This is a genomic window from Phenylobacterium sp., from assembly GCF_036563285.1.
Taxonomy (GTDB): Bacteria; Pseudomonadota; Alphaproteobacteria; order Caulobacterales; family Caulobacteraceae; genus Phenylobacterium.
In genome coordinates this window covers 1,424,809-1,517,770 of sequence record NZ_DATCMR010000011.1, presented here as the reverse complement: position 1 = coordinate 1,517,770, position 92,962 = coordinate 1,424,809, and the positions used below count along the sequence as shown (strand labels likewise).

General features: G+C 69.9%; 94 protein-coding genes, 1 other RNA gene and 2 pseudogenes (1 of these 97 cut by a window edge). 57 read left to right on the top strand and 40 right to left on the bottom strand.

From position 1 onward, the window contains the following. Nucleotides 1–316: pseudogene (locus VIL76_RS18355) on the top strand (hypothetical protein); the annotation flags it as partial. Between the two features lie 1,215 nt (nt 317–1,531). Here the strand turns inward: VIL76_RS18355 and VIL76_RS18350 are convergent. From VIL76_RS18350 to VIL76_RS18335, 4 genes are all read right to left on the bottom strand, one after another. Then, the gene (locus tag VIL76_RS18350) at nt 1,532–1,792 is read right to left on the bottom strand and encodes a hypothetical protein (RefSeq protein ID WP_332046488.1); all 261 of its coding nucleotides are present in this window, start codon (nt 1,790–1,792) and stop codon (nt 1,532–1,534) included. Nucleotides 1,793–1,897: 105 nt separating this feature from the next. Continuing rightward, nucleotides 1,898–2,665: a TIGR02186 family protein gene (locus VIL76_RS18345; protein ID WP_332046487.1), complete on the bottom strand. Its 768-nt coding sequence runs from the start codon at nt 2,663–2,665 to the stop codon at nt 1,898–1,900. Next, nucleotides 2,662–3,585: a sulfite exporter TauE/SafE family protein gene (locus tag VIL76_RS18340; RefSeq protein ID WP_332046486.1), complete on the bottom strand. Its 924-nt coding sequence runs from the start codon at nt 3,583–3,585 to the stop codon at nt 2,662–2,664. The genes VIL76_RS18345 and VIL76_RS18340 overlap by 4 nt, the downstream gene beginning before the upstream one ends. Nucleotides 3,586–3,615: 30 nt before the next feature. Beyond that, nucleotides 3,616–6,336: a peptidoglycan-binding protein gene (locus VIL76_RS18335; protein ID WP_332046485.1), complete on the bottom strand. Its 2,721-nt coding sequence runs from the start codon at nt 6,334–6,336 to the stop codon at nt 3,616–3,618. A 102-nt stretch (nt 6,337–6,438) separates the two neighbouring features. On the opposite strand from VIL76_RS18335, the gene VIL76_RS18330 reads away from it, so the two are divergent. The 7 genes from VIL76_RS18330 (at nt 6,439) to VIL76_RS18300 (ending at nt 14,481) form a co-directional block, all read left to right on the top strand. Then, nucleotides 6,439–6,708 carry a hypothetical protein gene (locus VIL76_RS18330; protein ID WP_332046484.1) on the top strand — a complete coding sequence of 90 codons (270 nt, stop codon included), beginning with the start codon at nt 6,439–6,441 and terminating at the stop codon, nt 6,706–6,708. Between the two features lie 84 nt (nt 6,709–6,792). Then, nucleotides 6,793–8,013, top strand: a complete 1,221-nt coding sequence (locus tag VIL76_RS18325; RefSeq protein ID WP_332046483.1) for an acyl-CoA dehydrogenase family protein — start codon at nt 6,793–6,795, stop codon at nt 8,011–8,013. A gap of 12 nt (nt 8,014–8,025) precedes the next feature. Continuing rightward, nucleotides 8,026–9,255 carry an acyl-CoA dehydrogenase family protein gene (locus VIL76_RS18320; protein WP_332046482.1) on the top strand — a complete coding sequence of 410 codons (1,230 nt, stop codon included), beginning with the start codon at nt 8,026–8,028 and terminating at the stop codon, nt 9,253–9,255. 56 nt (nt 9,256–9,311) lie between these two features. Beyond that, nucleotides 9,312–10,505 carry an acyl-CoA dehydrogenase family protein gene (locus VIL76_RS18315; protein WP_332046481.1) on the top strand — a complete coding sequence of 398 codons (1,194 nt, stop codon included), beginning with the start codon at nt 9,312–9,314 and terminating at the stop codon, nt 10,503–10,505. Nucleotides 10,506–10,643: 138 nt separating this feature from the next. After that, a complete protein-coding gene (locus tag VIL76_RS18310; RefSeq protein WP_332046480.1) occupies nt 10,644–11,870 on the top strand; it encodes an acyl-CoA dehydrogenase family protein in 1,227 nt (408 codons plus the stop codon). 163 nt (nt 11,871–12,033) lie between these two features. Then, nucleotides 12,034–13,248 carry an acyl-CoA dehydrogenase family protein gene (locus VIL76_RS18305; protein WP_332046479.1) on the top strand — a complete coding sequence of 405 codons (1,215 nt, stop codon included), beginning with the start codon at nt 12,034–12,036 and terminating at the stop codon, nt 13,246–13,248. A 144-nt stretch (nt 13,249–13,392) separates the two neighbouring features. Beyond that, nucleotides 13,393–14,481: an acyl-CoA dehydrogenase family protein gene (locus tag VIL76_RS18300; protein ID WP_332046478.1), complete on the top strand. Its 1,089-nt coding sequence runs from the start codon at nt 13,393–13,395 to the stop codon at nt 14,479–14,481. Nucleotides 14,482–14,579: 98 nt separating this feature from the next. On the opposite strand, the gene VIL76_RS18295 is transcribed toward VIL76_RS18300, so the two are convergent. Beyond that, entirely contained in the window at nt 14,580–16,676 is a 2,097-nt protein-coding gene (locus VIL76_RS18295; protein WP_332046477.1) for a pentapeptide repeat-containing protein, read from the bottom strand. A 102-nt stretch (nt 16,677–16,778) separates the two neighbouring features. After that, entirely contained in the window at nt 16,779–17,522 is a 744-nt protein-coding gene (locus tag VIL76_RS18290) for a hypothetical protein (protein WP_332046476.1), read from the bottom strand. 658 nt (nt 17,523–18,180) lie between these two features. Here VIL76_RS18290 and VIL76_RS18285 point away from each other — a divergent pair. The 9 genes from VIL76_RS18285 to VIL76_RS18245 all read left to right on the top strand — a co-directional run bounded on the left by VIL76_RS18285 (nt 18,181) and on the right by VIL76_RS18245 (nt 22,333). Further along, nucleotides 18,181–19,215: a sensor histidine kinase gene (locus VIL76_RS18285; RefSeq protein ID WP_332046475.1), complete on the top strand. Its 1,035-nt coding sequence runs from the start codon at nt 18,181–18,183 to the stop codon at nt 19,213–19,215. A gap of 346 nt (nt 19,216–19,561) precedes the next feature. Next, entirely contained in the window at nt 19,562–19,678 is a 117-nt protein-coding gene (locus VIL76_RS18280) for a hypothetical protein (protein WP_332046474.1), read from the top strand. 248 nt (nt 19,679–19,926) lie between these two features. Further along, on the top strand, nt 19,927–20,136 hold the full coding sequence (locus VIL76_RS18275) for a cold-shock protein (RefSeq protein WP_332046473.1): 210 nt from the start codon (nt 19,927–19,929) through the stop codon (nt 20,134–20,136). A gap of 50 nt (nt 20,137–20,186) precedes the next feature. After that, a complete protein-coding gene (locus VIL76_RS18270; protein ID WP_332046472.1) occupies nt 20,187–20,399 on the top strand; it encodes a hypothetical protein in 213 nt (70 codons plus the stop codon). Between the two features lie 41 nt (nt 20,400–20,440). Further along, nucleotides 20,441–20,572 (top strand): hypothetical protein, encoded by a 132-nt coding sequence (locus VIL76_RS18265; protein ID WP_332046471.1) that lies wholly within the window; start codon nt 20,441–20,443, stop codon nt 20,570–20,572. A gap of 67 nt (nt 20,573–20,639) precedes the next feature. Continuing rightward, complete coding sequence (locus VIL76_RS18260) at nt 20,640–20,831, top strand: hypothetical protein (protein ID WP_332046470.1); 192 nt, start codon at nt 20,640–20,642, stop codon at nt 20,829–20,831. Between the two features lie 121 nt (nt 20,832–20,952). Beyond that, nucleotides 20,953–21,372 carry a hypothetical protein gene (locus VIL76_RS18255; protein WP_332046469.1) on the top strand — a complete coding sequence of 140 codons (420 nt, stop codon included), beginning with the start codon at nt 20,953–20,955 and terminating at the stop codon, nt 21,370–21,372. A 3-nt stretch (nt 21,373–21,375) separates the two neighbouring features. Next, nucleotides 21,376–21,924, top strand: coding sequence for a hypothetical protein (locus VIL76_RS18250; RefSeq protein ID WP_332046468.1), 549 nt, complete (start codon nt 21,376–21,378; stop codon nt 21,922–21,924). 46 nt (nt 21,925–21,970) lie between these two features. Next, nucleotides 21,971–22,333, top strand: a complete 363-nt coding sequence (locus VIL76_RS18245) for a hypothetical protein (protein ID WP_332046467.1) — start codon at nt 21,971–21,973, stop codon at nt 22,331–22,333. A 5-nt stretch (nt 22,334–22,338) separates the two neighbouring features. On the opposite strand, the gene VIL76_RS18240 is transcribed toward VIL76_RS18245, so the two are convergent. The 3 genes from VIL76_RS18240 to VIL76_RS18230 all read right to left on the bottom strand — a co-directional run bounded on the left by VIL76_RS18240 (nt 22,339) and on the right by VIL76_RS18230 (nt 23,614). Continuing rightward, entirely contained in the window at nt 22,339–22,935 is a 597-nt protein-coding gene (locus tag VIL76_RS18240) for a hypothetical protein (RefSeq protein WP_332046466.1), read from the bottom strand. A gap of 257 nt (nt 22,936–23,192) precedes the next feature. Further along, nucleotides 23,193–23,381 (bottom strand): hypothetical protein, encoded by a 189-nt coding sequence (locus VIL76_RS18235; protein WP_332046465.1) that lies wholly within the window; start codon nt 23,379–23,381, stop codon nt 23,193–23,195. A 68-nt stretch (nt 23,382–23,449) separates the two neighbouring features. Next, the gene (locus VIL76_RS18230; RefSeq protein ID WP_332046464.1) at nt 23,450–23,614 is read right to left on the bottom strand and encodes a hypothetical protein; all 165 of its coding nucleotides are present in this window, start codon (nt 23,612–23,614) and stop codon (nt 23,450–23,452) included. Between the two features lie 168 nt (nt 23,615–23,782). Between VIL76_RS18230 and VIL76_RS18225 the strand changes: the two genes are divergently transcribed. The 4 genes from VIL76_RS18225 (at nt 23,783) to VIL76_RS18210 (ending at nt 26,320) form a co-directional block, all read left to right on the top strand. After that, complete coding sequence (locus VIL76_RS18225; RefSeq protein WP_332046463.1) at nt 23,783–24,082, top strand: hypothetical protein; 300 nt, start codon at nt 23,783–23,785, stop codon at nt 24,080–24,082. A gap of 82 nt (nt 24,083–24,164) precedes the next feature. Further along, nucleotides 24,165–25,271, top strand: coding sequence for a hypothetical protein (locus tag VIL76_RS18220; protein WP_332046462.1), 1,107 nt, complete (start codon nt 24,165–24,167; stop codon nt 25,269–25,271). Between the two features lie 426 nt (nt 25,272–25,697). Further along, nucleotides 25,698–26,027 carry a hypothetical protein gene (locus VIL76_RS18215; protein WP_332046461.1) on the top strand — a complete coding sequence of 110 codons (330 nt, stop codon included), beginning with the start codon at nt 25,698–25,700 and terminating at the stop codon, nt 26,025–26,027. Between the two features lie 62 nt (nt 26,028–26,089). Further along, nucleotides 26,090–26,320, top strand: coding sequence for a hypothetical protein (locus tag VIL76_RS18210; protein ID WP_332046460.1), 231 nt, complete (start codon nt 26,090–26,092; stop codon nt 26,318–26,320). Here the strand turns inward: VIL76_RS18210 and serB are convergent. After that, a complete protein-coding gene (gene serB, locus VIL76_RS18205; protein ID WP_414695447.1) occupies nt 26,317–27,201 on the bottom strand; it encodes a phosphoserine phosphatase SerB in 885 nt (294 codons plus the stop codon). The genes VIL76_RS18210 and serB overlap by 4 nt on opposite strands. A gap of 1 nt (nt 27,202) precedes the next feature. Between serB and miaA the strand changes: the two genes are divergently transcribed. After that, entirely contained in the window at nt 27,203–28,135 is a 933-nt protein-coding gene (gene miaA / locus VIL76_RS18200) for a tRNA (adenosine(37)-N6)-dimethylallyltransferase MiaA (RefSeq protein ID WP_332046459.1), read from the top strand. 172 nt (nt 28,136–28,307) lie between these two features. Continuing rightward, nucleotides 28,308–30,113 (top strand): acetolactate synthase 3 large subunit, encoded by a 1,806-nt coding sequence (locus VIL76_RS18195; protein ID WP_332046458.1) that lies wholly within the window; start codon nt 28,308–28,310, stop codon nt 30,111–30,113. Here VIL76_RS18195 and VIL76_RS18190 read toward each other — a convergent pair. Both VIL76_RS18190 and VIL76_RS18185 read right to left on the bottom strand, forming a co-directional pair. Then, nucleotides 30,110–30,430: a DUF6665 family protein gene (locus VIL76_RS18190; protein WP_332046457.1), complete on the bottom strand. Its 321-nt coding sequence runs from the start codon at nt 30,428–30,430 to the stop codon at nt 30,110–30,112. The genes VIL76_RS18195 and VIL76_RS18190 overlap by 4 nt on opposite strands. Before the next feature lie 67 nt (nt 30,431–30,497). Next, complete coding sequence (locus VIL76_RS18185) at nt 30,498–30,794, bottom strand: DUF6665 family protein (RefSeq protein ID WP_332046456.1); 297 nt, start codon at nt 30,792–30,794, stop codon at nt 30,498–30,500. Between the two features lie 103 nt (nt 30,795–30,897). Between VIL76_RS18185 and VIL76_RS18180 the strand changes: the two genes are divergently transcribed. The 3 genes from VIL76_RS18180 to VIL76_RS18170 are packed head-to-tail and all read left to right on the top strand — an operon-like array spanning nt 30,898 to nt 33,365. Then, nucleotides 30,898–31,875, top strand: a complete 978-nt coding sequence (locus VIL76_RS18180; protein WP_332046455.1) for a glycosyltransferase — start codon at nt 30,898–30,900, stop codon at nt 31,873–31,875. After that, nucleotides 31,872–32,678, top strand: a complete 807-nt coding sequence (locus VIL76_RS18175; RefSeq protein ID WP_332046454.1) for a hypothetical protein — start codon at nt 31,872–31,874, stop codon at nt 32,676–32,678. Before VIL76_RS18180 ends, VIL76_RS18175 begins: the two co-directional genes overlap by 4 nt. Next, complete coding sequence (locus VIL76_RS18170; RefSeq protein WP_332046453.1) at nt 32,679–33,365, top strand: FkbM family methyltransferase; 687 nt, start codon at nt 32,679–32,681, stop codon at nt 33,363–33,365. Here the strand turns inward: VIL76_RS18170 and VIL76_RS18165 are convergent. Both VIL76_RS18165 and VIL76_RS18160 read right to left on the bottom strand, forming a co-directional pair. Beyond that, nucleotides 33,362–33,967, bottom strand: a complete 606-nt coding sequence (locus VIL76_RS18165) for a hypothetical protein (protein ID WP_332046452.1) — start codon at nt 33,965–33,967, stop codon at nt 33,362–33,364. The genes VIL76_RS18170 and VIL76_RS18165 overlap by 4 nt on opposite strands. 87 nt (nt 33,968–34,054) lie before the next feature. Further along, nucleotides 34,055–35,074, bottom strand: coding sequence for a hypothetical protein (locus VIL76_RS18160; RefSeq protein WP_332046451.1), 1,020 nt, complete (start codon nt 35,072–35,074; stop codon nt 34,055–34,057). Between the two features lie 334 nt (nt 35,075–35,408). Here VIL76_RS18160 and ilvN point away from each other — a divergent pair, with 334 nt between their 5' ends. Then, nucleotides 35,409–35,957 carry an acetolactate synthase small subunit gene (gene ilvN, locus VIL76_RS18155; protein ID WP_332046450.1) on the top strand — a complete coding sequence of 183 codons (549 nt, stop codon included), beginning with the start codon at nt 35,409–35,411 and terminating at the stop codon, nt 35,955–35,957. A gap of 64 nt (nt 35,958–36,021) precedes the next feature. Next, complete coding sequence (locus tag VIL76_RS18150; protein WP_332046449.1) at nt 36,022–36,954, top strand: hypothetical protein; 933 nt, start codon at nt 36,022–36,024, stop codon at nt 36,952–36,954. Here the strand turns inward: VIL76_RS18150 and VIL76_RS18145 are convergent. Continuing rightward, nucleotides 36,923–37,492, bottom strand: coding sequence for a septation protein IspZ (locus VIL76_RS18145; protein WP_332046448.1), 570 nt, complete (start codon nt 37,490–37,492; stop codon nt 36,923–36,925). The two genes, VIL76_RS18150 and VIL76_RS18145, sit on opposite strands and share 32 nt — an antisense overlap. 142 nt (nt 37,493–37,634) lie before the next feature. Here VIL76_RS18145 and ssrA point away from each other — a divergent pair. The 5 genes from ssrA (at nt 37,635) to VIL76_RS18120 (ending at nt 42,134) form a co-directional block, all read left to right on the top strand. Continuing rightward, nucleotides 37,635–37,994: a transfer-messenger RNA gene (gene ssrA / locus VIL76_RS18140) on the top strand. A gap of 114 nt (nt 37,995–38,108) precedes the next feature. Then, nucleotides 38,109–38,606 (top strand): SspB family protein, encoded by a 498-nt coding sequence (locus tag VIL76_RS18135; RefSeq protein ID WP_332046447.1) that lies wholly within the window; start codon nt 38,109–38,111, stop codon nt 38,604–38,606. Between the two features lie 8 nt (nt 38,607–38,614). Continuing rightward, nucleotides 38,615–39,082 carry a PaaI family thioesterase gene (locus tag VIL76_RS18130; RefSeq protein ID WP_332046446.1) on the top strand — a complete coding sequence of 156 codons (468 nt, stop codon included), beginning with the start codon at nt 38,615–38,617 and terminating at the stop codon, nt 39,080–39,082. Beyond that, a complete protein-coding gene (locus tag VIL76_RS18125; RefSeq protein ID WP_332046445.1) occupies nt 39,083–39,850 on the top strand; it encodes a C13 family peptidase in 768 nt (255 codons plus the stop codon). Nucleotides 39,851–39,938: 88 nt separating this feature from the next. Next, nucleotides 39,939–42,134 carry a serine hydrolase domain-containing protein gene (locus VIL76_RS18120; protein ID WP_332046444.1) on the top strand — a complete coding sequence of 732 codons (2,196 nt, stop codon included), beginning with the start codon at nt 39,939–39,941 and terminating at the stop codon, nt 42,132–42,134. A gap of 4 nt (nt 42,135–42,138) precedes the next feature. On the opposite strand, the gene VIL76_RS18115 is transcribed toward VIL76_RS18120, so the two are convergent. Then, on the bottom strand, nt 42,139–42,909 hold the full coding sequence (locus VIL76_RS18115) for a class I SAM-dependent methyltransferase (protein WP_332046443.1): 771 nt from the start codon (nt 42,907–42,909) through the stop codon (nt 42,139–42,141). Nucleotides 42,910–43,056: 147 nt separating this feature from the next. On the opposite strand from VIL76_RS18115, the gene fliF reads away from it, so the two are divergent. The 6 genes from fliF to flhA are packed head-to-tail and all read left to right on the top strand — an operon-like array spanning nt 43,057 to nt 50,215. Next, nucleotides 43,057–44,703 carry a flagellar basal-body MS-ring/collar protein FliF gene (gene fliF / locus VIL76_RS18110; protein WP_332046442.1) on the top strand — a complete coding sequence of 549 codons (1,647 nt, stop codon included), beginning with the start codon at nt 43,057–43,059 and terminating at the stop codon, nt 44,701–44,703. Then, nucleotides 44,703–45,728 carry a flagellar motor switch protein FliG gene (gene fliG / locus VIL76_RS18105; protein ID WP_332046441.1) on the top strand — a complete coding sequence of 342 codons (1,026 nt, stop codon included), beginning with the start codon at nt 44,703–44,705 and terminating at the stop codon, nt 45,726–45,728. The genes fliF and fliG overlap by 1 nt, the downstream gene beginning before the upstream one ends. Continuing rightward, nucleotides 45,728–46,372 carry a flagellar assembly protein FliH gene (locus VIL76_RS18100; protein ID WP_332046440.1) on the top strand — a complete coding sequence of 215 codons (645 nt, stop codon included), beginning with the start codon at nt 45,728–45,730 and terminating at the stop codon, nt 46,370–46,372. The genes fliG and VIL76_RS18100 overlap by 1 nt, the downstream gene beginning before the upstream one ends. A 3-nt stretch (nt 46,373–46,375) precedes the next feature. Next, nucleotides 46,376–46,714 (top strand): flagellar motor switch protein FliN, encoded by a 339-nt coding sequence (gene fliN / locus VIL76_RS18095; protein WP_332046439.1) that lies wholly within the window; start codon nt 46,376–46,378, stop codon nt 46,712–46,714. 34 nt (nt 46,715–46,748) lie between these two features. After that, nucleotides 46,749–48,116: a sigma-54 dependent transcriptional regulator gene (locus VIL76_RS18090; protein ID WP_332046438.1), complete on the top strand. Its 1,368-nt coding sequence runs from the start codon at nt 46,749–46,751 to the stop codon at nt 48,114–48,116. A 5-nt stretch (nt 48,117–48,121) separates the two neighbouring features. Further along, nucleotides 48,122–50,215, top strand: coding sequence for a flagellar biosynthesis protein FlhA (gene flhA / locus VIL76_RS18085; RefSeq protein ID WP_332046437.1), 2,094 nt, complete (start codon nt 48,122–48,124; stop codon nt 50,213–50,215). A gap of 126 nt (nt 50,216–50,341) precedes the next feature. Here flhA and VIL76_RS18080 read toward each other — a convergent pair whose 3' ends face one another. The 4 genes from VIL76_RS18080 to VIL76_RS18065 all read right to left on the bottom strand — a co-directional run bounded on the left by VIL76_RS18080 (nt 50,342) and on the right by VIL76_RS18065 (nt 52,760). Further along, nucleotides 50,342–50,866, bottom strand: a complete 525-nt coding sequence (locus VIL76_RS18080; protein ID WP_332046436.1) for a hypothetical protein — start codon at nt 50,864–50,866, stop codon at nt 50,342–50,344. A 26-nt stretch (nt 50,867–50,892) separates the two neighbouring features. After that, nucleotides 50,893–51,738: an acyl-CoA thioester hydrolase/BAAT C-terminal domain-containing protein gene (locus tag VIL76_RS18075; protein WP_332046435.1), complete on the bottom strand. Its 846-nt coding sequence runs from the start codon at nt 51,736–51,738 to the stop codon at nt 50,893–50,895. Nucleotides 51,739–51,896: 158 nt separating this feature from the next. After that, a complete protein-coding gene (locus tag VIL76_RS18070) occupies nt 51,897–52,202 on the bottom strand; it encodes a transcriptional regulator (protein WP_332046434.1) in 306 nt (101 codons plus the stop codon). Between the two features lie 3 nt (nt 52,203–52,205). Next, a complete protein-coding gene (locus tag VIL76_RS18065; protein ID WP_332046433.1) occupies nt 52,206–52,760 on the bottom strand; it encodes a hypothetical protein in 555 nt (184 codons plus the stop codon). A gap of 223 nt (nt 52,761–52,983) precedes the next feature. Between VIL76_RS18065 and VIL76_RS18060 the strand changes: the two genes are divergently transcribed. Continuing rightward, a complete protein-coding gene (locus VIL76_RS18060) occupies nt 52,984–53,355 on the top strand; it encodes a DUF4282 domain-containing protein (RefSeq protein WP_332046432.1) in 372 nt (123 codons plus the stop codon). 151 nt (nt 53,356–53,506) lie between these two features. Here VIL76_RS18060 and VIL76_RS18055 read toward each other — a convergent pair whose 3' ends face one another. The 3 genes from VIL76_RS18055 to VIL76_RS18045 all read right to left on the bottom strand — a co-directional run bounded on the left by VIL76_RS18055 (nt 53,507) and on the right by VIL76_RS18045 (nt 56,508). Further along, nucleotides 53,507–53,923, bottom strand: coding sequence for a flagellar export protein FliJ (locus tag VIL76_RS18055; protein WP_332046431.1), 417 nt, complete (start codon nt 53,921–53,923; stop codon nt 53,507–53,509). Continuing rightward, on the bottom strand, nt 53,920–55,254 hold the full coding sequence (gene fliI / locus VIL76_RS18050) for a flagellar protein export ATPase FliI (protein ID WP_332046430.1): 1,335 nt from the start codon (nt 55,252–55,254) through the stop codon (nt 53,920–53,922). Before fliI ends, VIL76_RS18055 begins: the two co-directional genes overlap by 4 nt. Before the next feature lie 117 nt (nt 55,255–55,371). Continuing rightward, nucleotides 55,372–56,508, bottom strand: a complete 1,137-nt coding sequence (locus tag VIL76_RS18045; RefSeq protein ID WP_332046429.1) for an SDR family oxidoreductase — start codon at nt 56,506–56,508, stop codon at nt 55,372–55,374. A 290-nt stretch (nt 56,509–56,798) separates the two neighbouring features. Between VIL76_RS18045 and ctrA the strand changes: the two genes are divergently transcribed. The 5 genes from ctrA (at nt 56,799) to VIL76_RS18020 (ending at nt 62,704) form a co-directional block, all read left to right on the top strand. Next, nucleotides 56,799–57,494: a response regulator transcription factor CtrA gene (gene ctrA, locus VIL76_RS18040; RefSeq protein ID WP_332046428.1), complete on the top strand. Its 696-nt coding sequence runs from the start codon at nt 56,799–56,801 to the stop codon at nt 57,492–57,494. Between the two features lie 111 nt (nt 57,495–57,605). After that, nucleotides 57,606–59,990, top strand: a complete 2,385-nt coding sequence (locus tag VIL76_RS18035) for a M20/M25/M40 family metallo-hydrolase (protein WP_332046427.1) — start codon at nt 57,606–57,608, stop codon at nt 59,988–59,990. Between the two features lie 24 nt (nt 59,991–60,014). Continuing rightward, nucleotides 60,015–60,365, top strand: coding sequence for an arsenate reductase (glutaredoxin) (arsC, locus tag VIL76_RS18030; RefSeq protein ID WP_332046426.1), 351 nt, complete (start codon nt 60,015–60,017; stop codon nt 60,363–60,365). Between the two features lie 129 nt (nt 60,366–60,494). After that, entirely contained in the window at nt 60,495–61,838 is a 1,344-nt protein-coding gene (locus VIL76_RS18025) for a M23 family metallopeptidase (RefSeq protein WP_332046425.1), read from the top strand. A gap of 71 nt (nt 61,839–61,909) precedes the next feature. Continuing rightward, on the top strand, nt 61,910–62,704 hold the full coding sequence (locus tag VIL76_RS18020; protein WP_332046424.1) for a hypothetical protein: 795 nt from the start codon (nt 61,910–61,912) through the stop codon (nt 62,702–62,704). Between the two features lie 36 nt (nt 62,705–62,740). Here the strand turns inward: VIL76_RS18020 and VIL76_RS18015 are convergent, their stop codons facing one another. Both VIL76_RS18015 and VIL76_RS18010 read right to left on the bottom strand, forming a co-directional pair. Beyond that, complete coding sequence (locus VIL76_RS18015; RefSeq protein WP_332046423.1) at nt 62,741–66,130, bottom strand: TonB-dependent receptor domain-containing protein; 3,390 nt, start codon at nt 66,128–66,130, stop codon at nt 62,741–62,743. 162 nt (nt 66,131–66,292) lie between these two features. Beyond that, nucleotides 66,293–67,378: a Zn-dependent alcohol dehydrogenase gene (locus VIL76_RS18010; protein WP_332046422.1), complete on the bottom strand. Its 1,086-nt coding sequence runs from the start codon at nt 67,376–67,378 to the stop codon at nt 66,293–66,295. 104 nt (nt 67,379–67,482) lie between these two features. Here VIL76_RS18010 and chrA point away from each other — a divergent pair, with 104 nt between their 5' ends. Continuing rightward, on the top strand, nt 67,483–68,712 hold the full coding sequence (gene chrA / locus VIL76_RS18005; RefSeq protein ID WP_332046421.1) for a chromate efflux transporter: 1,230 nt from the start codon (nt 67,483–67,485) through the stop codon (nt 68,710–68,712). Here the strand turns inward: chrA and VIL76_RS18000 are convergent. From VIL76_RS18000 to VIL76_RS17960, 9 genes and pseudogenes are all read right to left on the bottom strand, one after another. Next, nucleotides 68,699–69,646, bottom strand: coding sequence for an alpha/beta hydrolase (locus VIL76_RS18000; RefSeq protein WP_332046420.1), 948 nt, complete (start codon nt 69,644–69,646; stop codon nt 68,699–68,701). The two genes, chrA and VIL76_RS18000, sit on opposite strands and share 14 nt — an antisense overlap. Before the next feature lie 52 nt (nt 69,647–69,698). Beyond that, a complete protein-coding gene (locus VIL76_RS17995; RefSeq protein ID WP_332046419.1) occupies nt 69,699–69,917 on the bottom strand; it encodes a DUF4166 domain-containing protein in 219 nt (72 codons plus the stop codon). Nucleotides 69,918–71,100: 1,183 nt separating this feature from the next. Continuing rightward, a pseudogene (locus VIL76_RS17990) lies at nt 71,101–71,412 on the bottom strand (saccharopine dehydrogenase NADP-binding domain-containing protein); the annotation flags it as partial. Next, the gene (locus VIL76_RS17985) at nt 71,409–71,843 is read right to left on the bottom strand and encodes a thiol-disulfide oxidoreductase DCC family protein (protein ID WP_332046418.1); all 435 of its coding nucleotides are present in this window, start codon (nt 71,841–71,843) and stop codon (nt 71,409–71,411) included. The gene VIL76_RS17985 and the pseudogene VIL76_RS17990, both read right to left, overlap by 4 nt. After that, on the bottom strand, nt 71,843–72,367 hold the full coding sequence (locus VIL76_RS17980; protein WP_332046417.1) for a class I SAM-dependent methyltransferase: 525 nt from the start codon (nt 72,365–72,367) through the stop codon (nt 71,843–71,845). The genes VIL76_RS17985 and VIL76_RS17980 overlap by 1 nt, the downstream gene beginning before the upstream one ends. 24 nt (nt 72,368–72,391) lie before the next feature. Next, complete coding sequence (locus VIL76_RS17975) at nt 72,392–73,195, bottom strand: FkbM family methyltransferase (RefSeq protein ID WP_332046416.1); 804 nt, start codon at nt 73,193–73,195, stop codon at nt 72,392–72,394. A 28-nt stretch (nt 73,196–73,223) separates the two neighbouring features. Beyond that, nucleotides 73,224–73,967, bottom strand: coding sequence for a bifunctional 2-polyprenyl-6-hydroxyphenol methylase/3-demethylubiquinol 3-O-methyltransferase UbiG (gene ubiG / locus VIL76_RS17970; protein WP_332046415.1), 744 nt, complete (start codon nt 73,965–73,967; stop codon nt 73,224–73,226). A gap of 4 nt (nt 73,968–73,971) precedes the next feature. Continuing rightward, a complete protein-coding gene (locus tag VIL76_RS17965; RefSeq protein ID WP_332046414.1) occupies nt 73,972–74,355 on the bottom strand; it encodes a type II toxin-antitoxin system VapC family toxin in 384 nt (127 codons plus the stop codon). Then, nucleotides 74,348–74,857 (bottom strand): AbrB/MazE/SpoVT family DNA-binding domain-containing protein, encoded by a 510-nt coding sequence (locus VIL76_RS17960; RefSeq protein WP_332046413.1) that lies wholly within the window; start codon nt 74,855–74,857, stop codon nt 74,348–74,350. The genes VIL76_RS17965 and VIL76_RS17960 overlap by 8 nt, the downstream gene beginning before the upstream one ends. Nucleotides 74,858–74,975: 118 nt before the next feature. Here VIL76_RS17960 and VIL76_RS17955 point away from each other — a divergent pair, with 118 nt between their 5' ends. Together VIL76_RS17955 and VIL76_RS17950 are read left to right on the top strand one after the other, a co-directional pair. After that, nucleotides 74,976–76,226, top strand: a complete 1,251-nt coding sequence (locus tag VIL76_RS17955) for an aspartate kinase (RefSeq protein WP_332046412.1) — start codon at nt 74,976–74,978, stop codon at nt 76,224–76,226. Between the two features lie 179 nt (nt 76,227–76,405). Next, a complete protein-coding gene (locus VIL76_RS17950; protein WP_332046411.1) occupies nt 76,406–76,816 on the top strand; it encodes a DoxX family protein in 411 nt (136 codons plus the stop codon). On the opposite strand, the gene VIL76_RS17945 is transcribed toward VIL76_RS17950, so the two are convergent. Continuing rightward, nucleotides 76,813–78,213 carry an MFS transporter gene (locus VIL76_RS17945; RefSeq protein ID WP_332046410.1) on the bottom strand — a complete coding sequence of 467 codons (1,401 nt, stop codon included), beginning with the start codon at nt 78,211–78,213 and terminating at the stop codon, nt 76,813–76,815. The genes VIL76_RS17950 and VIL76_RS17945 overlap by 4 nt on opposite strands. Before the next feature lie 80 nt (nt 78,214–78,293). Further along, the gene (locus tag VIL76_RS17940) at nt 78,294–80,027 is read right to left on the bottom strand and encodes an alpha/beta hydrolase (protein WP_332046409.1); all 1,734 of its coding nucleotides are present in this window, start codon (nt 80,025–80,027) and stop codon (nt 78,294–78,296) included. Nucleotides 80,028–80,287: 260 nt separating this feature from the next. Here VIL76_RS17940 and ptsP point away from each other — a divergent pair, with 260 nt between their 5' ends. From ptsP to VIL76_RS17915, 5 genes are all read left to right on the top strand, one after another. Further along, on the top strand, nt 80,288–82,552 hold the full coding sequence (gene ptsP, locus VIL76_RS17935; protein ID WP_332046408.1) for a phosphoenolpyruvate--protein phosphotransferase: 2,265 nt from the start codon (nt 80,288–80,290) through the stop codon (nt 82,550–82,552). Between the two features lie 153 nt (nt 82,553–82,705). Beyond that, nucleotides 82,706–83,803, top strand: coding sequence for a helix-turn-helix domain-containing protein (locus VIL76_RS17930; protein WP_332046407.1), 1,098 nt, complete (start codon nt 82,706–82,708; stop codon nt 83,801–83,803). 51 nt (nt 83,804–83,854) lie between these two features. Then, the gene (ispG, locus tag VIL76_RS17925) at nt 83,855–84,991 is read left to right on the top strand and encodes a flavodoxin-dependent (E)-4-hydroxy-3-methylbut-2-enyl-diphosphate synthase (protein WP_332046406.1); all 1,137 of its coding nucleotides are present in this window, start codon (nt 83,855–83,857) and stop codon (nt 84,989–84,991) included. Beyond that, the gene (locus tag VIL76_RS17920; RefSeq protein WP_332046405.1) at nt 84,992–85,378 is read left to right on the top strand and encodes a VOC family protein; all 387 of its coding nucleotides are present in this window, start codon (nt 84,992–84,994) and stop codon (nt 85,376–85,378) included. An 88-nt stretch (nt 85,379–85,466) separates the two neighbouring features. Then, nucleotides 85,467–85,763, top strand: coding sequence for a hypothetical protein (locus VIL76_RS17915; protein ID WP_332046404.1), 297 nt, complete (start codon nt 85,467–85,469; stop codon nt 85,761–85,763). 75 nt (nt 85,764–85,838) lie between these two features. Here the strand turns inward: VIL76_RS17915 and VIL76_RS17910 are convergent, their stop codons facing one another. Then, complete coding sequence (locus tag VIL76_RS17910; protein WP_332046403.1) at nt 85,839–86,135, bottom strand: hypothetical protein; 297 nt, start codon at nt 86,133–86,135, stop codon at nt 85,839–85,841. A gap of 124 nt (nt 86,136–86,259) precedes the next feature. Between VIL76_RS17910 and prfA the strand changes: the two genes are divergently transcribed. After that, the gene (gene prfA, locus VIL76_RS17905; protein ID WP_332046402.1) at nt 86,260–87,333 is read left to right on the top strand and encodes a peptide chain release factor 1; all 1,074 of its coding nucleotides are present in this window, start codon (nt 86,260–86,262) and stop codon (nt 87,331–87,333) included. Here the strand turns inward: prfA and VIL76_RS17900 are convergent. Together VIL76_RS17900 and VIL76_RS17895 are read right to left on the bottom strand one after the other, a co-directional pair. Beyond that, complete coding sequence (locus VIL76_RS17900) at nt 87,330–88,298, bottom strand: GlxA family transcriptional regulator (RefSeq protein ID WP_332046401.1); 969 nt, start codon at nt 88,296–88,298, stop codon at nt 87,330–87,332. The genes prfA and VIL76_RS17900 overlap by 4 nt on opposite strands. 59 nt (nt 88,299–88,357) lie before the next feature. Then, nucleotides 88,358–89,566 (bottom strand): YihY/virulence factor BrkB family protein, encoded by a 1,209-nt coding sequence (locus VIL76_RS17895; RefSeq protein WP_332046400.1) that lies wholly within the window; start codon nt 89,564–89,566, stop codon nt 88,358–88,360. A 101-nt stretch (nt 89,567–89,667) separates the two neighbouring features. Between VIL76_RS17895 and VIL76_RS17890 the strand changes: the two genes are divergently transcribed. The 3 genes from VIL76_RS17890 to VIL76_RS17880 all read left to right on the top strand — a co-directional run bounded on the left by VIL76_RS17890 (nt 89,668) and on the right by VIL76_RS17880 (nt 92,572). Beyond that, a complete protein-coding gene (locus tag VIL76_RS17890) occupies nt 89,668–90,468 on the top strand; it encodes an MOSC domain-containing protein (protein ID WP_332046399.1) in 801 nt (266 codons plus the stop codon). Next, on the top strand, nt 90,459–91,307 hold the full coding sequence (gene prmC / locus VIL76_RS17885; RefSeq protein ID WP_332046398.1) for a peptide chain release factor N(5)-glutamine methyltransferase: 849 nt from the start codon (nt 90,459–90,461) through the stop codon (nt 91,305–91,307). Before VIL76_RS17890 ends, prmC begins: the two co-directional genes overlap by 10 nt. A gap of 293 nt (nt 91,308–91,600) precedes the next feature. After that, nucleotides 91,601–92,572 carry a DUF4167 domain-containing protein gene (locus tag VIL76_RS17880; RefSeq protein WP_414695441.1) on the top strand — a complete coding sequence of 324 codons (972 nt, stop codon included), beginning with the start codon at nt 91,601–91,603 and terminating at the stop codon, nt 92,570–92,572. 39 nt (nt 92,573–92,611) lie between these two features. On the opposite strand, the gene VIL76_RS17875 is transcribed toward VIL76_RS17880, so the two are convergent. Then, on the bottom strand, nt 92,612–92,962 hold the final stretch of the coding sequence (locus VIL76_RS17875) for a TonB-dependent receptor domain-containing protein (protein ID WP_332046396.1). The gene runs 1,644 nt beyond the window's last position; the window shows 351 of its 1,995 coding nt (coding positions 1,645–1,995); its start codon lies beyond the right edge, outside the window — the gene reads right to left on this strand; it ends in the stop codon at nt 92,612–92,614.

Sequence of the window (92,962 nt, the reverse complement as noted above, 5' to 3'; positions counted from 1 at the left end):
GCGCGAGAAGGGCGCTCCGAAGCTGCTCGAGCCGATCATGTCGGTGGAAGTCGTGACCCCGGAGGAGTACCTGGGCTCGGTCATCGGCGACCTGAACGGCCGCCGCGGGCAGATCCAGGGGCAGGACGTGCGCGGCAACGCCATCGTCATCACCGCCTTCGTGCCGCTGTCGGACCTATTCGGCTATCCTGCTAACGTTCGCGACATGTCAGAGGGCCGTGCGGCCTACGCGATGCGATTCAGCCACTACGACGCCGTTCCGGTGTCCGACCCGGACCCGCCGACGTTCTCGCCCGCGGTTGGCATGCGGGCTTAGGTCAGCTTCCCACCCTTCGCTGACGTCCGAACCGTCGGCTACGTAGCGGCCATTCCACGGCAGCTTAAGACGGGTAGCGGACACCCACGCGCCGGGCTCATGTGAGACGAGGGTGAGGAGAGGTCGCCGGTGAACGTCTATTCGATGGCTGTGTTCGAGAACTCGGCAAACGATGCCGTCGTGGTGGCGGTCGAGCCTTGGGCCACCGTGTACACATTGAACCCAGGGCAAAGGCTTATCGTGGAGTCAGTGCACGAGGACGATACCGAAGTGCCCATAGTCCCCTTCGTTGAATTCACACGGCATGCGGACGGTAGCGTAACCATTAGCTGTGCTCGGGCCAGGCCACTCCCCGCACCGATCCACTTTCAGCTCGGCCTACCCAAGGGAGTCCGCATTACTGCGCCAGATCGCGTCGATACGGTCTCATATGCAGATCATTCGGACACCTAGGTTCCGCTATCGAACCCTGAGCGCGACATTCGGCGCCTGATCACGGATGAGCACCCTCGATGGCCCAGCGCTCGCGCAGGCGAGACAGCAGTCGCTGCGCAGAGATGCGAGAGCGCTCCTTGTCCGCGCCGGGGAAGAAGCTGATGCGCAACGAGCGCTGCGGCTCTTCAACATTATCGACAGACGTTTCGAGCCTCCCGCGCCTTCGGAGCACCATCATCGTGAGCTGACGCTCAGACCCTGGGTGCTGCTGTCGCCACAAGTACGTCTGGTTCTTACTTGCATCGTGAAGGGTCAGGCCCTCTGAGCGAGCGTGTTGGCTGACCATGAGTTTGAAGCCGGCTACGTCGTCCGTATCGCGCACCGTCACATGCACGGTCTGATATGGCTGCCTAGGTTCACCACAGGACGAGATAACCAGGGCGCAGGCCACGCATGTGGCGATGTGTCGAAGGGTCCGTCGGGCGCCCATTTCCCGAGCTTAGCCGGTCATGGCCCGCTTTCCACCCCTGGCGGACCTTGGCGAGGTCGGGTTCAAGGACGGGTGTCACCCACACCCGCGCATTGATCTCATGGCAGCCAGTCTGCCTGCCGGCCTCGGCAACTCAAGGATCGCGCGGCACGCGCGACCGCGCCGCGGCGGCCCTCCGGGCCGTCCTTGACTTGCCGAGACCGGCAGGCTCGCATCCACCGCGAGATCAATGGCCAGGAAGCATCTGAAAATGCTCCGCTGACGTCCGCTCGCGACTGGTTGCGCCATGGTCACGGCGATCGGTTCTGTCCAAGCGCAGTCGCTATTTGGCGGAGCAGATCTTCCGGCCCGCTCAGGCTTAGGCCCGTGTAGGTCTCGGCTTCCAAGACGATCTTGGCGGCGCCAAAGCTCCACTCTTCCGCATCGAGTTCCTGCGAGCCGGCCACGCCCCACTTGGTAGCAACGCGCTTCCCGCCGGCCTCTTTGAGAGCGCGCCGCGTGCACTCTCGCAAGGAGCGATCAAACTCGTCCCCTAGAACGACCTTCGCCATAGGGAGGAGCCTACCAGAGTGCTGCACGCTCGCCACCAATAGCTGCCGTTCCAGCGTCCGCGTCGGGCCCATGCGCCTCCCTCGCTGGTGAGCGCCCCCGAACCACTACCGCCGCCGGAACGCAAACGACGCGCCCCACCCCACCGCGAGCGCCAGGCCCATCGACAGCACGCCATAGGTCCACGGCCGCTCGTGGGCGAGGACGTAGAGCGTCCGCTCCACCCCCACCTTCTCCACCGTCAGCACCCGCGTCTTGGTGGAGACCGCTCTCCCGTCCTGGAAGAGTATGATGTCGGCGCGGTAGCGGCCGATCGGCGCCTGCGCCGGCAGCGCGATCTCGGCGCGGAACAGGCCGTCGTCGACGAACCGCACCCCGCGCTGGTCCTCGGAGTAGAGCCCCGCCGCCGTCTTCAGCCGCACCACCGCCCGCCGCCACAGCAGGTAGTCGGCGCCCAGCCGGCTCACCACCACGTCGCGCACGCCGTAGCGGGTCTCGACCTGCTGCTCGGCCGGGGCGCGGATCGGCAGGTGGTCCACTCCGGCGCCGAGCTGGCGCAGCACCCGGAAGCGCGCGATCTCCTCCAGCGGGCGGGTGGAGGCCGCGATGTAGAAGCCCGGCGCGCCCTGGAACACCACCGGCCGCGAGTTCAGCCACAGGCCGAACACCCGCACCTTGCGCGCGATGCGCACCGGCTGCTCGGGCCCGCGCACGATGACGACCACGTCGCTGGGGCGGGCCTGCGGATCGAACACCGCACCGTAGAGCACGATCCGCGCGCCGCGGAAGTCCGTCCGCACCCGGACGTTGGCCTCGGTGAGCGCGGCCGAGACCACGGCCGGCGGGTTCGGCGGGGGCAGGACGGCCGGCGTCATCCGCCCATCCCCGACATCAGCACGAAAGGCTCGTCGGGCCGTACGAACAGCCCGAGCCCCATCCGCAGGCCGACCAGCAGCACGATCAGCGCCAGGATGGCCCGCAGCTCCTCGGCGCGGAACCGCGACGAGGCGCGTGCGCCGTACTGGGCGCCCAGCACGCCGCCCACCAGCAGCAGCACCGCCAGCACGATGTCGACGGTCTGGTTGCGGCCGGCCTGCAGCACGCCGGCCACCACCGTGGTGATGATGATCTGGAAGAGGCTGGTGCCGACCACGATCTGCGCCGGCATGCGCAGGACGTAGACCATGGCGGGCACCAGGATGAAGCCGCCGCCCACCCCCATGATCGCCGACAGAAGCCCCACGAACCCGCCCAGCACCAGCGGCGGGATCACGCTGATGTACAGGCGCGAGCGCGGGAAGCGCAGCTTCAGGGGCAGGCCGTAGAGCCACGGGGGCCGGCGGTCGCGCCTGGGCCGCGCGGGCTCGCCGCGTCGCCGCCGCAGGATCGTCCCCAGGGACTCCATCAGCATCAGCCCGCCGATGATGCCTAAGAAGATCAGGTAGGAGATCGACACCACCAGGTCGGCCTGGCCCACCAGCCGCAGCCAGCGGAACACCTCCACGCCGGTCACCGCGCCCACCACGCCGCCCGCGGCCAGCACCCCGCCCATGCGCCAGTCCACGGCCCGCTTTCGGCTGTAGGCGATCACGCTGGACATCGACGAGGCCGCCACGTGGTTCGACATCGACCCGACCGCCACCGCCGGCGGGATGCCGAGCAGCACCAGCATCGGGGTCATCAGGAAGCCGCCGCCGATGCCGAACAGGCCGGAGATGAAGCCCACGAGCGCGCCCAACGCCACCAGCAGGGGCGCGTTCACCGACACCTCGGCGATGGGCAGGTAGATATCCAAACCTCTAGCGCCTCTTGCAGGCGCGGCGGGTCACCGCGTGAAGACGGAGAGCCTGGCGGCGGTCACCGGGTCAAGGGCGCCGGTGGCGGCGAGGCCCTGGTCGCGCTGGTAGGCCTGCACCGCGAGCTTGAAGTCCCGCGAGGGCGCGCCGGTCGGCTGGCCCTTGTAGTAGCCGAGCCGGCCCAGGATCTTCTGGGCGGTGGCCACCGTCACCTCCGGCGCGCCGGCCGGGCGGAAGGTCTTCGCCGCGCGCTCAGCCGAGGCCAACTGGGTCGGCGACAGCTTAGCTTCCAGCGACACGGCGCTCTCGCGGGCCGGGGCGTCGCCCGACTCCGCGGCGATGGAGAACCACTTGTAGGCCTCGGCCAGGTCGCGCTCCACGCCGCTGCCGGCCTGGTAGAGCATGCCGAGGTTGTACTGGGCGTCGGTCAGGCCGCGCTCGGCGGCCTTGCGGAACCACTTGGCGGCGGCGGGCAGGTCCTGCGGGCCGCCCTGGCCGTAGAAGTAGTCGAGGCCCAGGTTGTACATGGCCATCCGCTCGCCGCCCTCGGCGGCCCGGATCGTCCACTTGCGCGCTTCGGCGGGGTTCTTCGACACGCCGGCCTGGCCGTTCTCGTAGAGCGTCGCCAAGTAGAACTGCGCGGGCGTGTAGCCGCCGTCGGCGATGGTCTTCAGCTTCGCCAGCGCGCCGGGCTTGCGGGCCTGGACGTCGCGCACCGTCTCGGAGAACTGCTCGGCGAGGTTCTCGGTGGCCGTGGAGGGCGCAGCCGCCACCTCGGGCGCCGGCGCCTCTGCGACGGGCTCCGGCGCCGTGGGGCCGAGCGGCTGCGGGGTGATGGCGATCGCGGCGCGCGGCGGGCCGCCGAACGGCGAGGTCTCCACCGCCTGCGAGCTGGCGCCGGTCTCGTTGATCAGCACCATGCCGGCCGCGCCCACCGACAGGGCCGCGGCGCCGCCGACGATCATGAAGGCGGTCTGCAGGGTGGAGTTGATCTTCGGGCGCGCGGTCTTCTGGGCGCCGAACAGGCCGGTCGAGGGCTTGGCGGCGGCGCGCCAGTTGTGCTTGGCCTTGACCTGCAGCTTCGGGCGCGAGCCTTCCGCGGCGCGGGCGTTGGCGCGGGCGGCTTCGATCACCTCGCGGGTGGAGAGCGGCCGCTCCTCGGTGGAGAGCGCCTCCTGCGGCGGCTTCGGCTGCTCCAGCCCGAAGATGTCGTCCTCGTCCGGCTCCGGGATCGGGGCGAAGCCCACGTCCTCGTCGTCGTGATCGTCGAAGTCGGCCCCGGCGAAGGCCGGCGTGGTCGCGGCCGGCGGGGCCTCGTCCTCGGTCTCGGCGCGGGAGAACAGCTCCGGCCCGAAGGCGGCGGTGGACTTCAGCGGCGGGTCGACGTCGGCGGCGGGACGGGCGGCGCCTGCGCCCTGCTCCAGGCGCTCACGCGCCTCCTCGAGCAGGCGGTGGGTGCGCTCCTCGCTCTGGCGCAGGCGCTCGGCCATGTCGACGGCGGCGCGCTCGTGGCGCTGCTCCAGCCGTTCGGTGACCTTGGAGACCTGCTCGCCCACGTCGTCGATGGCCTGGGCCGTGCGCCGCTCCGACTGCAGCATCCGGTCGGTCAGGCGTTCGGTGATCTTGCCGATCTCCGAGCCGAGCTTCTCCAGCGCCTCGGCCTGCACCACTTCGGCGCGGCCCAGCCGGTCCTCGACGGCGCCGGCGATGCGCACCATCTCGCCGCCCACCTTGGCGATCGCCTCGGCGCTGCGGTTCTCGGAGGCCTGCACGCGCTTGTTAAAGGCCTCGGCCACGGCCAGCAGCTCGCGGCCCATCCGGTCGATGGCCTCGGCGCTGCGCTGCTCGGCGGCCTGCACCTGGGCGGCCAGCTCGGCGAAGCGCTCGTCCACGCGGCCCGATGGGGTGGCCTTCAGCTTCTCGGCGATCTCGTTGCGGGCGGCTTCGACGCGCTCGGCGAGCGAGGCGGCGAGCGCCTCGAGCCGCTGCTCCGCCGCCGCCGTGCCGTCGCGCTCCACACCGTGCAGCCGGCGGTCCAGGTCGCCCAGCGAGCCGCGCAGGCCCTCGAGCGCCAGCGCCGTGCGGGCCTCGGCGTCGGCGAGCCGGGCGCCGAGCCGGGAAACCACCTGCTCGATCAGGGCTGAAGGGTCGCCGGCGGCGATCCCCTCGCCCTGCGCCAGGCGGGCTTCCATGGCGGCCAGCGCCTGGCGGGTCTCGTAGGCGTCGCCGGCCACGCGGCTGACGGTCTGCTCGATGACCCGCAGGGCCTCGGCGGACCGGGGGCCGGCGGACTCGGTCTCCAGCCGGCGCATGCGCTCGGCGAGCTTGGACTGGTCGTCGCTGACCCGGGCGGCCACGGCCATGTGCTCGCGCTCGCCGGCCTCGATCCGGGCGACCGCCGCCCGGACCGAATGCTCGACGCCGGAGATGGCCAGGCCGGTGCGGGTCTCGGACGCCTCGATGCGGTCTGTGAGGCGGTCCAGGGCGTAGGCGATCCGCGCCATGTCGTCGGTGCGCGACGGGGCCGGCTGCGAGCTCACCAGGCGCGGGCGCGGCGCCTCGGCGGAGGCGCGCTGCGGACGGTCCGTGAAGTGATCTTCAGAGGTCACGTCCTCCGGTACATCATCTTCCAGGATCACGCGATTCAGCCACTCGCCCAGGGTCATGCCCGAGCGGCGCGCCAGGTCCTTGGCGACCTCGCGGGCCTTGGGGTCTATCCCCTTCACGCTCCAGGGCGCTCCGGCGCTCATCGAATCGCTCTCCAGGTACTGAAGAGAGGGTAGGCATCGATTCCTGGGGGTGTAAACGCGACCTTAACGCTACATCTGGTGTGCGGAGGCGGTCTTCTGTGGATGATCGGCTGCAACCGGAGGGACGCGCTGGCGCACGCCGGTTCGCCCTGCGATACCCGGTCGCAGATGCCGCTGCCGCTCACCCTGACCCTCATCGCCGTGCTGGCGGCCCTGGTGGCGTTCGCCGGCTGGCGCGGGGCGCGTCCGCCCGACCTGGTCAAGGGCCCGCGGCTGGTCCCCTGGCGCGCGATCATGGTCACCGGCGCAGCCGTGCTCCTGCTGCTGGTGGTCCACCTGGTGAACCTGCTGGGCGTCAGCACCGGCCGCTAGTCAAACAACTGTTCGGTTCCGCTTGCCCGCCCGCGCCCCGACGCTAAGGTGTGGAGCCCTCTCTACTCCATCAGGAGCCTCTCGATGGCCGACTTCGGCGGCGCCGACCTGGACGCCTTCCGCTCGGAGGTCCGCAGCTGGCTTGAAGCCAACTACCCGCCCGAGCTCCGGGACCCCAACGCCAGCACAGACCCCGAAGCCGTGTGGGGCGGCCGCCGGTTCGAGGGCTCCGACGACCCGCAGATCGTCTGGATGCGCCGCATGGCCGAGAAGGGCTGGACCGCCCCGGCCTGGCCCAAGGAATACGGCGGCGGCGGCCTCGACCCCAAACAGGCCCGCGTGGTGGAGCAGGAGCTCGCCGCCGGCCGCTACCGCCCACCCCTCCTCTCCTTCGGCATCTGGATGCTGGGCCCCGTCCTGCTCGAGTACGCCACCGAGGCGCAGAAGCGCGAGCACCTGCCCAAGATCATCAACGGCGAGATCCGCTGGTGCCAGGGCTACTCCGAGCCCGGCGCCGGCTCCGACCTCGCTGGCCTGCAGACCCGCTGCGTCGACAAGGGCGACCACTGGCAAATAGACGGCCAGAAGGTGTGGACAAGCTACGCGGACAAGGCGGACTGGTGCTTCTGCCTGGTCCGCACCGACACCTCGAAGAAGCACGAGGGCATCTCGTTCGTGCTGATCGACATGGCGACCGCCGGCGTCGAGACGCGGCCGATCCGGCTCATCTCCGGCGAGAGCCCCTTCTGCGAGACTTTCTTCACCGAGGTGAAGATCCCCAAGGACAACCTGGTCGGTCGGCTGAACGGCGGCTGGGAGATCGCCAAGCGCCTGCTCCAGTACGAGCGGCAGAATATCTCGGCGGGCTTCGGCGAGGGCGGCACGGCGGGCGGCGCGTCGGGGGACCTGGCCAACATCGCCACGCAGTACGTGGGGCAGGAGGACGGCCGCCTCGCCGACCTCGACCTGCGCGCCCGCATCACCACGAACAAGATGAACTTCCAGGCGCTGCGCCTGACCATTGCGCGCAGCGCGGCGGAGAGCCGGGCGGGCAACGGCCCGAGCGCGGCCACGTCCATCATCAAGTACGCCGCGGCCGAGTTCGCCAAGGAGCGCTCCGAGCTCATGGTCGAGGCGCTGGGGCACCAGGGGCTGGGCTGGGACGGTGAGGGGTACGCCCCGCAGGAGATCGCCGCCGTCCGCGGGTGGCTCCGGACCAAGGCCAACTCCATCGAGGGCGGCACGAGCGAGATCAACCTCAACGTGGTGGCCAAGCGGGTGCTGGGCCTGCCGGATCCCAAGTAGGAGCTAGTCGTCATGGCGGATTTCGGAGGAACCGAGCTGGAGGCCTTCCGGGCCGAGGTCCGCGACTGGCTCGAGGAGAACTTCCCGACGTCCCTAGCGCACGACGCCAATGCGCAGCTGGCGAAGCTGCAGGCCAAGCCGGAGAGCGACGAGGCGCGGGCCTGGCGCCTCGCGCTGGGCGCCAAGGGCTGGGGGGTGCCTACCTGGGCTAAGGAGCACGGCGGCGGCGGCCTTTCGCGCGAACAGGCGAAGGTGCTCGCCGAGGAGATGGCGAAGGTCGGCGGGCACAATCCGATCGGCGGCATGGGCGTGCGGTTCTTCGGCCCGACGCTCTTGGAATACGGCTCCGAGGCGCTGAAGCGCCAGCACCTCCCGGGCATTGTCATGGGCGAGGTGTGGTGGTGCCAGGGCTATTCCGAGCCCGGCTCCGGCTCTGACCTGGCGAGCCTGCAGACCCGGGCGGAAGAGAAGGGCGACCACTTCCTGGTTAACGGCCAGAAGGTGTGGACGAGCGGCGCCCAGCACGCGGACATGTGCTACTGCCTGGTGCGGACGGACACCTCGAAAAAGCACGAGGGGATCAGCTTCCTGCTGATCGACATGAAGGCGCCGGGGGTAGAGGTCAGGCCGATCCCGCTGATCAACGGGACGAGCCCGTTCTGCGAGACCTTCTTCACGGACGTGAAGGTGCCGAAGGACCAGCTGTTCGGGCCGCTGAACGGCGGCTGGACGGTGGCCAAGCGGCTGATGCAGTTCGAGCGGGACTCCATCGCGGGCTCGCTAGGCGCCGGCAACATCGGCCAGACGCTGGCGATGCCCACGATCCCGGAGGCGGCGAAGGCGAGCCTCGGGGTCGAGGACGACGGCCGGCTGGCTGACGCGGACCTGCGCCGGCGGATCACCGATCACCTGATGGAGAACCGCGCCTTCCAGCTCACCATGAAGCGGGCGGCCGAGGATGCACGGGCCTCGAACGGGCCGTCGAACGCCGCGGCGATCATGAAGTACGCCGGCGCCAAGGTGGCCCAGGAGCGCAACGAGCTGCTGGTCGAGGCGCTTGGCTATCAGGGGTTGGGCTGGGGCGGCGAGGGCTTCTCCCCGGTCGAGGTGCAGGCGATGCGCAGCATGCTGCGCTCGAAGGCCAACTCGATCGAGGGGGGCACCAGCGAGATCAACCTGAACATCGTGGCCAAGCGGGTGCTGGGGCTGCCCGACCCGCTGAGCAACAAGAGTCTCCAGTAGCGTTCAAGAGAGTGCTATACTTAGGCTAAGCAATTGAATTAACAGGGAGACTTCCGATGGCCGATTTCGGCGGATCAGAGTTGGACGCCTTCCGGGCCGAGGCCCGCGACTGGCTGGAGGCCAACTTCCCGAAGTCGCTCGCCAATTCGGACATCGCCATGATCCCGGGCGGCGAGAAGCCCACGGGCGACGCGCTGACCTGGAAGCAGCGGATGGCGGACAAGGGCTGGGGCGCGCCCACCTGGCCGACGCAGTACGGCGGCGGCGGGCTGTCCGGACCGCAGGCCCGCGTGCTGCAGCAGGAGATGGACCGCATCGGCGCCTACAATCCGGTGGCCGGCATGGGCACCTCGATGTTCGGCCCAACGCTGCTGGAATACGGCACCGAGGACCAGAAGCAGCGGCACATCCCGCCGATCGTGCGCGGCGAGCTGCGCTGGTGCCAGGGCTACTCCGAGCCGGGCGCCGGCTCCGACCTCGCCTCGCTGCAGACCAAGTGCGAGGACAAGGGCGACCATTGGTCCGTGAACGGACAGAAGATCTGGACGAGCGGCGCCCAGTACGCCGACTGGTGCTTCTGCTTGGTGCGGACCGATACGTCGAAGAAGCACGAGGGGATCAGCTTCGTGCTGATCAACATGCGCCAGCCCGGCGTGGAGGTGCGGCCGATCAAGCTGATCGCCGGCTCGTCGCCCTTCTGCGAGACCTTCTTCACGGACGCCCGCGTCGAGAAGAACGACATGGTGGGGCCGCTGAACGGCGGCTGGACCATCGGCAAGCGGCTGCTGCAGCACGAGCGCTCCGGCCAGGGCGGCGGCCGGATGATGGCCGGGCCGAACGTGGTCGAGCTCGCCAAGCGCTATGTGGGCCTGGACGAGAAGGGCCGCATCGCCGACCCCGACCTGCGGATGCGGATCGCCAGGAACGCCATGGACGCCAAGGCGCATGCGCTGACGCTGAAGCGGGTGGTCGATGAGGCCAAGGGCAACCTGAACCCCTCGGCGACCACCTCGATCATGAAGAACTCCGGCACCTGGATCGGCCAGGAGAAGGCCGAGCTGACCATCGAGATCATGGGTCATCAGGGCCTCGGCTGGGACGGCGACGCGTTCAGCAAGGAGGAGCGCAACGCGGTGCGCACCTGGCTGTCGGGCAAGGCCACGACGATCTTCGGCGGGTCGCAGGAGATCCAGTCAAACATCGTGTCGAAGCGCATCCTGGGGCTGCCGGACACGACGCAGAACGGATGATCATGACCCGCTCGTCCCCGCGCATGCGGGGATCCAAGCGGGCTTTCCGAGTGAGCTCGAGGACCGGTGCGAAAGACATCGGACTCAGCTTGGGTCCCCGCCTTCGCGGGGATGAGCGGAGTTTGGTGGGAGGAAGACATGGCCGACTTCGGAGGCGCCGACCTGGAGACCTTCCGGGCAGAGGCGCGCGAGTGGCTGGAGGCGAACCTGCCGGCTTCGCTACGCGAGGACCCGGACGCGGTCTCCGAGCTGGCGGCCGGCGCGCGCAAGCCCGAGGGCGACCTGGCGCTGTGGAAGCAGCGGATGGGGGAGAAGGGGTGGGGCACGCCCACCTGGCCCACGGCCTACGGCGGTGGGGGACTCTCCAAACAGGAGGCGAAGGTCCTCGCCGAGGAGATGAACCGGATCGGGGCGCGTAATCCGATCGGCGGCATGGGCGTGATCATGTTCGGCCCGACCCTGCTGGAATACGGCAACGAGGCGCAGAAGCAGCGCCACATCCCGCCGATCGTGAAGGGCGAGCTGCGCTGGTGCCAGGGATTCTCGGAGCCCGGCGCGGGCTCGGACCTGGCCTCGCTGCAGACCAAGGCGGTCGACGCCGGCGACCACTATATCGTCACCGGTCAGAAGATCTGGACGAGCGGGGCGCAGTACGCCGACTGGTGCTTCTGCCTGGTGCGCACCGACAACAGCAAGAAGCACGAGGGCATCAGCTTCCTGATGATCGACATGCGCTCTCCCGGCGTGGAGACGCGGCCGATCCTGCTGATCAACGGCACGACGCCCTTCTGCGAGACCTTCTTCACCGAGGTGCGCGTCCCGAAGGAGAACCTGGTCGGGCCGCTGAACGGCGGTTGGACCGTGGCCAAGCGGCTGCTGCAGCACGAGCGGCAGGGGATCTCGGGCGCCGGCGCGCTGACGCCCGGCGCGCAGGCGGGCTCGATCGCGACGCCGCTGACCGAACTCGCCAAGACCTACGTCGGCTTCGACGATGACGGCCGGCTCGCCGACCAGGACCTGCGGCGCCGGCTCACCGAGCACCTGATGGAGGAGCAGGCTTTCCAGCTCACCGGCCGCCGCGCGGCGGAGGAGAGCCGGTCGAACCAGGGGCCGTCGGCCACCTCGTCGGTGCTGAAGAACGTGGGCTCGATGGTCCGCAAGGAGAAGGCGGAGCTGGCCGTGGAGATCCTGGGGACGCAAGGGCTCGGCTGGGCCGGACCGGCGTTCAGCGGGACCGAGATCGAGACGATGCGCATCATGCTGCGCTCGAAGTCCGGGACCATCGCCGGCGGGTCGGCCGAGATCCAGAACAACATCATCGCCAAGCGCATCCTGGGGCTCCCGGAGGTGACCCAGAGGGGGTAACACTATCTCCGCCCGTCCCCGCCCCCGGGCTCGGCCGAAGGCCGACCCGAGGATAAACTCCGGCGGGGATCCAAGCGGCGCTCGTGATGCGCGGGACCAGGCATATTCAGCTTGGGTCCCCGCGTTCGCGGGGATGAGCGGTTTTTTATTTTGAGGATTTTCAATGGCTGATTTCGGTGGCGGGGACGTCGAGGCCTTCCGGACGGAAGTGCGCGACTGGATCGCCGAGAACTTCCCGGCGGCCCTGAAGGGCAAGCCGAACCCGATGATGCGCGAGGAGCGCGACAAGCCGCCGTCGGCCGAGCACGAGGCCTGGCGCAAGGCCATGGGCGAGAAGGGCTGGGGCGTGCCCACCTGGCCGAAGCAGTACGGCGGCGGCGGGCTGTCGGGCGCCGAGGCGCGGGTGATCCAGCAGGAGCTGGGCCGGGCGGGCGCCTACAACCCGATCGGCGGCATGGGCGTGATGATGTTCGGCCCGACGCTGCTGGAATACGGCACCGAAGACCAGAAGCAGCGCCACATCCCGCCGATCGTGAAGGGCGAGATCGTCTGGTGCCAGGGCTTCTCCGAACCGGGCGCCGGCTCCGACCTGGCGGCGCTCTCCACCAAGGCCGAGGACAAGGGCGACCACTTCGTCATCAACGGCCAGAAGATCTGGACCAGCGGCGCCCAGTACGCCGACTGGTGCTTCTGCCTGGTGCGCACCGACTTCACCAAGAAGCACGAGGGCATCTCCTTCGTGCTGCTGCCGATGGACCAGCCGGGGGTGGAGGTGCGGCCGATCAAGCTGATCGCCGGGTCGTCGCCGTTCTGCGAGACCTTCTTCACCGACGCCATCGCCAAGAAGGAGGACCTGGTCGGTCCGCTGAACGGCGGCTGGAGCATCGCCAAGCGGCTGCTGCAGCACGAGCGTTCGGGGCTGTCGGGCGCCGGCGGCGGTGCGGGGATGTTCGGGTCGCGCAAGACGCTCGACCAGCTCGCCAAGGACTACGTGGGCGTGGACGACAAGGGCCGCATCGCCGACGCCGACCTGCGCATGCGGATCGCCAACAACGCCATCAACATGCGCGCCTTCCAGCAGACGGCGTTCAGGGCCATGGCCGAGAGCAAGGGCAATTCCGGCCCCTCCTCCGCGACCTCGATCATGAAGAACGCCGGCACCTGGCTGATGCAGGAGCAGCACGAGCTCACCCTCGAGATCATGGGCCACCAGGGCCTGGGCTGGGAGGGCGAGGCGTTCTCCAGGGAGGAGATCGAGGCCGTGCGGACGTGGCTGTTCGGCAAGGCCTTCACGATCTACGGCGGCAGCCAGGAGGTGCAGTCGAACATCGTCTCCAAGCGCATCCTGGGCCTGCCGGACATGACGCAGAACAAGTGACACCCGCCACGCCGCTCATCCCCGCGCATGCGGGGACCCAAGCTGCATTTCAGCCTGTGGGCGGCGTGGTATCCGTATTTTCAACTTGAGCTTGGACCCCCGCCTGCGCGGGGACGAGCGGAATAAGAAGACGAGGAAAGACAGATGGCCGTTCTGAGCGAAGAACAATCGATGCTCCGCGACGCGGCGCGCTCGTGGGTGCAGGAGAAGTCCCCGGTCACCGCGTTCCGCAAGATGCGCGATAGCGGCGTGGACGTGGGCTACGACGCCGACGCCTGGAACGAGATGGCGGAGATGGGGTGGGCCGGGGTGATCATCCCGGAAGAGTACGGCGGCTCGAACTTCGGCTACCTGTCCATGGGCCTGATCCTGGAGGAGACCGGCCGCACCCTGACCGCCTCGCCGCTGCTGGCCTCGGGCCTGGCTGCGGCCAGCGCGCTGGTGCTGGGCGGCTCGGACGAGCAGAAGTCGGAGTGGCTGCCGAAGATCGCCGACGGCTCGGTCGTGGCGACGCTGGCCATCGACGAGGGCCCGCACCACCGGCCGGAGAAGGTCGAGGCGCGCTTCGAGGGCGGCAAGATCACCGGCCGCAAGACCTTCGTGCTGGAAGGCATGGCGGCGAACCTGCTGGTGGTCTCGGCCAAGGGGCCGGACGGCATCGGGCTCTATCTGGTGCGCGCCGACGACGGCGGCGTGAAGCGCCAGCGCCTGCAGCTCGCCGACAGCCGCGGCGCGGCCAACATCGAGCTGAACGGCGCCGCCGCCGAGCCGCTCTCGGGCGGCTTCGAACTGGTGGAGAAGGTGCTGGACCGCGCCCGCGCCGGCGTCGCCGCCGAAATGCTGGGCGCGGCCACCCAGGCCTTCGAGACCACGCTCGATTACCTGAAGACGCGCGTGCAGTTCGGCCAGGTGATCGGCTCGTTCCAGGCGCTGCAGCATCGGGCGGCCAAGATGTTCACCGACCTGGAGCTGTCGCGCTCGGCGGTCGAGGCGGCGCTCACCGCCATCGACAACGACGCGCCGGACGTGGCGGAGCTGGCCAGCCTGGCGAAGGCCAAGATGGGCGACACCTTCCACCTGGTGTCCAACGAGATGGTCCAAATGCACGGCGGCATCGGCATGACCGACGCCCACGACGCCGGCTTCTACCTGAAGCGCGCGCGGGCGGCGGAAGCGGCGTTCGGCAACCAGGCCTACCACCGGGACCGCTACGCGCGGCTGCAGGGCTACTGAGATCAGGCTCCGAGGCCGGCGCGCCCTACGCGCCGGCTTTGGGGAATGGGGTGGGCTAAGGACCCCTCCGTGGCGCGAGCTGCGGAGGGGTTTTTCGATCAGGAGAGAGCGAACGCGCGACGCACGGCCAGACCAGATAGAAACAGCAGTGCCAACGCGACGACAGACTGGACCGATCCAACCACTCTGACGAGCAGAGACTTGAGCAGATCCGCCACCGGAGAGCAGCCGGTGAAGAGGTTCTCGATCCACCCACCTGCCAAAGTCTCGGAGCCACGTGGGACCGCCGGCAGATTAACGTCCCGGCTCCAAACGGTGAACGGCTTCACAATCTGCCGGGCGGAGAATTGGAGCGCCTCAAGGGCCCCCTCCACGCTCCAGACGGCTGCAACTGTCCAATAAACGGCCGCGAAACCGATCCACCCCACTAACCCCAATACGATGAGGGGACGAGAAACGCTTTGTCCGTACTCGCTGCTCACGTCGTACAGCCAAGAGAGGGCATTCTCCGTTGGAGGTGCGTCCCGGTCCCATCGTCTAGAGCGCCGAGCTCTCAGTTCAAGCGTATGGAAGAAGCGCTCATACTTGGCGTTGTTGATTTCTTCGGCCCGCTGCCTGAGAGCATTGTAGGCTCGCTCATATGAGGCCAAGCGAGCATTCTCCGACAACTGAGCCGCCGGGTTGGGTGGCTCTCTTAGGCACCGCCTGAAGTTGGTCAGCTTGTAGAATTCAGTATCGAAGTCGGCCTTTAGGGCTCGTCCTGCGCTAAGCACCCAAGTCCATCGAGAGCCAGTGGCATAAGGGCTCGGAGCGATCTCAAATTTTACATTTCGAAATGAGACGTTCTCATGGAACTCGCAGCCGTAAAATTCCGCTAATCCAAGGAACTCGGCTGAGTCAAAAGTAGCCGCCTCAAGAAATCTTCTCCGATCAAAATCGAAACAGATCTCGTCAGCCGCCGGAGCAAATTTCGCGCCGAGGAAGTTGGCACGGCCGACGTCCGCTGCGAACTCGGACGTGCCGGCTCTCGCGATGAGACCAGCTCCGAAGCGGGCGTTGTGCAGATGCACGATGCCTCGAAGCTGGGCCCCAGAGAGTTGGACCCGCCCTTCAAACTGCGCTTCTTCAGCACTGAGAACCGTGCCTATCCTAGCATCGGATAGATCGCAGTATCCCCTGCACTTTGAGCGAGTGAAAACCAGGGTTTCACACTGAAGCCCTGGCAAACCGACCGACCCCGAAAACGCCGCCTCGTCGAGTCTCAGGAATTCGATGTTCGCTCCCCGACCCTCTAGGTCAGTCAATATTCCAGATCGAAGGTCAAGTTCAGCGATCTTTGAGGCACCCAGCTTCACGCGCCCGTTCACCCTGGAACGAGTAAAGTCCGCCCGCTTCAGAACCACTCCTTCCAACGAGAGCGCACCAGCCTGAACATCTTGCGCCGAAAGATAATAGTTTGCGGCTCCCCCGCTTATCTGAACTTGATCTAGTATTTTGCTGTGATCGATCCGTCCGAAGGCAGAGTCATTTAGACCGCTGATCGTCAGAGCCTTGCACCGCAATCTCTCTGCCCGAACGTCACCGCTCGTATGAACTGCTCCCTCGCTGCGCAGTCGCTCCATCAGAACCAGAGCATTGGCTTGGATCGCGACCCGATCCCGCACGAAGGCGTCCGTAAGAGTCACCGTCGCCCGAGCGTTGCTGATCTCAACCTCGTGCGCGGTTACGCGAGCCATCGAGATGCCGCTGCTGACCTGCGAGGTGACCGCTACCGCACCCGCAACATAAGCATCGTCCAAGCTGAGAGACTCGAGATTGCGTCCCGTGATGGCCAAGCGCCCCAGCACGAGGGCTTGGTTTAGAGACAGGCTGTTGCCGAGTAGCCTTCGCTCGTCGAAATTGAAGAGCCAGACCCCGCGCAGATCAGGCCCGAATTCATGAAGGATATTGCCGATGGGCGACTGGTGGTTGAGAGGCGTGAACTCCGAGTTCGGCCGCCCTTCGGGGTCGTGCGGGGGGGACCTTCCGTACGTCCACCGGCGGCCGCTAAACTCGGCGAACGAGTAGGCGCGTGGGAAGTTGATCCCACTCTTCCGGCAGCCCTCCACCGAATAATCGGCGTCCCACCAAGCTTTGAACCAGGCGCGGTATTTTGAGTCCGCCTCGAAAAGTTCGGTAAATTGCCTCTGGTTCACTTCAGTTCACGCCTGAGCTTCAACATCTCCCCGACGTGACCGCGGCGCCATGAACTCCCCGCTGTAGCAGGCCGGCTAGTGCGGTTAACGCGCCGGGCAACATCAGGAAGGCGCGAGCGCGAAGCGGAACTCGTGCTCCTCGCCCGCAAAGCCGACAACGACCCGCAACTGCTGCGGCTCTCCCTTGGCAAACTTCGGCTTGTTGACGATGACGTTGCCGCCTACCGCACGGCCAGGCTCGACGGTGGTTGTCCTCAGGACGCTGTCGCCGAGGCCGCTCAGCGTGTCGTCCAACGTCCTGCTGATCATAGACAGGCTGCGGTTGGTTTGGGCCTGATTGATCGAGTTGGCGAGCGCCGCATTGGCGGGGTTGTACACCGTCGACGTCGACGCGTAGTTCGTGAAGCCTGTCCTCGACCCGTACGCCGTCCCATAGGTGTTCACGGTCGTGGGCTGCGATGCCGCATACGCATTTGCCGCTCCAGACAAGGCTACCGCGAACGTCTGCCACGCAGCCGCAGTCTTGGCCTCCTTCACCAGCTGTTCGTAGGTAAACACCCGTACCGGCGTACCGTTGGCTGTGAAGACCTGAACGTTCTCCGTACCCAGATTGAAGTTGGATGATCCGTCGTTGAACGCCACGACGCCAAGGCTCATTCGTCCTTCGAAGGCCGTTGAGGTCGGAGCAACGCGCACTGCGCCCTGGTCCTTCTTCGACATCACCAATGCCGCCCCTCGGTCGTACGTGACCTCCTGGTTCGAGCTAGCGATAGGCGCCAGGGCGTAGGTCGTGGCGCAACCAGTCAGCGCCAGCGCGGCCGCCGCCGCGAGCGTGTGCTTCAACATTCTTGATTTCCCCCCACTACAGTCAAGCTTAGGAAAGCGCCTGATACAGACGAAAATCAAGGCCCTGCGCCGCAAGCGCCCCATCCGCCACCTCGCCCTCCGCCCGCCGCAGCGCCCACGGTGCAGGGGCTGTATGGGAGGCGGCCGGTCCTGCGCTTAAGTCCATGGCGGGCAGTTTGCCTGCCGGGCCAGGGGCGGAGGATTGGTCCGCAGGCGACCCATAGCGGACCTAAGATGGGTCTGCTTCCGTTTCGAGGGCGGTCACCTGCCGCTCGGCCGAGTGCAACTGCAGCCCCGCTGATGCAGAACGACCTCGGCGCGTCGGCTTACCGCCGGAGCTTCGATTGCCGACAGGTCGAGCACGAACAGGATCAGCCCTGACCCGTCCGTGACCAGCCTGACCGTTCAGCATCTCCACACGCGCGTCGTTGTGACGGGCCAGCTCCTGGCCCCCGTAGTCCAGCCCCGGGTAAGTCTAGTCGACAGCCGTCGGTGTCCCGCGTCGGGTTTCCGACGCAATGCCAGGTCTTCGCCCCCCCCCACGCCGGGCACGTTACTTCTCAAGGCAGGCGCCTTCCTTGCGCCCCCCATGGGCCGTGCTACACCATTGCGGGAAAGAGGTTGCGGCACGGCCTCTGCCGGATGATGGAATGCAGAGTTGGCTCTTGTTGAGCAAACCGGCGAACAGGACGCTGCGCTCAGCCTGACCTTAGCCGTCGTGGCGGCTGCCAACTCACCGCTCATGCTTCTGGACGGCGAGTTGAAGGTCATCGCCTTCAGCACTGCCTTCTGCCGCACATTCGAGCTTGATGGGTCAGCGGCCACCGGGCAGCAGGTCTTTGATCTGGGGGGCGGGGCATGGAACCTCCCCGAGTTGCGCGCCCTGCTGGAGAGCACGCTCTCAGGAGACGGCTCCGAGGACACCGAAATGAGCCTGCCGCGCCGGGGGCGGGAGCCCCTCAGGCTCCTGGCGCACGCCGAGCGGCTCGAATACCTCGACCTTGACGAGGTCCGGCTGCTGCTGGCGGTGACAGACCTGAGCCAGGCTCACGCCGCCGAACAGGAAAAGGAGGAACTGCGCCAGCGGAACGCGCTGCTGGTGGAGGAGGCCCGGCACCGCGTCGCCAATAGCCTGCAGATCGTCGCCAGTGTCCTCATGCAGCAGGCGCGGAGGGCGCAATCTGAGGAGGTTCGCGGCCATCTCAAAAACGCCCACCACCGGGTCATGTCGGTGGCGGCGCTGGAGCGACGACTTGCCGGTTCAGAGGAGGAGTGGGTCGAACTCGGCCCCTACCTCGAGAAGCTGTGCGACAGCATTGCGGCCTCGATGATCCACGACCCCGAGCGGGTGTCGCTGCATGTGGTGGCGGACGAGGGCCGCGTGGCAGCGAAAGTGTCGGTCAGGCTCGGGCTCATCACCACGGAGCTGGTGCTGAACGCCGTCAAATACGCCTTCCCTGGTGACCGCGCGGGAGTGATCACCGTGCGCTACTCGGTCACGGAAAGCGGCTGGGTGCTTACGGTTAGCGACGACGGGGTCGGGTTCCCTGCCGATACCGCTGAAGTGGTCGAGGGGCTGGGAACGAGCATCGTTCAGGCCTTGGCCACCGAACTGCGGGCAGTCGTCTTGCTAGACGGGACAGCCCCTGGGGCGGCGGTTTCCATCGTGCGCTCTGGAGCAGCCGGCGTGTGAACGCGATCGGGCTCTGTAACCTGGGGCGTCAGCTTTCCCCCCTCAGCGGTCGCTCGCGAAGTCCTCAGCGCCTTAGGACCATGGCGGCCAGTTTGTCTGCCGGCCAGGGCGTCTCGCAATCAACCATGGGCTTAAGGGCGGGGGGGCATCCTGAAGGATGCTCATGCGCCACAGGCTTGATCGGGGCGCGCGACCTTGCGCCGGGATGACGAGCGGCTTGGGGCTGTCGCCGCGGGAACTGCGGGGCGCTGCGAAAATTCAGCAGATAATGGTGCGTCCACGGCGGATGCGGGTGATAGACCCGCGTCCGCAGTTCGCACCGTCACACAAGCCGAGCGCGGTGCACATGGCCAAGGGTCAGAAGAAGTCCAACAAGGAAGTCCGCAAGCCCAAGCAGGAGAAGCCGAAGCCGCAACCGGCCGGGCGTTCGTTCCTGGACCCGTCCGGCGCGAAGGGCCGCTAAGCCACGGCGCGCCGGGAGGCGATCCCGGCGCGCATCGGACGAAGTCTCGTCTGGAGGTCGGATAAGTTTTCGCTCGCGTTGGCGAGCGATGTGTGGGATTATGTCCCTATCGAATTGCGATTTGGCTTCGGTTGCTCTCCGCTCTTGATCTCAGGATCGAGCTCCGGGCCTACCTAAAACCTCTCCGACAATTGATCTGACGCCTCCGCGGGGGCGTTCGAAAACTCATACCTAGAAGAGAAATTCCTATGACAACCGGCACCGTCAAGTGGTTCAACCCCACCAAGGGCTTCGGCTTTATCCAACCTGACAGCGGCGGCCCGGACGTTTTCGTCCACGCCAGCGCGGTCGAACGTTCGAGCCTCGGCTCCATCCATGAAGGCCAGAAGCTCGGATACGAGCTCGAGCGCGACAGCCGCAGCGGAAAGTTCTCCGCCGCCCAGCTGCAAGCGGCCTAAGGCCTCAGGCCCGGGGAGGCGCCGCCTCCTCGGGCGTCCTGCCCTGACACATGACCCGACCGACCATCGAACGTGCTTTCGAGCTCGCCCGCTCCGGCGAAGCTGCAGACCTTCCGGACCTGAGGCGTCGGCTGAAGGCCGAGGATTGCCGGGCCGTCGATGCGCTGCTCGCGCCGCGGGCCATCAGCAGTCATCTCATCGCCATCTGCGCCGCCGCCTACAGACGGCCCGTCGACGCACGGGCCGAGTGCGAACCGGCCTGATCAGCTCGGCCCCCCCTCTTACTTTCCTGTCTGGAACAACAATGTCCTTCACCACCGTCATCCGCCCGTCGCGGCGCGCCGCCGAGACCGCGGCCAAGGCCCACGCGGCCCGCACACCGATAGCAAGGGCTTCGCGCCCGATCCTGCACCTGAAGTCGACACCGGCGAGCTGAACGCTCGCCCATGGGCGCCGCGCCTGGCGCCCCCCCCCCCTCGATCCGCAACAGCATGAGTTCAGTGATGCAGACCTTTCGAGCCTCCATCCGCGACGCCGCCGGTACGATCACCTGGGCCGCCTGGATCGAGGCCTCCAGCCTGGCTGAAGCCAACGGCATGGCCGCGCGCATGCTCCCCGAGCGGCCGCGGACCGTAGAGCTCTGGTGCGCGGCCAGCCGCGACCTGCCCAGCGGCAGCGTGCTCGAAGCGGTTTAGGTCGCGTTGCGCCGGCGGCGACGACGCCGCCGTCCTTGACACGCCTGGACCGGCAGGCTCGCAATCGACGCTGGCTTTGAGGGCGGGCGGCATCCTGAAGGGCGCCTGCGCGAGGGTTGCTATGTCGGAGGAGGACGCGGGCGGAGGCGAGAACCTGACCGGCGTCTGGCACGGGATGTACACCTATCCCTACGGTGGCGAGCCGACCGCGTTCGTGGCCAGCGTGCTGGACACGGCGGGCGCGCTGAGCGGCACGACGCACGAAGCGTCGACCTTGCCCTGGCTTCTCGGCGTGACGGTGTTCGCCACGATTGGCGGGGCCCGCGAGGGTGAGAACGTTAGCTTCCTGAAGACCTACGATGACGCCGCCCAGGGCTCCGGCTACGACAGGCCGGTGCGCTACGAAGGACGGCTGAACGCGGACCGCACCGAGATCGAGGGCCGCTGGCGTATTGCGGGAGAACCGGAGGGCAAGTTCCTCATGATCCGCGAGCGCCAGCGGGCGAAGGCGGCCGCCCGGACGGCTTACGAGAAGGTCTGAGGCGTGTCCGAAACCCCAGCGGCTGGTCCCGACGGCGGTCGCAGCCGCAAGCCGGCGCGGCGGCTGCTGGCGCTCGCGCGCGGGCTGCTGCTGGCGGGCGTCGCGGCAGCGGCGGCGTTGCTGGCGATCTCCTGGCTGCGGACGGAGCTTCGCGGCGACGGCGGCGACGTGGTGGCGGGGAATCCCGGGCCGGGCTGGAACGTGGAGCCGGCGGGCGACGGGGTCGCGCTCGTCAGGCGCGAGGCGAGCGGCGCGGAGGCGTTCCGCCTGGTCTGCCTCACCAGCGGGGAGCTGTATGCGGAGCTTCCGGGGCTCACGCGGATCGGCAGCGAGGACCGGCTCACGCTCGGCGCGGGCGATCAGCTCGCGGTCCTGGTGGTGTCGATGGACGGACCTGCGCAGGGCCTCAGGGCCACCGGGGCGCGGGAGGCGGGGTTCCTCGAGTCGCTCGGGAGGGGCGCGCCGCTGGCGGTCTCCTACTCGGCGCGGCAGCTGGCGCCGGGGGCGCCGCCTGCGGAGTTGCGGGCGGCTTTCGTGGCGGCGTGTCGCTAGCCCGTTTCGGCGCGGCGCTTTTCGGCTCGTCCTGCGTTAGGTGGCCATGACCCGAACCTTCCTGCTCCTGGCGGCCACCCTGATGGCCGCGCCGCTCTCCGCCCAGGCCGCCACCGACGCGTCTTCGAAGGTGAAGGCCGCCTTCGGCAACACCGTGCTGACGATCGACCCGGACGGGCGATCGCGGAAGATCTGGCTGCAGCCGGACGGCACCTGGACGGGCCTGAGCCGGCGGGGGCTGGACCTGGCCGGCAAGTGGACGGTGAAGGGCGACAAGGTCTGCCTCAGCCAGTCGAAGCCCCGCCTGCCCGGCAGCATGTGCGAGAATTTCCCGAGCGAGTTCGGCGTGCCGATGAAGGCGGCGAAGGGTGTCCAGCTGAAGCTGGTGAAGGGCCGCGTCACCAAGTAGGCGGTCTAGCGCCGCCGGCCGAAGAGGCGGGCCATCAGGGCGGCCACGCTGCCCGTGGCCCCCGGGTCCGCGGCGACGGTGAACTCCGCCTGTCCCCATTCGAATTCGTCTTGATCGTAGCGCCAGCCGCACGCGTCGGCGGCGACCTCGACAGGGACGTCGAACAGGAAGTCGACCTCGGAGGCCTCGCCACCCGCCTCGTCCAGCTCGCGCAGGGCCGCGTCGCGCGCGGCGGCGAAGGTCTCGGGGAGCCGCCCTTCGGCGTCCAGGTGGGCGAGGCCGCAGCCGGCGTCGTGCTGGATCCGCCAGACGCAGGCGCCGTCGCGGAACAGGCGCGCCGAGCTGTACATGACGTGCTCCTCCACCTGGCCGGCCAGCAGCGTCGCGCCGGCCGAGAGCTGCGCCAGGCGCGCGTCGGAGGCGAAGTCGAAGTCGTTGCTGAACACCAGCGCCCAGCCCGTGGGCAGGTCGGCGGCCGAGAACGGCGCCTCGTTGGCCTCGTCCGGATGGCCGGTGTCGGTCAGCGAGAGGCGGCCGAGCGCGTCGGCCTTGGTGAGGCCTTCGAAGGCCAGCCAGGAGATCGAGAATCCCATCGCGGGCATACTGGCCCAGGCGGGGCCGTGGCGGCAAATGGCGCGGGGCCCGATCAGTAAGCCCCGAGGCCGGCGATCGCCGCGACGGCGGCGGCGAAGGGGATGACGGCGGCCATGACGACGTTGGCGAAGGTGGTGAGCGTGGTCATCGGAGAGGTCCTTGTCTGGGCTGGCCCGGCGGGCCGTTGCGATGACCCGGTTGTGCCGCAGACGAGGGCGGGCGGCTGTGACGGGCGTCACGAAGCTGCGCCGTACGAAAAAGGGGCTCAGGCCCGGACGGCCTCGCCGACGGCGCGGTCGCCGTCGAACACCTCCACCCGGTGGCAGGTGGAGTGCTGGGCGAGGATCCGCTGGGAAGCGGCCACGGCCTGCTCGTCGCTCTCGTGCACGCCGGCCTCGATGGACAGGGCGGCGGCCCGGTCGGGGCTCCAGCAGTAGAAGGTGTAGAGGGGCAAGCCGCGCGCTCCCGTTCCGAGGGACGCGCCGAGTAAACGCCGTTACATGACTGATAGCTGAAGGAGCTTCACCGTGGGGGGCGCCTGTCGCCGGCGGGCGGGGCCTGCTCGGCCTTGCGGCGCAGCTCGGCGGCCTTCTGCAGCAGGCGCTCCTTGTCCGGACGGTAGCTGACCACAGCCGCCAGGCGTTCGGCCTCCTCGGCCTCGGCGATCAGTTCCTGCTGCGACTTCATGGCCCGCCAACCCGCACAAGCCCTGGGGCGTTCCGGGCGCTTGTAGTCAAGTCGCTGATTTAATGGATGTCGTCGCGGGACGCCCGTGAACCCACGGTAACTTGCCCTGCGCGTGAACCTGTGGCGCAGTGCGGCGACATTCGAAGTACGTCGCCTTAGGAGTTCCGCATGTTGCTCGCCCTCCTGGCCGCCGTCGCCCTGGCCGCGGCCGAGCCGGCGCAGGCCCCCGCCGCCACCGGTGTGACCGAGGTTTCCCCCGTGACCGTGCCGGCCCCCAAGCCTGCCGAGGACGCTAAGGCGGAGAAGCCGAAGCAGATCTGCTTCAACGAGCGGCCCACCGGCTCGCGGCGCATCACGCGGGTCTGCTACGACCGCGACGTCTACGACGAGACCCGCGAGCGCCTGTCGCGCCAGCACGTGCGCGAGAGCCCGAGCTTCCCGGGCGGGCGCGTGGGCGTGAGCCGCTGAGGCGCCTCGCCAGCCGGCGCGGTTCTGCTAGGCTCCTGATCCGAGAGCGGCCGGCGCGAGCGGCCCCCGGGAGGAGCGTCACATGAAGACCATCACCGCCGCCGCCATCGCCGTCCTGGCGTTCGCCGCCGCCGGCTCGGCCCTGGCCGCCGACAAGGGCTGGAGCCCGCCGCGCACCGCCGACGGCAAGCCTGACCTGGGCGGGGTGTGGTCGAACGCGGCGCTCACCAACCTGCAGCGGCCGCCGGGCGTCGCCAAGCTGGTGGTCTCGAAGGCCGAAGCCGAGGCGCTGGTGAAGGCCAACCCCTTCATGCAGCTGATCGAGGCCGAGAGCGGCGAGAGCAACCCGGACGACGCCCTGCTCGACGACGGCAACGCCGACCGCGGCTACAACGCCTTCTGGATCGACCCGGGCAAGATGCTGGGCAAGGTGAAGGGCGAGTACCGCACCTCCTGGATCGTCGAGCCGGCCAGCGGCCAGATGCCGCTCACCGACGAGGGCAGGAAGCGGGTGGCGGCGGTGCGGGCGGAGCGGCAGAAGGTGCTGTTCCACGGGCCCGAGGCCCTGCCCATCCCCGAGCGGTGCCTGATCGGCTTCTCCGGCTCCGGCGGGCCCGGGATGCTGAACCCGATGTACAACAACAACTACCACATCGTTCAGACGCCCGGCGCGGTGGTGATCGACGTGGAGATGGTGCACGACGCCCGGATCGTGCCGATCGCCGCCAGCAAGGCCGCCGCCCAGGCGATGCACGGCCCGGTGCCGAAGTGGCTGGGCGACAGCGTCGGCTGGTGGGAGGGCGACACCCTGGTCGTCGAGACCGTGAACGTGAACCCGCAGCAGGCCCGCTCCGGCCCGATCTACCTGACGGAAAAGGGCAAGGTGACCGAGCGTTTCACCCGGGTGGGCAAGGACGAGATCTTCTACGAGTTCACCGTCGAGGACCCGGTCTACTACAGCCAGCCCTGGCGGGCGGAGCTCGCGCTCAACGGCCGCAAGGAGCTGGTCTACGAGTACGCCTGCCACGAAGGCAACTACGCCATGCCCGGCATCCTGGCCGGTGCGCGGAAGGACGAGGCCGAGGGCCGGGCGCCGAGCCTGGGACCGGGCATCTTCGGCACGCCGATCCCCAAGAAGACGGGGCAGCAGACGCAGCAGCCGTCCGGGGCGGCCGGCGGCGGCGCGTAGGCCCCTTCCAAAAATATTTTCGCGAAAAGCGAGCTTGGCCGGAACGCCGTTCGCCAAGCGGAGTTTATTGCCGCGACCGCACGAAGCCCCCCCACTTGCGGTCGGAACGGCCGGCTCCGCCACACCCCTGGCACCCCCCTAAACGCCTGCGGAGCCGGCCAACTTCCCTCTCACCTCCAACGGTGACCGGGGTCACAACAGGCCCGGTCCGCCACGGGTATTGGACGGCCCTCGACGCCGCCAAGCTCCACCTGCGAGGGACGAACCCGATGCTCTACCGCGCGATCTTCATCACCCTCGCCAACCTGGTGGTGATCGCCCTCGTGCCGGTGGCCGCCAGCCTCGCCGTCGCCGCCCAGGCCATCGGCGGCTAAGCGCACGGCGCCTGCGGGGAACTAGACTGCGGCCTTCGCGCGTTAGCGGCGGGTGAGCGAGACCTGCGACATCCGCCGCTATCGCGACGAGGGCCACGTGGTCTTCGACTACGAGACGCCGCGCCCGACCGGCCGCACCCTCCAGCTCGAGGTGGAAGACCAGGGCCTGGTGATCCAGGCGGTGCGCACGCCGCTGAACCACTGGGCGCTGCGGGTGAACCCCGCGGGCGGCGACGACGTGGTGTTCCCGCCAGCACAGGACGGCGGCGAGCCGGGCCGGCTGAAGGTGCAGCTGAAGTGGAAGCGCGGCGGCTGGATGGCGCTGTGGGTCAACGACGCCTTTGTCGGCTTCCGCCCCTTCCGCCCGCCCGCCGTGAACTGATCCCGCAGATGCAACCCGCGGTCGCTGGCGCGCGGCGCAGATGTTCTGCATTTGTTCGCCCCATGACGCGCATTCGCTACACAGGCATCTCCGACCCCGTTAAGGCCTTCGAGGAGCTGACCCCGCTGGTGGAACAGCTCCGCAAGCTGCAGATGCGCTGCAAGCCGTTCGGCGCCGACTACCACGCCATCGGCGTGGCCATCGAAGGCCTGCAGACCGCCGCCTACCACTTCACCCGGCGCCCGCACTTCTGGGCCGCGGAGGACCGCGGCCAGGGGGCGATGCGCAGCTAGCCGGTCACGAACTCGTCGGCGGCATAGCCCTGGAAGAACAGCACGGTGGTGAGGTCGGCGTGGTCGACCTTGGCGTGGGCTTCGGCCGCGACGATCGGCTTGGCGCGGTAGGCGACGCCCAGGCCCGAGGCCTTGATCATCGCCAGATCGTTGGCGCCGTCACCGATCGCCAGTGTCTCGGAGAGGTCCAGGCCGGCGGCGGCGGCTTCTTCCCTCAGGGCGGCGAGCTTGGCCTCGCGGCCGAGGATAGGCTCGCCCACCCGCCCGGTGAGCGTCCCCTCCCCTTCGATCAGGGTGTTGGCGCGGTTGGCGTGGAAGCCGGCGGCCTCGGCGACCCGCGAGGTGAAGAAGGTGAAGCCGCCGGAGACCAGCACGCAGCGGGCTCCGTTCGCCGCCATGGTGCGCACCAGGGTGCGGGCGCCGGGGTTGAGGCGGACGCGCTCGTCGTAGGTGCGCTGCAGGGCGTCGACGGATAGGCCCCTGAGCATCCCGACCCGCTCGCGAAGGGCGCCTTCGAACTCCAGCTCGCCGCGCATGGCGCGCTCGGTGATGGCGGCGATCTCGGTCTTCTTGCCGGCGTAGTCGGCGAGCTCGTCGAGGCACTCGACGTTGATGATGGTGGAGTCCATGTCCGCGACCAGCAGGCGCTTCTTCCGCCCCTCTGCGGGCTGGACGCACCAGTCGATGGGAGCGTCCTTCAGGTCCTCGGCGAGGCCGGCGCGGACCGCCTCGAGGCTTTCCACGTCGAAGATGTAGTCGTAGGCGGAGACCACGCCCTTCGAGAGGGCGCGCTCCTCCACCATCCTGGCGGTCTCCAGGGTGGTCAGGCGGGCGCGCCATCGCCGGGCGCCGGCGGGATAGACGAGGGTGAGGGCGATCAGCATGTCCGGCCGCATCTGGCTGATCGCCGGGCCCACGGCAAGCGGCAAGTCCGCGCTGGCGCTGAGGCTGGCGGATGCGGTCGGCGGCGAGATCGTCAACGCCGACTCCATGCAGCTCTATGCCGACCTGCGGGTGCTGACGGCGCGGCCTTCCGCCGAGGAGGAGGCCCGCGCGCCGCATCACCTGTTCGGCGTGGCCGACGCCGCCGACGGCTGGAGCGTCGGGCGCTGGCTGCGGACCGCCGCGGAGGTCCTAGGCGAGATCACGGGCCGGGGGCGCACGGCGGTCGTGGTCGGCGGGACCGGGCTCTATTTCCGGGCGCTGACCAAGGGCCTTGCGGAAATCCCGCAGATCGCCGCGCCGGTGCGGCGGCAGGCGGCGGACGACTTCGAACACATGGGCGAGAGCGCCTTCCGCGGGCGGCTGGGGCTGCACGACCCGGCCGCCGCGGCCCGCATCGCACCGGGGGACCGGCAGCGGCTGGTGCGGGCCTGGGAAGTGTTCGCGGCGACGGGCATGGCGCTGAGCGACTGGCAGCAGACCGGCGACCCCGTCCTGCCGGAGGGGAGCTGGCGCGGCGCGGCGCTGGAGCCTGCGCGGGACGTGCTCTACGCCCGCTGCGACGCGCGTCTGGACGCCATGGTCCAGGCGGGCGCGGTCGAGGAGGTGCGCGCTCTGGTCGGGCGAAACCTGGACCCCGACCTGCCGGCGATGAAGGCGGTCGGCGTGCGGGAGCTGGCGGCCTTCGTTCGGGGCGAGACGACGCTGGATGAGGCCCTGGAGGCAGCCAAGCGCGAGACGCGGCGCTACGCCAAGCGGCAGATGACCTGGCAGCGGGGACAGATGGGCGAGTGGCCGCGGATCGGGGGCGAAGATCAGGAGGAACAGTGGAGGCAGTTTATTGCCCTAGAGCCACGCTTGACGCTCTCCTAGGAGCATGCGAAAGCCCTGAACCTCGGTTTTCGGAGAACGCACGTGCGCGCGATCCTCGTACTCGTAAGGCGGCCGTAGACGGTCTGACCCCGCGTCAGAACGAACGGTCGCTCGCAACCAGGCCCCTCCGAGGGCCTTTTTTCTTGTCCATTCCACACCCAGGTCCCGTCCCATGACCGCCCACCAGACCATCGAAGCCGACCCGAAAGACCAAGAGGGGGACACCCTCTCCGGCGCGGAGATCGTCGTGCGCGCGCTGCTCGACCAGGGCGTCGAGGTGCTGTTCGGCTATCCGGGCGGGGCGGTGCTGCCGATCTATGACGCGCTGTTTGCCGAGCCGCGGCTACGGCACGTGCTGGTGCGCCACGAGCAGGGGGCCACCCACGCCGCGGAAGGCTATGCCCGCTCCACCGGCAAGCCCGGCGTGGTGCTGGTGACGTCCGGGCCGGGCGCGACCAATGCGGTGACCGGCATCGTGGACGCCCTGATGGATAGCATCCCGATGATCGTCATCACCGGCCAGGTGGCGACCCACCTGATCGGCACCGACGCCTTCCAGGAGTGCGACACGATCGGGATCACCCGTCCCTGCACCAAGCACAACTACCTGGTGAAGGACGTCGCCGACCTGCCGCGGATCATCCACGAGGCGTTCCACATCGCCACGTCCGGCCGGCCGGGTCCGGTGGTCATCGACATCCCGAAGGACGTGCAGTTCGCCAAGGGCGCCTATCAGGGGCCGGGCGAGGTGAAGCACAGCCACAACTACAATCCGCGCGTGAAGGGCGATCCCGGGAAGATCGCCGAGGCCGCGGCGATGCTCGCCAAGGCGCGGCGGCCGATCCTCTACACCGGCGGCGGCGTGATCAACGCCGGCCCCCGCGCGGCCGCCCTGCTGCGCGAACTGGCCGAGCTGACCGGCGCGCCGGTGACCTCGACCCTGATGGGCCTGGGCGCCTTCCCGGCGTCGAACCGGCAGTGGCTGGGCATGGTGGGCATGCACGGCAGCTTCGAGGCCAACAACGCCATGCACGACTGCGACGTGATGGTGGCGGTGGGCGCGCGGTTCGACGACCGCGTCACCGGCCGGCTGGACGCGTTCGCGCCCACCTCACGGAAGATCCACATCGACATCGACGCCAGCTCGATCGGCAAGAACGTGCGTGCGGACGTGGGCATCGTCGGCGATGCAGCAAGCGTGCTCGAGGACCTGATCGCGGTCTGGAAGAAGCGCAACCTGAAGACCGACGCCCAGGCCATGGCCGACTGGTGGCGGGAGATCGAGGCCTGGCGGGCGCGCGACAGCTTCCGCTATCGGCCCGACACCAAGCTGATCAAGCCGCAGCATGCCATCCAGCGGCTGTACGAGCTGACCAAGGACCGCGACGTCTACATCACCACCGAGGTGGGCCAGCACCAGATGTGGGCGGCGCAGTTCTATCACTTCGACGAGCCGAACCGCTGGATGACCTCGGGCGGGCTGGGGACGATGGGCTACGGCCTGCCGGCGGCGGTGGGCGTGCAGATCGCGCACCCGAACAGCCTGGTGATCGACATCGCCGGGGACGCCAGCGTGCTGATGACCATGCAGGAGATGTCGACGGCGGTTCAGCACGACCTGCCGATCAAGATCTTCATCCTCAACAACGAGTGGATGGGCATGGTGCGCCAGTGGCAGCAGCTGCTGCACGGGGAGCGCTACTCACACTCCTACTCGTCCAGCCTGCCCGACTTCGTGAAGCTGGCGGAAGCCTACGGCGGGGTGGGCATCCGCGCCGAGCACCCGGACGAGCTGGACGACGCGATCCGGCACATGATCAGCGTCGACAAGCCGGTGCTCTTCGACTGCCGGGTCACCAAGGAAGAGAACTGCTTCCCGATGATCCCGTCGGGCAAGGCGCACAACGAGATGATCATGGCCGAGGAGGCCCGTGACCTGGGCTCGATCATCGACGACGCGGGGAAGCGGCTGGTCTAGTGCCGCGCCCCGATCCGGGCCATGACCTGGGGCGGCACGTGCAGGCGCTCAAGCAGGGCCTGATGGTCTGCGCAGTCGCAGGCCTCGTGCTGGACGACGAGGCGCCAGACCGCGTCGGCGGCCCAGTCGAGCAGTGCGGCGCGGCCGGCCGCCGGACCGTCCCAGGCCTGCAGCGCATCGAGCGCCGCCTCCACCTGGTGCTCGCAGCGGGAGACGGCGGCGTCCAGCTCTTCAAGGAGTTCGAACTTGAGGACCGCCTCGCCTGAATCCACGTGCTGCGGCTCGGCGAGCGTCCTGGGGGCGTGAAGCGGAGACATGCAGGCTCCCTTCCTTCCGTGACCCCTGACCATAGCACCCCTGAACCGGAGGCGCGCGCGCTCCCGACTATTTGACACCGAGGCGGTTCAGGACCTCGCGGGGGATGGCGTACTGGGCGACGATGGCCGTGCGGTCGCGCAGGCCCATGACCTCGCGCTGGACGAAGAAGCACCAGACGGCGTCCGCTGCGACCTTCAGCGCCTCGGGGCGGCCCTCGCCCGGGCAGGCGGCGAGCGCGGCCAGCGCCTTCTCCACCCGCTCGCCCTGGCGGCCAAGCGCGGCGGCCTGCTCCTGCAGCAGCTCGTAGCGCAGCACGGCCTCGCCGGTCTCGACGCCGAGGCGCTTGGTCAGGCTCTGGGGCATGCGCAGGGAAGACATCGCGCCCATGTTGGCGGCCGGGCGGCCGGACGCAAGCGGGGCCGCGGGCGGGTTGCCATGAGCGGGGGGTCCCGCCTACGGAAGGCGCATGCCGCGGATCCTCTATCTGCTGTTCTCCTTCGGCGCCGGCGTGCAGGGCGGCCACAAGATGATCCTGCGGCACGCCGAGACCGCGCGGGACCTGGGCTTCGACGCCTATGTCTACCTGGGCCGGGGCAGCACCATGCCCCCGTGGTTCGAGAACCGCGCGCCGGTGGAGGCCGCCACCCGGGTGCTGGACGACGACATCCTGGTGGCCCCCGATGACGGACCCGAGACCCTGTCCATCGCCGCGCAGCGCGGGCTGCGCACGATCGTGCTGAGCCAGAACCCGTACTACTTCGGCGCGACGGGGCTGACGCGGATGCACGAGTTCCCGGCCGAGCGCCTGCCGGCGTTCATGGCTGTGGCGCCGAGGCTCGCCGCCACGCTGCGCCGGCTCTATCCCCAGGTCAGCGTCGACGTGGTCCCGGCCTTCTGCGACGAGCGGATCTTCCGGCCGGGCGAGAAGCAGGCGGCGATCGCCTATTCGCCGAAGAAGCGCACCATCGAGGCCGCCGCGACCCGCGGCTTCTTCCAGCAGCTGCATCCGCAGCATGCGGGACTGGCGTGGCGCGAGATCCGTGAGATGACCGAACGCCAGACCGCCGACGTGCTCGCGGGCTCGTCGCTGTACCTGAGCCTGAACCGCATGGAGTCGCTGGGGATCACCACGCTGGAGGCCATGGCGAGCGGCTGCGTCTGCGCCGGCTTCACCGGCATCGGCGGGGACGAATACGCGACCCCCGACAACGGCTTCTGGGTGCGCGACGACGACTGCGAGGCGGCGGCGGACGCGCTGGCGGAAGCGGCGGACGTGGTGGCGGCCGGCGGGCCGCGGCTGAAGCGGATGCAGGAGGCCGGGTTCGAGACCGCGCGGGCGTGGTCGTACGTGCGCTTCCGGCAGGCGCTGGAGGCGGCGCTGACGAAGCTGACGCCGGAGCTGCGGCTGAAGGACGGGCCGCTCGATGCGGGGGCGGCGGCATGAGCCTCACCGCCGACGTCGCGCGCCGGGTGCGCGGCTGGGTGGAGGCCTGGCCCGCGCAGCCCGACGGCAACATGCTCTACCGCATCCTGCGGTTCATGGCGCAGTGGCGCTCGCTGATGCTCTCCAACACCTACCAGAACATGGAGGGCCTGAAGGTCTGGGGCGGGCCGTTCGCGGGCATGGAGTACCTGACGTCGGCCACTGAGGGCGCGCTGATGCCGCGCCTGCTCGGGACCTATGAGTCCGAGCTTCATCCGCACCTGCTGGCGCTGCTCGACGAGGGCGTGGACGTCATCGTCGATGTGGGCTGCGCGGAGGGCTACTACGCCGTGGGCCTGGCGCGGCTGGCCCCGACGGTGTCCGTGCATGCGCGCGACATCGAGGAAAAGGCGCAGGCCGCCTGCCGGGCGCTGGCGGAGAAGAACGGCGTGGCCGACCGGGTGGTGGTCGGCGGCGAGTTCCGGCCCGAGGATTTCGAGAGCTTCGCGGGCAAGCGGGTGCTGGTGCTGGTGGACGCCGAGGGCGCCGAGCTGGACGTGCTGAGGCCGGAGCTCGCGCCGTCACTGGCCAGCATGTCGATCGTGGTGGAGACGCACGACGTCTATCGGCCGGGCGCGCTGGCGACACTGGTCGAACGCTTCTCGCCGACGCACGAGATCATCCGGGTGGACCAGCAGCCGAAGGTGTTCGAGGCGCCCGCCTGGATGGCCAATCTCGTCCACCTCGACCAGCTGCTCTGCGTCTGGGAATGGCGGCTGCAGCAGACGCCGTGGCTGGTGATGCGTCCGAAGGCAGAGACCTAGATGGCCAGCTACATTCCCGGCGTGCTCGTTGAATTCGGGTTCCGCAACAAGGCGGTGCGGTTCTTCGTGCGCAACCTGGCCGACGTCATCCAGAACGCGCACGCCAACGGCGCCTTCTACGAGCAGGACCACCTGGAGGTGATGGAAAAGCACCTCAAGCCCGGCGGGGTGTTCCTCGACGTGGGCGCCAACATCGGCAACCACTCGGTGTTCGTCGCCAAGTACTGCAAGCCGCGCGAGGTGATCCTCGTGGAGCCGAACCCCGAGGCGATCGTGCTCCTGCGGCTTAACCTGCTGCTGAACCGGCTGGAGCTGGACACCAAGCACGTGGGGGTGGGCCTGTCAGACCGCGAACAGACGGCGGAGCCCTCGGTGCCGGCGAACAACCTCGGCGGCACGAAGATGGTGCTCAAGCAGGACGGGCGGCTGAAGCTGGTCACCGGCGACAGCCTGTTCGCCGAGCGCCACATCGACTTCATCAAGATCGACGTGGAGGGCCAGGAGATGGCCGTGCTGGCGGGGCTGGAGAAGACCATCGCCAACTCGCGGCCCTCGATGTTCATCGAAGTGGACGAGGAGAACCGGGCGGCGTTCATCGCCTGGGTGGCCGACCACGACTACGAGGTGGCCCACGCCTTCCCGCGCTACCTGAACCAGAACTTCGTGGTCGTCCCAAAGGCGGGCTAGGCCGCCACCGGAGCGAGCTGCAGCCAGGCGGCCTGGACGCAGAGCTTGAAGTCCTCGCTCCACGGGGGGCCAAGCTCGGCGCCCATGAGCCGCAAGCGCGCGGCGAGCTGGTCGTGCGAGATCCGCAGGTGGTCGGCGGCGAGCGCGCCCAGCTCGCGCTCCACCACGCGGTGGACGGTGAGCTTCAGGGTCCCGCAGGCCTGCGCGATCACCTCGCGGGCGAAGGTCCCCTCGGCGGCGTGGATGCGCGAATGGGTGGAGAGGACGTCGTCGAGGCGCTCCGGCAGCTTGGCGGTGGACGCGGCGGTGACGGCGACGCGCACCGCGACGTCGCGCTTCTGCAGGTCCATCAGGAGCTGGCCGATCTCGCGGACGGCGGCCGCCTGCTGGGCGACCCGGGCCGCCTCGATCAGGGCCGGGGCTTCGCGCCAGTCGCTGTCGGCCGCGCGGTGATAGACGAAGCTCTCCTCCGGCTGCGCGAAGGTGATCCGCCGCCGCTCGATGACGCGCGGGGCCTCGGCCGGACCGGCCACCGCCGCGACGGCGGTCCAGTAGGTGTGGGGCCGAAAGCCCAGGACGGCGAAGGTCGGCATGGCGGGCATGATCCGCCTCCCCTGCTGCCAGCCGAGTGTCAGCATGGGACCGGCAAAGCGCAAGGGACGCCGGCGCGGGCTGCGCCGGCGCCCCCCTCAGTCGCCGAACGCCTCGCCGATGGACTCCTCGGCGGTCCGCAGGCGGTAGGCATTGCCGGTGAGCGCGTCGAGCGCCCGGTCGAGCTCCCACGAGGAGCGCCCGACGTGAACCCCCATCAGCGCCAACTCGGCGGCGATCGCCTCGCGCAGCGGCTCGGGCACGGGCGCGTTGTCGGCCATCCGCGCCTGCTCGAGACGCCACCCGAAGATGGCGTCGCGGGTGACCTCGACGATCGCCCCTGGCGCCTCCGTCCACTCGTAGTGGGCCGACCAGCCGGAGGCAGCGTGCGGGATCTGGTCCCTGAGGCAGTTGCGGTAGCGCTGCGCCGCCGCCCGCATCGCCGCCTTCGTGGCGAGCGGCGCGAGGCGAGGCGTCCCCGAGTGCGGCGGCGCGGCGGGCTCCGGATAGAGGTCGTCACGGACGATCTCAACGAGCCGCGCCGCCGAACCGGCGCGCACCCAGCGCTGCGCCGCAGCGTCCGCCGCAGCCGCGCCCGAACGCATGCGCAGCGCCTCATAGGCGTCGCGCAGCACCCGGGCCGCGTCGCTGGAGACGGCGATCTCCAGCGGCACGCCCTGGGACATGGCCGCCGGCAGCTCCGCCATCCGGCGCACCGCCTCGGCCTCGATGACCTCGGCGTGGCGCAGCATCTTGGCCGCCCTGGGCTCGGCCAGCAGGTCGAGCAGCTTGGCGTAGGCGTCGGCCGGCCAAGCGACGTCGCCCATCCGGGTCAGCGCGCGCGGCAAGCCGTGGGGCGTGGCGCCCAGCGCTGCGGGGATGGCGTGCTTCAGGCGTACGCCCAGCAGGGCGTCGGCCAGCGCGGCCACGTCGCGGCCGAACGCCAGCGCCATGCACAGCAGGTGCCGGCGCGGCGCCGGCGCGGTGACGAAGGCGGTGTGCGGCGCGGGCCAGAGCGCTGCGATGCGCCCGGCGAACTCGCCGGCCACCAGCTTCAGCAGCGACGTGGGCTCCGCCTTGGCCGGGACAAGGGGCGCGCCTGCGGTCTTGATCAACATGTCTGGCTCCCTTTGTTGGAGGCGGCGCGCGGCGCCTCCATCGGGAGCGTTCGCGCGGTCTAGAGGCGGGGTGAGGGGCGCACGCCCGGCCAATCTCGGGTGCGCGCGCAAGCGGGGCCGCAGAAGCGGTCCTGGCTTGAATTGGCGGCGCACATCGACATTCGACGACCTTTGGTTGGCGAAGGCGCGCCGTGTCTCATGAGGCGGGGCTGAGGCTCAAGCGGCAGTTGCGCGGGCGGCGAAGCTTTGCGCCGGCTGTGGCGCGCGGGCCACGCTGCGGGTTGCGGGCCGGCCCGCGCTGTGACAGGTCGAAAGGACCTTCGGGGGACTGCCGATGACCGACACCCAGCCCGCTTCCGTCTATGACCTGGCGCACGACGAGGCGCCGGAGAGCCTGGCGACCTTCGCCATCCTGGTGGACAACGAGCCGGGGGTGCTGCACCGGCTAGTCGGGCTGTTCGCCGCGCGGGGCTACAACATCGAGAGCCTGACGGTCGCCGAGACGGACCGCAACGCCCACACCAGCCGCGTCACGATCGTCACCCGCGGCACGCCGCAGGTGCTGTCGCAGATCGAGGCGCAGCTGGAGAAGATGGTCTCCACGCGCCACGTGCAGGATGTGACCAAGGACCCCAACGGCCTGGAGCGCGAGCTCGCCCTGGTGAAGGTGAAGGGGACCGGCCACGAGCGGGTCGAGGCGCTGCGCGTCTCCGACATCTTCCGGGCGAAGGTGATCGACACCACGCACGAGAGCTTCGTCTTCGAGGTGACCGGCGCCTCGGCCAAGATCGACCGCTTCATCGAGCTGATGCGCCCGCTGGGCCTGGTGGAGGTCTCGCGCACCGGCGTGCTCTCCATCCAGCGCGGCGTGGAGGTCCTCTAGGCGGAACAGGCGCGCGCCTGCGGCTATTGTAGCCATGGGGACGCGACGCCGTCGGAGCCTGAGGTTGCCCCCTGCCCGCCTGATCCTCTCCGTCCTGATGCTCGCCTGCCTGGCGGCGCCCGCACAGGCGCAGGTCTTCGGCCGCCGCGCGCCTAGCGGTCCGGTCGCGCCGCCGCCGGAAGGCACGCCCCCCTACGAGGCGGAGATCTGGCCGTTCCCGCCGCCGGACCCGAAGAGCTGGTGGGACGACAAGTGGCCCACGCCGCCCGAGGCGGCCGACCCGTTGGGCGGGCGCAGGCTCTACCGCGGCGAGCGGCTGCCGGTGATCGACAATGGGATCGACGCCTCGACCTACCGCCTGTGGGGGCTGATGCCCCTGCAGTGGCAGATGGTGCGCGAGGGCGAGATGATCCTGGAGGTCTGGGTGCGCCCCGCCCGCAGCGTCCGGCAGACGGTGGTGCGGGTGACGGTGCGCCGCGACGGCGAGGCGTTCGTCAACGCCCGCGCCGGGCTCGCCTGCTGCGAGGCCGGGATCGGCCGCCGCCTCGGCTTCGACCGCCAGTTGCCGGCCGGCTCGGCGCAGCGGTTCCTGGCGCTGCGGACCCACGCCATGTGGAGCTCGCCGCGCGAGGTGCGGGTGGACGAGGGCGGCGGGGCCAGCGAGGCGGTCTGCGTCGACGGCACCTCCTATGACCTGACGCTGCTGGTCCCCGGGCGCTCGCGCTCGCTGCGGCGGGCGTGCGACAGCGCCGAGATCGGCGAGGTCGCCGACGCCATCGAACCGCTGCTTCAGGCCGCCATCGGACACGATCCGCGGTTCGACGTGATCTTCCCTGGCGGGGTGAGCTACGCCTCGGCCAGAGGAGCCTACCAGGACCTGATCGCTGGCGGCGGCCGGCTAAAGGCGGACCCCAATGCGCGGCCGCAGCCGCCGGGCTTCGAGCCGGCGCCGGAGCCCGCCGAGGCTACGCCGCCTGCGCCCGCATCGCCGCGATGACCTTCGGCTTCACCACCGCACGCACGCTCGCGTAGGTGATGGCGAACAGGACGAGCTTCGAGCCGAGCGGGAATGTCGCCTTGTAGAGCGGCCAGTGCTCCGGGAGCCAGACGGCGACCGCGAGGTTAAGGGCGGCGGTGAGCGCGAAGAGGCCCGACCAGACGTAGCCGAAGGCGATCATCGCGCCATCTCCATGCCCGGCCGCGATCGGCGGCATGTAGCGCAGCATCCAGCCGCGCTTGAGGGTGACCACGGCGAGGATCACGTAGAACACCGACGGCTTGGCCATGAGGAAGCGGATGTCGTGCAGGTAGAGGCCGGCGACGCCGAACGCGAGCACGAGGCCCAGGCTCGCCCACTGCAGGGGCGCGATTGGCTTCTTCAGCACCGTCCAGAGCGCCATGTGCGCGAACCCCAGCGCCATGGCGGCGAGGGTCGCGACGGTGGCGCCGGCGCCGGCGACCACAAGGGCGGCGAAGAAGAGGCTAGAGGCGAGGTCGTTGACCAGCGGGCGGGCCGCGTAAGCGAGGTATTTCATGGGCTTGCCTGAGGAGTGAGGTTGAGCCCCAAGGCTATCGGGCCGGCGGGAAGGCCGTGAGACCGGAGCGCGAAAACCGCGCGGCGGCTCGCGCAAAACAGCTGTCCGTTGGCGCTTCGCCGGCGGCGGGTGCGACGCCGGCGGTCTTTAAATCCTAACCCTCGGCCCCTATATTCGTCCCGTCGGGTTCGCCCGACTATGGAGATAAACGCGCACGTAATAAGCGGACTGGACCCGGGTGCGATTCCCGGCGGCTCCACCAATCTTCTTCCGGGTTATCGCCGGGAAGCGAGGGGCCGATCAGCATCGACAGACGTGTAAAGGTGTTGCTTTCTCTCGGCCTGACCCACCGCTCCGGGTCTTTAAACTAAATGCGAACGATAACTTCGCTGAGGAAGTTCGCCTGGCCGCGTAAGCGGTCCGGTAACATCCGAACCAAGTCCTAGGGGTTCAGATCCCTAGGCGGGGCTCGGAGGGCGCCTGCCAACAGAAGCCCTCCACCGAATTCGAAGGGGCGGTCCGCAAGGGCCGCCCTTTTCCGTTGTTGCGGTGCGGAGTCGCCTTGCGCGCGCCTGCGCAGCCGCTACCTTTCGCCCACGCGTATTTCGGAGCTTCCATGGCGCAGGACCCGCCGGCCCAGGACTTGATGCACTACGAAGCCATGGCGCAGGACGCGCTGCGCGGGGTGGTCAAGGCTGCGCTGAAGCGCGCGGCGGCGCCGGACGGCCTGCCCGGGGCGCATCACTTCTACATCACCTTCAAGACCGAGGCGCCGGGCGTCTCGGCGCCGCCGGACCTGCTGTCGAAATACCCGGACGAGATGACCATCGTCCTGCAGCACCAGTACTGGGACCTCGCGCCGGGCGAGACCTTCTTCTCGGTGACCCTGCAGTTCGGCGGGCAGCCGAAGCGGCTGTCCATCCCCTACGCGGCCGTGACGCGCTTCTACGACCCGTCGGTGCAGTTCCTGCTGCAGTTCGAGCCACCGCAGCCCGCCGAACCGCCCAAGGGCCTGCCGGCGCCGCCTACCGAGCCCGCCGCGGAGGCTGCGCCGGCCAAGCCCGCCGAGGGCGAGGCGAAGATCGTCTCCCTCGACCAGTTCCGGAAGAAGTGACGTCCTCGATGAGTGAATCCGCCGCGCCGGAGCCCCTGACCGACGACGACATCCTGCAGCGGTTCCTCAGGACCAAGAACCAGCCCACCGGCTCGCAGACCCTGGGCTTCCGGATGGTCTCGGTCAGCCAGGCCGAGAAAACCGTCGAGGTCGAGTTCGAGGCCAAGCCCGAGTTCCTGCTCAACCCGATGAAGCAGATCCAGGGCGGCTACCTCTGCGCGATGCTCGACGAGTGCATGAGCGTGGCCTGCATGGTCGCCTCGGGCATGACCCACGTGGCGCCGACGGCGGAGATGAAGACCACCTTCTTCCGGCCGGGTATGCCCGGGAAGATCCGCGGGGTCGGCCGGGTGGTGCGCTGGGGCAGCCGGATCGCCTTCACCGAGGGCGAGCTCTTCGATCCGGAGGGCCGTACGCTCGCCAAGGCGACGGGCACGGCGATCCCCACGCCGTTCTCCAGCTACAAGGGCAAGTAGATGGTCAGGCGGCTCGCGGCGCTGGTCCTGGGGCTCTGGCTGGCCGCAGCACTGCCCGCCGCCGCCGGTCCGTTCGAGGACTGGGCCGCGGTGGTGGTGGCCGGCGACTTCCGGGCCCACAACGGCAAGCCCAGCGAGACCTTCGACAATGCGCGGCGCGACGTGTCTGCGGCGCTCACCCGCGTGGGTTTCAAGGCCGATAACCTGCGGCAGTTCTCGGTGAGGCCGGAGCGCTACAAGGACACCAACCCGGCCAAGTCGGAGGCGCAGGGCGTCTACACGACGCTGAAGGACCTCACCACCAAGACCGCCGGCGGGTGCCTGGCCTACTTCACCTCGCACGGCACGCCGCAGGGCATGGTGATGGACGAGCGGATGCTGGCGCCAGGCGTGCTGGCGCAGATCCTCGACCGCACCTGCGGCGAGCGGCCGACGGTGGTGGTGATCTCGGCCTGCTTCTCGGGCGTGTTCGTCCCCGCCCTGGCCGCCAGCAACCGGATGGTGCTGACGGCGGCGAGGCCCGACCGCTCCTCGTTCGGCTGCGGCGAGAGCGACAAGTATCCGTATTTCGACGAGTGCTTCCTGCAGTCGATCGAGGGCGCGGCCGACTTCCCGGCGCTGGCGGCGACGGTGCAGACCTGCGTGCGCGACCGCGAGCGGAAGGAAGGGATGAAGCCCGCGTCCGAGCCCCAGGTGTGGGTCGGTGCGGCCCTGAAGCCCCTGCTGCCGCTGTACGCCTTCGCACCGTCGGCGGTGCGACGAAACTGACTCTGCCGGGCGGCTTTGGGCGACTCAGCTAAGGCCCTACTAAGGGGTCCTTAAGTCCTTCAAATCCATCGCGAGGCGGATCCCCTTCATGCGGTCCATCGTCCACGCCGCGGCCGCCGCCCTGGCGCTGCTGCTCGCCCCGGCTGCGGCCTACGCGCAGGATCCGCCCGAGGCTGCGCCCGCAGCGCCGGCCCCCGCCGTCGACCTGCCCGACCGGCCGATCCCCTACACCGTGGTGCGGCCTAAGAAGTCCACGCCGCGTCCGAAGTCGGCTGCGCCGAAGCGCGCAAGCTCGACCACGACCGCCGCCGCGACGCCCGGCGCGACCGGCCCGGTGGTCGCGGGCGCCGTCGCGAGCGTGGGCGGCTTGCCCACGACGGTCGCCGGCGCGCGGCTTACGTCGGGCCAGCCGCTGCCGCCCGCGGAGCTGGAGGCCTTCGTCGACGGCATGGTGCGCGACGCCATGGCCCGCGAGCACGTCGCCGGCGTCACGGTCAGCGTGGTTCAGAACGGCCAGGTGCTGCTGAAGAAGGGCTACGGCTTCGCGGGCCTGAAGCCGCAGCGCCCGGTGGACCCCGACCGCACCCTGTTCCGCATCGGCTCGATCTCGAAGACCTTCACCTGGATCGCCCTGATGAAGGAGGTCGAGGCCGGCCGCATCCGGCTCGACGCACCGGTCAACCTGTACCTGCCCGAGAAGGTGCGCGTGCGCGACCAGGGCTATTCCGAGGACGTGCTGGTCCGCCACCTGATGGATCATTCCCCGGGGTTCGAGGACCGCGCGCTCGGCCACCTGTTCGAGGGCAACTACAACCGGGTCCGACCGATGGACCTCTACCTGCGCCAGGAACGGCCGAAGCGCGTGCGTACTCCGGGCCGCGTGTCGAGCTACTCCAACTATGGCGTCGCCCTGGCGGGCCAGGCGGTCTCCTACGTCACCGGCCGCCCCTTCGAGCGGCACATCGAGGAGCAGATCCTCGTGCCTCTGGGCCTGGGCCACACCACCTTCCGGGAGCCGCATGCGTCGCGGCGCGGCCTGCCCGGCCCAGCGCCGGCGTCGATCGCCGGCGACTTCTCCGACGCCTACCGCTGGAACGGCACGCGCTACGAGAAGCGCGGGTTCGAGTACATCGGCCACATCGCGCCCGCGGGCTCGGCGTCCTCGAGCGCTGGCGACATGGCGCGCTACATGATCATGCTGCTGAACAACGGGCAGCTGAACGGCGTCACCGTCTTCGGGCCCCGCGCGGCGCAGGCGTTCCGCACGCCGCTGCGGCCAACGCCCAACGGCATCAACGGCTGGGCGCACGGGTTCATGGTCTATGACCTGCCCGGCGGCTACCGTGGCTACGGCCATGGCGGCGCGACCATCTTCTTCCACTCCAACATGGTGGTGGTGCCGCAGCTGAACCTGGGGATCTTCGTCTCGACCAACACCGAAAGCGGCTCAGCGCTCGCCTCGCGTTTCCCCGACCGGCTGATCCGCCAGTTCTACGCCGCGCCCCTGCTCTACCCGCGCGAAGGCTCGGCCGAGCTGGCGCGCATGAGCGGCGCCTTCGACGGCGAGTTCCTCACCACGCGGCGCGCCTATTCGGGGCTGGAGGGCCTGGTCACCTCGCTGACCGGCGGCACGAGCGTCAGCGTCTCGCCGGCGGGCCTGCTGGTGACCGACAGCTTCGGCTCGACGCGGGCCTGGGTACCGGAAGGCGACCCCTCCGAGGGCCGGTTCATCGCCGTGGACGGTGACCAGCGGATGGCGTTCGCCATGCGCGACGGCCGCGCGGTCTCCATGGAGCCGTCGAACGGGGCCAGCCTCAACGTGCGCACCTCGTTCCTGCGCCAGCCGGGCCTGCTGGGCCTGCTAGCGGCGCTGACGGCGGCGGCGGCGATCGCCACCCTGGTGGGCATCTTCCTGCGCAACCGGCGGGAGTTCCGCGAGAACCAGGTGCAGGCCCGCGCGGCGCTCCTGCAGAACATCCAGGCCGGGCTGTGGCTCGCCGCCCTGGCGCTGTTCGGCTTCTGGCTCACCAAGACCGGCGACATCTCGCAGATCATGTACCGGTGGCCCGGCGCGATCCTGATCACCGCCTCGGCCTGCGCCTTCGTGGCCGCCTTCCTGACCATCGCCACCCTGGTGGCCCTGCCCGCGATCTGGCGCGGCGGGCGGCGCGTGGACAGCTGGACACCGCTGCGCAAGACCTTCTTCACGGTGACGGTGCTGGTCTATTCCGCCTTCACGGTGGTGGCCTTCACCTGGGGCGCGCTCACGCCCTGGAGCGGGTGAGCCGTCACGGGCCCCGCGAGGGCCGCAGCACGAGCATGAGGTAGCCGAAGGCGTCGGCGTGGCGGCGGTAGCAGTCGATCTCGAACTGCGCCGCGTCCACGACGCCACTGGCGACCTCGTCCGAACCGTAGCGGGGCCTCAGCTCCGCTATACGCGCCTCGAGCGGGCCGTAGTAGTTCGTCCACCAGGCCTCCTCCGAGAGCACGAAGTCCCCGACGACCTCGTATCCCTCCGCCCGGGCGATGATGCGTACGCCCTCCACGTCCGTCATCGCCGGGTATTCCGCCCAGTTGGCGGCGGCATCGGGTGGACGCTTCGGCTTGAGCCAGACGGGCTCGCTGAGGACCAGGTACCCGCCCGGCTTGAGCAACGGCTTCCAGGCCACGAGCGCGCGCGGCAGGCCGACGATGTAGGCGGCGCCCTCGCACCAGAAGAGGTCGAAACTCTCCGGCTTGAACGACAGACGGCGCATGTCGCCGCGCATCGTCCGGATGCGGCCGGACAGCCCCGCGCCCGCGGCGCGCCGGTCCAGGTCCCGCAGGAAAGGCGGGTGCATGTCTAGCGCCGTGATACGGGCCCGGGGCAGGAACTCGGCCAAATCCATCGTCTGGCCGCCCGGACCGCAGGCGATGTCGAGCACCGCCGGCTCACCGGGCAGGTCCGCGATCAGCCCGAGGGCCCGGCCCACGGTGGCGCGGTCGCCAGGGCCCTCGCGCGGCAGTTCGCTGTGAAGATCGAAGAAGACGGCGCGCTGCACGGGGTCGCTGAAGTCCATGCGCCTCTGCCGACCGCTCCCGACCTGAGTTGTCCACAGGTCCTTAAACTCCCCGTTTACCATGGACTGGGTAAATCCTGCCTAGCGGCGGGGCGAATCTGACATCGCGCACACGCCGTCTCGAGAGTTGGGGAAGGGACGCCCGCGTTGAACCAGCTTATGGCGGCGCTTCAGCGGTTCGGCATCGGGAGGCTGGCCGCCATCCTGGGCATCGCGGCCGGCGTCGCCGCGGTGCTCATCGCGCTGACCATGAACCTCGGCGAGCCGAAGGCGCTGCTCTATTCCAACCTGGACCTGAAGGAAGCCGGCTCGATCACCGCCGCCCTCGACCAGGCCGGCGTGAAGTACGAGGTGAAGGGCGATGGCTCGACCATCATGGTGCCGCGCGACGAGGTCGCCTCCACGCGGCTGATGCTGTCGTCCAAGGGCCTGCCGACCCAGGGCTCGGTAGGCTACGAGATCTTCGACCAGTCGAACGCGCTGGGGCAGACCGACTTCGTCCAGCAGCTGAACCGCCAGCGCGCCCTGGAGGGCGAGCTCGCCCGCACCATCCGCAGTCTCGACGGCATCACCTCGGCCCGCGTGCACCTGGTGCTGCCGAAGCGCCAGCTGTTCGAGGACGAGGGCGAGCAGCCCTCCGCGGCCGTGACGATCGGGGTCGGCGGCCGCGAGCCCTCGGCCGACCAGGTCCGCGCGATGCAGAACCTGGTGGCGGGCTCGGTCCCGAACCTGAAGCCCGACCGCGTCACGGTCGTCGACCAGCACGCCAAGACGCTCTCGGGCGGCGACACCGGCATGGCCGCCGAGGCCGACGGGCGCAAGTCCGAGGTCGAACAGCGCATCGCCAAGCAGGTGAAGACCATGGTCGAGGGCGTGGTCGGCGCCGGCAAGGCGCGGGTGAACGTCACCGCCGACCTCGAGCTCGCCCGGGTCACCGTGCAGCAGGAGACCTACGACCCCGACGGGCAGGTGATCCGCTCGGAATCCACCACGGACGAGAACGCCACCGAGAACGCCGCGAACGCGTCCGGCGAGGTCTCGGCGGCGGCCAACATCCCGGGCGGCGGCGCGACCGACGAGAGCCGCGACTCCTCGCGCAGCGGCCGCCAGGAATCGACCACCAACTATGAGATCTCCAAGACCGTCCGCACGGAGCAGATCGAGCCCGGCCAAGTGAAGCGCCTGTCGGTGGCCGTCGCCGTCGACGGGGTCGTGGCGCCCGGCGCGGGCGGCAAGCCCGGGGCGTACACGCCCCGCTCCGCCCAGGAGATGCAGCAGATCGAGCAGCTGGTCCGCACCGCCGTCGGCTTCAACCAGGAGCGCGGCGACCAGGTTTCGGTGGTGAACGTGCGCTTCCCCTCCTCGGCCGACCCGAACGGCGTGGAGGCCGCCAACCCGCTGATGGGCTTCGACAAGAACGACATCATGCGCGCGGTGGAGATCGGCGTCATGGCGATCGTCGGCCTATTGATGATGCTGTTCATCGTGCGGCCGCTGCTGAAGGGCGCCATGGGCGGCGGCGGCGGCGGACAGCCGATGATGATCGGCGGCCCGCAGGTCACCCAGGTGATCACCGCGGCCGACGGCCAGCAGATGCAGATCGCCGTCGACCCGAACAGCGGCCAGAACCTGGCCCTGCCTAGCCCGGCCGGCGAGCTGGACCACAAGATCGACATCGCCCGGATCGAGGGCCAGGTGAAGGCCTCCTCGATCAAGCGCGTGTCCGAGTTCGTCGAGAAGCATCCGGAGGAGTCGGTCTCCATCCTCCGCAGCTGGCTGCATGAGACCTCCTGATGGCCAAGAAGCCCAAGAGCGTCCCCAGCGCCGACGTCCTCTCCGGTCCGGAGAAGGCCGCCGTGGTCCTGCTCGCGCTCGGCGAGGAGCACGCCAACGTCTGGGCCTCGCTGGACGAGGACGAGATCAAGGAAGTCTCCCAGGCGATGGCGGGGCTGGGCACCGTCTCGGCACAGGTGGTCGAGGACCTGCTGGTGGAGTTCGTCTCCGGGCTCTCGGGCGCGGGCTCGGTCATGGGCTCGTTCGAGCAGACCCAGAAGCTGCTCGCCTCGATCATGCCGGGCGACAAGGTCGACGCCCTGATGGAGGAGATCCGCGGGCCGGCCGGGCGGACCATGTGGGACAAGCTCGGCAACGTAAACGAGGCCGTGCTCGCCAACTACCTGAAGAACGAATACCCGCAGACGGTCGCGGTGGTGCTCTCGAAGATCAAGTCCGAGCATGCCGCGCGCGTGCTGGCCGCCCTGCCCGAGGACTTCGCGCTGGAATGCGTGACCCGCATGCTGCGCATGGAGCCCGTGCAGCGGGAGATCCTCGACAAGATCGAGCAGACCCTGCGGACCGAGTTCATGTCGAACCTGGCGCGCACCTCCAAGCGCGACAGCCACGAGATGATGGCCGACATCTTCAACGCCTTCGACCGGCAGACCGAGGCGCGGTTCATCACCGCGCTGGAGGAGCGCAACCGCGAGGCGGCCGAGCGCATCCGGGCGCTGATGTTCGTGTTCGAGGACCTGTCGAAGCTCGATCCGGGCGGCGTCCAGACCCTGCTGCGCGGGGTGGACAAGGACCAGCTGGCGCTCGCCATGAAGGGCGCTTCCGACGGCCTGCGCGAGATGTTCTTCTCCAACATGTCCGAACGCGCCTCCAAGATCATGCGCGAGGACATGGAGAGCATGGGCCCGGTACGCCTGCGTGACGTGGACCAGGCGCAGATGGCGATGGTGCAGGTCGCCAAGGACCTGGCCGCCAAGGGCGAGATCATGCTGGCCGGCAACGGCGGCGACGACGAGCTCGTCTACTGATGTCGGACCTGCGGAAATTCGCCTTCGACACCGAGTTCGACGCCCGCGGCGGCGTGGCCTTCCAGCCGCCGCGCCCGAAGCGGGCGTTCACGCCCGAAGAGGTCGAGCAGATCAAGGCGCAAGCCTACGCCGAGGGCGAGCGGGCGGGGCTGTCCAGCGTCCAGGCCGAGCAGTCGCGCGCGCTGGCGCAGGTCGCCGCGGTGTGCGGCCAGGCCCTGCCGAAGCTGGCCGAGGTGGCGCACGAGCACCGCGAGACCTCGGCGCGCCTGGCGCTGGCCTGCGGCCGGGCGATCGCCGCGGCCGCCCTCGACCGCTTCCCCGAGGCGCCGGTGAAGGCGGCCATCGAGGCGCTGGCCCGGGAGATCGAGTCCGCGCCGCGGCTGGTGGTCAACGCCGCCCCTGACAGGGCCGCCAGCCTGCAGGGCGTGCTGGAGCAGACCGCCCAGTCGATCGGCTTCGGCGGCGCGATCCAGGTGAAGGCCGACGCCTCTCGCAGCGCGCTGGCCTTCACCCTCGACTTCGGCGACGGCTCGGCGGCCTTCGACCCCGAGGCGGCCGCGCAACGTGTGGCGGAAGCCCTGGAGGCGGCGCTGGCCGCCGAAGGCTTGCACGCCGAACCCCTCATTCCCGGAAGCGAAGGCTAGGCCATGTCGGAATCCGACAACGAGATGAAGCTCGACGAATTCGCCCCCGGCGAAGGGCCGCTGCCCGAGGTGACCGACGAGGAGAAGACCGCGGGCGACCTCGCCCCGGTGTTCGACGTGCCGGTGAGCATCTCCGCGGTGCTGGGCCGCGCCAGCCTCTCGGTCGCCCAGCTGCTGCAGCTCGCCCAGGGCTCGGTGCTGGAGCTGGACCGCAAGGTCGGCGAGGCGATCGACATCTATGTGAACAACCGCCTGGTGGCGCGCGGCGAGGTCGTGATCGTCGACGAGCGGCTGGGCGTGACCATGACGGAAATCATCAAGGACGGCGACGCGGCGGCCTGAGGCCGGCGCGGGAAGGACGTAAGGAGACAAAACGATGCGGCTTCTGGTCGTCGGACGACTGAACGGGCAGCTCTCCACCGCCGTGAAGATGGCGATGAGCGCGGGCGCCAAGGTGAGCCACGTGGAGACCATCGAGGCCGCCACGCACGCGCTGCGCGCGGGCCAGGGCGCGGACCTGCTGATGGTCGAGTACCAGCTCGACATCGCCGGCCTGATCGCGGCCAACGAGGCCGAGCGGATCCGGGTGCCGGTGGTGGCCTGCGGCGTCGGCGCCGACGCCATGGGCGCGGCCGCGGCGATCAAGGCCGGCGCCAAGGAGTTCATCCCGCTGCCGCCCGACGCGGAGCTGATCGCAGCCGTCCTGGCCGCCGTCGCCGACGACAACCGCCCGATGGTGGTGCACGACCAGGCGATGAAGGCGGTGATCGCGCTGGCCGACCAGATCGCCGGCTCCGACGCCTCGATCCTGATCACCGGCGAGAGCGGCTCCGGCAAGGAAGTCATCGCCCGCTACGTGCACCAGAAGTCCCGCCGCGCCTCGAAGCCGTTCATCAGCGTCAACTGCGCGGCGATCCCGGAGAACCTGCTAGAGAGCGAGCTGTTCGGCCACGAGAAGGGCGCCTTCACCGGCGCCGTGGCGCGGCGGATCGGCAAGTTCGAGGAGGCCAACGGCGGCACCCTGCTGCTGGACGAAATCTCCGAGATGGACGCGCGCCTGCAGGCCAAGCTGCTGCGCGCCATCCAGGAGCGGGAGATCGACCGGGTGGGCGGCACCAAGCCGGTGCGGGTCGACATCCGCATCCTCGCCACGTCGAACCGCGACCTCGCCCAGGCGGTGAAGGACGGGACGTTCCGCGAGGACCTGCTCTACCGCCTCAACGTCGTGAACCTGCGCCTGCCGCCGCTGCGCGAGCGGCCGGGCGACGTGCTCGCGCTCGCCGAGTTCTTCGTGAAGAAGTACGCCGCGGCCAACGGCGTACCCGTGCGGCCGCTGTCGGCCGACGCCCGCCGGCGGCTCGGCATCCACCGCTGGCCCGGCAACGTGCGCGAGCTGGAGAACGCGATGCACCGCGCGGTGCTGCTCTCCGTCGGCCCCGAGATCGAGGAAGCCGCCATCCGCCTGCCCGACGGCCAGCCGCTGTCGACCGTGGATCCGGCCGCACGCACGGCGCATGCCGCTTCCTTCGCGGCGGAGAGCGCCAGCCGCGGCTTCGTCGGCCAGACGGTGGCCTCGATGGAGCAGCAGCTGATCCTCGATACTCTCGAGCACTGCTTGGGCAACCGCACGCACGCGGCCAACATCCTGGGCATCTCGATCCGGACGCTGCGCAACAAGCTGAAGGAGTATGCGGAAGCCGGCGTCTCGGTGCCGGCGCCGCAGATGGGCGCGAGCGCGGCCTGACCTGAATGGCTGACACCGGACTCGCAGGACTGGCCGCCCAGCGCCCGAGCGCGCGGGAGATGCTGGGCTGGGTGATGCGCGGCGAGGTGGCCCTGGCGCTCGGCGTCGTGGGCATCGTCGTCCTGCTGATCCTGCCCGTCCCGGCCTTCCTGCTGGACGTCTTCCTGGCGCTGTCGATCACCAGCGCCGTGCTGATCCTGATGACCTCGCTGCTGATCAAGCGGCCGCTGGAGTTCACCGCCTTCCCGACGGTGCTGCTGGTGGCGACGCTCTACCGGCTGGGCCTGAACATCGCCTCCACGCGCCTGATCCTCGGCCACGGCCACGAGGGCGTGCACGGGGCGGGCAAGATCATCGAGGCCTTCGGCAAGCTGATGATGGGCGGCAGCTTCATCATCGGGGTGATCGTGTTCGCCATCCTGGTGCTGGTGAACTTCGTGGTCATCACCAAGGGCTCGGGGCGTATCGCCGAAGTGGCCGCGCGCTTCACCCTCGACGCCATGCCGGGCAAGCAGATGGCGATCGACGCCGATCTGTCGGCCGGGCTGATCGACGACACCGAGGCCAAGAAGCGCCGCAAGGAGCTGGAGCAGGAGAGCACCTTCTTCGGCGCCATGGACGGCGCGTCGAAGTTCGTGCGCGGCGACGCCGTGGCGGGGCTGGTGATCGTCGCCATCAACATCATCGGCGGCATCCTGATCGGGGTGATCCAGCACAAGGTGCCGATCGGCGAGGCCGCCTCGACCTACACCATCATGACCATCGGCGACGGCCTGGTCTCGCAGATCCCGGCGCTGGTCATCTCCATTGCGGCGGGCTTCCTGGTGTCGAAGTCGGGCGTCGAGGGCTCCGCCGACAAGGCGCTGGTCACCCAGCTGGCCATGAACCCGATCAGCCTGGGCATGGTGGCCGCCACCGCCGGCGTCATCGCGCTGATCCCCGGCATGCCGATGATCCCGTTCGCGGTGGTCTCGGTCGCGTCGGGCGTGCTGGCCTGGCGCAGGTCGCGGGCGGCGCTGGTCCCCGAGACGGTGGAGGCGGCGCCAGCCGCGGCCGAGGAGGTCGAGGAGCCGATCGGCCAGACGCTCGCCATCGACGACATCAAGATCGAGCTGGGCTACGGCCTGCTGGGCCTGATCAACGACCTGGAGGGCCGCCGGCTCACCGACCAGATCAAGGCCCTGCGCCGCACCCTGGCGGCCGACTTCGGCTTCATCATGCCCAGCGTGCGCATCCTCGACAACATGCGCCTGCCCTCGCAGGGCTACGCCATCCGCATCAAGGAGATGGAGGCCGGCGTCGGCGAGGTGCGGCTCGGCCAGCTGATGGCGATGGACCCGCGCGGCGGCCAGGTGGAGCTGCCGGGGGAGCACATGCGCGAACCGGCGTTCGGCCTGCCCGCCACCTGGATCGACGAGAGCCTGCGCGAGGAGGCGACCTTCCGCGGCTACACCATCGTGGACCCGGCGACGGTGCTGACCACGCACCTGACCGAGATCCTCAAGGAGAACATGCCGGACCTGCTCTCCTACGCCGAGGTGCAGAAGCTCCTGAAGGAGCTGCAGCCGGAGCAGAAGAAGCTGGCCGACGAGCTGATCCCCAGCCAGGTCACCGCCACCACCGTGCAGCGCGTGCTGCAGGCCCTGCTGCGCGAGCGGATCTCCATCCGCGACCTGCCCTCGATCCTGGAAGGCATCGGCGAGGCCGCGCCGCACACCAGCTCCGTGACCATGCTGGTGGAGCAGGTGCGCCAGCGGCTCGCCCGGCAGATCTGCTTCGCCTACCGCGGCGACGACGGCGCCCTGCCGATCGTCACCCTGTCGCCGGAGTGGGAGCACGCCTTCGCCGACGCCCTGGTGGGCGGGGGCGAGGAGAAGCAGCTCGCCCTGGCCCCGTCGCGGCTGCAGGAGTTCATCCGCAGCATCCGCGAGACGTTCGAACGGGCGGCGCTGGCCGGCGACACCCCGGTGCTGCTGACCAGCCCGGGCATCCGGCCCTACGTCCGCTCGATCATCGAGCGCTTCCGCGGCCAGACGCCGGTCATGAGCCAGAACGAGATCCACGCCCGGGCCCGGCTGAAGACCGTCGGCACCATCTGAGCCGTACCACATTGGCCGGCAGGGCCATTTGCCAAGAGCTTCGTGGGGGGCCGATCGCCTGGAAGGCGGCCGAGGCCCAGCGCCAGGCGCAGGCGGCCTCGGCGAAGGTGGCCCGAGGCGAGTGAGCTACGTCGCCCGGCGCCTGGCGCGCAGGGCGATGCGGGCCTGGCCGACGCCAGTGGCGGCGAGGTAGATCAGGATCAGCCCCAGGAAGCCCATCATCAGGCCGCCGTGGGCCTGCGGGGCCAGGGCCGGCTGGGCGGCGACCAGGCGGCGCAGGGCGCCCACGCGCAGCAGCATCTCCTGCAGCAGCCCGCCGACGAGCACGTAGTAGGCCCCCACCATGCAGACGATGTGGAGGTACCGCCAGGCGCCGGGCGGTGTCTTCCAGCGGGCCAGGGCGAAGCCTGCCGCGCTGAGGACCATCGACGTCATGGCCAGGTAGTGCGGGCGATGGAGATGCCCCTGGCTGTAGATCGTCAGGCTGAGGGCGCCGCCGACCAGCATGGCGCCAGTGAAGACGTCGCCCCAGAAGCGGTGGCGGGCCGTCCCCTTGCGGGCGACCATCAGCCAGGCGCCGGTGGGCAGGGCCACCAGGCAGGCAAGCGTGTGCAGCGTCCCCGCGAGCGGGGAGAACAGGGTCCAGTTCATGGCGACGTCCTTGGGGTTCAGGGCCGCTAGCGCAGCGGGGCGCAGCCCTTGCCGGTGAGGTTCTTCGACAGGAAGGCCACCGCCTTGGGCCAGTTGTCGGCGCGGGCGGCCTGGGTGTCCTCGAGCGTGCCTCCGGCCATGGCGAACATCTGCGGATTGACCGGGCCGGTGACGACGGCGGGCTTGCCCAGCGCGAGGTGGCCGGTGTCGTAGGCCAGGTGCTGGTGCTCATGGGGGAAGTGGGCGGCGTCGAGCCGGGCCATGACCGCCTCGGACATCGGGGTGGACGGCCACAGGCGGTCCTGGCGGCCGGAGATCAGCAGGACGGGGCCGGCGATCTTCTCCACCCGGATCACCGCGTCGGCCGGCGCGAGCTTCAGCCCGCCTTCGTAGGCGCCGCGGATGCCGCCCTTGGCTAACCCCGAGTAGTCGTAGGCGGCGTGGCCCAGGGGCTTGCCCTGCCAGGTCCACGAGCTCTTGGCCGAGGGCAGGTTGCGCACTGGGTCGTAGCCCGCCCAGGCGACACTGGAGGGCACGGCCGCCACCACGGCGCAGACGCGCTTGTCGAGGGACGCCACGATCAGGCCCGCCTCCCCGCCCTTGGAGACGCCGACCAAGCCGACGCGGCGGCCGGCCACCTCGGGCCTGGCCTGCAGCCAGTCGACGGCGCGGGTGATGGTCTCCAGCGGGACCTCCTCCAGCGTCTGCGGCTGGCCGGGAGAGCGGAAGTAGGAGATGGCGAGCGCCCCCAGGCCCTCGTCGGCGAGGTCCTTGGCCATGCGGGCGGCTCCGGCGTATCCGCCCTCCGAGCCGCCAATGACGATGGTGACCGGCCCGCCCACCTTCGCGGGCGGATAGTAGGTCCCAATCATCCCGGGCCCCAGTTCCCGCACGGGCGCAGGCGCAGCCGCAGCGGCGGTTGCGGTCAGGGCGAGCGTCAGCGCGATTGCCGGCGCTCTGCTGTTGATTGCACTCTGTATTGCAGAGTAAATGCTCATGGTCGGTCTCCTTTGGCGCGATGCGGACGGGCTCAGCCTTCGGCCGAGCCGCCCTCGATGATGGCCTTGAGGTACTGGAGGTGGGCGGCGTAGGCCTTGCGGCCTGCCCGGGTGATCTGAGCCCGCGTCCGCGGCTTCTTACCCACGAAGTCCTTCTCGATGGCCACGTAGCCGGCCTTCTCGAGCGTGGCGAGATGGGCGCCGAGGTTGCCGTCGGTGGCCTGGGAGATGGCCTTCAGGCGCTTGAACTCCAGCGCCTCGTCCTCCGGCAGCGCGTTGAGCACCGACATGATCTTCAGCCGCGTGGACTGGTGGATGATCTCGTCCGCTTCGGCCATGGCTCAGGCCTTCCTGAGCCAGAGGCCGCCCAGGATCAGCCCGCCGCCGCCGGCGAGCGCCATCCAGGCGAAGAACTGCTCGCGGCCCCAGGTGGCGGCGAAGATGGTGATCAGCATCACCGCCGTCCCGATCGCCGTCATCCGCCAGCCGATGGCGAGGCCCATGACCATGTAGGCCATGCCGATGGCCAGCGTCATGACGCCCTCCGCCACCACGACCGAGCCGGTCGGCGCCAGGGCCTGGATCCCGAAGCCCAGGAGGGTGAAGGCGAAGGCGATGGTCAGCGCGCCGACCGCCTGGTTGCGGCCGCCGCGCCTGCTGCGGGTCTTCAGGCCGATGACCACGCTCCCGATGACGCCAAGGACGATGAGGCTCGGCCACAGGACGCCGCCGTACGGCGCGCGCAGGACGCCGAGACTGTTGGCGACGACCCAGATGACGCCCCACAGGATGAGGTGCGGGCTGGCGCGCTCGTAGCCGATCGCGGTCGCGGAGCGGTCGGCGGCCGCCTCGGCCTCTTTCAGGGCGCGGGCGGCGTCTTCGCGAGGAATGGTCATCGGCAACTCCGAGAACTCTGTCATGCAGAGTATTCTGCGGTGAGACTTGGGAGTCAAGTAGCCCTGTGGTCGTCATCCCCGGGCTCGCGCGAGGGATGACGCATCCTGAAGTGGCAGGGGGAGCCGGCAAGCTTTGCCGCGACGTCTGCGACGTTGCGGGTCGGGCCGGCGGCTGGTAGCGGTGCGGCGGGGGTCAGAGCCCCTATTGAGTCTCGGGATTCGGATGCGGCGACCTCTTTCCAGACCTCAGGGCCCGGGCGCGGCCGTCCTTTGGGACCTGCTCACCTTCGAGAAGCTGATGACCAATACGGTCGTCCACCTCGTCTACTGGGCGGGGCTGGGCATCGTAGCGATCGTGGGCATGGGAGTGGTGGGCGCGACCATCGGGGTGGCGATCCGCGAGGGCAGCCTGGTCGGCATCCTGCTGGCGATCCCGGTGCTGGTCGGCGGCCTCCTGGGCATTGCCGCCGTGGTGCTGCTGTGGCGCTCGTTCATGGAATTCTACGTGGCGATCTTCAAGATCAGCGAGGACCTGAACTTCCTGCGCAAGGAAGCCGAGGCCGAGCGGGCGCGGATGGAGCGGCCGCGGGCTTAGGGCGGATTTCCCTCCGCTGGATGGGGAGGGACCGGCCGCGTAGCGGCCAGGGTGAGGAAGTGTGGTGAAGGATCTGGAGTCAGCGTTTGATGGCGACTCCCTCACCCGGCTCGCCTCGGGCGAGCTGTCCCTCCCCATCAGGGCAGGGAAACTAGCGCCCGCCGGCCCGTCTTAGCCCCAGTTCGTCCATGGCGGCGGACTCGATCTGGCCCTGCTTCTTGAGGCCGTCGAGGCGCATCTGCTCCGCGACGTGCTCGTACTTCTTCTGCTCCTCGAAGGCCTGGGCGAGGCTGTCGCGGGCGCCGCGCTCCTCCTCGAGGATCTCCAGGATCTTGGCGTGGACGTCGGCCTTACGGGCGTTGAGCGCCTTCAGATAGGCGAGCAGCTGGGCGATTGAGCCGGGGTCGCGCGGGCAGGCGGCGCTCTCGGCCTCGCCCTGGGCGGAGAGGACGGCGAGCTGCATCTCGGCGGCCATGCGGCGCTCGCCGATCTCCGCCAGGCGCTTCTGGCGGACCTCCACCTCGTAGGTGGAGAGCTTGATCAGGGACTTGGCCCAGCCGCCGCTCATGCGGCCTCACTGAGGATCTGGCCCAGGTGGGCGAAGGAGGCCTCGAGGCCGGTGGCGTCGTGCGGATCCTGGCTAAGGAAGCCTTCCAGGGCGGGATTGAGCTGGATGGCGCGGTCGACCAGCGGGTCGGCGCCGGCGCGGTAGGCGCCGATGCGAATCAGCTCTTCCATGTTGGTGTAGGCCGAGAGCACCTGCCGGGCGGAGGTGACCAGCTCGCGCTCGTGCGGCAGCTGGCAGCCCGGCATGGTCCGGCTGATCGACTTCAGCACGTTGATGGCCGGGAAGCGGCCCCGCTCGGCGATGGCCCGCTCCATGACGATGTGGCCGTCGAGGATGCCTCGCACGGCGTCGGCGATCGGCTCGTTGTGATCATCGCCGTCGACCAGCACGGTGAACAGGCCGGTGATCGGCCCGGCCTTGGTGCCGTCGGGGCGGATAGGCCCCGGTCCGGCGCGCTCCAGCAGCTTGGGCAGCTCGGTGAACACGGTGGGCGTGTAGCCCTTGGTGGTCGGCGGCTCGCCGGCGGCCAGGCCGATCTCGCGCTGGGCCATGGCGAAGCGGGTGACGCTGTCCATCAGGCAGAGGACTTCCATGTCCTGGTCGCGCAGGAACTCGGCGATGGCCATGGTCATGTAGGCGGCCTGGCGGCGCTTCAGGGCCGGCTCGTCTGAGGTGGCGACGACCACGATGGCGCGCTTCAGCCCCTCCGGCCCCAGGGTCTCCTCGATGAACTCGCGGACCTCGCGGCCCCGCTCGCCGATCAGGCCCACCACGACGGCATCGCAGTCGGCGTTCTTGGCCAGCATGGAGAGCAGCACGGACTTGCCGACGCCGGAGCCGGCGAAGACGCCCAGGCGCTGGCCGCGGCAGCAGGTGGTGAAGACGTTCATGGCGCGCACGCCGACGTCGAGGCGCTCGCCCACGCGGTCGCGGGCGTGGGCCGCGGGCGGCGGGGCCTTCAGCGGATAGGGGGCGGCCCCCTGCGGCAGGGGGCCGAGGCCATCGATGGGTTCCCCGAAGGCGTCCACGATGCGGCCGAGCCAGGCCTTGGTGGGGCGCACGGCCGAGCCCTGCGGCTCGATGCGGATCTCGGCGCCGGGGGCGACGCCCTCCACGGGGCCGAAGGGCATCAGTAGGGCGCGGGTCTCGCGGAAGCCGACGACCTCCGCCGCCAGCGGCTTCTCGCCCAGGCGCACGATCTCGGCCCGGGCGCCGACCGCCAGGCGCGTGAGGCCGCCGCGGGCTTCGATCAGCAGGCCGTTCACCGCGGCGACGCGGCCGGAGACGGTGAGCGGGTCGAGCCGCTCGACGGCGGCCACAAGGCTGTGCACGGGTAGCCCTCGGAACTGAGGGCCCAGGGTCGGCGCGTCGCTGTTAAGGCGGCGTGAAGATTTTGCCGGCCTCCCCCTATAGGGGGAGCGCTTTCCCTCCCTTGATGGGGAGGGAAATTATCTCAGCGCGTTTGCCAGCTTCAGCGCCTGCCTCGGGTGGCGCGCCGCCAGCCGCGCGGCTTTGAGCGGGTGGCGGCGGGCGGCTTTGAGGGCGGTGCGGCGGACGGCCTGACGGACCAGGGGCTTCACCTTCTCAAGGCGGCCGCGGCCGGCCCAGGCGGCGGCGGCCGCCAGCGCCAGGAGGCCGACGCCCAGGACGAGGCCGCGGTGCTTCTGTGCCTCGGTGTAGACCGAGAACCTGCGGCCGGAGCCGACGTGGGCGCTGTGCACCTCGCCGTCCACGCCCGGCTCGTAGAGGCTGTCGGTGCGCGGCTTGCGGCCCTTGCGGGTCGACAGCGCCGGGATCACCGCGCCGAAGAAGCGGTCGGCGAACCTCGGCGCGGCCGCGCCGGTGAGCACCATCTGGCGCCCGCCCGCGCCGACGGTGATCTGGCGCACCGGGTGAACGGCGGCGTGCAGGATGGCGTCGGCCACCACCTCCGGCGCATAGACCGGCGGCGGCACGCGCGCGGGCTTGTCCATGAAGTTGCGGGCGTGCTCGGGGAAGGGCGTGGCGATGCTGGAGGGCTTGATCAGGCTCACCGAGACCGGTGCGCCCTCGCGCAGCAGCTCGATCCGCAAGCTGTCGGTGAAGCCCTTCACCGCGTGCTTGGAGGCCGAATAGGCGCTCATCAGCGGCGCGGCGATGTCGGAGAGGATCGAGCCCACATTGATGATCGCCCCGCCGCGGGCGCGCAGGTGCTTGAGGGCCTCGATAGAGCCGTTCACGACGCCGAAGTAGTTGGTGCGGAAGACCCGCTCGTGGTCCTCGATCGGGATCTCGGCCGCGTCGCCGTAAACGCCCACGCCGGCGTCGTTGACCCAGGTGTCGAAGCCGCCGAAGCGGGCGAGCGCGGCGCGGCCGACCTTGGCCACGTCCTCGGGGTTTCCGACGTCGGCGACCACGTAGTGGGCCCGGCCGCCCTGCGCGTTGATCTCGTCGCTGGCGAGCTTCAGGGCCGTCTCGCTGCGGGCCACGAGCACCACGGCGGCGCCGGCCTGCGCGGCCTTCTTCGCGGTGGCGAGCCCTATGCCTGAGCTCGCGCCGGTGATGACGATGACCTGTTCGGCGAGCGGCTTCAGCTTCAGGCGCATGGGGTCCCTCTTCTTTGTGATGGAGGGAAAACCGTGGGCGGAGCGGGGCTGTTCCTCAGCCGCCTTCCGCTTCGGCCCGGCTGTCCAATCACAAAAGATTCAACCGGGGTGCGACCCGTGGCCCGCGAGGCGCGGCTTGTCCGCGAATCTCAAATCAGATTAACGATTCAGGTCAGAGGGCATCACCGGATTAACCAGTCTTAAATTAACTCGCTGGCAAGTTAACGGCGAGGCTGGGTCCGGATTCCGCAGAATTGCGCGGGCCTGCAGGGGAGCAGTAGGAGAGGCGAATGCGCGTACTGTTGATCGAGGACGACAGCGCTACGGCCCAAAGCATCGAACTGATGCTGAAGTCCGAAGGGTTCAACGTTTATACTACGGACCTGGGCGAGGAAGGCGTCGACCTCGGCAAGATCTACGACTACGACCTGATCCTGCTCGACCTGAACCTGCCTGACATGTCCGGAATGGACGTGCTGCGCACGCTGCGGGTCGGAAAGATCAACACCCCGATCATGATCCTGTCGGGCACGGCCGAGATCGACACGAAGGTGAAGACCTTCTCCGGCGGCGCCGACGACTACATGACCAAGCCGTTCCACAAGGACGAGCTGGTCGCCCGCATCCACGCCGTGGTCCGCCGCTCCAAGGGCCACGCGCAGTCGGTCATCAAGACCGGCGACATCACCGTCAACCTGGACGCCAAGACCGTGGAAGTGAACGGCCTGCGCGTCCACCTGACGGGCAAGGAATACCAGATGCTGGAGCTGCTCTCCCTGCGTAAGGGCACGACCCTGACGAAGGAGATGTTCCTGAACCACCTGTACGGCGGCATGGACGAGCCGGAGCTGAAGATCATCGACGTTTTCATCTGCAAGCTGCGCAAGAAGCTGGCGGCCGCCGCCGACGGGAAGCATCACATCGAGACCGTCTGGGGCCGCGGCTATGTTCTGCGCGACCCGCAGGAGGCCGTCGTCGCCGCCTGACTGGCGAATGTCTGAGGAGAGTTGGAACGCCCGCCCCCCACCGGCGGGCGTTTTCATTTGAGCACGGCGCCGGTAGCTTCGCCCCAACGAGGGGCTGGGGACGGGAACGGCATGGGACGGCTGCTGGCGCTCATCGGCGCCCTGATCGTGGCGGCGCTGATCGCCTGGGCCGGCGAGCGGCCGCCGAAGCCTGAGCCCGCGACCGCGCCGGCGACCGCCTTCTCCGCCGAGCGGGCCATGGCCGACGTGCGCGAGATGGCGCGCGCGCCCCACCCCATGGGATCGCCGGAGAACCGGCGGGTGCGCGACTACCTCGTGGGGCGCATGGCGGCGCTGGGGCTCTCGCCGGCGATCCGCGTCGACAGCGCCATGAGCCACCGCCTTAGGGAGGGCGACGTGCGGCTCTCGGGCGGCCAGGTGGAGAACATCGTGGGCGTGCTGCCCGGCCGCGACCGTAGCGCGCCGGCTGTGGCCCTGATGGCCCACTACGACAGCGTGCCGGGATCGCCCGGCGCGGCCGACGACGCGGCGGGTGTGGCCTCGGCCCTGGAGACCGTGCGGGCGCTGAAGGCGCAGGGGACGCCGGCGCGCGACGTGATGGTGCTGATCACCGACGGGGAGGAGTCCGGGCTGCTGGGCGCGCGGGCGTTCTTCGAGCGGGACCCGCTGGCCAAGCGGGTCGGCCTGATCCTGAACATGGAGGCGCGCGGCAACGGCGGCCGGGTGCAGATGTTCGAGACCAGCCCCGGGAACGGCCCGCTGATCGAGCTCTTCCGCAAGAGCGCCGTGCGGCCGGCGTCCTCCTCGCTGTCGGTGTTCATCTACGAGACCATGCCGAACGACACGGACTTCTCCGTGCCGAAGAAGCTGGGCTTCCAGGGGCTGAACTACGCCTTCATCGGCCGGCAGTTCGACTACCACTCGCCGACCTCGACGCCGGCCAACCTGGACCGCGGTTCGCTGCAGGACATGGGGACGCAGGTGCTGGCCGCCACGCGGGCCGCGGCGAACGCCCAGGCGCTGCCCGCCAAGGGCGAGGACGCGGTCTACAGCCAGCTGTTCGGCGACGTGACCCTGGCCCACCCGGCGTGGGTGGGCTGGCTGGTGCTGGCGGCGGCGGCGGGATTGATCGCGGTGGCCGTGCAGCGGTCGCGGCGGAAGGAGACCTTCCCCTGGACCGACGCCCTGCGCGGCGCCGGCGCGTTCGTGGTGGCGGTGCTGGGCAGCGCCACGGTGCTGCATTTCGCGCGCAAGGCCAGCGGCGCGGGCATGGGCTACTTCGACCAGCGGTTCCTGCTGGCCCAGATCACGCGGTGGGAGACCGCCTGCATCCTGCTGGCGCTGGGCTTCCTGATCCTGGCGGCCTGCGAGCTCGCCCGCGGCCGGCGCAACATCGCGCTGGTGCCGCTGGCCGCCGGCATCGGCAGCTCCCTGTTCGGCGGCTTCGACCCCATCGCCCTGGGAATGGGCGTGGTGACCGCGCTCATCGCTGTTGCGGCGTACGGGCGCCCAGTGAGCCGGCCGGGGGGCTGGACGGGCGTGCTGGCCATGGGGCTGCTGCTGTCGGTGGCGGCCCAGGCCTTCGCGCCCGCGGCGGCCTACCAGCTGAGCTGGCCGCTGCTGATCGCCGCGCTGGGCGCCGCGGTGACCGCCGGCGCCGCCTACCGCGGGCTGCCCTCAATCGTCGTGCTGGCGGCAGGCGCGACGGCAGGGCTGGCCTGGCTCGGCGGGACCGCCCACGTGCTGTTCCTTGGGCTCGACATGCCGCAGCTGCTGGCCTTCCCGGTGGCGCTGGCGGCGCTGCTGGTCTGGCCGCTGGCCCAGCCGGAGGAAGGCGCCCCGCCCGCCCGGCTGGTCTCGCACCTGCTGCTGGGCGCGGGATTCGCCCTGCTGATCGCGGTGCGGCTGAACGATCCCTGGGACGCGCGCCACCCGCAGGCGAGCCACGTGCTCTACCAGGTCGACCAGGACGCCGGGCAAGCCTGGCGGATCAGCCAGTACGTCGGACTGACGCCGTGGACCCGGCGGGTGCTGGCCGACGACGGCGGGGCGCTCGCCAAGCACCGCCACTGGCTGGACCTGCCGCTCAGCGCCGCACCGGCGCGGGCTGTAAGCCTCCCGCCGCCGGCCCTGGCCCTGGCCAAGGCGGCGGACGGCGCCCTGCTGCTGACCGTGACCCCGCCGCCGGGCGGGCGCGAGGTGGCCCTGCAGCTGCGGGCGAACACGCCGGTGCGGATCGAGCAGGTGGCGGGGTTGGCCGCAGACCTGGCGCAGAAGCCGGGCGGCTGGGCTCGGGTGAACTGGGAGGCGGCGCCGCAGCCCCTGACGCTGCGGCTGCGGCCGGCGGGGCCGGGCGCGCTGGACGTCCGCTACGCCGTGACGATCGACGGCTGGCCCAAGGGCGCCAAGCCCCTGCCCGCGCGGCCGGCCGACGAAATGGCCTTCCACACCTCGGATTCCACCCTGCTGACCGGGACCCGGCGCTTCACTTGGTGAGGCGGCTTGGCTAAGGCGGAGGCCATGAGCGACGTCACCATCTACCACAACCCGAGCTGCGGCACGTCCCGCAACACCCTGGCCCTGCTGCGCGAGAAGGGCGTCGAGCCGACCGTCGTCGAGTACCTGAAGGAAGGCTGGACCAAGGACCAGCTTAAGGACCTGCTCAGGAAGATGGAGGCCTCCGCCCACGACATCCTGCGGGTGCGGGGCACCAACGCCGAGGAGCTGGGACTCACCCATCCGCAGGCGTCCGACGATCACCTGATCGCGGCGATGATCGTCGAGCCCATCCTGGTGAATCGGCCCATCGTGGTGACGCCGAAGGGGGCCGCCTTGTGCCGCCCGGCGGAGCTCGTCCTGGGGCTCCTCTAGAAGACCGTGACAAAAGGCCTAAGCGACGCAAGTCGCTGATTGAGGTTGATTTCGCCCCGCCTGGGGTGGGCGCGAACCGACCGAGTCACAGCGAAGCCTTAACTGTGCTTCGGCTAGTACGGGGGCGTGATGCAGGAATTCGATCCGCGGCGGACCTCGCTCCGCATTGCACCGCAGGTGCTGGCCGGCGCGGCTGCGTTGGCCGCACTGGCGGCCGTGTGGCAGTTCTCGGATCTCGGTCCCAAGGCGCCCCCGCCGCCCCCGCCGCTGACCGCCGCCCAGGTGGCGGCCCTGCAGCACGCCGCCTTCACCCAGGCCGAGGCCCAGCCGGGCTTCGCCCGCCCGCAGACCGTGCCGGTGAAGGTGCGTGCGGGCGAGACCCTGGCGGGCGCCGTCGCCCGCACCGGCGTGGCCCCGGAAGAGGCCCAGCAGGTCATCCAGGCGCTCAACCAGGTGATGGACACCACCCAGGTGAAGGCCGGCCTCACCTTCGAAGCCGCCATCGCCGAGCCCCGCGCCGAACGCGGGCCGGCCCGCCTGATCGGCCTTTCCCTGCGCACCGGCCCGGCCACGGCCATCACCGTCTCGCGCTCCTTCGACGGCGCGCTGCGCCTGCGCGAGCTCGAGGAGAAGATGCGCGACGAGGTCCGCGTCGCCGAGGGCGAGGTGCACGGCTCGCTCTACGAGAGCGCCGCGCGGCTGGGCGCCACGCCCGCCGTCACGGCCAAGGTCGTGAAGCTGTTCGCCCACAAGCTGGACTTCGAGCGCGACCTGAAGGCCGGCGACGATTTCCGCCTGGTGTTTGACCGCGTGGTCACCGAGAGCGGCCGCACGGTCGAGACCGGCGACCTGCGTTACGCCGAGATCAAGGGCCACAAGTTCTACCGCTTCGAGCGGGGTAACGGCGAGGTCGAGTACCTCGACGGCTCCGGCAAGAACATCCGCGGCTTCCTGCTGCGCACTCCGGTGGACGGGGCGCGGATCACCTCGCGCTTCGGCCTGCGCCGCCACCCGGTGCTGGGCTACAACCGCGCCCACCAGGGGATCGACTTCGGCGCCGGCACGGGCACGCCGGTGATCGCCGCGGGCGACGGGGTGGTGCTCGAGGCCCGCCGCTGGGGCGGCTACGGCAACTGGCTGCGCATCCGCCACTCCGGGGGCTGGGACACCGGCTACGCCCACCTGTCGCGGTACGCCAAGGGCGTGAGGGCCGGCAGCCGCGTGCGCCAGGGCCAGGTGGTGGCCTATGTGGGCTCCACGGGCATGTCGACCGGCGCCCACCTGCACTACGAGGTCTGGCTGAAGGGCCGCCGCGTGAACCCGGTCGGCGCGAAGGTGCCGCAGGGGACCGTGCTGGCCGGCGCAGAGCTGAAGCGCTTCAAGGCGCAGAAGGCCCGCATCGACGGCCTGTTTGGCGCGGGCGGCGAAGAGCGCGCCTACGCCATGGCCGACAAGGCCAGTTCCAACCACTGAGCCGGCGGTTGCGCCTCGGGCGCGGCGCCTGATAACTCGCGGGCCAAGACGCCCGGGGAGAACCTAGCCGCATGAGCCTGACCGCCACGGTCGCCAGGATGGTTCGCGACCTCGTGGCGCGCTGGCCAGAGCAGCCGAACGCCGACGTGCTGAACGAGCTCCTGCGGCTGATGGGCCGCTGGCGCTCGCAGATGCTGGCCAACACCTACATCGCCTACCAGGGGACCAAGATCCACGGGGGACCTTTCGCGGGCATGGACTACGTCGCCGCCGCCACCGAAGGCGCGCTGGTCCCGCGCCTGCTGGGCACCTACGAGTCCGAGCTGCACCCGCACTTCGCGGCCTTCCTGGCGGAAGGGATCGACTGCGTCATCGATGTGGGCTGCGCAGAGGGCTACTACGCGGTGGGCCTGGCCCGCCTGGCCCCGGAGCTCACCGTCTACGCCTACGACATCGACGAGAAGGCGCGGGCGGCCTGCGCCCAGCTGGCCGCCAAGAACGGCGTCGCCGAGCGGGTGATCATCGGCGGCGAGTTCAAGCCGGACGGCTTCGAGGCGTTCAAGGGCCGCCGGCCGCTGGTGCTGGTGGACGCCGAGGGGGCGGAGATCGACATCCTGCAGCCGGAGCACAGCCCCGCGCTGGCCGGCATGAACGTCATCGTCGAGACCCACGGGCCGCGGCCGCTGGAGGTGATGATGGAGCGGTTCTCGGGCACCCACGACATCCTGCGCGTCGACCAGCAGCCGAAGACCTTCGACATGCCCGACTGGCTGAAGAACCTGCCGCACCTGGACCAGCTGCTGGCGGTCTGGGAGTGGCGCGGCATCCCGACGCCGTGGCTGGTGATGCGGCCGAAGGCCGGCTGAGGGCGACGGCCGCGCCGCCGCCCCCGGCCGGGAGCGCTACCAGGTCTTGCGGACCCCGAACCGCACGGTGCGGCCGAGCGCACTGCCGGTCGAGGCGTCGTAGCCCAGCGCCTCGCGCGAGAACGCCGGCTCGCGGTCGAACAGGTTCTGCACCGTCACCGATAACGTCGTGTCCCACGGCAGGGTCAGCTGGTAGCTGACGTCGGTGGTGAACACGGTCGGGATCTTCATGCCGGTGAGGATCGCGTAGTTCTGCCCGGAGCAGAAACCGACGGGACCCGTGTTGGTGTTGGTCCCGTTGGTCCCGCTGCCCGCGCCCGCGGGCGCCGGCGGCGTGACCGGGCTGGCGTCGACGCAGCCGCCGGCCGCCGTGGTGTTCACGAAGCCCGAGGCGTTGCCGATGTTGGCGTTCTGGGCGTTGGCCTCCACGAAGTCCGTCAGGTCGTCGTTGATCAGGGACGAGCGGGCGCGCGTGTTCCAGTTGAAGTTATGCCGCCCCTTGCGGAAGTTCACGCCGATGGAGCCGACCCATTGCGAGATGCGCTGGTTGTTGCGCCCCGTCAGCTCGTTCTGCTGGCCGATCCCGTCGTAGCCGGGCGCCACGGTGATGCCGCCGACCACATAGTCCGAGGCCTCGTAGGTCAGCACGTAGGTCAGGTCGCTGCTGAGCGTCAGCGTCCCGCCCCAGACCTCGTCGAACCGCCAGCTCGCATTGGCGTCGATGCCCGAGGTCTGCAGCGTTCCGCCGTTGACCAGCGCCGTCTGGGCGCCCTGGGTCCCGAAGAAATTGATGAAGCCGCCGGCCAGCGCGCTGATCGTCGTCGTGCCCTGTACGCACGAGGCGCCGCCCGCGAGCTGCACGAAGGGCTGCCCGCCCAGGAGCGACTGGTTGGCGGTGAGCAGCTCGCTGGAGCAGTTCAGCAGGGCTGTGGCGCCGGTCTGGCCGGGCTGCACCAGGGCGTTGATGATCTGGGCTGTGGTTTGGGCCCGGATCAGGTCGTCGATGCGGATGTTGTAGTAGTCGACGTTGCCGCGGAAATTGCCGATCTGGAAGATCGCCCCGACGTTGTAGTTGAAGCCCGTCTCGGGCCGCACGTCGAGGTTCGGGTAGTTGCGCGTCGTGAACTGCACGGCGGTGCCGCCGAAGGCGGTCGGGGCCGAGACGTTGCCGGCCACGTTGAACCCGCCCGGGGGCACCGGCGGCGGATCGACCTGGCTGAACGATTCGCCGGCGGTGCCGCGGAAGGCCAGCCAGTCGTTCACCTGCCACTTCACCGCGACCTGCGGCACGAACACCGCGTTGTCCTTCGGAGAGACGTCCGAATAGAACTTCTCGTACCGGCCCGAGAGGTTGACGACGAGGTTGTCCAGCACCGGCGCCTGGATCTCGAAGAAGGCCGAGACCACCGGGTAGCGGCGATCCTGGTCCCGCGTGAAGCCGGTCACGCCTGACCCCCGGTTGTTGACCAGCGGCCCGGTGCGGGTGACGCAGGTCTGGGCGCCAACCGTGGCGCACGGATTGATCTGCCGGTCGATCAGGTCCGAGAGATCGACCTCCTCGCGGAAGTAGCGGTACTGGGCGCCGACCGCCATCTGGACAGGGTCTTCCGACCAGAGATGGAAGGGCGTCTGGCCGCTCAGCAGCACGTCGTAGATCGAGAACTCGCCCTGCCTGTCCAGCGCGGCGGGGACGTACATCCAGCGGATCAGGTTGGGGTCGTTGGCCAGACCCGAGACGAAGCCGGGATTGGGCTCGCCGGTGACGATGTTTGACGCGATGCCGGAGGAGAACGGGTTGAAGTACTGGCAGCCGTTGGCGCCGGGCGTCGTGCCGGTGCAGTTCGGCCCGCCCAAGCCGTTCAGGGCGGACTGAAGCCGGTCGACGAGCATGTCCTGGAATTCGAGACGGTATTTCAGATAGTTGAACGTCGCCGCCGTGGACCAGCGCATCTTGAAGCCGGCGAACTCCGGTACGTCGCCGGAGAGCTCCGCCGTCAGGCGATAGGTGTCTGAGTTGTTGTGCTGCTCGTCGAGCTCCGGCAGCGGATTGCCGCCGTAGCCGAACGGCCGCCAGGTCGCGGTGTTCAGGCCCACGCGGCCGCCGTTGACGATCTGGAACGCCTGGGTCCCGGGCGTGTTCGGGTCGCCGAAGGCCAGGCTGCCGTTCGAGTTGCGCATGTTCAGCAGCAGCTGCCGGACGGCCGGGTTCCCGCCGGCCACCGCATAGGCCGAGCTGCCGCCGATCACCTGCGTGGCCCCCGTCGCCGAGCCGGCCGCGATCGGGAAGGTCAGCGGGACGTTGACGAAGGTGTCCAGCGGGATGTGGGGGACGTCGAGGTAGTAGTAGAGCCCCTCGACGTGCAGCTTCATGCCGCCGCCGAACTCGTAGTTCACCTCCCCGTAGAGCTGGGCGGTGTTGGTCTCCTCCACGAGGTTCGAGGCCAGGTTGGACTGGAAGTAGCAGACCGGCGAAGGCGTGGCGCTCCATCCCCGGAAGCCTGCGAACGTGCCGCAAGCCGGGTCCCGGGCCACGCCCGTGATCCCCATCTGGTAGTCGCCCTGGAAGCGGTTGCCGCTGGCGAGGGTGGCGATGGGGGTGATGGCCGCGGTCTGGCCGGACCGGACGAAGGTGTAGGCGCCGGGCGAGCCGTAGGTGCTCCAGCCCGCCGGGTTGAGCATGTAGTGCTGCAGGGCGAACTCGCGGTCGGCGACGTCCAGCTCGCTGCGGTGGATGTAGCCGCCCACCAGCATGGCGTTCCAGCTGTCGCCGACCTTGCCCCAGCTGACGTCCACGTCCCAGTCGCCGTCGGAATCGGGGATGTAGCGGTAGTTGGCGTTGGTCTCGAGCCCGTCGAGGTTGCGCCGGGTGATGTAGTTCTGCACGCCGCCGACGGCGTCCGCGCCGTAGGTCGTGGCGCCGCCGTCCTTCAGGGTCTCCACCCGGCCGATCGCGGCGTTCGGGATGAGCGCGACGTTGTTGAAGCGGCCGACGGAGGCGGAATACTGCTCGGGCAGACGGCGGCCGTTGAACACCACGACCGTCCGCGACGAGCCCACGCCGCGCAGGTTGATCGACTGGGCGCCGATGGCGAAGAGGTTGTTGCGGTTGGCCTCGCCGGCGACGCCGGCCACCTCGCTCATGTTCTTCACGAGGTCAAGGGTCGAGGGCGAGCCCTGCTGGCGCAGCTCCTCCAGGGTGACGGCCTCCACCGGGATCGGCGCATCTTCGGGCGTGCCGGCGATGAACGAGCCTGTGACCACGACCTCGCCGACTTCGGTGGCCTCGCGCTCGGCCTGGGAAGGTCCCTGGCGGGTCGACGGCTGTTCCTGGGTGCGCGGAACCTGGGCCGCCGCCTGGCCGGCTAGGCCGGCGGCCAACAGCAGCGCCGCGGCGGACGAGGCGCAAAGAAACCGTGAGCTCGACATGGTCCCCCCTGAGGAAGTGGGGCGCGATCTGACGCCGCGCGTACCCTTCCTTTGAAGGTGACCCGTGTTACGTGACGCCCGCAAGCCGGGCGTCACGCCTGATCTGTGTTAAGTTACGTCGCGACAGTTAGGTGTGACTGAAAAGGCGCGCCGCGGACGCCCTCAGGCGTCGAAGACGATGACCGACCTGGCGATGGATCCAGTCTTCATCTCCTCGAAGGCCTCGTTCACCTGCTCCAGCTTCAGCCGGCGCGAGATCATCTCGTCGAGCTTCAGCTTGCCGGACATGTACATGTCGCACAGGCGGGGCATGTCGACGGGGAAGCGGTTCGAGCCCATCAGCGAGCCCTGGATACGCTTCTCGCCCAGGAAGGCGGCGCCCATCAGGCTGATCTTCTGGCCCACCGGGATCATGCCGATGATGTTGGCCGTGCCGCCGCGGCGCAGCATGTTGAAGGCCTGTTCCGCGGTCTGGGAGAGCCCCAGGGCCTCGAAGGAGTGCTGCACGCCCCCCTTGGTCATCTCGATGATCGTCTTCACCGGGTCGACCTCGGCGGAGTTGACGAAATCGGTGGCCCCGAAGGCGCGCGCGAAGTTCTCCTTACCCGGCACGATGTCGACGGCGATGATCCGGCCGGCGCCGGCGATGGCCGCCCCGTTGATCGCCGAGAGGCCGACGCCGCCGCAGCCGATCACCGCGACGGTGTCGCCCGGACGGACGTTGGAGGTGTGCACCACCGCGCCCACGCCGGTCATCACCGAGCAGCCGATCAGGGCGGCGCGGTCGAGCGGCATGTCCGGGCGGATCGCCACGCAGGCGTGCTCGTGCACCAGCATCTGCTCGGCGAAGGACGACAGGTTCAGGTACTGCATCATCGGCCCCTTGGCCGAACTCAGACGCGGCTCGTCGTCTGGGCCGCGCTTGGTGTCGGGCGACACGCACAGGCTCATGTGGCCGGTGAGGCAGTGCTCGCAGTGGCCGCAGAAGGCGGAGAGGCAGGTGATGACGTGGTCGCCCGGCTTGACGGTGCGGACCTCGGAGCCGACGGCTTCCACGACGCCGGCGCTCTCGTGGCCCAGGACGGCGGGCAGCGGGTGCGGGTAGGAGCCTTCCAAGAAGTGCAGGTCGGAGTGGCAGACGCCCGCGGCGGCGGTGCGGATCAGCACCTCGTGCGGCCCCGGCTTGTTGATCTGCACGTCCTCGATCGAGAGCGGCGTTCCGACCTGGCGCAGCACGGCGGCCTTCATGGCTTCCCCTTCCCCAACTCAGGCCCGTTGATCGGGCGGTTCTGGCAGGCGAAAGACTTATCGTCGTTCAGAAGCGGGGGCCAAGGGCTTTTGCGGGAGGCGGGTTGAAAACGGTCGAAGGCGCCATGCCCGCTGGGGAGAGCCGCCCGCCGGCCGCAGCCGCCTGGGAGGTGTTCACCGCCTTCCTTGGCCAGGGGCTGACGGCGTTCGGCGGGCCCATGGCCCACCTGGGCTATTTCCGCCGCGAGTTCGTGGAGCGGCGCGGCTGGGTCACCGAGGGCCAGTTCGCGGAGCTGCTAGCGATCTGCCAGTTCCTGCCGGGCCCCGCGTCCAGCCAGCTCGGCATGGCGCTGGGCCTCAGGCGGGCGGGGGCGGCGGGCATGCTGGCCGCCTTCGCCGGCTTCACCCTGCCGGCCGCCACGGCGATGCTGGCGCTGGCCTATGCCGCGCCGGCCATGTCCGGCGAATGGGGATCGGGCTGGCTGCACGGGCTGAAGGTGGCGGCCGCCGCGGTGGTGCTGCAGGCGCTGATCGCCATGGCCCGGACCCTGGCCCGCGGCCCGGTGCGCGCCGGGATGGCCATCGGCGCGGGCTTGGGGTTGATGATCGCCACGGGTCCGGTGGCGCAGATCTTCGCCCTGGCCGCCGGGGCGGCCTTCGGGCTGGCGATGTTGCGGGACGAGGCCATGCCGGCCGAGGCCGAGACGACCTCGTCGCCGGTGCGGCCGGGCGTCGCCATGGCGGCCTTCGTGACCTTCGCCGTCCTGCTCGCGGCCGTGCCGCTGGCGGCCCAGCTGCTGCAGAGCCCGATGCTGGCGCTGGCGTCGGTCTTCTACCGGACAGGCGCCCTGGTGTTCGGCGGCGGCCACGTGGTGCTGCCGCTGCTGCACTCGGAGGTGGTCGACCGCGGCTGGATGGACGCCGACGTCTTCCTGGCGGGCTACGGCGCCGTCCAGGCCCTGCCCGGGCCGCTGTTCAGCTTCGCCGCCTTCGTGGGCGGGGCGCAGACCTTCGCGGCCGGCGGCTGGGCCGGCGGCCTGGTGGCGCTCGTGGCCATCTTCCTGCCGAGCCTGCTGCTGGTGCCGGCCGCCCTCCCCGTCTGGGACGTGCTGCGGGCCCATCCGGCGGCGCGCGGCGCGGTGGCGGGCCTGAACGCGGTGGTGGTCGGCCTGCTCGCGGCGGCGCTGTGGGATCCGGTGCTGACCGAAACGGTCGAGCGGCCGAGCGACTGGGCGCTGGTGGCCGCGGCCTGGGTGTTCTTGGCGATCGCCAAGCTGCCACCCTGGTTGGTGGTCGTCGGGTTTGCGGCCGCGACCGGGGTTATGACGCGGTGAGGCCCTGCGGTTCGGCGACGGAGCCGAACGACGGCCTGGGCATCCGGAACTGCGGCAGGCTGGGCAGCTTGGGCAGGCGGAAGGTCCAGGTCTTCTTCTGAGGGATGCACGCTTCCAGGGCGGCGATCAGCTGTTCGGGCGGACCGTCGTTCAGGAAGTGGTTGGCGCCGGGGGTGCGCACGATGTTGATCGGCCGCCGCGTGCGGACCTCGCGGGCCAGGCGTTCGGCCACCTCCAGCGGGGCGAAGTCGTCCTTGTCGCCGTGCACCATGTGGATCGGCATGTTCAGCCGCTCCAGGGCGCGCCGGGCGTGGACCAGCTGCGGCTTCTGGCCGGTGGCCTCCATGACCGCGTGGCGCAGGTCCTTGGGGATCACTTTCAGGGCCTTGGAGCCGGTGTCGAGCAGCCAGCGCGCCGTCGGGCCGGCCTCGCCGAAGAAGCCGGAGAGCAGCACCAGGGCGGCCACCTTCCGCGGATTGGCGTCGGCCATCAGGCTGGCGATCGCCGCGCCGTAGGACTGGCCGACGAGCAGGACCTTCTGGCCGGGGGCGGCGTCCAGCAGGGGGGCCAGCGCCTGGGCCTGGATGCGGATGTCGGTGACCGGGTGGGCGGGCTCGGAGGCCGCGTAGCCGGGGCGGTCGACGACGATCATCTCGCGGTCCGGGCCCAGGGCGGCCATGGTCTCGGCCCAGTACTCGGCCCAGGACGGGGCGCCGGTGATCACCACGATCTTCCACTCGGGCGGCGTCTCGCGGGGGGTCTCGAGCGCGGAGATCTTCCAGGCATGGCCGCCGCCGGCGACGAAGCTGGTGCGGCGGATGACGGTGTCGGGATAGTCTTCGGAGGTCGGCGCATGCTCGGTCCGGCCGGTCGCCGCACACTCGATGCAGGCCCAGCCCATGGCGAGCACACCTTTCGGCCGCTTCCTCGGCAAGATCCGAACCTCCACTACGTCACTCAGTCACCTGGGTTCGCAAACGCGCGTTTCAAGCCTTGGTTCGGCTAAGCTCAAAATTGTGCGTTTTCACCTTTTCCGGTGTGACCCAGGCGACACTTGAAGGCCCATAGGGGGCAAATCCTTCCAGCCGGCCGGCGTAGGCGAAGAGCAGGCCCAGACAGGGGTGGGCGGCGACCACGCTGAAGCGGTAGGTCCCTTCCCGGGCGAAGGCGCGGGCGCGGATCCGCGGCGCGAGGCTTCGTAGCATCGGAATCGGTTCCGAGCCGCCAACCGACGAAGCGCCACCGGAAGCCGGCCGCAATGGGCCCCGCTTCGAAGGTGAAGGCGGCGGGCCCGAAGCGCTCCTCGAACTGCCCGGGTTCGTCGCCGCGGGACAGACGCGAGGAGAACCGCACGCCGCCGAAGGTGCGGGTCCAGGTCTCCCCCCGCGCATCGGTGGCGATGCGCACGGTGATCTGCGGGTATCTGCCAGGCTGGGGGAGGCCCAGCAGCCGCCGGCCAAGCCTGAGCGGCCAGGCGCACGAACCACGGGCGCGCCCCCGCCCGTGCAGCGTCGCGGCGGCGCCCCCATGCACTTGCGTCACTTCCGCAGGCAGGGCGGCGAAGCGCTGGCCCAGCACGCGAGCGAATAGGCCCCTTGCGTCGTCGCCTAACCGCTCGGCGCCGGTGCGGATCGGCAGGCCAGCGAGCTCAGCGACGATCTCCTCCAGCGAAACCAGGCCCACGCAGACGACGGCGCCGGACCCTTTGAGGCGCCGGTCCTTCAGGCCCCGGAGCACAGCGGCGGCCGCCGCCACAGGTACGGTCGGGCCGGCGTTCGCCTCAGCGACTAGGGACCAGCGGGCGACGTTGGGCGCACCGTCTGCCGACTTGCCCTCGGCTACGACGACCATGCCGCCACGATCGGATCCCAGCGACTCAAGGAGCCCGGCGGCGGCGCGCAGTATCCGCGCGAGAGGCTGCAGGCTGCGGACCAGTCGCAGGCGGACGGGCCAGCTGAGCAGCCAAAGCGCCAGGTGCATCACCGGCAACTCGAGGCCGGCCAGGAACAGGGCGTCGCGGCGGGGCGCGAACCGCTGGGGCAGGAGGTCGAGGTCGGGCGTTTCGCAAAGCGACACCCAGCGGCGGCCAAGCCCGGCAATGGTGACGCGCCGCGGGCCGCTCCATCCCGGCCGCGTCCTCCAGCGGCCCCCTTCGAACACCCGCACCGGCCGGCCGACATAGGACAGGATCGCCCGCACAACAGAAACGCCCCGCGGCGCTCGCGCGCCGGGCGAGATAGCGACGGTGACGCGATCGATTTCGCGCCAGCCGCGGGTCAGGGCGTCCAGCGCCGCATGGCTGAGCGCCGGGGTCGAGCTGGCCCCGGTGACCGCCAGGACCCCGGCCTCGCGGGCGGCGACATCCAGGGCGGCAGGGAATGTGGCCACGAAGTCGCGCGCGTCCGCAAGGTCGACATAGTGAGCGCGGCAATCGATAGCGGCCTGCGCGAGACGAAAGTCGCTCCCCTGGAAGGGCCCGGCGGCGTCCACCACGGCCCAAGGCCTCAGCGCCGCCAGCTGCTCGGGCGCATTGCGGTCAAAGACCACCGTCTCAAGCCCGCCCAGCTCCGCGGCGAGCCCCCGCAGGCGCTCGGCGCGGCGCGCCGCGAGGACCAGGTCCACGTCGGGCCAGCCCGCCAGCAGCCCCGCCAGGCGGGCGCCGAACGCGCCCGTGGCGCCGACCAGGACGATGCGCCTCATGACCGGCTGGAGGGGGGATCGAGCAGGAAGCGGGCGCGGACCTCAGGCGTGGGGACCATGCAGGCCTGACGCTTGCCCATCAGGCGGTAGCGGTTGCGCGCCAGCCCGCCGTATGCGGCGTCGCGCCAGGATTTCGGGATGTAGCGGGCGAGGGCGAGCCAGCGCCACGGCGCCGGCAGTCGCCGGGCGAGCGCGATCACCGCGTCGGAGGCCTCCAGCGGCTGGCCCCGGTCGAAGAACAGGAAACTGGTGGGGTTCTCCAGGTCGAGGCCGTAGCGGCCGGCGATCAGCTGGCCGAATGGCGACTGCAGCGGGGTGAAGCGCACGTCGCCCCTGCGGTCGAGCCTGAGGAACAGCTGCACCGAGCCAGAGCAGAAATTGCAGACGCCATCGAACACCCACAGGCCGTCGAGCGCATCGGCCTGGGCCATCAGGCGGCGAGCGGCGACGTCACCACAAGGAACCCCGCGCCCTGCTTGCTGAGGTGATCGATCTCGAAGCGGGCGCAGAGCCTGGGGAGCCACCAGGAGGCGGGCTCCTGGATCAGGTGCGCGTTGCGACCGTCCGGCAGGAATTTCTTCGCCGGTCCGGTGTGGACGGTGAAGAAGCCGCGCTTGATGGTGATCCGCCGCAGCTCGTCCAGAACGGCGTCCAGCCGGTCGGGCTCCACATGCTCCAGGACGTCGATGCAGCAGACCAGCTCCGCCGGCTGCGGCTCGCCGTATTCCGGAAAGGCCGGGTCATAGGCCCGGTACTCGATCTCCGCGCCAAGGCTGTCGAGCGCCTCCTTCAGACGGCGCTTGCCCGCGCCGTAGTCGAATACGGTAGCGATCCGGAACTGGTCGATAACCTGCTTGACCAGAGGGGCGTACATGGTGGCCGCCTTCCCGTATTCGGGATCGGCGTGCATCTGGCGCTGAAGCGCCTGATACCCCTCGGAAATCTGGCCGGACACGCTATTCCTATAGAACGAGGCCGCTCAGGCCGCCATCCGGGCCTTGAACACCCCATCGGGCAGGTTGGCGGCGCGGGCCGGGTGGATGAAGAAGTAGTCCTTCCAGTCCAGGCCCTCGACCACGCTGGTGCGCTCCTCCAGCCGGTGGCCGTCGAGGGCGAACATGCGGTAGCCGCGGGCGCGGAACAGCTCGACCACGTCCTCCGCCGAGCCGCCGAAGCGGGCCTGCAGCATGGTGGGGTGGATCTCCAGCAGGACGTGGGGGCGGTCGCGGTCGAGCACGCCCCTGGCGCCTTCCAGGGCGCGCTGCTCGGCGCCTTCGATGTCCATGCGGATGAAGTCGACCTGGTCGATGCCGTGCTCGCGGCAGTAGTCGTCGAGGGTGATCACCGGCGTGGGCTGCAGCTCCAGGCCCTGGTCCTCGAGGTCCGGGCGGGCGGGGCCGTTCGGGGCGGTCTCGGCCACGAAGGCGTAGGCGCGGCCCATGCGGCCCGAGGTCTTCTTGGGCGTGACCAGCAAGAGCTCGCCGGGCTTGTCCGCGACCGCGGCGTGCACCGGGGTCACGCGGTCCGCGATGCCGTGCCAGGCCATGCAGGTCTTCAGCACCTCGAAGGCGAAGGCCGAGGGCTCGAAGGCGTAGATGCGGGCCTTCGGCGCCACCTGGGTCATGACGTAGGAGTGGCGCCCGTCGCTTGCGCCCACGTGCAGGCACACCGGCGAGCCGGAGAGCAGGTCGGCGAGATAGGGCGTCTCGGGCTCGTGCTTGGCCCAGCGCTTGTTCCGCTTCCACGCCCGGAAGGCGTGGCCCAGCACGCGTAGCGAAGGCATGGGGTTGGTCCTCTCCTGCGCCCTGCCTTTAAGCGGCTTCGCGCATCACCGTCATCATGTAGTTCACGTCGGCGTCGCCGGACTGCTTCCAGCGGCCGGAGAGGGGTTCAAACACAACGCCGTAGGGTCCGTCCACGACGACGGGCTCGGCGGACAAGAAGCCGCGGATTTCCTCGGGCTTGAGGAACTTGTTCCAGTCGTGGGTGCCGGCGGGCAGCCAGCGCAGGATGTACTCGGCGCCGATCTTGGCCAGCGCCAGCGCCTTCAGGGTGCGGTTCAGGGTGGCGACGATCATCAGGCCGCCGGGCTTCAGGAGCTTCGCACAGTCACGCAGGTAGGCGCCCGGGTCGGCCACGTGCTCGATTACCTCCATGTTGAGGATCACGTCGAACGGCGGCTCGCCGGCGGCCAGGAGGCCCTCGGCGGTGGAGCAGCGGTAGTCGATCCGGAGCCCCTGCTCGGCCGCGTGGGCTTGGGCCGTGCCGATGTTGCGTTCGGAGGCGTCGACGCCCACCACCTCGAAGCCCAGCCGGCTCATCGGCTCCGAGAGCAGGCCTCCGCCGCAGCCGATGTCCAGCAAGCGCAGCCCCTCGAACGGCCTGCGCGCGGTGGCGTCGCGCTGGAAGCGGTAGAGCGCCTGGTCGCGGATGAAGGCCAGCCGCACGGGGTTGAACCGGTGCAGGGGCGCGAACTTGCCGCGCGGGTCCCACCATTCGGCGGCGATCTTCGAGAACCGCTCGACCTCGGCGGCGTCGATGGAAGAGGTCGTCATGACCTCAGCGTATCAGCACGACTTCCACGTCCAGGTCCAGTTCGGCCCACGCCCGGTCGGCTGTGAGGACGGGCAGGCCAACCATCTCGGCCAACGCCAGGCAGGCACGGTCACCGAGCGATAGACCAAGGCTGCGGGTGGAGGCTCGCAACGTGCCGGCGCGGAGAGCAGCCGTCTCGTCGAAGGGGATCACGTCAATCCCCAGTTCGGCGGTCGTGGCCACCGCCGCTTCGACCGGAACACCGCGATCAATGAGCCGGGCAATGACCTCGGCCAGGTTCACCGCCGATACCCGCGCGCCCTCCACGGCGGAAGACACGACCTCCTCGCCCGGTTCGCTCAGCAGTCGAGCGAGCACTGCGGATGCGTCGAGGACTACATCAGCCATCTTCGTGCCGCGCAGCCTCGGCTCGCCTGTCCGCGATGAGTTCGTCAGACGCGAGGGCGCCCTCCTTCCATTTGTAGGGTGCGAGCCTCTCGTCGATCCTGCGCCACGCCGTCGCCGTGCTGATCAGCTTGAACTCGTCGCCTTCAAGACGGGCCAAGACGGCGCCCCGCCCTTGGATCCCGAACGCCTCGCGCACGGCGGGCGGCAGGACGACCGAGCCGTCGTCGCGAACCACGAGCCGGTAAGCGCCGCGACCGCGGTCCTGTACGTCCCGTTCCACGAGCGGGCCGCGGAAGGGCCTCTGGGGCTCGGCGAATCCCGTCACGGCCTCTTCGCCGCGGCTGAGCTTGTCGGCCTCCAGCACATTGCGCACGTGCTGGTAGCGTTTGCCGAGGAGACGGGCGATGTCGGCGCGAGGGTAGCCGGCGGCGGCCAGGGCCCTGATCTTGTCCGAGATGGTCAGGTCCGACGCGACGATCGCCGCGGCGCTGAAGTTGTCCATGAGCCACCTAGTTAGGTATGTAGGTAGTTAGGTCCTGGAGCGCCGCCGAGTCAAGCCCGTTGTGCAGCGCACTAGCCGCCGCTAGAAGGGCGCGCTCTTCAAAGGGGGATCGGCGCGGGTGTCCCGGCTGGTTATGAAATTCGGCGGGACGTCGGTGGCGGACCTGGAGCGGATCCGCCGGGTCGCGCGCCTCGTCAACGCCGAGGTGGAGGCGGGCCACAAGGTGGCCGTCGTGGTCTCCGCCATGGCCGGCAAGACCAACGAGCTGGTGGCCTGGACCGACGGCGCGGGCCCTGCCGGCGGCAACCTGCCGGCGTCGGACGACGAATACGACGTGGTGGTGGCTTCCGGCGAACAGGTGACCGCAGGCCTCCTGGCCATGACCCTGCGCAACATGGGGCTGATGGCCCGGTCCTGGCTGGGCTGGCAGATCCCGATCATCGCCGACGACGCCCACGGCCGGGCCCGAATCGACGACATCCCGCCGGAAAAGCTGGCCGCCGCCCTCGACGAGGGCGAAGTGGCCGTCATCGCCGGCTTCCAGGGCGTCACCCGCGACGGCCGCATCGCCACCCTGGGCCGCGGCGGCTCCGACACCAGCGCAGTGGCCGTGGCGGCCGCGCTGAAGGCCGAGCGCTGCGACATCTACACCGACGTGGACGGCGTCTACACCACCGACCCCCGCATCGAGGGCAAGGCCCGCAGGCTGGCCAAGATCTCCTACGAGGAGATGCTCGAGATGGCGTCGCTCGGGGCCAAGGTCCTGCAGACCCGCTCGGTCGAGCTCGCCATGGCCCAGGGCGTGCCGGTGCGGGTGCTTTCAAGTTTCGTCGAGCCCGGCGAGGCCCCCGGACAGGGCACCATCGTCTGCGACGAGGAGGAGATCGTGGAAAAGCGGATCGTGAGCGGCGTAGCCTACAGCCGCGACGAGGCGAAGGTCAGCCTGTTCGGCCTGCCCGACCATCCCGGCGTCTCGTCGGAGATCTTCGGCGCCCTGGCCGACGCCAACGTCAACGTGGACATGATCGTCCAGAGCCACTCGCGCCGGGCGGACACCGCCAATATGGAGTTCACCGTCGGCAAGCGCGACGCCGCGCGCGCCGTGGAGATCGTCAAGGCCGCCCAGCCGAAGATCGGCTTCGAGGACATCCAGGTGAACGACGACGTCGCCAAGGTGTCGGTGATCGGGGTCGGCATGCGCAGCCACGCGGGGGTGGCGAAGACCATGTTCAAGGCGCTGGCCGAGAAGGGTGTGAATATCCAGGTGATCTCCACCTCGGAGATCAAGATCAGCGTGTTGATCGACGCGGCCTATACCGAGCTTGCCGTGCGGGCCCTGCACGCCGCGTACGGCCTGGAACAGCTCTGACCCCAGTTCCCTCCCCTCCTGGGGAGGGCGACTCGGCGAAGCCGAGCGGGGTGGGATAGGCCACAACCTCATTGCCTGCGGCGCGATCCACCCTCCCCAGGCGGGGAGGAAATAACTTCGAGCCCGTGTCGGATACGGCGGCGCCGCCACGTCCTCGGGTCAAACCGGAGGACAAACCCATGACGGCCATCAGCATCCCCTCCCGGTCCGGGCCCACGGCCGCCGCATGGGCCGGCTGGACCCTCACCGGGCTCGTCACCGCCTTCCTGATCATGGACGGGACCATGAAGGTCCTGCAGCTGCCGATCGTGGTCTCCACCACCCAGCAGCTGGGCTACGACCCCGCGATCATCCTCCCGCTCGGGATCGGCATCCTGGCCATCGCGGCGCTCTACGCGGTTCCGCGGACGGCCGTGCTGGGCGCGCTGCTGCTGACTGCGTTGCTTGGCGGGACGGTCGCGACGCACCTGATCGCCGGCAATCCACTGGTCAGCCACGCGCTGTTTGGGGTGTACCTCGGCGTCGCCGCCTGGGGCGGGCTCTGGCTGCGGGAGCCGCGGCTGCGGGCGCTGCTGCCGCTCAGGCTCTAGGCGCGGCTCGCCGAACCGGTCAGCCGGCACGAAGCCCAGGTCCCGACCAGCGCCAGCGGGACCACGCTGAGGAAGATCCAGACGGACGAGGCCCGCGCGCTCGCCTCGTCGAGCCCCGAGGAGAACCCCACCAGATTGGCCGCCACGCCCGAGATCGCCGCCCCCGCCGCGGCTCCGGTCTGGCGCACTGCGGTGATCGCCGAGGAGCCGATGGCGCGGTCCTCGTCGGACAGCGCCGCCAGCACCCGCCGGCCCATGAAGCTCCAGGAGAAGCCGAAGGCAGCGCCCATCAGCGCCCCGCCGACCAGCACCCAGGCCAGGTGGCCGTCCGCCAGGGTGGCCGCGAGGACGAAGAGGCTGACCACCAGCATCACCGCGCCCCACCGGGTCCAGCGGGCGTCCCAGGCGCCGCTCACGTGGGCCACGGCCAGGGCCGCGAGGGTCCAGGCGAGCGACTCCACGCCGATCACGTAGCCGGCCCAGAGCGGCGTCATCCCACGCAGCTCCTGCAGGATCGGCGGCGCATAGATCGCGAAGCCCATCGACGCGGCGGTCAGCCAGAACATGGCCGCGTAGCCGGCGCCCACGACGGTGGTCATGTCTCCGGCGCGGTGCGGCAGCAGCCGGACCTTCGAGCGGTGGTCGATCCACAGCACCAGGCCGAGGATGGCGATCCCTGCCACCACGAGGGTGAGCGCCAGCGGTGCGCCCGGCGTGATGTTGGCCACCGCGATGGCGGCGACGCCGGCGCCGAGGACCGCGAGCTGAAGCCAGGGGATGCCAGGGCCGCCCGCGCTCTTGGACGAGCCCTTCAGCAGGAATGGGGCGGCCAGGCTGAACGCCCCGGCCTGCAGAGCGAACAGCCAGAACACGTCGCGCCAGCCGCCCACCTCCAGCACCAGGCCGCCGAACAGCGGACCCAGCAGGGTGGCGATGCCCCAGACGCCGGAAACGGAGGCGAAGACGCGCGCCAGGTGCCGCTCGGGGAACAGGAGGGCGATGGCGACCATGGCGAAGCCGGATATCCAGCCCGAGCCCAGCCCCTGGATCAGCCGTCCAGTCAGGAACACGCCGACGTCGGGCGCCAGCGCGCTCATCACGCAGCCGGCGGTCATCACCAGGCCTGCCAGGGCCGTGGCGGCGCGCAGGCCGAACATCTCGGAGAGCCGCCCGGCGCTGGCGCCCGCCAGGATGGCGCCGACCAGGAACCCTGCCGTCGCCCATGCGAAATAGGCGTAGCCGCCGAGGTCGGCGCCCACGTTGGGCATGATGGTCGCGGTGACCAGGCTGTCGGCCGCGTTGAGCCAGACGCCCAGGCAGATCAGCGCGAAGCGCGGGAAGCGCCCCTCGCCGAGCAGGTCGCCCCAGCTCTTCGATCCCTGTGCCGACTCGGTCATCTCGCCGCTGCCCCCTCAAGCGGGGCCGTACATAGGGGAGTGCCGCGGGATCTACAATTTCCCGTAGTTATTCTATGGGTTTAGCGCTTCGCCGCCGCCGCCCCCGGCGGCTGGACCTTGAAGCCCGGATACCAGTGGGTGGCGGTCCCGCCGGTGACGTACCAGGCCAGCACCAGGGCGCAGATGAGCGCGCCCGGCACATAGGAGTTGGTCCGCCGGTAGGTGAAGGCGGCGATCGCCCCCACCATGGCCAACAGCGGCACGAACTGGATCGCCACGATGGTGTTGAGCGGCTCCTTCGGGGTGGCCAGCACGCCGGTGGAGAACAGCGTCGCGTACTCCCAGACCAGCAGCACCACGAAGCCCAGGCACATGGCGACCTTCCAGGTCGCGATCTGGGTCAGGAAGCCTTCGCCCTTCACGGCCAGGTTGGCGCATAGAGCCCTGAGCGCGATCAGAAAGAAGACGGCCCACAGCACGACGTAGGGCAGGGCCATGACCGCGTGGCGGCCGTCGAGCGGCTTCAGGCCCAGGACCCAGAAGCGGTAGTCGGTCTTGAACGCCGCATCGACCAGCACGAGCGAGAGGTAGCCGACGGCGACGGTGGCCAGCGCGATCAGCACGGCCGGGAGCCAGCGGGTCGTGAACGCCGGCTTGCCGCACCGCAGGACGAAGCTGAGCGCGAGAGTGATCAGGCCGTTGAGCAGCGCCCAGACCAACAGCTGGTTGTGGATGTACTGCGGGAAGATCTGCATGGGCGCGAACACCTGCCCGAGCTCCATCAGCGGGAAGTAGGTCACCGCGGGCACGGCGGCGGTCAGAACGAACGCCAGCCACCACTTGCCGCCGCGGCGCTCGGCCGTGGGTTGCGCGGGCTGGGCAAGACCGGCGAAGACCGGCAGGCCCAGCAGCAGCTCGAAGGTCCCCAGCAGCAGGTAGACGAAGCCCACGAAGGCGATGAGCGTGCCGATCTCCTTCCATAGCCAGATCTGCTCGCCCGGCGGCTTCGGAGAGGCGGCGCCCGGCAGGGTCTTTTGGAACCAGTCCACCGCTGCGCCCACGCCGGAGCCGGAGAAATGCTCCCAGGGGTGGGTGATCGGCGGGTTGACCAGGACCTTGGCTGTGCCGTCGGGAATCGAGCCGTAGACCTGGTTCTCGACCACCGGCCCGGTCACGCCGAACAGCTTCTGCAGGCGCTTGGAGTTCTCGATCTCGGAGCCCTTCGGCACCTGCCACATCAGGGGGGCGAACTCGTCGAACTGGCCGAACACGACGGCGAGGTTCCGGGGCGACTCCGGAGCCGCGCCGCCGAGCAGCCGCGGGGTCGAGCCTTCCAGCACGATGGCGCGGTAGCCGTCGGGCTGGCTGAGGGCTGCGGCCATCACCGGCCCCCCGCCCATGGAGTGGCCTTCCATGCCGATGGCGGCCTTGTCGACGAACGGCAGGCTCTGCAGGTAGCGCAGCGCCGCGGGGCCGCCGAGGTCCTTCTGCTGGCCGACCGCGCCTTCCGAGTAGCCGTGGCCGGTCATGTCCATGGCGAGCACCACGAAGCCGCGCCGCGCCAGCTCGATGGCGAACGGGCTCTGCATCTCGCGGGTGTTGATGTAGCCATGGCTTACCAGCACCGCCGGCGCGGGCCGGGCCGCCGTCGCAGTGGATGGCACATAGAGCAGCGCGCTCTGGGTGACCCCGTCTCCAGCAAAGCGGACGTCGCGGACTTTCACCCCGCCCGCGGTCTGGATCAGGTGGGCCAGCAGGCTCCCCACCAGGATCAGCGCCACGCCCAGCGCAAAGAAGCCCCATTTCCGCAGCATCGCCGTCCCCCCGGAACCTTTGTTTGGACGGACGATGGGCCGCCGCGCGGCAAAGCTCAAGCATCCCGCTCGTGCGGCCGGAAGCTCGGGCGGGGGCGGCGTGTTCGCGCGCTCGCCTCGGCTCCGCATGCGGGCCGGGCGCCGCGCGTCACGCCGAACACGCGCATTCGTGCTCGTCCGAGCAACGCGGCTCTTTTCGTCTCCGTTCAGACACGTAATGCTGCTAGGAGGCCGCCGGGACAGGGAGGCGAACGCCGGACGTGGCGATACCTGGGGTTGCAATTCGGGGTCAGCGGAGCCTGCTGCGGCAGATCCGCGAGGCGTTGGCCGGCGGCGGGCCCGCCCAGGCGCGCCTGGACATGGTCGTGCGCATCATCGCGCGCTCCATGGTCGCCGAGGTGTGCTCCCTCTACTTGCGCCGCGCTTCCGCCGACATGGAGCTGTTCGCCACTGAAGGGCTGGACCCCAGCGCCGTCCACGTCACCCGCATGAAGCCGGGCGAGGGCCTGGTCGGCGAGATCATGCGGCTGGGCCGCCCACTCAACCTGGCCGACGCCCCCGAGCACCCGGCCTTCTCCTACCGGCCAGAGACCGGCGAAGACCCCTACCACGCGTTCCTCGGCGTCCCGCTGCTGCGCGGTGGCCGCTCGATCGGCGTGCTCGTGGTCCAGAACCGTACCGAGCGCGTCTACACCGAGGACGAGGTCGAGGACCTGCAGATCATCGCCATGGTGCTGGCCGAGATGGTCGCCGGCGGCGAGCTGATCGGCGAGGACGAGCTCAAGGGCGTCGAGCTCGCGCCGCACCGGCCTGAACGGCTGAAGGGCTCCAAGTTCGCCGACGGCCTGGCCTTTGGCGTGGCGGTCCTGCACGAGCCGCCGGTCGCCCCGTCCCAGCTGCTGTCGGACGACGTGGTGGCCGAGGAGCAGCGGCTGAAGACCGCCGTGGCCAGCCTGCAGGCCCAGATCGACAATATGCTGGAGGGCCAGCACGGCCTGGTCGAGGCCTCCTACGAGGTGCTCGAGACCTACCGCATGTTCGCCCACGACCGGGGCTGGAACCGCAGCCTGGAGGACGCGGTGCGCAACGGCCTCACCGCGGAAGCCGCGGTCGAGCGGGTGCGCTCCGAGCACCGGGCCCGTCTGGGCCAGGCCCGCGACCCCTACCTCCGCGAGCGGCTGCACGACCTCGAGGACCTCAACGACCGGCTGCTGCGCCACCTGTCGGGCGATGGCCACGTGGCCCGCGAGCTGCCCGAGAACGCCATCCTGATCGCCCGCAACCTCGGCCCGGCCGACCTGCTGGAATACGACCGCACCAAGCTGCGCGGCCTGCTCCTGGAGGAGGGCTCGGCGGCAAGCCACGCGGCGATCATCGCCCGCTCGCTGGACATTCCCTGCGTCGGGCGCCTGGCGGGGCTGCGCGACCGGGTCTCCGAAGGCGACCCGGTGATCGTCGATGCGGAGACCGGAGAGGCCTACCTGCGGCCGCGGGGCGACGTGGTGAAGGCGATCCTGGCGCGGATGGACATGCGCTCCCAGCGGCGGGCGGAGTTCGCCAAGCTGCGCGAGACGCCGGCCTTCACCCGCGACGGGGCCAAGGTCACCCTGCTGATGAACGCCGGCCTGGACGTGGACCTCGACATCCTGGGCGAGACGGGCGCGGAGGGCATCGGCCTGTTCCGCACCGAGTTCCAGTTCATGGTCGCCGAGGAGATGCCGCGCTTCAACGCCCAGGCCGCGCTCTATGGGCGGGTGATGGACGCCGCCGGCGACCTGCCGGTGACCTTCCGGACGCTGGATCTGGGCGGTGACAAGGTGCTGCCCTACCTGGAGGCCGAGCGGGAGGACAACCCGGCGCTCGGCTGGCGGGCCATCCGCATGGGGCTGGACCGCCCCGCCCTGCTGCGGCTGCAGCTGCGGGCCCTCATCGCGGCGGCGCGCGGCCGGCCGCTCAGGATCATGTTCCCGCTGGTGGCCAGCTGCGACGAGTTCCGCGCCGCCCGCGCCCTGGTGGACACCGAGGTCGCCTGGGCCCTGCGCCGCGGCCGCAAGGCGCCGACACGACTGGACGTGGGCGCGATGATCGAGGCGCCCTCGGTGATCTGGCACCTGGACGCGCTGCTGCCCATGACCGACTTCGTCAGCGTCGGGACCAACGACCTGTTGCAGTACATGTTCGCGGCCGACCGTGGGAACCCGCGGGTCGCCGACCGCTTCGACACCCTGTCGCCGCCGTTCCTCCGCGCCCTGCAGTCGATCCAGGAGGCCTGCGCCGAGACCGGCACGCCGGTGAGCGTCTGCGGCGAGATGGCCGGCCGCCCGCTGGAGGCCTTCGCCCTGGTGGCCCTGGGCTTCGACCGCCTGTCCATGCCGCCGGCCGGCGTGGGGCCGGTGAAACAAATGGTGCTTTCCTGCGACCGCGAGGCAGCGCGGCGCGGGGTTTCTGCGTTGTTGAACCGCGGGGCCGGCTCCGTGCGCAACGAAATTGAAACCTTGGCGCGCAAAATCTACCTGGCGGTCTAAGAGGTGAGTCTTGCCGGACGTGACCGATCACCGCATTGAGCACGACCTGGACGCGTGTCACCCTTCAACCACCTCAAGAATTCCGACAGTTCCGGCCGCCGAAAACGGTCGCGCGGAATTCCACGCACCCCAGACTCGGGAGTGAGAGTGGCCATGCCGCTCGATACGGTGGGAACGTCCGAAGAAGAGCTGGCCACGCGGCTCATCGGCCAGCCCGAGCCGCCTGAGTCCTCCGCGCCCAACGTCTATTCCGGCGCCAACGTCGGCGAAGCCCTGAGGCTGGTGCGCGAACACCAGGGCCGGACCCTGGAGGAAGTCGCCGAGAGCACGCGCGTGCGCCGCGCCTACCTGGCGGCGATCGAGGAGCTGCGGCTGGAGCAGCTGCCCTCGCGGCCGTTCACCATCGGCTACATCCGCTCCTACGCGGAAGCCCTGGGGATCGACCCCGAGGAAGCGGTCTACCGTTTCAAGGCCGACGAGCCGGTGCTCGACGAGCCGCTGCGCGAGCCCGTGGGCGTCCACGACGACCGTGACCCGCGGCTGTCGGCCCTGATCGCCGGCGGCGTCGTCATCCTCGGCGCCATCGTACTGTGGAACGTGGCGCAGCGCGCGATGGTGGAGAGCGCCCCGCCGCCGCCGACGGCGTCGGAACAGGCGACCGCCCAGGCCCTGCTGGCCACCAAGGCCGGTCCGGTATCGCTGGGCGCGCCGCTGCCCCCGCCGGTGGAATCCACCACGCCCGCCGCCTACGAGACCCCCGGCCTTGCCGAGGCCGGTCCGGACGGCATGGGCAACCTGGCCCCGCCGGCCGTGCTCGGCGTGACGGCGCCCGACGCCCCGCCGCCCGACATCTCGTCCCTGCCGCCGGTCTTCTCGCCGAAGGGCAAGGTCTACGGCGCGCCTGCCGACAAGCCGTCGCTGGTCACCCTGCAGGCGCTGCGCGGCGCCGCCCTGATCATCCGCGGGGCGGACAACTCGGTCTATTTCGCCCGCCAGCTCAGCAAGGGCGAAGCCTACCGGGTGCCGGCCATCGGCGGGCTGGTGATCGACGTCTCCGATCCCCTGGCGTTCCAGGTGTTCGTGGGCGCCCAGTCCAAGGGCTTCCTGCCCGCGCGGCAGGCGTCCGCCTCCGGCCTGGCCGGCGCTCCCGCGACGCGGCCGGTGGTGACCGCCCGAGCGCCCGCGCCCGGCGCGGCCGCGCCGCGCCCGGCGGCGCCCGCACCCGCCGCGCCGGCCGCGCCGAGGCCCTGACCGCGCGTCGCAGTTGGGAAACGGCGGCAAACCGCCTATTTTCGCTCTGTCATGACCGCTGAAGCCCACACCGCCGTGCGTCCCTGGCGTGCGATCGACCGCCGGCCGAGCCGCAAGATCCGCGTGGGCTCCGTGGAGGTGGGCGGCGACGCCCCGATCACCGTCCAGTCGATGACCAACACCGTGACGGCCGATGCGGCCGCCACCATCGACCAGATCCGCCAGCTGGAAGAGGCCGGCGCGGACATCGTGCGCGTGTCCTGCCCGGACGAGGATTCCACGGCCGCCTTCAGGACCATCGCCCGCGCGGCCAAGGTCCCGCTCGTCGCTGACATCCACTTCCACTACAAGCGCGGGATCGAGGCCGCCCAGGCCGGCGCGGCCTGCCTGCGGATCAACCCCGGCAACATCGGCTCACCCGACCGGGTGCGCGAGGTGATCCAGGCGGCCCGCGACCACGGCTGCTCCATGCGCATCGGCGTCAACGCGGGCTCGCTGGAGCGGGACCTTCTTGAAAAGTACGGCGAGCCCTGCCCGCAGGCCATGGTGGAGAGCGCGCTTTCCCACGCCCGCATCCTGCAGGACCACGACTTCCACGAGTTCAAGATCAGCGTGAAGGCCTCCGACGTCTTCATGACCGTGGCCGCCTACCAGATGCTGGCCGAGGCCATCGACTGCCCGCTGCACCTCGGCATCACCGAGGCCGGCGCGCTGCGCACCGGCACGGTGAAGTCCGCGATCGGCATGGGCTCGCTGCTCTGGGCCGGGATCGGCGACACCATCCGCGTCAGCCTGGCGGCCGACCCGGTGGAGGAGATCAAGGTCGGCTTCGACATCCTGAAGTCGCTAGGCCTGCGCCACCGCGGCGTGAACATCATCGCCTGCCCGTCGTGCGCGCGGCAGGGCTTCAACGTCATCGAGACCGTGACGCAACTGGAGCAGAGGCTGGCGCACGTCTCGACCCCGATCAGCCTGTCGATCATCGGGTGCGTGGTGAACGGGCCGGGCGAGGCGCTGATGACAGACGTCGGCTTCACCGGCGGCGGCAAGGGCGCGGGCATGGTCTATCTGGCCGGCAAGCCGGACCACAAGATGGACAACGCCGGCATGGTCGATCACATCGTCGAGCTGGTCGAAGCCAAGGCCGCCGAGATCGAACGGGCGAAGGTGCTGGAAGCGGCGGAATAGGTGGCGCTCAAGCTGGACCACGTGACCGTGCTGGTGGGGTCGCTGGAGCGGTCGATGCCGTACTACGACACGCTCCTGCCGTTGCTGGGCTTCACTAAGACCCGGGACCACAACTGGACGGACGGCGACGGCTTCTACTTCCAGTTCCGCGAGGCGAAAGCGGGGCTCCCGGGTTACGAGCGCTATGGCGCGGGCATGAACCACCTGGGCTTCGCCGCGCCCAACGAGGCCGCTGTTCTGGCTGTGCGCGACGGCATGCGGGCGGCCGGCTACGACGCTCCGGAGGTGCAGGAGCTGGGCGGCGCCAAGGCGCTGTTCATGAAGGACGCCGACGGAATCCGGTTCGAGATCACCTGCTATCCACCTGGCGTTCCGCCCGTCGGGTAGGGCGATTTCGGGAAAGGTGACGCCGGCGTCACCCTTGCACCCGTTCCGCAACCGCGGTTAGGTGGCGCTCCACTTTTGGAGGGACGAGATGTCGGCTGACGGCAAATGGAAAGTCACCATCAACACGCCGATGGGCGCCCAGACGGTGAACGTCGACATCGCCACGAGCGGTGACACCTTCACCGGCAAGACCGAAAGCCCGATGGGCTCGCAGGATGTCTCCGGCAAGGTCGACGGCGACAAGCTCACCTGGAGCAGCAACATCACCAACCCCATGCCAATGACGCTGGAGTTCGAAGCCACTGTGTCCGGTGACACCATGACGGGGAACGTCAAGCTCGGCGCGTTCGGCAACGCCCCGCTGAAGGGCGAGCGCATCGGCTAGGCCCCGTCCACGGTCCAAGAAAAAGGCCCGCCTCGGCGACGAGGCGGGCCTTTGTCGTTCCAGACGACGGAATGCTTACTTGCTCGGGTTCACCGAGTTGGCGGCGTCGGCCACCGCGCCGCCGGCCGTCGCTGCGCTGTCGGCGACGCTCGAGGCCGCGCTGCTCACCGCATCGGTGCGAAGCGCGTCGTTGCGGTTGGCGTTCAGCAGGAAGAAGGCGACGATCGCCACCAGCGCCAGGACGGCGATGCCGATGAGCACGCCGCCCATGCCGGAGCCGCCGCGGTCGACGTAGGTCGTGCCGCCGGTGTCGCGCTCGATCACGTGCTCGCGCGTCCCATCCGGCCGTTCGGTCACTCGTTCGGTAGCCATTTCATAGTTCTCCACGTGTCACCTGCGCCGTAACCCCCAGGCAGGCTTGAGTGTTCCACCGACCGTTTGGCTTCCGAGCGGCGGGACGCTAGAGGAAGCACCCTCAATCCCAGGCGGTTCCCCCTTGCGACTCCCCCAGGCCCGGCTCGATCAGGTGCTCGATCGCTTCCGCGAAGTCGAGGCGCGCATGGGCGCGGCCAGCGATGGGGCGGAGATCGTCCGGCTCTCGAAGGAGCACGCCGAACTGCGGCCTGTCGCGGAGGCCGTGCAGGAGCTGGAGCGGGCCCGCGCCGAGCTGCCGGAGCTCGAGGAGATGGCAAACTCCGGCGACGAAATGGCCGCGCTGGCCCGCGAGGAGCTGGAGGTGCTCAAGGAGCGCCTGCCGCAGCTGGAGCACCAGGTCGCGCTGCTGCTGGCGCCCAAGGACCGCGACGAGAACGCCTCGGCGATCCTCGAGGTCCGGGCCGGCACCGGCGGCGACGAGGCGGCGCTGTTCGCCGGCGACCTCTTCCGAATGTACCAGCGCTACGCCCAGACCCGCGGCTGGCGAGTGGAGGTCGAAAGCGCGTCGGAGGGCGACGCTGGCGGCTACAAGGAGATCATCGCCTCGATCACCGGCGACGGCGTGTTCGGCCGGCTGAAGTTCGAGAGCGGCGTGCACCGGGTGCAGCGGGTGCCCGACACCGAGGCCCAGGGGCGGATCCACACCTCGGCCGCGACCGTGGCGGTGCTGCCGGAGCCGGAGGACGTGGAGATCGAAATCCGCGACCAGGACATCCGCATCGACACCTACCGCTCCTCGGGGGCGGGCGGCCAGCACGTGAACAAGACCGACTCCGCCGTGCGCATCACCCACCTGCCCACCGGCATCGTGGTGACCTCGTCCGAGAAGTCGCAGCACCAGAACCGGGCGCGGGCGATGAAGAACCTGCAGGTCAAGCTCTACGACCAGCAGCGCCAGGCGCTGGACTCCGCCCGAGCCGACGCCCGCAAGAGCCAAGTGGGCTCGGGCGACCGCTCGGAACGCATCCGCACCTACAACTTCCCGCAGGGCCGGGTGACGGACCATCGGATCAACCTGACCCTCTACAACCTGCCCAAGATCATGGAAGGCGAGGCGCTGGACGACGTGATCGAGCCGCTGATCGCCGAGGACCAGGCCGCGCGGCTGGCGGCGCTCGAGGACGAATTCAGCTAGGCGCCGAAGCGCTCGCGGTAGTCGCTGGGCGCCACGCCCATGTGGCGGCGGAACGCGCGGCGCAGGTTCTGCTCGTCGGCGAAGCCGCAGGTGCGGGCCACGTCCTTCAGGCTGGCGGCGCCGGTCTCCAGCCGGCGGCGCGCCTCCTCAAGCCGTAGCTTGGCGACGTAGGCCGCCGGGGTGACGCCTAGCTCGGCCTTGAAGCGGCGTGAGAAGTTGCGCGGGCTCATGCGGGCCTCGCCGGCCAGACGCTCCAGGGACAGGTCCTCCTCCAGCCGGTCGAGCATCCAAAGCTGGAGCTGCCCGAAGACGTCGCCGCGGCGCTCGGCCTCCAGGAAGCGGCTGAACTGCCCCTGCCCGCCTGGCCGCTTGCGGTAGATGACCAGCTCCTGCGCCACGCCGACGGCGGTCGCCTTGCCCCAGTCGCGCTCCACCAGCTCCAGCGCAAGGTCCATGCCGGTGGTGACCCCCGCCGAGGTGAACAGCTTGCCGCTCTCCACGAAGATGGCGTCGGGCTCCACCTCGCAGGCGGGCGCCATCTTTGCCAGTCGCTCGCAGGCCCCCCAATGGGTGGTGGCCCGGTGGCCGTCCAGCAGCCCGGCGCGGGCGAGGATCAGCGACCCCGTGCAGACCGACCCCAGGCGGCCCACCTTCGGCGCCATGGCCCGCAACCAGTCGAGCAGCGCCTCGTCCTTCCAGGCCGCAAAGCAGCCGATGCCGCCGGCCACCATCAAGGTCTCGCAGGCGTCCACCTCCGTGAACGGCCGGCGCGCAACGATCTCCAGACCGTTGGACATCCGCACCGGACCGGCCTCGGCGGCGACCACCTCCACCTCGTAAGCCGGCTCGTTGCGGCCCCAGGTGTCGGCCAGCCAGCGGGTAGCGCGGGAGAACACCTCCAGCGGGCCGGTCACGTCCAGGATCTGGGCGTCGGGAAAGGCCAGCATGACGACGCGGTGGGTCATGTGGCCACGCTAGGCCGCAGATTGGCGGGCCTGCAACGATGTTGGCCGGATTTGACCGCTCAGCGTCTTCCCCGCCACAGGGGTTTTGCAAGGTTGCCGACCTGCCGACGCGTGTCGCGCCAGAGGATCCCTGCGCCTTTGCGGAAGCCGACGAAGGCCAGCCCCACGGTGTCGGCCATGGCCGCGCCCCGCTCTCCCATCGGCCGTGGTGCGCCCACGGTGGTGTCTACGGCGGTCTGGTGCTCGATCTCGGCGTTGAGCTCGGCGCCCACCAGCACGGTCATCACTGAGAACCAGATCCACGTCATGAAGCCGATCACCGCGCCCAGTGACCCGTAGGTCACGTGGATGCGGGCGATGTTGTTGACGTACCAGGAGAAGCCCAGCGAGCCGCCGACCCAGACGATGGAGGCCAGGACCGCGCCGAAGCTGACCCAGCGCCAGCGCGCGCGCCGCCGCGAGGGTCCGTAGCGGTAGATGATCGCAAAGGCCCAGGAGGCCAGGCCCAGCAGCAGCAGCCAGCGCAGCGGGATCAGGATGCGCACGGCGCCCGGCCAGCCTTGCAGGAACAGCGGGAGGGCCACCAAGATGGCCGTCGTAGCGATCATGAACAGCAGCGCCGCGGCGGTGAACCCGTAGGTGAGTGGCCGGCGAAGGGCGAAAGGCCGCTTCTCTTTCTCGTTGTAGGCCACGTTCAGGCCATCGAAGAGCGCGCCCATGCCGGCGTTGGCCGTCCAGAGCGAGAGCAGCAGGCTGACCAGGAAGGCGCCGGAGAGGCTGGCCGGCCGCTGCGTCGCCAGCCGCATCATCTGGTCGCCGACGATGGAGAGCACGTCGCGGGGCAGGAAGCCGGCCAGCTCCGCCAGCTGCTTGGAGACCGTCCCCACGTCGGCGAACAGGCCGTAGATCGAGACGAAGGCGCCGATCGCCGGCACGATCGCCACCAGCATGTAGAACGTCACCCCGCCCGCCACCTGCGGCAGCCGGTCGTGGCCCACCTCGCGGTAGGTGCGCCACAGGATGTCCTTCCAGCCCCTGTAGGGGATCCTAAGCGGGTGGGTGGCCAGCCGGCCGCGGCCCGGCTCAAGCTCCTCGAAGCAGTCCGGGTCGGCGGTCATCTGCTTGGAGAGTCCCGGGCGCGGGCGGGTGTGGGCGTGCACCAGCATGGCGCCGAGGGCGGCCATGCCGGCCCACGGCGCGGCTGCCAGCAGCAGGCGGGCCAGGCCGCCGCCGCCGCGGGACGTCTTTGCCGGCGCGGCCTTCGCCACCTCGCGCGTTCCTCCTCAAGGCTCCGCTTGCGGGCAAACCCCGGGACTGCGGCCTCCGTTCCGCTTGTCCAGGGCCGCAGCATACGGGTACAGCGCCGCGGATGAACGGGCACGTCGCGGCGATCTACAGGCATCCGGTGAAGGGCTTCACGCCCGAGGCGATCGATCATGCCGACCTGAGGCCGGGGGAAGGATTTCCCCATGACCGGATCTTCGCGGTGGAGAACGGCCCTTGCGGCTTCGACCCGGACGCGCCCGTCTTCGTGCCGAAGACCAAGTTCACCGTGCTGATGGGCCTGCCGAAGGTGGCGGCGGTGCGCACCCGCTACCACGAGGACACCGGCGCCATGTCGGCCCAAGCCCCCGGCGTCGAGCCGATCGTGGCCGACATGACCGGGGAGGCCGGCCGCGAGGCCTTCGCCGCCTGGCTCGCGGAGGTTTTGGGCGAAGAGGTCCGCGGCCCTCTGAGGGTGATTCAGGCGCCGCAGAGCTGGCGCTTCACCGACCACCCGCTCGGCCAGGTCTCGATCATCAACCTGGCGAGCGTCGCGGACCTGTCGCAGCGCATGGGCGTCGAGCTGGACCCCCTGCGCTTCCGGGCGAACGTCTATGTCTCGGGGTGGCCTGCTTGGGTGGAGAACGACTGGACCGGCAGCCGCCTCATGCTGGGCTGGGCCACCGCCCAGGTTTTCAAGCCGATCGTCCGCTGCGCCGCCATCCACGTGAACCTGGAGACGGCGCAGCGCGACCTGGAGATCACAAAGGCGCTGTTCGACAACTACGGCCACATGAACTGTGGGATCTATGTGCACGTGACCGCGCCGGGCCGCGTAAGCCTGGGCGACGCCATCACCGCGCCCGACGTCGCGCGGAAGCCGCAGGAGGAAGGTGAATGGGCCTGAACCTCGTGCAGGCCTGGAGCCAGGCCAAGCAGCGGCTGGAAGCCGCCGGGCTCGCCGGCCCGGTCATCGACGCCCGCCTGCTGGTGGAAGCCGCGGCCGAGGCGACGCGCACCGACATCGTCACCGATCCGTACCGAGCGCTCACACCGGAACAGGAGGCGCGGCTCGCCGACTATCTCGCCCGGCGTGAGAGGCGCGAGCCGGTGAGCCACATCCTCGGCCGCCGGGGCTTCTGGAAGATCATGCTGCAGGTGACGCCGCACGTACTCACGCCGCGGCCCGACACCGAGACCGTCATCGACGTCGTCCTGAAGGACTTTCCGGAGCACGCGCCCTGGTCGGTCCTGGACCTCGGGGTGGGCTCCGGCGCGATCCTGCTGGCGATCCTCGCGGAGCGGCCGGCGGCGAAAGGACTGGGGATCGACGTCTCGGAGGAGGCGCTGGCGGTGGCGCGGGACAACGCCGCCCACCTGGGGCTCGCCGGGCGCGCAGCCTTCTTCCGCGGCGACTGGACCGCCGGGCTGGGCTCCGAGAGCTTCGACCTGGTGGTCTCGAACCCGCCATATATCGCCAGCGACGTGATCGAGACCCTGGAGCCCGAGGTGCGCGACTACGAGCCCCGCATCGCGCTCGAGGGCGGGGCGGATGGGCTGGACGCCTACCGGACGCTCGCGCCCGAGATCCTGCGGGTGCTGAAACCCGGCGGCCGCTTCGCAGTGGAGATCGGCTTCGACCAGAAGGCGGCCGTGGAGACCCTCTTCCGCGAGGCCGGGGCCCGCGACCTGCGTACGGTCAAGGACCTTGCCGATCGGGACAGGGTTGTCGCGGGTTCCAAATAGCCCTTGGAATCTCGGCGTTTCGTCGCTACTTGTACGGTCGTCTCCACCCAATCGCCGGCTTCTGGTTGACGCGCCCGCAAGAAGGACGCCCACCCGGCCGGCAGGCGCGACGCTTCTTCAAAAAAGCAGCCTCTCGCTGAAGAGCTTCCGGGCGGACGACGGGGAACACCTAGCGTCTTCAATCCGCCAGCGGGCCAGGGGCCCGATCCGAAGCTGAAGGCTAGGCGACCTTAACCGAAGGTCCGCTCAAGGAAGAGCTAAACGGTCAAGAGATAATGAGAGATTTCAAGGGTATGAAGCGTCAGCGCGGCCGCAATCGCGGCGGTGGCGGCGGCGGCAACAAACAGCCGCAGAACGCGAACCGGGCGTTCGATTCCAACGGTCCGGAAGGCGTCAAGGTCCGCGGCAACGCCCAGCACGTCTTCGAGAAGTACCAGCAGCTCGCCCGTGACGCGAACGCCGCCGGCGACCGCGTGCTGGGTGAGAACTACCTGCAGCACGCCGAGCACTATTTCCGCCTGCTGCGCGCCATGCAGCCGCAGCGGCCGGCGTCCGAGATCCTCGGCCGCGATCAGTTCGCCTCCGGCTTCGATATCGATTTCGAGGACGAGGGCGCCCAGGCCCAGGCCGAAGCCGCCGACGACGCGGCCGCCGAGGCCCAGCAGAACCAACCGGAAGGCCAGGAGAACGGCGAGCCCCGCGGCGACCGCTGGGAAAACCGCAACCGCGACGACCGCAACCGTGACGGACGCGACGGCCGTGACCGCGAAGGCCGCGACCGCGAGAACCGCTTCGAAGGCCGCGATGGCGGCGGCGGCGGCGGTGGTGGCCGGCGCGACCGCTGGCGCGAGCGCGACGACCGCAACCGTGGCGACGACCGCCCGCGGGGCGGCGACGATCGTCCGCGCGGCGGCGACGATCGCCCGCGCGGCGACGACCGGCCACGCGCCGACCGAGACGACCGCAACCGCGACGACCGTCCCCGCTTCGACCGAGACCGGGACGACCGGCGCGAGCGCGATCCGATGCCGGTGGTCGAGCCGCAGGGCTCCAACTTCGGCGGCGAGGAGCGTCCCGCCCCCGTCCTGCGCGACTCCGAGGGCGGGGAGAGCCAGGCGCCGGCCTTCCTGCAGGCCCGCACCGAGCCGCGCGACGGCGATGACGAATCGGGCGGCGGCGGCGGCCGGCGCAGCCGGCGCAGGCGGCCCCGCAGCTTCGATGGCGACGGCGGCGGCCCACCCGCCAGCGAGCCGGAAGAAGCCTGATAAGCCGAGGGCCCGCGGAGCGATCCGCGGGCCCTTCGCTTAGAAGCGGTAGCCTAGGCCGACGCGGATGTTGCGGCCGGGCAGCGGGGCCAGGTCCTTCAGGAACGAGGCGTGCTCGCGCGCCTCCACGTCCGTCAGGTTCCGCCCGTCCACGAACAGCTTCAAGTCCCGGTCCTTCAGCGGCCGGAATGTGAGCATGGCGTTCAGCTGGGTGTAGCCGTCAGTGGGCAGCTCGAAGGCCGAGACGCGGTCCTGGCCGCCCACGCGGCGGATCTCCAGCCGACCGTCCCACCAGCCGCCGTCAAACAGGCCGCGCACCGTCGCCGACCAGGGCGGAATCCGGGCCGGCGGCCCAAGGTCGGTCTCGCCCCGCACGTAGTCGGCGGCGGC

Coding starts and splice junctions, on each gene's coding strand:
- VIL76_RS18315 (WP_332046481.1), top strand. CDS start 9,312: ATGGCCGATTTCGGCGGATCAGAGTTGGACGCCTTCCGGGCCGAGGCC.
- VIL76_RS18240 (WP_332046466.1), bottom strand. CDS start 22,935: ATGCCCGCGATGGGATTCTCGATCTCCTGGCTGGCCTTCGAAGGCCTC.
- VIL76_RS18015 (WP_332046423.1), bottom strand. CDS start 66,130: ATGTCGAGCTCACGGTTTCTTTGCGCCTCGTCCGCCGCGGCGCTGCTG.
- VIL76_RS17995 (WP_332046419.1), bottom strand. CDS start 69,917: ATGCTACGAAGCCTCGCGCCGCGGATCCGCGCCCGCGCCTTCGCCCGG.
- VIL76_RS17910 (WP_332046403.1), bottom strand. CDS start 86,135: ATGGCTACCGAACGAGTGACCGAACGGCCGGATGGGACGCGCGAGCAC.
- VIL76_RS18130 (WP_332046446.1), top strand. CDS start 38,615: ATGAGTGAATCCGCCGCGCCGGAGCCCCTGACCGACGACGACATCCTG.
- VIL76_RS18245 (WP_332046467.1), top strand. CDS start 21,971: ATGACCCGAACCTTCCTGCTCCTGGCGGCCACCCTGATGGCCGCGCCG.
- VIL76_RS18145 (WP_332046448.1), bottom strand. CDS start 37,492: ATGAAATACCTCGCTTACGCGGCCCGCCCGCTGGTCAACGACCTCGCC.
- VIL76_RS17945 (WP_332046410.1), bottom strand. CDS start 78,213: ATGACCGAGTCGGCACAGGGATCGAAGAGCTGGGGCGACCTGCTCGGC.
- ctrA (WP_332046428.1), top strand. CDS start 56,799: ATGCGCGTACTGTTGATCGAGGACGACAGCGCTACGGCCCAAAGCATC.
- VIL76_RS18185 (WP_332046456.1), bottom strand. CDS start 30,794: ATGCCCCAGAGCCTGACCAAGCGCCTCGGCGTCGAGACCGGCGAGGCC.
- VIL76_RS17915 (WP_332046404.1), top strand. CDS start 85,467: ATGTCGGCTGACGGCAAATGGAAAGTCACCATCAACACGCCGATGGGC.
- VIL76_RS18100 (WP_332046440.1), top strand. CDS start 45,728: ATGTCGGACCTGCGGAAATTCGCCTTCGACACCGAGTTCGACGCCCGC.
- VIL76_RS17940 (WP_332046409.1), bottom strand. CDS start 80,027: ATGCTGCGGAAATGGGGCTTCTTTGCGCTGGGCGTGGCGCTGATCCTG.
- VIL76_RS18170 (WP_332046453.1), top strand. CDS start 32,679: ATGGCCAGCTACATTCCCGGCGTGCTCGTTGAATTCGGGTTCCGCAAC.
- ispG (WP_332046406.1), top strand. CDS start 83,855: ATGACCGCTGAAGCCCACACCGCCGTGCGTCCCTGGCGTGCGATCGAC.
- VIL76_RS18225 (WP_332046463.1), top strand. CDS start 23,783: ATGTTGCTCGCCCTCCTGGCCGCCGTCGCCCTGGCCGCGGCCGAGCCG.
- VIL76_RS18220 (WP_332046462.1), top strand. CDS start 24,165: ATGAAGACCATCACCGCCGCCGCCATCGCCGTCCTGGCGTTCGCCGCC.
- VIL76_RS18330 (WP_332046484.1), top strand. CDS start 6,439: ATGATCGGCTGCAACCGGAGGGACGCGCTGGCGCACGCCGGTTCGCCC.
- VIL76_RS17950 (WP_332046411.1), top strand. CDS start 76,406: ATGACGGCCATCAGCATCCCCTCCCGGTCCGGGCCCACGGCCGCCGCA.
- VIL76_RS18210 (WP_332046460.1), top strand. CDS start 26,090: ATGACGCGCATTCGCTACACAGGCATCTCCGACCCCGTTAAGGCCTTC.
- VIL76_RS18020 (WP_332046424.1), top strand. CDS start 61,910: ATGAGCCTGACCGCCACGGTCGCCAGGATGGTTCGCGACCTCGTGGCG.
- miaA (WP_332046459.1), top strand. CDS start 27,203: ATGTCCGGCCGCATCTGGCTGATCGCCGGGCCCACGGCAAGCGGCAAG.
- fliG (WP_332046441.1), top strand. CDS start 44,703: ATGGCCAAGAAGCCCAAGAGCGTCCCCAGCGCCGACGTCCTCTCCGGT.
- arsC (WP_332046426.1), top strand. CDS start 60,015: ATGAGCGACGTCACCATCTACCACAACCCGAGCTGCGGCACGTCCCGC.
- VIL76_RS18165 (WP_332046452.1), bottom strand. CDS start 33,967: ATGCCCGCCATGCCGACCTTCGCCGTCCTGGGCTTTCGGCCCCACACC.
- VIL76_RS17880 (WP_414695441.1), top strand. CDS start 91,601: ATGAAGCGTCAGCGCGGCCGCAATCGCGGCGGTGGCGGCGGCGGCAAC.
- VIL76_RS18055 (WP_332046431.1), bottom strand. CDS start 53,923: ATGAGCGGCGGCTGGGCCAAGTCCCTGATCAAGCTCTCCACCTACGAG.
- VIL76_RS18335 (WP_332046485.1), bottom strand. CDS start 6,336: ATGAGCGCCGGAGCGCCCTGGAGCGTGAAGGGGATAGACCCCAAGGCC.
- VIL76_RS17975 (WP_332046416.1), bottom strand. CDS start 73,195: ATGCCTTCGCTACGCGTGCTGGGCCACGCCTTCCGGGCGTGGAAGCGG.
- VIL76_RS17930 (WP_332046407.1), top strand. CDS start 82,706: ATGCCGCTCGATACGGTGGGAACGTCCGAAGAAGAGCTGGCCACGCGG.
- VIL76_RS18195 (WP_332046458.1), top strand. CDS start 28,308: ATGACCGCCCACCAGACCATCGAAGCCGACCCGAAAGACCAAGAGGGG.
- VIL76_RS17965 (WP_332046414.1), bottom strand. CDS start 74,355: ATGGCTGATGTAGTCCTCGACGCATCCGCAGTGCTCGCTCGACTGCTG.
- VIL76_RS17900 (WP_332046401.1), bottom strand. CDS start 88,298: ATGACCCACCGCGTCGTCATGCTGGCCTTTCCCGACGCCCAGATCCTG.
- ubiG (WP_332046415.1), bottom strand. CDS start 73,967: ATGACGACCTCTTCCATCGACGCCGCCGAGGTCGAGCGGTTCTCGAAG.
- VIL76_RS18125 (WP_332046445.1), top strand. CDS start 39,083: ATGGTCAGGCGGCTCGCGGCGCTGGTCCTGGGGCTCTGGCTGGCCGCA.
- VIL76_RS17960 (WP_332046413.1), bottom strand. CDS start 74,857: ATGGACAACTTCAGCGCCGCGGCGATCGTCGCGTCGGACCTGACCATC.
- VIL76_RS18010 (WP_332046422.1), bottom strand. CDS start 67,378: ATGAAGGCCGCCGTGCTGCGCCAGGTCGGAACGCCGCTCTCGATCGAG.
- VIL76_RS18120 (WP_332046444.1), top strand. CDS start 39,939: ATGCGGTCCATCGTCCACGCCGCGGCCGCCGCCCTGGCGCTGCTGCTC.
- VIL76_RS18230 (WP_332046464.1), bottom strand. CDS start 23,614: ATGAAGTCGCAGCAGGAACTGATCGCCGAGGCCGAGGAGGCCGAACGC.
- VIL76_RS18160 (WP_332046451.1), bottom strand. CDS start 35,074: ATGTTGATCAAGACCGCAGGCGCGCCCCTTGTCCCGGCCAAGGCGGAG.
- VIL76_RS18135 (WP_332046447.1), top strand. CDS start 38,109: ATGGCGCAGGACCCGCCGGCCCAGGACTTGATGCACTACGAAGCCATG.
- VIL76_RS18115 (WP_332046443.1), bottom strand. CDS start 42,909: ATGGACTTCAGCGACCCCGTGCAGCGCGCCGTCTTCTTCGATCTTCAC.
- VIL76_RS18300 (WP_332046478.1), top strand. CDS start 13,393: ATGGCCGTTCTGAGCGAAGAACAATCGATGCTCCGCGACGCGGCGCGC.
- VIL76_RS18190 (WP_332046457.1), bottom strand. CDS start 30,430: ATGTCTCCGCTTCACGCCCCCAGGACGCTCGCCGAGCCGCAGCACGTG.
- VIL76_RS18310 (WP_332046480.1), top strand. CDS start 10,644: ATGGCCGACTTCGGAGGCGCCGACCTGGAGACCTTCCGGGCAGAGGCG.
- VIL76_RS18045 (WP_332046429.1), bottom strand. CDS start 56,508: ATGCGCCTGAAGCTGAAGCCGCTCGCCGAACAGGTCATCGTCATCACC.
- VIL76_RS18345 (WP_332046487.1), bottom strand. CDS start 2,665: ATGACGCCGGCCGTCCTGCCCCCGCCGAACCCGCCGGCCGTGGTCTCG.
- VIL76_RS18080 (WP_332046436.1), bottom strand. CDS start 50,866: ATGAACTGGACCCTGTTCTCCCCGCTCGCGGGGACGCTGCACACGCTT.
- VIL76_RS18090 (WP_332046438.1), top strand. CDS start 46,749: ATGCGGCTTCTGGTCGTCGGACGACTGAACGGGCAGCTCTCCACCGCC.
- VIL76_RS18060 (WP_332046432.1), top strand. CDS start 52,984: ATGCGGCGACCTCTTTCCAGACCTCAGGGCCCGGGCGCGGCCGTCCTT.
- VIL76_RS18350 (WP_332046488.1), bottom strand. CDS start 1,792: ATGGCGAAGGTCGTTCTAGGGGACGAGTTTGATCGCTCCTTGCGAGAG.
- VIL76_RS18075 (WP_332046435.1), bottom strand. CDS start 51,738: ATGATTGGGACCTACTATCCGCCCGCGAAGGTGGGCGGGCCGGTCACC.
- VIL76_RS18180 (WP_332046455.1), top strand. CDS start 30,898: ATGCCGCGGATCCTCTATCTGCTGTTCTCCTTCGGCGCCGGCGTGCAG.
- VIL76_RS17985 (WP_332046418.1), bottom strand. CDS start 71,843: ATGGCCCAGGCCGATGCGCTCGACGGCCTGTGGGTGTTCGATGGCGTC.
- VIL76_RS18065 (WP_332046433.1), bottom strand. CDS start 52,760: ATGACCATTCCTCGCGAAGACGCCGCCCGCGCCCTGAAAGAGGCCGAG.
- VIL76_RS18260 (WP_332046470.1), top strand. CDS start 20,640: ATGCAGACCTTTCGAGCCTCCATCCGCGACGCCGCCGGTACGATCACC.
- VIL76_RS18290 (WP_332046476.1), bottom strand. CDS start 17,522: ATGTTGAAGCACACGCTCGCGGCGGCGGCCGCGCTGGCGCTGACTGGT.
- VIL76_RS18320 (WP_332046482.1), top strand. CDS start 8,026: ATGGCGGATTTCGGAGGAACCGAGCTGGAGGCCTTCCGGGCCGAGGTC.
- VIL76_RS18275 (WP_332046473.1), top strand. CDS start 19,927: ATGACAACCGGCACCGTCAAGTGGTTCAACCCCACCAAGGGCTTCGGC.
- VIL76_RS18325 (WP_332046483.1), top strand. CDS start 6,793: ATGGCCGACTTCGGCGGCGCCGACCTGGACGCCTTCCGCTCGGAGGTC.
- VIL76_RS18305 (WP_332046479.1), top strand. CDS start 12,034: ATGGCTGATTTCGGTGGCGGGGACGTCGAGGCCTTCCGGACGGAAGTG.
- prmC (WP_332046398.1), top strand. CDS start 90,459: ATGGGCCTGAACCTCGTGCAGGCCTGGAGCCAGGCCAAGCAGCGGCTG.
- fliN (WP_332046439.1), top strand. CDS start 46,376: ATGTCGGAATCCGACAACGAGATGAAGCTCGACGAATTCGCCCCCGGC.
- VIL76_RS18035 (WP_332046427.1), top strand. CDS start 57,606: ATGGGACGGCTGCTGGCGCTCATCGGCGCCCTGATCGTGGCGGCGCTG.
- VIL76_RS18175 (WP_332046454.1), top strand. CDS start 31,872: ATGAGCCTCACCGCCGACGTCGCGCGCCGGGTGCGCGGCTGGGTGGAG.
- VIL76_RS18265 (WP_332046471.1), top strand. CDS start 20,441: ATGTCCTTCACCACCGTCATCCGCCCGTCGCGGCGCGCCGCCGAGACC.
- VIL76_RS18280 (WP_332046474.1), top strand. CDS start 19,562: ATGGCCAAGGGTCAGAAGAAGTCCAACAAGGAAGTCCGCAAGCCCAAG.
- VIL76_RS18070 (WP_332046434.1), bottom strand. CDS start 52,202: ATGGCCGAAGCGGACGAGATCATCCACCAGTCCACGCGGCTGAAGATC.
- VIL76_RS17890 (WP_332046399.1), top strand. CDS start 89,668: ATGAACGGGCACGTCGCGGCGATCTACAGGCATCCGGTGAAGGGCTTC.
- ilvN (WP_332046450.1), top strand. CDS start 35,409: ATGACCGACACCCAGCCCGCTTCCGTCTATGACCTGGCGCACGACGAG.
- flhA (WP_332046437.1), top strand. CDS start 48,122: ATGGCTGACACCGGACTCGCAGGACTGGCCGCCCAGCGCCCGAGCGCG.
- VIL76_RS18270 (WP_332046472.1), top strand. CDS start 20,187: ATGACCCGACCGACCATCGAACGTGCTTTCGAGCTCGCCCGCTCCGGC.
- VIL76_RS18025 (WP_332046425.1), top strand. CDS start 60,495: ATGCAGGAATTCGATCCGCGGCGGACCTCGCTCCGCATTGCACCGCAG.
- VIL76_RS18255 (WP_332046469.1), top strand. CDS start 20,953: ATGTCGGAGGAGGACGCGGGCGGAGGCGAGAACCTGACCGGCGTCTGG.